The following is a 115343-nucleotide window of genomic DNA, read 5'->3' as shown; positions in this document are numbered from 1 at the left end:
CACGTTGGACAGACGACCCGGTCCCCCGGCCACGTCACCGTCGCGCAGGGCCGCGGCCGCGGCGCGCACCTGATCGACGATCTCGGCGGTGGACAGGTTCCGATCCAGGCCGCCCTGGCCGGTCGCGCAGAACGGGCAGGCCATCCCGCAGCCGGCCTGGCTCGAGATGCACAGGGTGGCGCGGTCGGGGTAGCGCATGAGCACACTCTCGAGGAGGGTGCCGTCCCCGGCGCGCCACAGCGTCTTGCGGGTCTCGCCGCCGTCGCACGCCACGTGCTTGACCGGTGTCAGCAACGCGGGGAAGAACGCCGCCCCCACCTGCTCGCGCACCTTCGCCGGCAGATCCGTCATCTTCTCCGGATCGGCCTCGAGCCGCCCGTAGTAGTGCCGGGCCAGCTGATCGGCCCGGAAGGCCGGCAGGCCCAGTTCACGCACGGCCGCCCGGCGCTGCTCGGCGTCGAGGTCGGCGAGGTGACGCGGCGGCATACCGCGTTTGGGCGCGTCGAAAACCAGGGGAAGAGAGGAGGGCATAATGACCCATTATCCATTACGGCGGCGGAGCCGGTCTTCCTCGCCGAATACGGTGTGCAGCGGCAGCCGGAGCGAGATGATCGATCCATGACCGACCGCCCCGCGAATCTGCCCGATCCGGTACCGGACCTGCCCGGCGGGGATCGGCCCGACCGGCAGGGCTCGGCGAAGGCCACGCCCGATTCCGACCTCCGTCCCGCGCCGGAGATTCCCCTCGACCGCAGCCGCGCGGCATCGACGTGGACCGGCCTGGTCATCGGTGTTCTGGTCCTGATCCTGCTGCTCGTGTTCATCCTGCAGAACCTCGACTCGGTCACCATGGAACTGTTCGCCTGGGAGTTCACCCTGCCGCTGGGGGTGAGCCTGCTGCTGTCGGCCATCGCGGGAGCCCTCGTCATGGCGCTGGCGGGCGGTGTGCGGATCCTGCAGATCAAGCGTGCCGCGAAGCGGCGGTGACACAGCGCCGCCCAGCGGCGGGTGACGAACACAACGCACCCAATCTCCCCAACGCGGCGACAAGAGGGCACCCTGGAGACAAGACCTTCACCCGAGGAGCCTGACGTGACCGCCCACCTGGATGCCCCCGCCTCCGCCACCGTCGCACCCGAGCTCGCCCGATCCTGGCTGCTCGTTCCGGGCACCGCCCCGGAGCGCTTCGCGGCGGCTGCCGCGTCCGCAGCCGATGCCGTGATCCTCGACCTCGAGGACGCCGTGCCGGCGGCCGGCAAAGCCGCCGCACGGGGTCACGTCGTCGAATGGCTGCGCGGCGGTGGCCGTGCCTGGGTGCGGATCAACGACGCCACCACCGTGCACTGGGCCGACGATCTCGCCGCGCTCGCCGCGGTTCCCGGCCTGCAGGGCGTGATGCTCGCCAAGACCGAAAGCGGCCAGCAGGTCGACGCCACCGCCGCTCAGTTGCCGCCCGGAACCCGCATCCTCGTGCTCATCGAGTCGGCGGTGGGCCTCGAGGCCACGCCCGAGATCGCCCGCGCCGACGGGACGTTCCGGCTGGCTTTCGGCAGCGGCGACTTCCGCCGCGACACCGGAATGGACGACTCCCCGCTCGCGATGGCGTACCCGCGTTCCCGCCTGGTCGTGTCGAGCCGGGCGGCCCGCCTGCCCGGTCCCGTCGACGGACCGTCGCTGACCGACGACCCCGAGGTTCTCGAGCGGGAGGCGAAGCTGACCGCCTCCATGGGAATGACCGGGAAGCTGTGCATGACCCCGGCCCGGGCACCGTTCGCCAACGCCGCCCTGAGCCCCAGTTCCGACGAGGTCGGCTGGGCCCGCGACGTGATCGACACACTCGGGGAGGACGGCCGCGGTGTGCGCGACGGCAGTGACCTGCCCCGCCTGGCCAAGGCCAAGAGGATCAGCGAACTGGCCCGGGTGTTCCGCATCCGGGGCACCCACCACCGGTAGGTTCGCGGCCCCGGCAGGTTCGCAGCCCCCGGCAGGTCCGCAGCCCCCGGCAGGTCCGCAGCCCCTGGCAGGTCCGCAGCCCCCGGCAGGTTCGCGGCACGGTCAGGCGATCTCCAGTCCCCGGGGCTTGCGGCGCACGTGCAGCCGGTAGCGCACCGTGAGGGCGGTGCCTGCCGTGCCACGCACCGCGCGCTCGGCCACCCGCGGGCCGAACTCGATGCCGAGTACGCGCTCGAGCGTGGCGCGGTCCGGGAAACGCCACTCCGTGTCGAGCCGGCGCAGGTCGAAACCTTGGGCGTCGAAGAACGCCTCGACTGTGCGCGGGTCGTAGTGCGGCAGGTCCGCGCGCATCCATTCGCCGTACGGATGGGCGGTCGCGTCGAGATCGACGATCGCGAGGGCGCCGCCGGGCCGCAGCACGCGCATCGCCTCGGCGATACCTGCCCCGCACCCGGGACCGAAGAAGTACGCGGTACGGGCGTGCACGAGGTCCACGCTGCTGTCCGCGAGCGGCAGGTGCTCGGCCGAACCGGTCTGCACTCGCACGCCCGGCCCGCCCCGCGTCCGTCGCCGTGCCAGTTCCACCAGCGGCGGGTGCGGTTCGACACCGGTCACGGTGCGCGCCGCGGCCGCGAACATCGGCAGGTGGAAGCCGGTGCCGCAGCCCACGTCGACCACGTCCCGACCGGCCCAGTCGTATGCCTCGCGCAGCGCCGTGTACACGACGCCGTGGACGTCCTGGGCGCGGTTCTCTTCCTCGTAGACCTCCGGCCAGTGCCAGATGTTGGGGCTGGGCACCACCCCGTGCGTGTCGGACCGCTGCCTTCTCGTCACCGGCCTAGACGAAGGCCCCGAGGACGAGCCAGGTGACGAACGCGGACGGCAGGATGGAGTCCAGCCGATCCATGATCCCGCCGTGGCCGGGCAGCAGGGTGCCCATGTCCTTGATGCCGAGATCCCGTTTGACCTGCGACTCGATCAGGTCGCTCGCCGTGGCCGTGGCGGCGAGCACGACGCCGAGGAGCACACCGATCCACCAGGCGGCGTCGAGCAGCAGGGTCACCGTGAGCACACCGGCGACGGTGCAGGCGAGAACCGAGCCGCCGAAACCCTCCCAGGACTTCTTCGGGCTGATCGCGGGCGCCATCGGGTGCTTGCCGAACAGCACCCCGGACGCGTATCCGCCGACGTCGGATGCGACGCACACGATCATCAGGCAGAACACCCGGGCGGCACCGTCGTCCTCGAGGACCATCAGCGTCGCGAACGACGCGAGGAAAGGTACCCATGCCGCGGTGAAGACGGTGACCGCGGTGTCGCGCAGGTAGTTGCGGGGCCGGCCGCGCAGTCCGCGGTCGAACAGCCGCCACAGCATCGACACGACGGTGGTGCCGGCGAAGGCGCCGAGCACGCCGGTGGTGCCGTAGGGCCAGCCGAGCCAGATCATCGCCTGCCCCCCGACCAGGAGCGGGACCCGGGGAACCAGGACGTCCGCCTCACGCAGGCGCTTGGTGACCTCCCAGGTGGCGATCGCGATGGCCACCGCGACGACGAGGAGCCAGGCCTTGGGGGCGAACGCGAGCACGCCGATGACGAGGCCACCGAGCCCGGCGCCCACGCCCACGGCGGCGGGCAGGTTCCGGCCGGCGCGGGACGCCTTCTTCTCCGGCTCCGCGGCAGGGGTCGGATCGGGCCGGCCCGGCGGGACCTCGGTGCCCGCCTTCGCGGCGTCGGCCGCCGAGTCGGCGTCGGTGACGCCCAGGGGGAGCTGCGGATCGGACGACCCGGCGGCGGTACCCACGGTTAAACCTCCAGCAGCTCGGCTTCCTTGTGCTTGACCAGCTCGTCGATCTGCGCCACGTACTTCGCCGTGGTCTTGTCGAGCTCCTTCTCCGCGCGGGTGACGTCGTCCTCGCCGGCCTCGCCGTCCTTCTGGATGCGGTGCAGCTCCTCCATCGCCTTGCGTCGCACGTTGCGCACGGACACCTTGGCGTCCTCACCCTTGGCCTTGGCCTGCTTGACCAGCTCGCGGCGGCGTTCCTCGGTCAGCTGCGGGATGGAGATGCGGATCAGGGACCCGTCGTTGGTCGGATTGACCCCCAGGTCGGAGTTGCGAATCGCGGTCTCGATCGGGCCGAGCTGCGAGGCCTCGTAGGGTTTGACGACCACCATGCGCGCCTCGGGGACGTTGATGCTGGCCATCTGCGTGACCGGGGTGGGCGCGCCGTAGTAGTCGACGACGATCCTGGAGAACATGCCGGGGTTCGCGCGGCCGGTGCGGATGGATCCGAGATCGTCCTTGGCCACCGTGACGGCCTTTTCCATCTTCTCCTCGGCTTCGAAGAGAGCTTCATCGATCACGGCTGTTCCTCCATGTTCCGTTGTCCGTTCATGACCGTACGAGTGTTCCGATCTTCTCACCGGCGACAGCCCGAGCGATATTCCCCTCGGTGAGCAGGTTGAAGACCATGATCGGCATGTCGTTGTCCATGCAGAGACTGAAGGCGGTCGCATCCGCGACCTTGAGGCCCTTCTCGATGACCTCGCGGTGGGTGATCTCGGTGAACAGGGTCGCGTCGGCGTCGATCCGGGGGTCGGCCGAGTAGACCCCGTCGACAGCCTTGGCCATAAGGACCACCTCCGCGCCGATCTCGAGGGCGCGCTGCGCGGCGGTGGTGTCGGTGGAGAAGTACGGCATGCCCATGCCGGCACCGAAGATCACCACGCGGCCCTTCTCGAGATGCCGGCGGGCACGCAGCGGCAGGTACGGCTCGGCGACCTGCCCCATCGTGATAGCGGTCTGGACACGGGTGTCCACGCCCTGCTTCTCCAGGAAATCCTGCAACGCAAGGGAATTCATTACCGTGCCGAGCATGCCCATGTAGTCGGAGCGAGCGCGGTCGAGACCGCGCTGCTGCAGTTCGGCGCCCCGGAAGAAGTTGCCGCCGCCGATGACCACGGCTACCTCCACCCCGGAGCGGACGACCTCGGCGATCTCCTCGGCGACGGTCGTCACCACGTCCGGGTCGAGACCGACCTTGCCCCCGCCGAACATCTCCCCACCGAGCTTGAGCAGCACCCGACGGAAACCGGGACGTTCCTGGGCGTGTTCGGACATGGTTCTCCTCGGGTCGAGCGGTGGGTCGGCCCTTTCATCCTGCCTCATCCGACCCCGTGGAACCGAGACGGGGGCGCGAGTGTCCGATCGGCCCGAAATCGGGTCGCCGACGCGCCTCGACCCCGCCGGCGAGCGCCGACGGGGTCGAGGAAACGAGAGGTCTAGCTGCCGCCGACCTCGAAACGCACGAAGCGCGACACGGTGGCACCGGCATCGTCGAGCAGCGCCTTGACGGTCTTCTTCGAGTCCGTCACCGAGGCCTGCTCGAGCAGCACGACGTCCTTGAAGAAGCCGTTGAGCCGGCCCTCGACGATCTTCGGCAGGGCGGCCTCCGGCTTGCCCTCGTTCTTGGCGGTCTCCTCCGCGATGCGGCGCTCGTTCTCGACCGTGTCGGCCGGAACCTCGTCGCGGGAGAGGTACTTCGCCTTCAGCGCGGCGACCTGCATCGCGGCGGCACGGGCGGCCTCTGCGGCGGCGTCACCCTCACCGGAGTACTCGACGAGCACGCCGACAGCCGGCGGCAGGTCGGACGCACGCTTGTGCAGGTACACCGCGACGGGGCCGTCGAAGACGGCGAGACGGCGCAGCTCGAGCTTCTCGCCGATCTTGGCGGAGAGCTCCTGCACGAGGGTGTCGACGGTCTTGCCGTCGACCTCGACGGCCTTGAGGGCCTCGAGGTCGGCCGGCTTGGCCTCGGCCGCAGCGGTGACGATCTTCTCGGCGAGAGCCTGGAACTCGTCGTTCTTGGCGACGAAGTCGGTCTCGGAGTTGAGCTCGATGAGCACGCCGTTCTTCGCGGCGACCAGGCCCTCGGCGGTGGAGCGCTCGGCGCGCTTGCCCACGTCCTTGGCGCCCTTGATGCGCAGCTGCTCGACGGCCTTGTCGAAGTCGCCGTCGTTGTCGGCGAGGGCGTTCTTGCACGCCAGCATTCCGGAGCCGGTGAGCTCACGCAGACGCTTGACGTCGGCGGCGGTGTAGTTCGCCATGGGAAGCGAGCCTCCTGTGTCTGTTGTGCGCGATGGGTGCTCGCGCGGAAGTTTCCTCTGATGCGGCTCGGTCGCGTGCGGGTGCACTGATGCGGCGCGGTCGCGTGCGACGGCCCCGACCATGATCTCAGGATCTACCGGTCGGGGCCGCGCATCGGATCAGGCTTCGGCGGAGGGCGCCGCGTCGGCGGCGGGGGCCTCGGCTTCGGCGGCCGGGGTGGCCTGCGCGAGCAGCTCCTGCTCCCACTCGGCGAGCGGCTCGCCGGCGCCGGCCTCCGGCTTGGCGTCCTTGTCGGCGCTCTGGCCGGCGCGGGCCTGCACGCCCTCGGCGACGGCGGAGGCGACGACCTTGGTCAGCAGCGCAGCCGAACGGATCGCATCGTCGTTGCCCGGGATCGGGTAGTCGACGACGTCGGGATCGCAGTTGGTGTCGAGGATCGCGACGACCGGGATGTTCAGCTTGCGGGCCTCGCCGACGGCGATGTGCTCCTTGTTGGTGTCGACGACCCAGATCGCCGACGGCACCTTGGCCATGTCGCGGATGCCACCGAGGGTGCGCTCGAGCTTGGTCTTCTCACGCGTGAGCATGAGGATTTCCTTCTTGGTGCGACCCTCGAACCCACCGGTCTGCTCCATCGACTCCAGCTCCTTCAGGCGCTGCAGGCGCTTGTGGACGGTGGAGAAGTTGGTGAGCATGCCGCCGAGCCAGCGCTGGTTCACGTAGGGCATCCCGACCCGGGTGGCCTCTTCCGCGATGGACTCCTGCGCCTGCTTCTTGGTGCCGACGAACAGCACGGTGCCACCGTGGGCGACCGTCTCCTTGATGAACTCGTACGCCTTGTCGATGTACGTCAGGGTCTGCTGCAGGTCGATGATGTAGATGCCGTTGCGGTCGGTGAAGATGAACCGCTTCATCTTCGGGTTCCAGCGACGGGTCTGGTGACCGAAGTGGGCGCCGCTGTCGAGCAGCTGCTTCATTGTTACGACAGCCATGGCTGTTCTCTCTTTCGGTTCGGTTGCCGCGGGAGATCGGGTGATCCCCGCCCTGGCGTCCGCATGCCCGTCGGACCCTTGCGGGACCGGCCGACGGCCAATTTCCGATGGCGCCCGGAGCACCGGGCGGCGATCAGCGCGCGGACGCGCGAAGTCGATCTGCGAACACAGACCGCTCGAACAGTGTACGGCCTTGCCCTGCGGGAACCACAACTGCCTGATCAGCGGGCCGGTTCGGACGATCTGTGGACGAATCGGAGGGTTGTCCACAATGCCGGGCAGACTCTGTCCGTCGCAGGCACCGCCCGGCACGCTGGGCGGATGAAGATCACCGGGATCGCCGTCCTGACCGCGCTCGCCGCACTGGCGGGGTCGATTCCCGCCGCGGCGTCCCCCCGCGAGTTCGGCTGGCCGCTGCAGCCACGGCCGGCGGTGGCCCGCCCCTTCGACGGTCCCGAGCACGACTGGCTTCCCGGGCACCGGGGCGCCGACCTCGCCGGCCGGCCCGGGCAGCCGGTGCTCGCCGCCGGTGCCGGTGTAGTGGTGTTCGCGGGGACCGTCGCCGGCAAACCCGTGGTCTCGGTGGAGCACGCCGGCGGGCTGCGCACCACCTACGAGCCGGTGACCGCGACGGTCACCGCCGGCCGGCGCGTGGAACGGGGGGACCCGCTCGGCACCCTCGAGCCGGGCCACGAGGGTTGCTCCGCGGTGGCCTGCCTGCACTGGGGAATGCGCCGAGGCCGCGACGACTACCTCGACCCGTTGCCGCTCGTGCGGTCGGTGATCCGTCTCGAGCCCGTGTCCGGGCGCGGCGGCGGGACCGCTCAGGCGCGCCCGCGGCTCGGCTCCGGGCCGCGGCCCGCGGCGTGACGTCCCGACACCGCGGCGAAGTCGTCGGCGACCATGGCGGCGAGTTCGAGGAAGGCGCGACGAGTGGCGGGCCGGAGCAGAGCGAGGTCGATCTCGGCCCCCTCGGCGAGGTGCTCGTCGAACGGCACCACCTGCACGGCCCGGCACCGCGCGAGGAAGTGGCCCGTCAGTGCCTGCATGTCGATGTTGGTGGCCCCGGGCCGGGCAGCGCTGATCACCACGACGGTGCGCTCGACGAGCGCCCCGAAACCGTGGTGCTGCAACCAGTCGAGCGTCGCGGCAGCGCTCCGGGCCCCGTCGATCGCCGGGGATGCGACGAGCACGAGCGCGTGGGCGAGATCGAGCACCCCCCGCATCGCCGAATGCATGATGCCCGTGCCGCAGTCGGTGAGGACGACGTTGTAGTACACCCGCAGGATGTCCACGACGCGGCGGTAGTCCTCCTCGCTGAACGCCTCGGACACGGCCGGGTCGCGTTCGCTCGCAAGCACCTCGAGACGGCTCGGCGCCTGCGACGTGTGCGCGCGGACGTCGGCGTAGCGGGAGATCCGCGGGGCCGCGGCGAGCAGGTCGCGCACCGTGGACTCGGTCTGCTGGGGCACTCGCTGCGCGAGCGTCCCGAAGTCCGGATTCGCGTCGACCGCGATCACGCAGTCCCCCCGCAACGAGGCGAACGTGGAGCCCAGACCGACGGTGGTCGTCGTCTTCCCGACACCGCCCTTGAGGGAGAGCACCGCGATCCGGTAGTCGCCGCTGATCGGCTGCCGGACCCGGTCCCGGAGCTCACGCCGGTACGCCTCGTCGGTCGATTCGCCGGGCGCGAGGATCCCGCCGGTGAGCCGGTGCACGCTGCGCCGCCAACCGGCTGCCGGAGAGCGCCGGGACCGCCGGACCAGGGCGCCGGAGGTCAGGTCCTGATCGGACGGCCGGGGCTCCGGCGCGCCGGACTCCACCGTGCCGGTTTCCCGGCGGTGTCCTGGGGTGGAATGCCCGGGAGGGGTCGACGACGTCGGGCGTTCGGGATCGTCCGCCGCTCGCAGGGGTGACCCGGCGGCGTCCGCGCCGGGCGTGGGTGGACGCGGTGCGGGCTCGGTGCGGTGATGTTCCCCCGGACCGTTCTGCCCCGCCGCCTCCTCCGGACCGGTCGCAGTCGCGGGCCCGGCCACCGCGGCGTCGGCGGGTTGTCCGGTGACAACCGGTTCCGGCACCACCGGTTCTGTTGTTGCGGCTTCGAGGGCGGGTTCAGGGTCCGCAGGTTCGGGCTCCCCAGGTTCGGGGTCCCCAGGTTCGGGGGTGACGGGTTCGGGGGTGACGGGTTCGACACGGGACGGTTCGGGAACCGCTGCATCGACGATCCGCGCTTCGGGCACAGATGCGGGACGTTCTCGAGGAGGCATGCCGAACGGGACCGACGGCACCGGATCCGGCAGACCCGTCGACCGGTCCACCTCGACGGGCGCGGGCCGGGACGGCGGATGTACAGGCTGCGCAGGCGGCTCCGGCTGCGCAGGCAGCTCCGGATGCGCAGGCAGCACGACCGCACGGTCGCCACCCCGTCGCCTTCCGCGGCGGCCGACCGGCGCCGGTTCGTCCCGAAGCCAGGCAGGCAGAGCGTGCGTCGACTCCTCGTGTCCCACAATTCCCCCCGGATTGCGCAGCAGGTGCGGCGGCGACCGTACCAAACCTCGGGTTCGTCGTCGCCCGGGTCACGCCCGCGGATGCGCCTGTTCGTGCGCCGCCCTCAGCCGCGCTACCGACACATGGGTGTAGAGCTGGGTCGTCGCGAGGCTCGCATGTCCGAGCAACTCCTGCACCACCCGCAGGTCGGCCCCGCCCTCGAGCAGATGGGTGGCGGCGCTGTGCCGCAGCCCGTGCGGCGCGAGGTCGGGCGCGCCGGGGACCGCGGCCACGTTCTCGTGCACCACGGAACGGACCTGGCGCGGGCCCAGCCGCCCGCCGCGTGCACCGAGCAGAAGTGCGGGCCCGGAGTCCGGGCGCGCGAGGGCGGGCCGTCCGCTGTGCAGCCACGCGTCGAGCGCAGTGGCGGCGGGCGCACCGTACGGCACGGTCCGCTCCCTGTTTCCCTTGCCGAGCACGCGCAGCGCCCGACGATCGGCATCGACGTCGTCGACGTCGAGCCCGCACAGCTCCCCGACCCGGATCCCCGTCGCGTACAGCAGCTCCAGCACGAGCCGGTCGCGCAGCGCCACCGGGTCCAGCTCTCGCGCACCGGCTTCCGCAGCCGCCATGACCTCGCATGCCTGGTCGGCCCGCAACACCGGCGGAAGGGTGCGATGGGTGCGGGCCGACACCAGCCGAGCCGCGGGATCGTGGTCGAGCCGGCCGGTACGGGCCAACCACGCGCAGAAGGTCCGGGCGGAGGAGGTGCGCCGCGCCAGGGTCGTACGGGCAGCGCCACCCGCGACCTGGTCGGCCAGCCAGGAGCGAAGCACCTCGAGGGTGAGGTCGTCGATCCGCGCATCCGGGTGGCCGGTCTCGAGGTGGGCGAGGAGGGTGCGGATGTCGGTCGTGTACGCGCGGATCGTGTGGGCAGACCGGCCGCCCTGCAAGTCGAGGTGCTCGACGAACTCCTCGAGGTGCACGGCGAGAGGCGGCGGCAGCGCGGTGTCCATGGCCGTCACCGTGCGCCGTGGGTACCGCCCACGCAACCGAACACGCCGATCGGGCCCACACTAAGGTTAGTTCGTGAGTAAAACGATTCCGTTGCCGATGCTGTTCGGTCTGGCACTGCTCTCCGCTACCGCGCCGCTGGCCACCGACATGTATCTGCCCGGACTGCCGATCATGTCGGAGAGTCTCGGCACCAGCACGGTAGGCATCCAGCTCACGCTCACCACCTTCATGGCCGGCCTCGGCGTCGGGCAGCTCGTCGTGGGACCGCTCTCCGACGGGTGGGGCAGGCGTCGCCTGCTACTGGCGGGCACCGTCGTCCTGGCTCTGAGCAGCGCCCTGTGCGCGACGGCGCCGACAGTGGAGGTGCTCATCGCGGCGCGCCTGATCCAGGGCTTCAGCGGCGGCACGGGAATCGTGCTGGCGCGCGCAGTGATCGCGGATCGCTCCCGCGGCAACGAGGCCGCCCGCCTGTTCAGCATCATGATGATCATCGGCGGAGTGGCACCGATCGTCGCACCCCTGCTCGGCGGCGTCCTCCTCGGGCCGATCGGTTGGCGCGGCATCTTCTGGGTTCTGACGGGCCTCGCGGTGGTGATGGTCGTCGCGGTGCTCACGGTCGTTCCGGAGACACTGCCGCCCGAACGCCGCCACAGCGGGGGCCTGGCGACGCTCGCCCGCAACTTCGGCACGGTGATCGGCAATCGGCAGTTCGTGGGTTACGCCGCGACGTTCGCGCTCGGCTTCGGCGCCATGTTCTCGTACATCTCCGCGTCACCGTTCGTGGTCCAGGAGGTCCTGGGAATGACGCCGGGACAGTTCTCCCTGATCTTCGCCGTCAACTCGGTGGGCCTCGTCGCAGGCAACATCGTCAACACCCGGCTCATCGGCCGCTTCGAGGTGCGGAACCTGTTGCGGTACGGCGTAGCCCAGATGCTGGCCGCCGGAATCCTGCTGGTGCTCGCGGTCCTGGTCGCGGACACGGCCCGCTGGCTGGTGCTGCCCCTGCTGTTCCTCGTCGTCTCCAGCCTCGGCTTCGTCATGGGCAACGCGACGGCGCTGGCGCAGGGGCAGGTGCCGAAGACGGCGGGCACCGGTTCCGCGGTCATGGGCGCCTCGCAGTTCGGCCTGGCCGCCCTGGTGTCGCCGCTGGTCGGGCTCGGCGGGGAGGACACCGCGCTGCCGATGGCGCTGGCGATCGCGATCTCGGCCGCGCTGTCGATGACCGCACTGCTCACCCTCACCCGCGAACGCCCCTGAGCCCGCTCACCGCGCTTCGGCCGTGGCGAGTTCGCGCTTCCACTCCCGGAAGCCCTCCTCGCTGCGGCCGCGCCGCCAATACCCGGAGATCGACGCGCGTGCCGCCGGAACCCCGCGGGTCTTGCGGACGTACGGCCGCAGGTACTGCATGACGGTCTCCGCTTCCCCGTGGATGAACACGTGCGGGTCTCCCGGCAGCCACTCCGCGCCGGTCACGGCCGAGACCAGGGGCGCGCTCGCGCCGGACAGGTCCGGCCCGGCATTTCCGGCAGCGGAGCCGCGGTGCAGCCAGGTGACCTCGACTCCGGCGGGCGCCGCGAGGGCGATTTCGTCGTCGGGGCCGGCCACCTCGAGGAACACCCGGCCCCGCGCATCCGGAGCCAGGGCTTCGAGCGCCGCGGCGACGGCCGGAATCGCGGTGTCGTCCCCGGCGAGCAGGTGCCAGTCGGCGTCCGGATCCGGACGGTAGGCGCCTCCCGGGCCACGGACCACGACGGTCTGCCCCGGCCGTACGGACGCCGCCCAGGGGCCGGCGACACCCTGATCGCCGTGGACGACGAAATCGATCGCGATCTGCCCGGCCTCCCGGTCCACAGCCCGCACCGTGTACGTACGCAGGACCGTCTCGCCGTCGGCCTCCAGCTCGAGTTTGACGTACGAATCCGTGTGCGGGCCGGGTTCGAACTCGTCGAACCCGGGACCGCCGAGGTACACCCGCACCAGGTGCGGGGTCAGGCGTTCGCTGCCCGTCACCGTCAGGGTCGTCGATCGCGGGGACTTCGGGGCCACGCCCACCTCCATATTTGCTCAGCCTTACCTAACCACTGCAGCGTACGCGTGCCGCTCGTCGCCGGCCACCGCCCCCCGCATCGACGCGACACCACCGGGATCGGCCGATCCGCCGACATCGCCCCGGAATTCCGCCATCGTTGCGGTATGCGAGAAACGATGAACACCGTCACGTCGCAGTACCTGACCAGCCTCGTCGGCGCCCTCGAGGAGACGGACCGCCGGCGCGAGGCGATCGGCGCACAGCTGGCCGAGCTCGAGTACGTCCTACTCCAGACCGGGGAGACCGAGCTCGCGGCCCAGGTGACCCGGGTGCTCGGCGACAAGTACTACAAGCCCATCCTGGCCAAAGCCGAGGAGCTACGCGGGCACGAGCAGTCCTGACGCTCACCCGCCGCCGCGCGCCCACCCGGCTGCCTCCCGCTGCACGTGTCCCTCGAGTTCGAGCAGCGGAAGCGCGGCCCGCACCCGCTCCGGGAGCAGCCCCGACGCCACCGACAGTTGCTGCACCGACACCGCACCCACCGCGGGCAGAGCTTCGTACACGGCCGCCATGTCGCCCGAGAGCCCGTCGAGCGCTCGCGCCCACCGCCCGTCACCGTCGTCGGCCACACCCATCGGGCCGACCTCCTCGACCACCTCGCGTGCGGTGCCCACCAGTCGCGCCTCCTGTTCCCGGATCATCCGATGACAGCCCTGCGACGCCGCCGACGTCACGGGCCCCGGAACCGCCAGTACCGGCCGTCCCAGCCGTCTCCCCCACGCCGCCGTGTTCCGCGCCCCGCTGCGCCAGCCCGCCTCCACCACCAGCACGCCCCCGCCCAGCGCCGCGACCAGTCGGTTGCGGGCCAGGAACCGGAACCGCGCCGGCAGCGTGCCGGGCGGATACTCGCTGACCACCGCCCCCTGCTCGGCGATCTGCCGCAACAACCCGGTGTGCGCTGCCGGATAGGCGCGGTCCACTCCGCACGCGAGCACCGCCATCGTCGCGCCACCGACCCCCAGCGCCGCCCGGTGCGCCGCCGCGTCGATCCCGAAGGCCGCCCCCGACAGCACCGCCCACCCGTCGGTCGCCAGGTCCCCGGCGATCTCCGCGGTCACGTTCTCGCCGTAGCCACTGGCCGCACGCGTGCCGACGACGGCAACGGACCGCTCCACCAGCTCGTCGATCCGCCGTCGCCCCAGCGCCCACAACGCCGGCGGCGCGGCATCGGCGTCCGCGCCGTCGAGACCGTCGAACGCGAGCAACTGCCACGCCGGCCACTCGTCGTCGTCGGGTGTGACCAGACGGCCGCCCAGCCGCTCCACCAGCTCGAGGTCCCTCGCCGCGGAGTCGAGATGGGCACGGGCGGCGGTACGCCTGCGGAGGGGACCGCCGATCGAACCGTCGCGCACCGCTGCCGCGACCACCTCCGGGCCGGCCTCCGCGATCGCGGCGTTCAGCATGCGCGACGCCCCCTGCGCCACGACCGACAGGTAGGCCCACGCCAGCCGGCGCGGATCCGTCGCGCTCACACCGTCCCCCGATCCCGGAAATCCAGAGCCGTCGCCACCTGCACTTCTCCCGGGGCGTCGAGCCCCGCGAGATCTGCCAGCGTCCACGCGACTCGCAACGCACGATCCGCGCCGCGCGCGGTGATCGCCCCTTTCCGCAGCGCCCACTCCACGGGCCCCAGCGCCGCGCGCGGCAGGCGGAACTTCTGCCGCAGCGCGGGACCCGGGACCTCGGCGTTGGTGCTCCATCCGTGCGCGTTCCAGCGGGCTGCCGCGGCGGCCCGGGCCCGGGCCACCCGGGCGCGAACATCCTCGGTGCTCTCCCCCGCCTCCCCCATGAGCGCGCCGGTCGCTACCGTCTCCATCCGAACCCGCAGGTCCACCCGGTCGAGCAGCGGGCCCGACAACCTTCCCAGGTAGCGGCGGCGCGCGGCGGGCGGGCACACGCAGTCGGCGTCGCGAGGCGGCGCACACGGGCACGGATTGGCGGCGAGAATCAGCTGGAAGCGCGCCGGATAGCGCGCGACGCCGTCGCGGCGGGCGATGCGCACCTCACCGTCCTCGAGCGGGGTCCTCAACGCCTCGAGCGCCTTGGTGCCCATCTCGGCGACCTCGTCCAGGAAGAGGACGCCCCGGTGGGCACGGCTGACCGCACCAGGCTTGGCCGTGCCGCTGCCCCCGCCGACGAGCGAGCTGACCGACGCGGTGTGGTGGGGAGCGATGAACGGCGGGTCGGTGACGAGCGGCTGATCCGCCGACAGCGTTCCGGCGACGGAGTGGATCGCGGTCACCTCGAGCGCCTGTTCCTCCGTCAACGCCGGCAACACCCCGGGAAGCCGCTGGGCGAGCATCGTCTTCCCGATGCCGGGCGGGCCGGTGAGCATCAGATGATGCGCACCGGCGGCCGCGATCTCGATGGCCCGTCGTGCCTCGTGCTGACCGACCACCTCGCTCATGTCCGCACGTCCCGGCCGCTCCCCCGGTGGACGGGGACCGGGTCGCTCGAGCGGTCCGTCGCCGCGCAGCCACAGCACCACCTCGGTGAGAGTGCCCGCCCCGTAGATGTCGATGCCGTCGACCAACCCGGCCTCGGGCATCGTCGCGGCCGGCACCACCACCCGCTCCCACCCGGCACGCTTGGCGGAGAGCACCGCCGGAAGGACTCCCCGCACCGACCGGACCCGGCCGTCGAGCGCCAGCTCCCCGAGCAGAATCGTCCGCGCAACCGACTCCGGTGGAATCGACTTGGCGGCGTTGAGCACGGCGCACGCGAGGGCGAGGTCGTAGACGCTGCCCACCTTCGGCAGCGTCGCCGGCGACAGGGCCAGCACCACCCGCGAATCCGGCCATTCGCCACCGGAATTCGTCACCGCCGCCCGGACTCGGTCCCGGGACTCCTGGAGCGCAGTGTCGGGCAGACCGACCATCTTCACTCCCGGCAGTCCGCGGCCGATGTCGGCCTCGATCTCCACGACCTGTCCGTCCACCCCCGTGACCGCCACCGAGTAGGCCTTCCCCAGCGCCATCAGAGCACCTGCCGGCGATGGGTGATCACGGGTGCGCCCCGGGACGGGAGCAGCACCGTGACCACATCGACCCGGATGCGCCGCCATCGTCGCTCGTGGCTGGAAAGCCACAGCGCGGCCAGCCGCCGGATGCGGTCCGCCTTCGCCGCGGTCACCGCCTCGGCCGGCGTGCCGTACCCGAGGCCGGTGCGGGTCTTGACCTCCACGAACACCACGGTGTCGCCGTCCTCGGCGATCAGATCGAGTTCGCCGTACCGGCTACGCCAGTTGCGCGCGAGCACCACCAAGCCCGCCGACTCGAGAAACTCGGCGGCCAGGTCCTCCCCCAGCGCCCCCACCTGCTGATTACGTCCCATCCCCGTCCCTCCCTGTGTGGCAACCACTGTGCGGCACAGGAGGGACGCCCGCGGCCCCCGCCGGTCCGGATCACGGAATCTGTGGATGAACTCGCCGGGTGTGGACAACTCCTGCCGACGGGGCGAGGCCGGTGAACGGCCCGTGGCCGAATGTCACACCGCTTCGATCGAATCGACTGAATGTGACATTCGGCCACGAAGGCGCGGATGGGGTGAGCCGGCTATCCCAGCTTGTCGGGCAGGCGCAGGTCCGGCTTGTCGAGCTCTTCGATGTTGACGTCCTTGAAGGTGATGACCCGGACGTGCTTGACGAAGCGGGCCGGACGGTACATGTCCCACACCCACGCGTCGGACATGCGCACTTCGAAGTACACCTCGCCGCCGGAATTGTGCGGGAGCAGCTCGACCGCGTTGGCGAGATAGAACCGTCGCTCGGTCTCCACGACGTACGCGAACTGACCGACGATGTCCCGGTACTCCCGGTACAGCGAGAGCTCCATCTCGGTTTCGTACTTCTCGAGATCCTCGGCACTCATCGGTCTCGGTGTCCTCCCGTTCTGGTGTGTCGATCCATCATCCCGCATCCGCCTCGTCGGAGCCGAATCGGCCGTGGCCGGAGTCGTCGCCGAGGAGGGCGGCGACGTTGGCGTATCGCAGGCGATGCTCCCGGCTGGGGCCGAGATCGCGCAGCGCCGCCATGTGCGCGGCGGTGCTGTAACCCTTGTGGACGGCGAAGCCGTAGCCGGGCAGCTCGCCGTCCAGGTCGACCATGATCCGGTCCCGGGTGACCTTGGCGAGCACGCTCGCCGCCGCGATGCAGGCCGCCGCGGCGTCCCCGCCGAGGACCGGCAGCGACGGCGCCGGCAGGCCCGGGACCCGGAACCCGTCGGTGAGAACGTACCCGGGCGCGACGGACAGCCGCATCACCGCACGGCGCATGCCCTCGATGTTGGCCACGTGCACACCGATGGCGTCGATCTCGGCGGCCGGCACGATCACCACGCTCCACGCCACCGCGCGGCGTCGGATGATCGGGAACAGCTCCTCCCGGGCCTTCTCGGTGAGCTTCTTGGAGTCGTCGAGACGCGCGAGCGTCGGATGTGGTCGGGGATCGAGGATGCACGCGGCGACGACGAGCGGCCCGGCGCAGGCGCCGCGGCCTGCCTCGTCGACCCCCGCGACCGGCCCGAGCCCGCACCGCACGAGCGTCGACTCCATGGTGCGCAGGCCCGCGGACCTGCGGATCACAGCGCGCGGCGGCCACGGGGTCACGGTTGCTGGATCTCCGGGGAATCGATGGTGCCCCACCGCGAGGGCGGCAGGACGATGAACCGGGCCTTGCCGATGACGTTGTCGACCGGGATGGTGCCCTGGTTCTCGTCGGCGACGTGGTAGCGCGAGTCCGCGGAGTTGGAGCGGTTGTCCCCCATGACCCAGATGTGGCCGTCCGGCACGGAGACCGGACCGAAGCAGCGGCCCGAGCGCACCTCGGTCTCGCAGGTGACCACGCCGGGGGTGAACGGGAAGTCCATCTCGATGTACGGCTCGTCGAGGGGGCGGCCGTCGACGAGGACGCGGCCCTGGTCGTCGCAGCATTCGACGGTCTGCCCGCCGACGGCGATCACGCGCTTGACGAGGTCGTTCTCGTCGGGTGGGACGAGGCCGACGAGGGAACCCACCTCCTGCACGCCGCGGATCACGACGTTGTCGGAGCGGGTGGAGACGTATCCGGTGGACCAGGAGTCGGGGCCGCGGAAGACCACGACGTCGCCGGGCCGGGGATCGCCGAAGCGGTAGCCGATCTTCTCGACGACGATCCGGTCGCCGGTGCAGCCGGGGCAGCCGTGCAGGGTGGGCTCCATCGACTCCGAGGGAATGAGGTACACCCGCGCGACGAAGGTCTGGAGCAGGAAGCTCAGCACGAGCGCGACGAGGATCAGGACGGGCAGTTCCCGCAGGAACGACTTCTCCTTCTTGTCCTGTTTCCGATCGCGTCCAGGCGTGTCGTCGGTGCTGTGCTGCTGCATCTCCGGCACGGCCGGGTCTCGCGAGGAATCTGCCACCGAATCAGAGTAGCCCGGCCCGGAACGGATCCGGACCGGGCTACTCGGGGCCTGACGGTCAGCGCGTGACGATCAGCGCTTTTCCTTGATCTTGGCGGCCTTGCCGCGCAGCTCGCGCAGGTAGTACAGCTTGGCGCGGCGCACGTCACCACGGGTGACGACCTCGATCTTGGCGAGGTTGGGGCTGTGCACCGGGAAGGTCCGCTCGACGCCGACACCGAACGAGACCTTGCGCACGGTGAAGGTCTCGCGGATGCCACCGTTCTGGCGACGGATCACGACGCCCTTGAAGACCTGCACGCGCTCCTTGGAGCCCTCGATGACCTTGACGTGCACGTTCAGGGTGTCGCCGGCACGGAAGTCCGGAATGTCGTCGCGCAGGGACTTGGCGTCCAGGAAGTCCAGGGTGTTCATCGGTTGTCATCCTCGCTTGTTCGCATGAGCAGAGGAACCGAGCGGCATCCACCGGAAGGCGGTGCTCGACTGGTTCGTGCCCAGGTCAGGTATGCGTGCCCGAGCCGGGCAACCCGTCAATTGTGCCAGACGGTGCCGGGGTGGCGGAAATCGGCGGGGGTGCGGCGTGCACGGTGCGGGCCAGTTCGGCTTCGGCGGCGACGCGGGAGTGCTGGACGGCTCCCTGCACGGTGTCCATCGTCGGCTTGCCTGCCACGAGGTCCTGCACGAAGATCTTCGCCCGGATCACCGGGCGTCGGTAGCGCCGCTCGCGTTCGATCGCGCGGCGCATCTTGCGGGTCTTGCCGGTGTAGCGCCAGCGGGCCCAGGGTGCGCCGGGCCGCGACAGGCGCACCGCCCCGACCAGCAGCAGGGGGAAGACGAACAGACCGACCAGGCCCGTCCAGATCTTGCCCTTGGCCAGCACGACCGCCGCGAGGGCCAGATTTCCGACAGCGGAGAGGGCGATCAGGGTGCGGGTCACCCATGACGGGTCCTCCCGGAAGTTGGTGATGTCGGCGAATTCGAGGGGCTGCAGGCCGAGCAGCACCAGGCCGGTGACGGCGATCGCGACGAAGACCGCATCGACCGAGACGCGTCCCTCCTGCTCCCAGTACACGTCGTTGAGGTAGAAGATCAGGGCGAACTCGTCGAGCACGAGCGCGGTCCCGATGCCGAAGAGCGTGGCCAGGGCCGCCCCGGTGGTCTGCGTGCCGTCCTCGTAGACGGCGATGAGGGATCCGCCCGCGATCACCATGGTGACGACGCCGAACACCACGTGGTGCACGTGGTGGCCGCCGGGGGTGACGTTGCCGGGCCACCAGCGCACCTGGGCGCGGATCATGCGGACGCTGAACCGGATGAACAGGAACGCGAGGAGAAATCCGAGCAGGAAGAACAGCAGTGGCAGGCGCCCGCGGTCGATGATCTCGCGTTGCAGCCACTCGGTCACGGCCGTCACGGCGCGATCGCCCTCGGGACTTCGTCGGCGGGGCGGGGCGGGTCCTTCGGCGCGCGGCCGGTCGTCACCGTGGGCTGCATGCTCCCGAGGATGTCAGGAACCGGGCCGCGCCGGTAGTCGGCGCGGCCCGGCGGCGTCTACTTGCCGAATCCGGCGCGCCGCAACGCGTCCGCCATCGAGCCGGCGGCCGGCGGGGCGTCCTGGCGACGGTCCCCGCGGTGACCACCCTGCCCCTGCCCGCCCTGACGCTTGCCCTGCTGCCGGCCACCCGGCCGGCGTCCGCCCCGGTCCTGCGGACCGCGCGAGTCGCCGCCGCCGGACGGGGCGCCAGCGGGGATCTCGTCGTCGAGGCGCAGCGTCAGGCCGATCCGCTGCCGCGGCACGTCCACATCGAGCACCTTGACCTTGACCACCTCGCCGGACTTGACGACGTCGCGCGGGTCCTTGACGAAGCTGCGGGACATCGCGGACACGTGCACGAGACCGTCCTGGTGCACCCCGACGTCGACGAACGCCCCGAACGCCGCGACGTTGGTGACGACGCCCTCGAGCACCATGCCGGGTTTCAGGTCGGCGACCTTCTCGACGCCGGCGGCGAACGTCGCGGTCTTGAACTCCGGGCGCGGGTCGCGGCCCGGCTTCTCGAGTTCGGCGATGATGTCGGTGACCGTGGGCAGACCGAAGCGGTCGTCGACGAAGTCCTCCGCGCGCAGGCGCCGCAGCACTGCGGTGTTGCCGACCAGCTCGCGCACGCCGCCGCCCGCGGTGTCGACGATGCGCCGCACGACCGGGTACGCCTCGGGGTGCACGCTCGACGCGTCGAGCGGATCGTCGCCGTTCGGGATGCGCAGGAAGCCGGCACACTGCTCGAACGCCTTCGGGCCGAGGCGCGGCACCGCGGTGAGGTCCTTGCGGGTGCGGAACGGCCCGTTCCCGTCGCGGTGGGCGACGATGCTCTCGGCGAGGGACGACGTGATGCCCGACACCCGGGCCAGGAGCGGCACCGACGCGGTGTTGACGTCCACACCGACGGCGTTGACCGCGTCCTCGACGACCGTGCCGAGGGAGCGGGCGAGCAGCGTCTCGGACACGTCGTGCTGGTACTGGCCGACGCCGATCGACTTGGGATCGATCTTGACGAGTTCGGCGAGCGGGTCCTGCAGGCGCCGGGCGATGGACACGGCACCGCGGATCGACACGTCGAGGTCCGGCAGTTCCTTCGAGGCGTACGCCGACGCCGAGTACACGGACGCGCCGGCCTCGGACACCACGATCTTGGTCAGGTTCGTGGCGCCGGACTTCGCGATCAGTTCGGTGGCGAGGGCATCGGTCTCGCGGGAGGCGGTGCCGTTCCCGATCGCGATCAGTTCCACACCGTGCTGCGCGACGAGCCGCGCCAGGGTGGCCAGGGCCTGGTCCCGCTTGTTGTGCGGCTGGTGCGGATAGATCGTGTCGTGCGCGACGACCTTGCCGGTGGCGTCGACGACGGCGACCTTGGTGCCGGTGCGGAAGCCGGGGTCGAGTCCCATCGTCGGCCGGGTGCCGGCGGGGGCGGCGAGCAGCAGGTCGCGCAGGTTCGCGGCGAACACGTCCACGGCGTCCTTCTCGGCGGACTGCCGCAGCCGCATGCGGATGTCGAGGGCGAGGGAGACGAGCAGTTTGGTGCGCCACGCCCAGCGGACGGTGTCGAGGAGCCACTTGTCGGCGGCCCGGCCCTCGTCGGCGATGCCGAAGCGGGTGGCGATGCGGCCTTCGTAGTAGGTGCGCTGCCCGGGCTCGGGTTCCTCGGAGTCCGGTTCGAGCGACAGGCTCAGCACCTCCTCCTTCTCGCCGCGCAGCGCCGCCAGGATGCGATGCGAGGGCAGGTCGGGGAAGGGCTCGGAGAACTCGAAGTAGTCGGCGAACTTGGCACCCTCGGTTTCCTTGCCGGGACGCACGGTGGACTTCAGCTGGCCGCGGGTCCACATCGCCTCGCGCAGCTCGCCGACGAGGTCGGCGTCCTCGGCGAAGCGTTCGACGAGGATGGCGCGGGCGCCGTCGAGCTGTTCGGCGCTGTACTGCGCGGGGTCGGTGGTGGGGTCGCCGAGGAGGGCGTCGGCGACGGGCTCGTGACCGGCCTCCCGCGCGATCTGCGCCTTGGTGCGGCGCTTCGGCTTGAACGGCAGGTAGATGTCCTCGAGCCGGGCCTTGGTGTCGGCGAGCAGGATCTGCGTGCGCAGCTCGTCGTCCAGCTTGCCCTGGGATTCGACGGACTCGAGCACCGCCGTGCGGCGCTCGTCGAGTTCACGCAGGTATCGCAGGCGTTCTTCGAGCTGCCGGAGCTGGGCGTCGTCGAGCCCGCCGGTGACCTCCTTGCGGTAACGGGCGATGAACGGCACCGTCGCGCCGCCGTCGAGCAGGTCGACCGCCGCGGCGACCTGACCTTCCCGGACGGCGAGTTCCTCGGCGATGCGCTGATTCACGGTCTTGAGAGCGGTCGTCACAGCGGTCGACCCTACCGCTATCCTTCCTCCGCCCTCGGTGACGCGGAGGGGCGTGCGCGTCTCCTCGACGGTGGGACGAGTTCGTCGGACAATCGACAACAGGAGGGTGGATATGTCCCGGGTGCGCGGCGGACGCTGGGCGATGCTGGCGCTGTCGTTGCTGACCGCAGCGACGGTGGGGGCGTGCGGCCCGGAGCCGGTCGGGTCGCCGGTCGCCCTGCCGTCCGCCGGCGTCGAGTCCCCCGGTCCGCTCGAACCACTCGGTTCGCTGCCCGATCGGATGACGGCCGCGGCGGCGACCGCGGCCGGGCGCGGCGCCGACGTCACGATCGCCGCGCTCGACCGGCGGACCGGGCTCCGGGTCGTCGGCGGCGTCGACACACCCGTCGAGACCGCGTCGGTGGCCAAGCTGTTCATCGCCGACGACCTGCTGTACCGGGCGGCGACGGGCGAGTTGCCGCTCGGCGGCAGCGACTACGACCGGATCACCGCGATGCTCGAGTCGTCGGACGATTCGGCGGCGAACGACCTGTGGTTCCGGCACGGCGACTCGGAGATCGTCGAGCGTACCGCCGCGCGGCACGCGCTCACCGGCACCGTCGCGCCGGTGGACGGGCTGTGGTGGAACACCGTCACCACCGCGTCGGACCTGCTCACCTGGTACGCGGATCTGCTCGACGGCACGGGCGGGCTCGACGAGTGGGGCCGGGCGACGATCGTGGGGCACCTGCGTGCCGCCGGCCCCGTCGGCGCCGACGGGTACGACCAGCGATTCGGGTTGCCGGACGGGCTGAGCGACACCACCGGGCTCGGCGTCAAGCAGGGTTGGATGTGCTGCCTGGACGGGCGCTGGATCCATCTGTCCACGGGGTTCGTCGGGGACGACGAGCGGTACGTGCTGGTGGTGCTCTCCCGCGAACTCGTGCACTACGACGCGGACGACGACCGGTGGACCGATCTGCCGGACACGGCGCTGTTCGATGTGACCGGGGATGCGAGCGCGCAGCACGCGCGGGAGACGGTGACCGAGGTGGTCCGCACGGTGTTCGGCAGCGCCGGGACGCACTGAGCGTGGGTCAGTCGGCGAGCAGGTCGGGTCGGCGTTCGCGGGTGCGCTCGAGCGCCTGTTCCCGCCGCCACGCGGCCACCTTGGCGTGGTCCCCGGACAGCAGTACCGGCGGCACGTCGAGGCCGCGCCAGCTGACGGGGCGGGTGTAGCTGGGGCCCTCGAGCAGCCCGTCGGAGAACGAGTCCTCCTGGTGGGACTGCTGATTGCCGAGGACGCCGGGCAGCAGCCGCACGACGGCCTCGGTCATGACGAGGACGGCGACCTCGCCGCCGATGAGCACGTAGTCGCCGATGCTGACCTCTTCGACGCGTACCCGGCGCGCGGCGTCGTCGAAGACGCGCTGGTCGATGCCTTCGTAGCGGCCGCAGGCGAATACGATGCGCTTCTCGCCGGCCCAGCGTTGCGCGGTGGCCTGGTCGAACGGCACACCGGCCGGGGTGGGGACGACGAGCAGCACGTCGGGGTCGGGTTCGCCGTCGGGCCCGGCGAGCACGTCGTCGAGGGCGGGCCCCCACACCGTGGGTTTCATGACCATGCCCGGTCCCCCGCCGTACGGGGCGTCGTCGACGGCCTTGTGCACGTCGTGGGTCCAGTCCCGCAGGTTGTGGATCCCCACGGAGACGAGCCCCTTGTCGATCGCCTTGCCGAGCAGCGCGACGCGCAGCGGCTCGAGGTATTCGGGGAAGATGGTGACGACGTCGAAACGCACGGGAGGCTATGTCTCCGAACCGAAGTCGGGGTCGAGCAGACCCTCGGGCGGATCGATCTCGACGACACCGGCCGCGAGCGAGACCGTCGGCACGATCGCGGTGACGAACGGAATCAGCAGTTCGCGCTGTTCGTCGCCGGCCGGCCGGACGGAGAGCAGTTCGCCGGCGGCGGTGTGCAGCACCTCGCGAACGGTGCCGATCTCGGTGCCGGCGTCGGGCCGGCCCCCGACGATACGTACGGACAGTCCCTCGAGTTCGTGGTCGTAGAACTCGTCCGGGTCGTCGGACGGCGGCAGATCGGCGCTGTCGACGACGAACAGGGTGCCGCGCAGGGCGTCGGCGGCGCTGCGATCGGTGACGCCCCGCACGCGCAGCAGAAGCCGCCCGGAGTGTTCCCGGGCGGCTTCCACCGTGTACGTCTGCAGGGTCTGCTCGCGGGGCTTGCGGCCGTGCAGCACCGCGCCGACGGCGAAGCGCTCCTCGGGTTCGTCGGTGCGAATCTCGACGACCACCTCACCCTTGATGCCGTGCGACTTGGCGACACGGCCCACCACGAGCTCCACCGCGGCGCGCCTACTGGTCGGTGTCGACGACGTCGACGCGGATCCCTCGGCCACCGATGCCGGAGACGAGGGTCCGCAGGGCGGTCGCGGTGCGGCCACCGCGACCGATGACCTTGCCGAGATCGTCGGGGTGCACGTGCACCTCGACGGTGCGCCCCCGACGGCCCGTGATCAGCTCGACGCGCACGTCGTCGGGGTTGGCGACGATTCCACGGACGAGATGCTCGACGGCATCGGCGACAACGGCGCTCATTACTCGGCAGCCTCGGTGGACTCGGAGGACTCCTCCGCGGCGTCTTCCTTGGCGGCCTTCTTCTTCTTGGGCGTGATGGCCTCGGCAGCCGGCGCGTTCTCGGCCTGCGCGAGGGCAGCCTGGAACAGCTCGAGCTTGGACGGCTTGGGCTCGGCCTTGCGCAGGGTGCCCTCGGTGCCGGGCAGGCCCTTGAACTTCTGCCAGTCGCCGGTGATCTTGAGGAGGTTCTCGACCGGCTCGGTCGGCTGTGCACCGACGCCGAGCCAGTACTGGGCCCGCTCCGAGTCGATCTCGATCAGCGAGGGCTCTTCCTTCGGGTGGTACTTGCCGATGGTCTCGATGGCGCGGCCGTTGCGGCGGGTGCGCGAGTCGGCAACCACGATGCGGTACTGCGGGTTGCGGATCTTGCCGAGACGGGTGAGCTTGATCTTGACAGCCACTGCTGCGAATCTCCTTCGGCGCATGCGAAATACGCCTGTCACGTGCAATTCGGACGACGCGCCCTTCTGGCACGCCCGGTTTTGCCTCTATCCTGTGACCGCCGCGCGGTGCGTAACCGGATGCGACGACAGCGGTCCATTCTGCCAGATCCACCCGGCGGGACGAAAACGACAGGTCAGAGCAGCAGCAGACCCAACGCGGGCAGGGTGTTGTTGAGCGAGTGCGCCACCCAGGACGAGAACACCGACCGGCCGCGCAGCCGCGCGAACCCCATCGCCGCGCCGCCCCACAGCAGCACCGGCAGCCGCCACCATTCCTGATGCCACACGGCGAACACGACGGTGGTGATCGTCAGGACGCCGATCGGGCGTCCCCACCACCGGTCGGGCCGGCGTTCGAGCGCCCCCCACAGCATGCCGCGGAACATCAGTTCCTCGCCGAGGGGGGCGCCGAACCACACCCAGGCCACGAGCAGCAGTTTCCACCCCGTGGGCAACCCGACCAGCGCGGTGAGCGGGGAATCGGCGGCGTCGATTCCCAGGGCGACGACGAGGATCGCCGCCAGGATCAACGCGCCGAGCAGCGCGATCCCCCCGCCGAGCAGACCGACCCCGAGCTGGTCGCGGAACTCCGCCCACGACCGCGGCAGACCGAAGTCGGCGACGGGCCCGCAGCCCCGCCACACGCTGAACGCGAGGGCCGCCGCCCCGGCGAGCAGGGTGGGGGCCATGATGGCGAGCACGTACGTCTCGGCGACGAAGCCCTCCCCGGCCAGGATCGGTCCCAACGTGAATCCGACGAGGTTGACGGCCAGCACCGCCAGCGCGGCGGGGATACCCCACCGGTGTGCGGGCCGGGACGGTGCGGGCAGCGCGGGAGCCGCAGCGGTCCCCGGGTCGGGCGGTTCGGGGGCGGTCATGTGCGGGCGGCGCGGCGGGTGACGACGGCACCCCGGAGCATCACCAGATCGGGCCGGGCCAGCACGTCCGGGCCGCTGCGCGGGTCGTCCGCGTACACCGTGAGGTCGGCCGGCGTGCCCGGTTCGAGGCTCGGGTGTCCCAGCCAGGTGCGGGCCGCCCAGCTGGCGGCGGCGAGCGCCTCGGTCGGGGTCAGCCCCGCCTTCCCGAGGGCGGCGACCTCGTCGGCGATGCGCCCGTGCCGCACCGAGCCGCCGGCGTCGGTGCCGGCATAGATCGGGATTCCGGCGTCGTGGGCAGCGCCGACGGTGTCCGCGACGCGGGCGTGCAGGTCCCGCATGTGCGCCGCATAGACCGGGAACCGGGCGGCCGAGTCGGCGATCTCCGGGAAATTGTCGATGTTGACCAGCGTCGGCACGAGGGCCGTGCCCTGCGCGGCCATCGCGGCGATGGTGTCGTCGGTCAGGCCCGTGCCGTGTTCGAGGCAGTCGATCCCGGCGGCGAGCAGGCCGGGCAGCGCGTCCTCCCCGAACACGTGCGCGGTCACCCGCGCTCCCTCCCGGTGGGCCGCGGCGATGGCCTCGACGAGGATCGCGTCCGACCACAGCGGGGCGAGATCGCCGGTGCCGCGGTCGATCCAGTCGCCGATGAGCTTGACCCAGCCGTCGCCGGCACGGGCCTGGCGCACCACTTCATCCGGCAGCTGGGATTCGTCGTCGAGGTCGACGGGCAGGCCGCGGATGTAGCGCTTGGGCGCGGCGATGTGCCGTCCCGCGCGCACGATCCGCGGCAGGTCGGCCCGCGCGTCGAGGTGCCGGGTGTCGACCGGGGATCCCGCGTCGCGCAGTAGCAGTACCCCGGCGTCGCGTTCGGTGACGGCCTGCGCGATCAGCCCGTCCGCGTCCTCCGCGCCGCCACCGAAGCGGATCCCGACGTGGCAGTGGGCGTCGACGAGACCGGGCAGGATCCAGCCGTCGGCGGTGAGCAGTTCGGCCCCGGGGATCGGCTCGGCGGCGAACGTGCCGTCGTCGTCGATCCACAGCTCGATCGGTTCGCCGTCCGGCAGGGACCGTCCGCGCAGGGTGAACGCCACGGCGGTCTACTTCTTCGGCAACTTCAGCTGCGAGAGGTCGAAGTTCTCGAGACCGGGCGGCAGCTCGTCGAGGCCCTTCGGCATCTTCGACAGGTCCGGGAACCCGGCGGGCATCCCACCCATGCCGGGCATGCCGGCGGGCATGCCGCCGGGGAACCCGCCCTTGATCTTCGGCGGGGTCGGCCCGCGGCCGCCCTTCTTGCCCTTCTTGCCCTTCTTCGCGCGCTGCGGCTTGCGGGATCCGGGCATGCCCATGCGCCCGGCCATCGCGGCCATCATCTTGCGGGCTTCGAAGAACCGGTCGACGAGCTGGTTGACGTCGGAGACCTTGACGCCGGAGCCGTTGGCGATCCGCAGCCGCCGGGAGGCGTTGATGATCTTCGGGTTGGCGCGCTCCGCCGGGGTCATGCCGCGGATGATCGCCTGGATGCGGTCGAGCTGCTTCTCGTCGACGTTCGCGAGGGCGTCCTTCATCTGGCCCGCACCCGGCAGCATGCCGAGCAGGTTCGCGATCGGCCCCATCTTCCGCACGGCCATCATCTGGTCGAGGAAGTCCTCGAGGGTGAGCTCACCGGAACCGATCTTCGCGGCGGTGGCCTCGGCCTGCTGGGCGTCGAAGACCTGCTCGGCCTGCTCGATGAGGGTGAGCACGTCGCCCATGCCGAGGATGCGGCTGGCCATGCGCTCGGGGTGGAAGACGTCGAAGTCCTCGAGCTTCTCACCGGTGGACGCGAACAGGATCGGCTGGCCGGTCAGCTCACGGACGCTGAGGGCGGCACCGCCGCGGGCGTCGCCGTCGAGCTTGGTGAGCACCACGCCGGTGAAGCCGACACCGGCGCGGAACGCCTCGGCGGTGCTCACGGCGTCCTGGCCGATCATGGCATCGAGCACGAACAGCGTCTCGTCGGGCTGCACGGCGTCGCGGATGCCGGCGGCCTGGGCCATCAGCTCCTCGTCGATGCCGAGACGGCCGGCGGTGTCGACGACGACGACGTCGTAGTGCTTGGCGCGGGCCTCTGCGATGCCGTCGCGGGCGACGTTCACCGGGTCGGCGGCGGTGATGCCGAGCGGGTTCTCGCCTCCGCCGATCGAGGTGCCGGGGTGCGGGGCGAACACGGTCGCGCCGGCGCGCTCACCGACGATCTGCAGCTGGGTGACCGCACCGGGTCGCTGCAGGTCACAGGCGACGAGCAGCGGGGTGTGTCCCTGGTCCTTGAGCCACTTGGCGAGCTTGCCGGCGAGGGTGGTCTTACCGGAACCCTGCAGACCGGCGAGCATGATCACCGTTGGCGGGGTCTTGGCGAACTGCAGCCGGCGGGTCTCACCGCCGAGGATCCCGACGAGTTCCTCGTTGACGATCTTGACGACCTGCTGGGCGGGGTTGAGCGCGCCGTGCACCTCGGCGCCCTTGGCACGTTCCTTGATCTTGGCGATGAACGAGCGCACCACGGGAAGCGCGACGTCGGCCTCGAGCAGCGCCAGGCGGATCTCCCGGGCGGTCGCGTCGATGTCGGCGTCGGAGAGGCGCCCCTTGCCGCGCAGGTCCTTGAGGGCTCCGGTCAACCTGTCGGAAAGGGATTCGAACACCGAATGCGCTCCTGGGTCTGGCGAAGATGCGGACAGTTCTGCGTTCCAGGGTAGCCGTTCGCGGCACGAGTTCTCGCACGTGCACGAGCGCCCACCCCACGCTCAGCCGTTGTCCTCGGGTTTCTTCGGTTCCGGCGCGGGCACCACGGCCAGCACGGCCCGCTCGATCCGCTCCCGGTTCTCCCGGGTGTCGGAGCCTGCGAGGTCGATGCAGAACGCGTCCACGACGGTGCGTCCGAGAGTGGCGACCCGGGCCCAGCGCACGTCGGCACCGCACCGTTCGAACGCGTCCGCGAGCCGGCACAGCATGCCCAGCCGGTCCTCGGCGCGCAGTTCGAGAATCGCCTGCCCCTGCTCCGGGGCGTCGATCCAGATCAGGTGCGGAGGCGCCTGCGCGTAGGTGCCCGGCACGGCCCGCTCCGGTCGTTCGGGCAGCTGCGCCTCGCGGGCGGCCTGCTCCTTCGCGGCGAGTGTGGCGAGCAGGTCCAGGTCCCCGGAGCGGGCCCGGACGAGTTCCTGCCGCAGTAGGCCCGCCGCCGGCGGGGCCCCGAACAGCGGGGCGACGGCGAAACTGTTGACCGCGCTGCCGGCGTGGCTGCCCACCGAGGCGGACAGCACGCGCAGGCCGTACAGTGCCAGCACTCCGGCAGCGTCGGACAGCAGGCCCGGCTCGTCGGGCGCGACAACCGTCACGGTGTAGGCGTGCGGGTTCTCCCCGGGTTGCAGGTCGACGTGGATGCCGCCCTGTTCCGCCCGCCCGGCGAGCTGGGGGTCGATCGGATCGGGGTGCGGCAGCTCCTCCCCCGCCATCATCAGCCGGCAGCGCCGGACCAGTTCCCGGATGAGCGCCGCCTTCCAGTCGCCCCACACTCCCGGGCCCGTCGCGAGCGAGTCCGCCTCGGCGAGTGCGTGCAGCAGTTCGAGCAGCACCGGGTCGCCGTCGATGGCCTCGACGACGGACTCCACCGTGGCGGGATCGTCGAGATCGCGCCGGGTCGCGGTGTGCGGAAGCAGCAGATGGTGGCGGACCATCGCGGACAGCACGGCGACGTCGGAGGGCCACAGGCCCATCCGGCGTCCGATCCGGGTGGCGAGCTCGGCTCCGACGACGCTGTGGTCGCCGCCGCGGCCCTTGCCGATGTCGTGCAGCAACGCCCCGAGCACCAGCAGATCGGGGCGCGCGACGCGGGTGGTCAGGCCTCCTGCCTGCACGGCGGTCTCCACCAGGTGCCGGTCCACCGTCCAGATGTGCACGGCATCGCGCGGGGGCAGATCCCGCACGGCGCCCCACTCGGGCAGCAGGCGGCCCCACAGTCCCGTCCGGTCGAGGGCCTCGATGGGGTCGATCGCGCGGGTCCCCGAACCGAGCAGCACGAGGAGGTCGTTCAGTGCGGTGCGCGGCCACGGTTCGCGCAGTTCCGGTGCGTTGTCGGCCAGCCGGCCGAGAGTCGACGCGGAAATGGGCAGGTCGTGCTGCGCCGCGGCCGCCGCGACCCGCGTGATCAGACCGGGGTCCTTGCGGGGGTTCGCGTCACGGGCCAGCGTCACCTCCCCGCCGTGCTCCACGACACCCTCGTCGAGGGGACGGCGGACGGGGACGCGCCGCAACCGGGACAGTCCCTTGCGGGGCAGCGCGTTCCCGGCCGTGCGTACGCCGACCTCCACCGAGTAGCTCACGGTCCGCGCGGCCTCGGTGAGCACCCGGGCCAGGTCGAATCGGTCGCCGATGCGCAGGGCGGCGCCGATCTCGTCCGCGTCCTGGGCACGGAGCTGGTCGCGGGGACGGCCGGCGACGCGGTGCAGCTCGGTGCGCACATCGAGCAGGCGGCGGTGCGCGGCCGCGAGCCCGCCGCCGGGAACGTCGGGGCCGAGGCCCGGCATGCCGTCGGTGAGCTGCGCGACGGACAGGGCGTTGAGCAGCTGCACGTCCCGCAGCCCGCCGCGGCCGCTCTTGAGATCGGGTTCGGCCCGGTGCGCGATCTGCCCGCTGCGCTCCCATCGGGCCTCAGTCAGTGCGATGAGCTCGTCGAACCGGCTGCGGATTCCGGTGCGCCACTGCCGCCGCACACCCCCGATCAGCAGGTTGCTCAGTTCGGGGTCGCCGGCGATGTGGCGGGCTTCGAGCATGCCGAGCGCGGCGGTCAGGTCGGATGCCGCTACCTGCAGAGCCTGCGGAACGGTCCGGACGCTGTGGTCGAGCTTGATGTGGGCGTCCCACAGGGGGTACCAGAGCCGGTCGGCGACGCGGGACACGACCGCTGGGTCCATGTCGTCGTGGAGCAGGACGAGGTCGAGATCGGAGTAGGGCAGCATCTCGCGACGGCCGAGGCCGCCGACGGCGACGACGGCGAAGCCGCAGTCGGGTGCGATGCCGAGTTCGGCGCCCTTGGTGACGAGCCAGAACTCGTGGAGGTCGACGAGGGCGTGGCGCAGGGCCGGGGCGTCGAGTCGGCGGTGGCGGGCACCACCGGAGAGCAGCTGGGTTCGGGCTCGGGCGAGGTCGGTGGCGGCGGTGCCGGTTCCGGCCGGTCCCGCAGACACCGGCGGCCCCGATCCCGCTGCGGAGGCAGCGGGACCAGGGCCGCGAGTTCCGGACCCGTTGGGGTCAGAGTGCATCGGCACCTCGTTCACCGGTGCGCACCCGGACCACGGTCTCGACCGGGGTGACCCATACCTTGCCGTCGCCGATCTTGCCGGTGCGGGATGCCTCGACGATGGTCTCGACCACCTTGTCGACGGTGGCGTCGTCGACGACGACCTCGACGCGGACCTTGGGAACGAAGTCGACGGAGTACTCCGCTCCACGGTAGACCTCGGTGTGGCCCTTCTGGCGACCGTATCCCTGCACCTCGCTGACGGTCATGCCGAGCACACCCGCCTGCTCGAGGCCTGCCTTGACGTCCTCGAGGGTGAACGGCTTGACAATTGCCGTGATCAGCTTCATATCCTCATCCCTTCCCAGTCTCCAGTGCCCTGCTGTCTTCTTATCACTTGAGGGCGGCCGCGAAGTCGTATGCCGACTCCGCATGCTCGGCCTCGTCGATGCCGCGTGCCTCTTCCTCCTCCGACACCCGCCAGCCGAGCGGCTTGAGCGCGAAGGCGACGATCGCGGTGACGATGCCGGTGTAGACCAGGGCGAATACTGCGATGACGATCTGGATCACGAGCTGCTTGTAGTCGCCGCCGTAGAACAGTCCCGTCTCGGTGCCGAGGAAACCGATCGCGACGGTGCCCCACAGGCCCGCGACGAGGTGCACGCCGACGACGTCGAGGGAGTCGTCGTACCCGAACCTGTACTTCAGGCCGACCGCCAGGGCGGACAGGACGCCCGCGACCGCGCCGAGCACGATGGAGCCCACCGGGCTGAGCGCACCGGCCGCCGGAGTGATGGCGACCAGGCCGGCGACGGCACCCGAGGCGGCACCGAGGCTGGTGCCCTTGCCGTCGCGGATCCGTTCGGCGAGGAGCCAGCCGAGGATCGCGGCGGCGGTGGCCGTGGTGGTGTTGACCCAGGCCAGGCCGGCCACGCCGTCGGCGGCGAACGCGGAGCCGGCGTTGAACCCGAACCACCCGAACCACAGCAGCGCGGCGCCGAGCATGACGAACGGCAGGTTGTGCGGACGGAAGGCCGTGCGGCCGAACCCGGCGCGCTTGCCGATGATCAGCACCAGGACGAGCGCGGCGATGCCGGCGTTGATGTGCACGACCGTGCCACCGGCGAAGTCGATGGGCGCGACGGTCGCGACGAGCCCGCCCTCACCGTCGTCGGAGGTGCCGAAGATCTTGGCGGCGAGGCCGTCCTCGGAGCCGGAGAGCAGGCCGCCACCCCACACCATGTGGGCGAGGGGGAAGTACGCGACGGTGACCCAGACGGCGGCGAAGGTCAGCCAGGTGCCGAACTTCACGCGTTCGGCGAGGGCACCGCTGATCAGGGCGGTGGTGACGACCGCGAAGGTCACCTGGAAGGCGATGTCGATGATCTGCGGATAGTCGCCGAGACCGGGCAGGAACTCACCGGCGTCGTCGTAGATGGCGCCCTGCAGACCGAACATCTGGAACGGGTTGGCGAAGATGCCCCCGATGTCCTCGGTGCCGTAGGACATCGACCAGCCCCACAGCACGTAGATCACCGCGATGACCGCCATCGCCCCGAAGGACATCATCATCATGTTCAGGACGGCCTTCGTGCGCGACATGCCACCGTAGAAGAACGCCAGACCGGGCGTCATCAACAGCACCAGGGACGCCGATATCAGCATCCATGCCGCGTCGCCGGTGTTCACCACTTCCTCCACTTGCAACCTCCCTGTTGGCCGCGCCGGTCAGCGCGTCGTCGAGAGAAGAATGCTGTGGTGATGTTTCGGTGGGAGCGCCGCGCTGTTTCAGCGCAGTGAACGCAAATCGGACATGTGTTTCGTTCGTGTTTCGCCGCGAACCCGGCCGCCGTGGACCGTCCTCCGCGTCTCCCCGACGGTGGTCGCGGGAGGCGACGGCGGCGGGTCGGCGGGACTCGGGCCGGACGGATCCGGCGGGACCGGGTGGCCAGCGCGGCGAGCTCCCGCAGGAGCCTCTCGTCGCTGCTTCCCCGTCGCCACCCGCTCCCGCGGGATCCGTCCGGCACCTGTTTCTACCGAACCCGAGTGGCAGATGGGAACCGAGTGACGATTTGTTATCTTTCCGTGACAAAAACCGGCCACCCGGTCGGAGGCGGGTGGCCGGGGTCGGTCGCGAGGCGGCGGGGTGCCGGGGCGTCAGCCCAGCAGGGCGTCGACGAATGCCCCCGGCTCGAACGGCGCGAGATCGTCCGCGCCCTCCCCGAGTCCGACGAGCTTCACCGGGACCCCGAGTTCGTGCTGGACCTGGAACACGATTCCGCCCTTGGCGGTGCCGTCGAGCTTGGTCAACACCACGCCGGTGATGTCGACGACCTCGGCGAACACGCGCGCCTGCATCAGGCCGTTCTGCCCGATCGTCGCGTCGAGCACCAACAGCACCTCGTCGACCGCGGCCTTCTTCTCCACGACCCTCTTGACCTTGCCGAGCTCGTCCATCAGACCGGTCTTGGTGTGCAGGCGGCCGGCGGTGTCGACGAGCACGGCGTCCACGCCCTGCTCGGTACCCCGGGCGACGGCGTCGAAGGCGATCGCGGCCGGGTCGGCCCCCTCCTTGCCGCGCACGACCTCGGCCCCGACCCGCTCGGCCCACGTCTGCAACTGGTCGGCGGCCGCCGCCCGGAAGGTGTCGGCGGCGCCCAGCAGGACGCGGCGGCCGTCGGCGACGAGGACCCGGGCGAGCTTGCCGGTGGTGGTGGTCTTCCCGGTGCCGTTGACCCCGACGACCAGCAGCACCGCCGGGTGATCCTGGTGCGGCAGGGCCCGGATCGACCGGTCCAGCTCCGGGTGCAGCGCCTCGACCAGCACGTCCCGCAGGACGGCCCGGGCCTCGGCCTCGGTGCGCACGCTGCGGGCGGCCATCTGCACGCGCAGCCGCTCGACGATCTGCGTCGTGGTCGCGGCGCCGAGGTCGGCGATCAGCAGGGTGTCCTCGATCTCCTCCCACGAGTCCTCGTCGAGGTCGCCACCGCCGAGCAGACCGAGCAGGCTCTTGCCCACGGCCGACTGCGACCGCGCGAGCCGGCCACGCAGCCGGTCCAGCCGGCCCTCGGTCGGGGCGATCTCCTCGATCGGCGGCACCTGCGGGACCGGCGCAACCTCGGGCTCGACGGCCGGTGGCGCGATGACCTCGGGTTCGGCGGCGGGAGCCGGCGGGGCTTCCTCCACCGGCGGGGCCTCCTCCACCGGCGGGGCCTCCTCCACCGGCGGGGCCTCCTCCACCGGCGCGGCTTCCTCCACCGGTGCGGTCTCCTCGACCGGCGGGACGACCTCGGACGGTGCCGGCGCCGTCTGCGGCTCGACGCCGGGGACGGGCTCGACCCGGGGTGCCGGTTCGACGGTGGGGGCGGCGCCGGCTTCCGGAGCCTGCTCGGGTTCGACCGTCGGTGCCGGAGCCTCCGACACCTCCGCCGGCAGTGGCACGACCTTCGGTTCCGGGATCACCGTGGATTCCGGAGCGACCGGCGGTTTGGGGGACGCCGGCGGTTCCGGGATCACCGGAGGTGTGGGGGCCGGCCGCTCGACCGGCTGCGGTGGCGCCGTCGCGGTCGCACCCTGACTGAAGCTGAATCCGCCCGCAGCCTTGTAGCCGCCGGATCGGTCCTTCTGCTCGGTGCTTTCGAGCTGCGGTGTCTGCTGCGCTGTCAGCGACACCTGCCGCCTCCGGTACAGCGTCAAGCCGACGACGAGCGCGACGAGGAGGACGGCAAGCGCCGCCGCGATGGCTATCCAGGCTCCGGTACTCACGCCCCCATACTGTCAGGCGCGGCGGCGGCGTTCAGCTCTGGGCGAGAAAGATCCTGACCGCGCATCCGCTGGGAGATGACACGGGTGATGCCGTCACCGCGCATGCTGACTCCGTACAGGGCGTCGGCGATCTCCATCGTCGGCTTCTGGTGGGTGATGACGATGAGCTGGGACTTTTCCCGCAGCTGCTCGAACAACCCGATCAGCCGGCGCAGGTTCGTGTCGTCGAGGGCGGCCTCCACCTCGTCCATCACGTAGAACGGCGACGGCCGGGCCCGGAAGATCGCCACGAGCATCGCCACCGCGGTCAGCGACTTCTCGCCTCCGGAGAGCAGCGACAGCCGCTTGACCTTCTTGCCCGGCGGCCGGGCCTCGACCTCGATGCCGGTGGTGAGCATGTCCGACGGATCCGTCAGCACGAGGCGGCCCTCGCCGCCGGGGAAGAGCTTGGCGAACACCTGCTCGAACTCGCGCTCGACGTCCGCATAGGCCTCGGTGAACACCTGCAGGATGCGGGCGTCGACGTCGGCGACCACGCCGAGCAGGTCCTTGCGGGCGTTCTTGACGTCCTCGAGCTGCGTGGCGAGAAAGTTGTACCGCTCCTCGAGGGCGGCGAACTCCTCGAGCGCCAACGGGTTGACCTTTCCCAGGGTCGCCAGGTCCTTCTCCGCGCGCTTGGCGCGCCGCTCCTGGGTGGCACGGTCGTACGGCTGCGGCTGCGGCGCGACGACCTGCTCGCCGCGCTCGCGCGCCTGCTCGAACTCGGCGATCTCGAGTTCGCTGGGCGGCAGCGGCACGTCGGGGCCGTACTCGGCGACCAGGTCGTCGGGTGCTATGGCGAACTGCTCGACGACGGCCTGCTCGAGCTGCTCGATCCGCAGCGCCGCCTGCGCGCGGGCGACCTCGTCCCGGTGTACCGCGTCGGTGAGCTGGGCGCGCTGCGCGCCGAGGTCGCGTACCCGTTCCTTGACCCGGTCGAGTTGTTCGGCGCGCTCGGCGCGCTGACGGGTCAGCTCGTCGCGGTGGGCCGATGCGGCGGCGATCACCTCGTCCAGGTGGGCGGCGACCCGGGCTCCGGACTCGGCCACGGCCGCGGCGACGGTCGCGGCCTGCCTGCGGGCCCGCTGCGCCCGCTCGGCGCGGGCCCGCGCCTCCCGTTCGGCCTGGGCGGCACGGCGCAGCGAGTCCGCCTTGCCGCGCAGCGCCTGGGCGCGTTCCTCCGCGGTGCGGGCCGCAAGCCTCGCCTCCATCTCCACCGCCCGGACCTCGGCGAGGGCGGCCGCGGCGACCTCCCGGTCGAGGGCCGTCGCGTCCGTGCCGGGGTCGGCGCCGTCGTCGCCCTGCTCCTGCTCGGCCAGCCGCAGCCGCTCCTCGAGCTCGACGACCTCCCGGCGGGCCGTGTCCCGTTCCGTCTCGGCGCGGGTGCGCTGCGCGGCGAGCCGCTCGGACTCGGCGTGGGCGGCGCGCGCGGCCTGCCCGAGCCGGCCCAGTTGCTCGTACACCGCGGACATCGCGGCGTCGGATTCGTTGAGGGCCGCGAGGGTCTGTTCGGCCACCTCGGCACGTGCCGCCTGCTCGGCCAGGGCCCCGGCGAGGGCCGCCGAGAGTTCCTCGGAGCGCCGCACCGCGCGGTCGAGGTCGGTGCGGGACGCGTCGATCGCGGCCTGCACCTCGAGCGTGCTCGGCGCGCGCCCGGAGCCGCCGACGACCCAGCCGGAGCCCGCGAGATCACCGCTGCGGGTCACGGCCCGCAGGTCGGGACGCACGTGGCACAGTTCGATCGCGGAGGGCAGGTCGTCCACGACGACGGTGCGCGCGAGCAACGCGTCGAGTCCGCCGCGCAGTTCCGGCGGGCAGTCGATCACGCCCCGCACCCAGCGTGCCCCGGCCGGCAGGCTCGCCGGCTCGGACGGTGCGGTGGTGCCGCCGGCGACGAACGCGACCCGGCCCTGGTCGGCGTCCACCAGCGCGGCGACGGCCGCGGCGGCCGCCGGGACGGAGTCCGCGGCGAGCGCATCGGCGGCCGGGCCCATCGCCGCTGCGACGGCGACCTCGTATCCGGCCTCGACGCGGACGCGTTCCGCGAGCGGCCCCGCCAGTCCGAGATCGGGACGGTGCTCGAGGAGCCAGGCGGCGCCGTCCTTGCGTTCGAGGCCCATCGACAGCGCCTCGATGCGCGCCCCGAGGGAGGCGACCTCCTTGCCCGCCGCGCGCTCGGCGTCCTGCAGTTCCTGCACGCGCGCGTCGGCGAGCCGCAGGGCCTCGAGGGCGCGTTCGTGCTGGGCGTCGGCGTCGATCTCGCCGGCGTCGAGGTCGTCGATGCGGGCCTGGGCCGTCTCGAACTCGGCCTGGGCGGCGACACCCCGCAGCCGGGCCTCCTCGATGGCGACGGTCAGCCGGGTGACCTCCGCGTCGATGGACTCGGCGCGCGTGCGCACGGTCTCGACCTGTCCGGCCAGGCGCGCGAGTCCCTCCCGCCGGTCGGCGACGGCCCGCACCGCGGCCAGGTGCGCCCGCTCGGCGGCCGCGGCGGCCTCCTCCTGGGCGGCGAGTTGCTCCTTCGCGGCTTCGAGGGTGCCGTGGGCGATCTCGACCGCCTCGAGCAGGTCGGCCTCCTCTTCGGCGATCCGGTCGGCGCGGGCCTCCATCTCGTCCGGGTCCTGGCCGTCGCGGGCCGCCGGGGCGGTGTCGAGGTGGCGGGCGCGTTCCTGGGCGATGCGCACGGTGGCACCGAGGCGTTCGGCGAGCGCGGAGAGGCGGAACCAGGTCTGCGACGCAGCCTCGGCGCCGGGGGTGAGCCGAGCGACCGCCTCCTCGTGGCGTGCGAGTTCGGCGTTGGCGTCGTCCAGTTCCGCAGCGACGTGATCGAGTCGTTCGCGCAGGACACGTTCCTGCTCGTCCTGATCGGCGAATTCGGCGCGCCGGGTCACGAGGTCGTCGGCGGCGAGCCGCAGGCGGGCGTCGCGCAGGTCGGCCTGGATGGTCTGGGCGCGGCGCGCCACCTCGGCCTGACGGCCGAGCGGTTTGAGCTGGCGGCGCAGCTCGGCGGTGAGGTCGGTCAGGCGCGCCAGGTTGGCCTGCATCGCGTCGAGCTTGCGGACCGCCTTCTCCTTGCGCTTGCGGTGTTTGAGGACACCGGCAGCCTCCTCGATGAAGGCACGGCGGTCCTCCGGCCGGGACTCGAGGATGGCGGAGAGGCGGCCCTGACCGACGATGACGTGCATCTCCCGGCCGATGCCGGAGTCGGACAACAGTTCCTGCACGTCCATCAACCGGCACGAGTTCCCGTTGATCTCGTATTCCCCCGCGCCGTCGCGGAACATCCGCCGGGTGATGGACACCTCGGAGTACTCGATGGGCAGCGCGCCGTCGGAGTTGTCGATGGTGAGGGTGACCTCGGCCCGGCCCAGGGGCTGCCGGCCGGCGGTGCCGGCGAAGATGACGTCCTGCATCTTGCCGCCGCGCAGCGCCTTGGCGCCCTGCTCGCCCATCACCCAGGTGAGGGCGTCGACGACGTTGGACTTGCCGGAACCGTTCGGCCCTACGACACACGTGATGCCCGGTTCGAACCGCAGAGTCGTCGCGGACGCGAAAGACTTGAAGCCCTTGAGCGTCAGACCCTTCAAATACATGTGCGAGAACCTTACCGGCGGGCCGTCACCGCTCGACGAAGCCGGTCAGGTCGCCGCGCGCCGGCTCCCAGCTCTCCACCACCAGCCGCACCGTGCCCGGTGTCTCGCCCGAGCGCAGCGCGGCGAGCAGGCGTTCGAGGGCGTCGCGGGGGCCCTCGGCGATGACGAGCACGCGTCCGTCGGGGTGGTTGGTGGCGTGACCGACGACGCCGAGTTCGAGGGCGCGCGAGCGGGTCCACCAGCGGAATCCCACACCTTGGACGTACCCGTGCACCCAGGCGGTGAGCCGGACCGCATCCGGCGACGACTGCATCACGACGGCTCCCCGGCATCGCGGACCGGACGCACGGCGTGGACGGAGCCGTCGAATCCGGTGGTGTAGAGGACGTCCGGGTCCCAGCCGGGACCGTCGCCGAACGCGACGGCGGAGACGAAGGGGACCCCGGTGGCGATCGTGCAGCCGGCGCCGGTCACCGGGTCGACGCGCAGGATCCTGCCGGCGACGTTGAGCGGGACGTACAGCGCACCGTCGGGCCCCACGTCGAGGTCGTCGGCGGTTTCGAGGGGGCCGGGACCGGACGGGTCCAGAGTCCGGGCCGGGCCGTCGAGATCGTCGGCGTCGAGCGCATGAATCCGGGTGGTCGGATCGAATGTTGTTGCTGCATACACGGTTTTGCCTTCGATCGCGAGTCCGTTGACGGAACCGAGGTCGGTGCGGAGCGTCTCCGGAGCGCGGCCGTCGACCGGGACCCGGGTCAGGCCCGGGGGGCTGCCCAGATTCCGACTGACGAGGAAGTCTCCGCCGGGGAGGCGGACGAGGCCGTTGGGCATCGTGAGGCCCGCCGCGACGGTGCGGCGCGCCCCGGTGTCGAGGTCGACGGCCTCCAGGGTGCCGTCGGTGCGGCCGAGCAGCCCGGAGACGGTGCCGTTGCCCGTCGTGAAGAACGCGGTGCCCTCGTCGACGACGATGCCGCCGGGCGCCGGGACCTCGGCCACCACGGTGTCGGCCCGCCCGTCGGGGGTGAGGGTCAGCAGCGACCCGCCGCCCGCCGGCGTGGACGCCGAGGCCAGCAGTCCGCCCCGGCCGTCGAAGGCGAGGTTCTCGAGGATGCCGAGCCCGGACGCGACGACGTCCACCCGCCACGGCGTGCAGCTCGTCGGGGCGGGCGCGGCCGCCGCCGGCGCTCCGCCCGCGAGGAGCCCGACGGCGAGCGCGAGTCCGGCCGCTTTGCGATCCATCCGCCCTCCCTGCCGATATCCGCCGCTCACGCGTCCCGAACGATGTTCAGCGTCACCTTGGTGCCGGCCTCGAGGGTACGACCGACGGTGCACACCTTGTCGACGGATCGCTCCACGAGCGCGACAAGACGCCGTTGCGCCTCCTCGTCCAGCTCGCTGAGGTCCAGCACCATCTCCTCGACGAGGTGCGGGTACACCTCGTTCTCCCGGTCCGCAGCGCCGGAGACCCGGATCGTGGCGTCGTAGTCGTCGCCGAGCCGGCGCGAGAGCGGGAAGTCCGAGCTCATCCCCGAGCAGGCCGCCAGCGCGATCTTCAGCAGCTCGCCGGGGGTGAAGACGCCGTCGACGGTCTCCGATCCGATCAGCACCTCGGCACCGCGGGAGCTGCGACCGGTGTAGCGGCGGGTGCCGGTGCGCTCGACCCACAGCTCGGTCGTCGGGGTGTCGGAAGTCTGTTCAGCCATGCGGGAGATCCTGCCATGATCACCCGACGGCCAGTTCGCGCAGGATCGCGACGAGCTCCTCGGCGGCGACGGGCGTGTCGGCGCTGGTGCGGCGCAGCAGCCCGACGGGTTCGGCGGTGCCGGGCGTGGGCACCGGCAGCCGCACGAGCGTGCCGTCGTCCAAATCGCCCTGCGGGACCCGCTCGGGGGTCAGCCACACGGCGTCGCCGGTGCGCACCAGCCCGCGCGCGACCGAGACGTCGAGGGTCTCGATGATGCCGGACGGCAGCCGCAGCCCGTGCCGGGCGAGGAAGCCCTCGGTGTGGTGCCGCGGCACCGTGCCGGCGGTGGCGACGACGAGGGGATGATCCAGCACCGCCGGCACCGACACCGGACCCTCGGCCAGCGGATGATCCGGGCGCACGACCAGGGCCAGCGACTCGGCGTACAGAAGTTCGAACGAGAGCCCCCGCATGGTCTCCGGGTCGGCCGTCCGGCCGAGGACGAAGTCGAGTTCGCCCGCGCGCACCGCGCCGAGGAGGGCGGTGTTCGGGCCCGTGCGGATCTGTACGCCGACGTGTGGGCGCCGGTCCCGAAACCGGGTGATCGCGCCGGGCAGCAGGGTGCTCGCGACGGTGGGCAGGGCGCCGACCCGCACCGGGGCAACGGCCGGTTGTCCCGTTCCGGCCAGCACGCCTGCGGCGGATGCCAGCGCATCCGTGACCTCGACGGCACGACTCAGGAATTCTTCCCCGGCCCGCGTGAGCCGGGCGCCGTGCCGTCCCCGGTCCACGAGGCGCGCGCCGGAGAGCGCTTCGAGCTCGTTGAGGGTCTTGGTGACCGCCGGCTGGCTCAGGTGCAGCCGGGCGGCAGCCCGGCCGAGGTTGCCCTCCTGGGCGACGGCGACGAAACACGTCAGGTGACGTAACCGGATGCGATCGAGAAGCCGCGATGCCCGGTCACCCGGTGGGACGCCCTCACTTTGCATCACTGAAAGTTATGCAAAATCGCCGAAATCGTCAATTTACATGACTCTTGCTCACCCATAGCGTGATGCACATCCCGTCCGTCGCAGTGCGACAGTTCCCAGGAGTACCGCCTCATGATCATCGCCGCCCCCGGCGCCGCGTCCGGCGAGTTCGTCGAACGCGACCACACCCAGCACCCGCCCGCGCTGACCCCCGGATACCGCACATCGGTGTTGCGTTCCCCACGCAATGCACTGATCGCACCGCGCCCCACGCTCTCGGAAACGACCGGGCCGGTGTTCGACCCGCGCGAGCTCGGCGAGAAGGACAACGACCTCATCCTCAACTTCGCCAAGGACGGCCTGCCGATCGGTGAGCGCCTGATCGTGCACGGCTACGTACGCGACGAGTTCGGCAACCCGGTGAAGGGCGCCCTGGTCGAGGCCTGGCAGGCCAACGCCGGCGGCCGCTACCGCCACAAAAAGGACCGCTACCTCGCGCCGATCGACCCGAATTTCGGCGGTTGCGGCCGCATGATCACCGACGAGAACGGCTACTACTTCTTCCGCACCATCAAGCCCGGGCCGTACCCGTGGGCCAACAGCACCAACGCCTGGCGGCCCGCGCACATCCACTTCTCGATCAACGGCACCGGCTGGGCACAGCGCCTGATCACCCAGATGTACTTCGAGGGCGACCCGCTCATCGAGCGCTGCCCCATCGCGAAGACCGTTCCGACGCTGGACCAGCTGCGCAGCCTGATCGCACAGGAGGATCCCGCCAACAACGCTCCCTTCGACGCGCGTACCTACCGCTTCGACCTCACCCTGCGCGGCCGCCGCGCCACCTTCTTCGACAACATCACCCTTCCCGGAGCCCCCCGATGAGCCTTTCCCCGCACAGCATGATCGCGCGCCGCCCGGAGACCCCCTCGCAGACCGGCGGCCCGTACGTCCACATCGGGCTCGCGCCGCAGCAGGCCGGGTTCGACATCTTCGACCACAACTTCGGCAACGTCCTCACCACGCCGGAGACGAAGGGCGAGCACATCACCCTCGAGGGCCGCGTGTTCGACGGCACCGGCACCCCCGTGCGCGACGTGCTGATCGAGATCTGGCAGGCCAACGCCGCCGGCAGGTACGCCCACCCCGGCGATTCCCAGGACGGCCACACCCAGGGCGGCCGTACCCAGGCTCGGGAGATCGATCCGACCTTCCGCGGCTGGGGCCGCACGGGCGGCGACTTCGACACCGGCGTCTACACCTTCGAGACGATCAAGCCGGGGCCGGTGCCGGCGAACGACGGCGGGACCCAGGCCCCGCACATCCTTATGGTGCTGTTCGCCCGGGGCATCAACCTCGGCCTGCACACCCGGGTCTACTTCGACGACGAGGCCGACGCCAACGCCGCCGACCCCGTCCTGACCGGGATCGAGTGGGAGACCCGCCGCGACACGCTGATCGCGACACGCTCCGAACGCGACGGCAGGGTGGTCTACACCTTCGACGTGTACCTGCAGGACACCCCGGCGGGCGGCCACGAGACCGTGTTCTTCGACATCTGAGCGGGATCCACGGGCGAGGGCGCGCGTTTCGGGGAGTGGCCGCGTGGGCATCCTTGCGCCGACCACATCGCAGCGAACGAAGGCCCGGCACTGGACACCGCGATCATCTACGTCTCCGCCGGGCTCGCGCTGCTCTTCGCCGTCACCGTGCCTCGGCTCTTCCACAACCGCGCGATCTCGGCACCCATGATCGTGCTGGTGGCCGGCGCGTTGCTCGGGCTGCTGTTCGACAATGTCGAAGCCGTCACCCCCGGCTGGCACCCGGCCGTGGCGGAGTACCTCAGCGAGGTCTGCGTGATCGTCGCGCTCATGGGAGTCGGCCTCGCGATCGACCGCCCGCTCGGGTGGCGGTCGTGGAAGTCCACCCGGCGGCTGCTGCTGGTCGCGATGCCCCTCGGCATCGTGGCCGTCGCGGTGCTGGGCTGGTGGGCCGCGGCGCTGACTCCCGCGGCCGCCGTGCTGCTCGGGGCCGCCCTCGCTTCGACCGATCCCGTCCTCGCGTCCGACGTGCAGGTCGAGGGGCCCACGTCCGGGGAGGGTTCCCACCGCGAGGACGACGAGGTGCGGTTCGCGCTCACGTCCGAGGCCGGCCTCAACGATGCGCTGGCGTTCCCCTTCGTCTACCTCGCCCTCTTCCTGTTCACGAAGGGCCCGATCGAGGACTGGATCGTGTCCTGGGTCCTGTGGGAGCTACTCGGCAAGATCGTCCTGGGCGCCGTGGTGGGCGCGCTGGCGGGCCATCTCGTCGGGCGGGCGGTGTTCCACTTCCCCGTCGCACACGTGCGGCTGGCCGACCGGGGTGAACCGATCGTCGCGCTCGCGGCCACCTTCGCGGTGTACGGAATCGCCGAACTGGTCGGCGGCTACGGCTTCCTCGCCGTCTTCGTGTGTGCGGTCGCCATGCGGCGCATCGAACGCGCACACGAGTACCACGCGGAGATGCACAGCCTCGTCGAGCAGCTCGAGCACGTCCTCACGCTTGCGGTCCTGCTCCTGCTGGGGGCCGGCCTCACCACCGGCCTGCTCGCCGAGTTGTCGTGGGGTTCGGTTCTCGTCGGGGCCGCCCTGGTCCTGGTGATCCGGCCCGTGGTCGGCTGGCTCTCGCTCCTGGGCTGTGACGAGATGGACGTCCGCGAACGCCGCGTCACGGCCTTCTTCGGCGTGCGCGGCATCGGCTCCGTCTACTACCTCGCGTACGCCGCGGCGGAGTTCGACATCGCGCAGGAGCAGGAGCTGTGGGCCGCCGTCGCCTTCACCGTCGTCTTCTCCGTTCTCGTGCACGGAGTGAGCGCGACGAGGGTGATGCGCATGCTCGACGACGCGCGCGCGTAGGGCCCGCCGTAGGCGCTCCTCGTCCTCGACAGGCGGGGTGAGCCCTCCCCTCTTGTCAGCGACTGAACACGCGTTTAACATACTGATCATGAGTTCAACGCCGGGTCGGCTCTCGGCGGCCGAGCGCCGGGATCTCACGTCCGCCGCGCGCATCCGGGAGGCCGCAATCCTCCGTTTCGCCCGCGACGGGTTCGGCGCGTCCCTGCGGACCATCGCCGCGGACGCGGGCGTGAGCGGGGCGTTGATCGTGCACCATTTCGGATCCAAGAAGGATCTGCGACGGGCGTGCGACGCGTGGGTCCTGGAACAGATCCGCGACTCCAAGCGGACGACGCTCGCGGACGGCGACTCCGGCCCGTGGCCGGCCCAACTCGGCCGGGCCGAGCGGTACGCTCCGCTCGCCGTCTACGTCGCCCGCACCTTTCAGGCCGGCGGCGAGAGCGCGGCCGAGTTCTTCGACCACTTGGTCGACGACGCGGTCGACTACCTCGCCGAGGGCGAACGCAGCGGCCTGATCCGGCCGTCCCGGGACAACCGCGCCCGGGCCCGCCTGCTCACCGCCATGAACGTGGGGTCGATGCTGCTGCAGATGACCCTGCACCCGGATCTCCTGCGGGGCGGGGACTTCACCGGGTTCTTCCGGCACCTGACCGAGACCGTCACCGCCCCGGCCCTCGAACTGTATTCCGAGGGCCTGCTCACCAGCCGCAAGCTGCTCGACGACTACCTGATGTACGTCCCGGACCCACCGGCGGGCGCCGGGGGCGGCGGCGAATCCGCCGCTCCCCCTTTCTGATCCGGAACCCGCCTACCCTCAGGACACAGTCATGAACACGATCGTCGAGGTCCACGACCTCACCAAGACGTTCGGCGCCACGACCGCGCTGGACGGTCTCAGCTTTCAGGTCGGCCGCGGTGAGGTGGCCGGCTTCCTCGGCCCCAACGGTGCCGGCAAGTCCACGACCATCCGGATCCTGCTGGGGCTCCTGCGCGCCGACGGCGGCTCCGCAACCGTGCTCGGGTTCGATCCGTGGCGCGATGCCGTCGAGTTGCACCGGCACCTCGCGTACGTCCCGGGCGAGGTGAACCTGTGGCCGTCGCTCACCGGCGGCGAGGCCATCGACTTCCTGTGCCGACTGCGGGGAGGGGCCGACCGCGCACGTCGCACCGAGCTGGTCGAACGCTTCGAACTCGACCCTCGCAAGAAGTGCCGCGCCTATTCCAAGGGCAACCGCCAGAAGGTGGCGCTGATCTCGGCACTCGCCTCGGACGTGGATCTCCTCGTCCTCGACGAGCCGACGTCCGGCCTCGACCCGTTGATGGAGCGGGTGTTCCAGGACTGTGTTGCCGAAGCGACCCAGCGCGGGTCGTCGGTGTTGCTGTCGAGTCACATCCTCGCCGAGGTGGAAAAGCTCTGCGACACCGTGACGATCATCCGGGACGGACGGACCGTGGAATCCGGGTCGCTGGCCCAGCTGCGGCATCTCACCCGGTCGACGATCACGGTCCGCACCGACCTCGACGCGTCCGGACTGGCGCAGGTCGAAGGCGTACACGAGCTGCGAAACGAGCACGGGCACACCGTGTTCGAGGTCGACAACGGTCACCTCGAGGAGGTGGTCCGCCGGCTCGCGGAGTACGGCGTCCGCAGCCTCGAGAGCGCACCGCCGTCGCTCGAGGAGCTGTTCCTGCGCCACTACGGCAGCGATCGACAGGTCGCCGGCGTGGGCGGCGGACGATGAACGCCTTCGCCGGGACCGCCTTCCTGGTCCGCTTCGACCTGCGCCGGGACCGGATCCGGCTGCCGCTGTGGGTGATCGGCATCTCGGCCCTGGCGGCGTACTTCGTCGCGGCCCTGCGGCTGGCGTACCCGGACACCGAGGACCTCCGCAGCGTGGCCGGTTTCGCCGACAATCCAGCGGGGGTGATGATGTCGGGTCCCGGCTACGGCATGGACGACCCCACGCTCGAGGCATTCGTGGCGAACCAGTACGGGCTGTACCTGCTGGTCGCCGCCGGGTTCATGAATATCCTCCTCGTCGTCCGGCACACCCGGGGCGAGGAGGAGAACGGTCGCACCGAACTCGTCCTGGCGGGTCAGGTGGGCCGGCGCGCCCCGCTGACCGCGGCCCTGGTCACCGCGCTCGTCGCGAACGCCGCCCTCGTCGTGGCCGGCGGCGCGGCAATGACGGCGGCCGGGGTGGACGCCGGCGGGGCGGTGCTGTTCGCCGCCGGGTTCGCGGCGCTGGGGCTGTTCTTCGCCGCACTCACCGCCCTGGTGTGCCAGGTGTGCGAACACGCGCGCACCGCCACAGGACTGGCTGCAGCGGCACTGGGAACGGCCTTCGTCGTGCGGGGCGTCGGCGACGTCCTGGAGCGGCACGGCAGCGCGGTGTCCTGGCTGTCCCCCATCGCCTGGTCTCAGCAGACGCGAGCATTCGTCGATCCGCGATGGGGACCGCTGGCCTTGTCGTTCGGGTTCGCGGCGGTTGCCGCAGCGGCCGCGTACCGGGTCGTGGACCGTCGCGACCTCGGCGCCGGACTGGTGCCCCCGCGGCCGGGCCGCGACGAGGCGGCACCGGCGCTGGCGACCCCGTTCGCGCTGGCGCTACGGTTACAGCGCGGCAGCATCGCCGGGTGGGGCACGGGCCTGGCACTGACGGGATTGTTCTACGGCTCCCTGACCGGCTCGATCGCCGAGAGCTTCGCGAACCTGCCCGAGGACATTCTTGTGCTCATGGGTGGTTCGACCGCGAATCTCGTCGACGGCTTCCTGGGCCTGACCGGGTACACGATGGCCTTCCTCGCCTCCTGCTTCGCGATCCTGTCCGTCCGTCGCTTGCGGAGCGAGGAGCAGTCGGGCCGGATCGAGCCCGTCTTGGCGACCGCGACGGGCCGGGCCGGATGGATGGCAGCGGGGCTGTCCGTGACCGCCCTGGGCGTGGTGGCGCTCCTCGCACTCGCCGGCCTGGGGACCGGGCTGGGGGCTGCGGCGTCCACCGGCGAGCCGATCCGGGTGGCCGCGTCGGTATGGGCGCTTCTCGGCTACGTTCCCGCCGTGCTCGGTGTCGCGGCGATCGCAGCGGCGCTGTTCGGTCTCGTCCCTCGCGCCTTCGATCTGGTCTGGGTGCTGGTCGTCTACGGCTACTTGGTGGGCAGTTTCGGACCGATCCTGGATCTGCCCGGCAGCGCCGGCGCTCTCTCCCCGCTGAACCATGTACGGCAGATGCCGCTCGAACCGTTCGCCGCGGGTTCCTTCGTCGCTCTCGTCGTTCTGGCCGCGCTCGTCACGGCGGCCGGGCTGGCCGCGTTCCGGCGGCGCGACCTCCGGAGCGCATGACCCACCCGCGGCGGACTCTCCTTGCCCCTCCGTAATGTTAGTAGCTAACATTACGGGGTGTCCAAGTCCGCGCGAACCCGTCAGCGCATCCAGGCGACGGCGGTGCACCTGTTCACCGAGGACGGCTACGACGCCGTCACCGTGGACCGGATCGCCTCCGCCGCCGGGGTGTCGCACATGACGTTCTTCCGGCACTTTCCGTCCAAGGATGCGGTCCTGCTCGACGACCCCTACGATCCGGTCATCGCGGAGGCCGTGGCCGCGCAACCGGCGGACCGGAGCCCGCTGGAACGGGCGTGCCGGGGGATCCTCGAGGCCTGGGCGCAGATTCCCGAGAGCGACCTCGGGGACGTGCGCACCCGCCTGAGAATCGTCGCGACGCATCCCCGGCTGCGCGCGCGGATGTGGGAGAACACGCTGCGCACCCAGGAGGCCGTCGCCGCCGCGCTCGCCGAACCGGGCACCCGACGACTCGAAGCCGCCGTCGCCGCCGGGGCCTGCATGGGCGCCCTCATGGCGGCGCTGACGGACTGGGCAGAGACCGGCGACGGGACGCTCGGCAACCGCATCGCGTCGGCCCTGCGCCAGCTCGTACCGCAGGCCCATCCCTCGCGGCAGTCGCGGGAGACGTCATGACGACGGTCGGCGACGTCGTGCTCGAGTGCCGCGACGTGTGCACACGCTACGGCTCCACGACGGTGCTCGAGAACGTCTCCACCGAGGTGCGTGCGGGCGAGGTGCACGCCTTCGTGGGCCTCAACGGGGCGGGCAAGACGACCCTGATGCGCCTGTTCCTCGGCATGATCGAGCCCGACGACGGAATCGTGCGCGTCCGGGGCCTGGCACCGGCGTCGATGCCGGCTCGGCACTGGACGGGGGTCGGGCACCTCGTCGAAACACCGCTTCTCTACCCCGAACTCACCGTCGTGCAGAACCTGCGCATCGCGGGGCGTCTCGCCGGCCTGTCCGCGGCGGGCGCCACCGCCGCGGCCGACCGGTGGATCGAGGAACTCGTCCTGGCCCGGTGGGCGCGGACCGGTGCCCGGAAACTGTCCCTCGGCAACCGGCAGCGACTGGGGCTGGCCGCGGCACTGATCGCGGACCCGGATGTGCTGATCCTGGACGAGCCGACCAATGCGCTGGATCCGGCCGGGATCATGCTGTTGCGCACGCTGCTGCAGCGCAGCCGGGAGCGTGGCACGGCGACGCTGGTGTCGAGTCACCACCTCGACGAGGTCGCCCGCGTGGCCGACCGCATCACAGTCGTGAACGAGGGGCGCACCGTCGGCGCCCTCGACCCTCGCGGCATCGATCTCGAGCGGCAGTTCTTCGACCTGGTGTACCGCGACAGCGAGGCGCGCCGATGACCACGTCCGAGCAGGTCCGGGCCGCACTGGCGGTGGAATGGGCCAAGTTCCGGCGGGCGCGTCCCGTGTGGGTCACCACCGTCCTCCTCACGACGGGGGTGGTGGCCATGTGCGTGCTGACCCTGCGATCCGTGCACGGCGCCGACGCCACGATGGCGGGCAAGGCGCAGGCGATCGTCGAGGACGGCGGCCGTGCGGGGCTGTTCGCCGCAGCCGATACCATCGTCTCGGTGGGCGGGCTTCTCGGGTTCGGTGTGGTCGTCGGCTGGGTCTTCGGCCGCGAGTTCACCGACGGGGCGATCAGCGGGCTGTGGGCCGCCCCGGTCTCCCGCCCGGCCGTCGCTGCAGCGAAACTGCTGATCCTGCTGACCTGGTCCGTCGCCGTCAGCGTCGCGACGGGCGCCGCGCTTGCGGTCGCGGGAACGTTCGTCGACGACGATCCCCTCGACCCCGGGACGGCTGCGCTCGTCGGCCGATTCCTCGCCGTAGCCCTGCTCACCGCGGGGCTCGCCGTTCCCTGCGCCTGGGTCGCCACCGTGGCACGGGGATACCTGCCCGCGATCGGGACGATCATCGCCGTGGTGATCGCCGCCCAGATGGCGGTCATGACGGGAGCCGGCGGCTGGTTCCCGTTCTCCGCTCCGGGTCTGTGGGCGGCGGGACCGCAGGCCGGTTCCGTGACCGCTCCGCAGCTCGTGCTGGCCCTCACCGTTCCGGTCGTCTCGGCGGGCCTGACCCTGTGGTCGTGGCGTCGGCTCAGCCTCGTGCACCAGTGACTTCAGGCGGGACCGAGGCTCCCTCGATCCGGGCCTGATGCCCGGAGTGCCGGGAAATCCGGTCGGCGATCGGTGCTCGCATTTCACGACCAGGGAGGCACCATGGGCCGTGCCGCGGTGGACGTGCCGCCCGGGACGACGTCCCGCCGTCCGAGATCGTGGTCGTCGACACCGATCCGTTGATGCGCGAGGTCGCCGCCCACGGCAGCCACGATTGCGAGCGGCTCCACGACACCGGCATCGGCCGCGGTGAACCTCAGTTGGGGCTTCCCCCGGCCGCCAGGAAGTTGTCGACGGCGCGTTGGAGCCGGTCGAGCGCGGCGCCGTACGACGTGAAGTCGCCCGTGCGCTGAGCCTCGCGCAGATCCGCCAGGGCGCTGTTCAGTTCGACGACGGCGGCGGTCAGCTGCTCCGGGGTCGGCTCCGCGGCCGGCGGGGGCGCGGTGGTCGGCGGCACCGCGGCGCCGCCCTCGGACGGCGGTGCGGTCGCAGGATCCGGCGAGGTCGCGGCGTCTCCTCCGGGCGCGGTCGCCACCCGGCCCGTTCCCGCCCCGAAGACCTGGTCGAGGGCCTCGGCGAGGGTGGGCGCGTACCCGACACGGACGCCGCCGGCGCTGGGTTCGCGATAGCTGACCAGCACCCGCGACAACTGCGGGAACGTCGAACCGTCGGCGGTGCTCGTGAGACGTTCGGTGAACAGGGGCTCGACGTAGAGCACCCCGCCGTCCGCTATCGGCAGCGTCAGCAGATTGCCGTAGTGGATCCGGTTTGACCGCTCGAGCAGGGTGCGTTCGGAGGCCACCCGGGTGTCGGAGATCATCGAGTTCTGGGTCTGCTGCGGACCCTGGGTCTGCGTGTCGGTCGGCAGCTGCAGCACCTCCATCCGGCCGTAGTTGTCCGGGTCGGAGTCCACCGAGATGTAGGCGGAGAGGAATTCTCGGTTGAACCCCACCATCGCGCTGGCCAGACGGAAGGACGGTTCCGCGCTCTCGCGGTCACCGACCAGCACGTAGTACGGCGGCTGAGACCCCACGGCCTCGGAGGTGGGGTCGCTGGGAACGGACCAGAACGCATTGTTGGTGAAGAATTCCCGTGGGTCGTCGACGTGGTACTTCGCGAGCCGGTCCCGTTGGAGACCGAAGAGGTCCTCCGGGTAACGGAAGTGGGAGCGCAGTTCCGGGCTGATCGATTCCGGCGGTTGCACGGCGTCGGGGAAGGCGCCCATCCACGCCGCGAGGACCGGGTCGTTCGTGTCCACCTGGTAGAGGGTGACGGTGCCATCGTAGGCGTCCACCGTGGCCTTGACCGAGTTCCTGATGTAGGAGACGGCCTCACCCGGCAACAGCCGGCCGGTCTCGGTGACGCCGGCGCCGGGCAGCGCGCCGGCCTGGGAGTACGGGTAGTGCGCGAGGGTGGTGTAGCCGTCGACGATCCAGACGATCCGGCCGGCCACGACCGCCGGGTACGGGTTGCCGTCGGTGCGCAGCCACGGCGCGACCCGCTCCACGCGGGTTTTCGGATCACGATCGAAGATGATCTTCGAATCCGCCCCGATGGCGCCGGAGAACAGGATGTTGCGCTCGCCGTAGCGCACCGCGAAGGCCAGCCGGTTGATCCAGCTCCCGATCGGCACTCCCCCGCTTCCGGTGTAGGTGTACTGGGAGGTGTCCGTGTCGTACTCGCGCGGCGCCGCACCGGCGGGCCCGCCGACGATCGCGTAGTCCGGGTCCGACGCCGCGATCAGCTCACCGAAGTAGATGCGCGGTTGCTCGACCGGGATCAGTTGCCGGCCGGAGGCCTGGGAAGCGATGTCGCTGACGGTGTAGATGGGGTAACCGCTGTCGCTTCCGCTGCCGGCCGCGGCCGCGTCCCGGACGGCGGCGTTGACCCGGTTCGCCGGCGCCGCCACGAATCCGTTGCCGTGGGTGTAGACGGTGTGCCGGTTGATCCACTGGGTCTGGTTGCCGCTCAGACTGTCCGGGGAGAGTTCCCGGGCGGCGACGATGTAGTCACCGACCTTCCCGTCGATGGTGTACCGGTCGATGTCCAGCTGCGGAGTGAACCCGTAGAAGTTCTTCAGCTGCTGTTGCTGGGTGAAGGTCCTGGAGAGCACGTTCGGGTCCAGCAGCCGGGCATTGGCGATCGTGGTGACGTCGGCCGGGATCTCCCGCGGCGGCCGGGTTCCGACCCCGGGATAGTCGAGGTACTCGACGCGATCGGCCTCGATCTCGTACGCCTGCCTGGTCGCGGCGATGTTGCGCTCGATGTACGGGCTCTCGCGATCGGCCGCATTCGGGCGCACCGAGAACTGCTCCGTGAGCGCCGGGAAGACACCGCCGACGACGATCGACGACAGGACCAGGAGCGCGGTCGCCATCAACGGCACCCGCAGGTCGTCCAGCAGTATCGAGGCGAAGAACGCCGCCGCGCAGAGCACGGCGATCGCCACCAGGATCAGGCGCGCCGGCAGGACCGCGTTGATGTCGGTGAACCCGGCCCCGGTGAACGTCGGTTCCTTCCGGCCGCTCCACAACAACTCGTACCGGTCGAACCAGTACGCGACCGCCTTGAGCGCGACGAAGCTCCCGGCGAGAACCGCGATCTGGATCCGGGCCGCGCGCGTCGTCGCGCCGGTGGTACCGCGTCGGGTCTCGGAGCCGGTCGTGAAGGGCACCCGGAGTCCACCGAAGAGGTAGTGGGTAGCCGCGCAGAGCACGAGTGCCAGGAACAGCGCGACGAACGCCCACGTCAGCAGGAGCCGGTAGAAGGGCAGGTCGAAGACGTAGAACCCGATATCGTGCCCGAACTCGGCGTCGGAGCTACCGAATGCTCCGCCGTGGAGGAAGAGCTGCACTCTGGCCCACTGGCTCTGTGCGCTCAGGCCGAAGAACAGTCCCAGCAGCAGCGGAATGCCGATCGCGTACAGCTTCGGGCGCCGCAGCACCATGATCCGGTATCGCTCGATCGGATCGTCCGGACCGGTGGCGAACAGGGGGCGCGATCGGTACGCCCACACCGTCGCTCCGAAGAGCAGCCCCGTCACCACCAGCGTCACCACGGCGAACAGCACCAGCCGGGTCACGAGGACGGTGCCCCACACGTCTCGGTAGCCGACTTCCCCGAACCAGAGCCAGTCCGTGTACACCGCCACCAGCCGAGGTCCCACGACGAGCAGAGCGAAGAGGACCAGAAACGCGACGAGCGCCCGATACGCCCGGCGGGGTAGCACACGCGCGGGTTCGGAGGGATGCACGTCCACCTCCGATCACCCGCGTACACCGCGGTGGCCGGGGCGGCGCGGGATCGGGTGCCGCCGCGATGTCCGTCCGTCCATTCTAGGCGGGGTCGATCGCCTCGCCCAGGAATCGCCGATCCCTGTCACGCGACCCGGCGGAGCCTCAGCGCTGGTAGACGTCCGGGATGCCGTCGTGATCCGCGTCGACGGTCTCGAGTTCGGCGATCCTGCGGTAGGCCCGGTTCCGGGAGCGGAGCACGACCGAGGCGGCGAGCGCCGCCGTGAGGGAGCCGACGAGGACGGCGACCTTGACGTGGTCGGCCGCGACCGTGCCGGCGCCGTACGCGAGATCCCCGATGAGCAGGGAGACGGTGAAGCCGATGCCGCCGAGCAGCGCGACTCCGAGCACGTCCAGCCAGCTCAGACCCTCGTCCAGGTGGGCGCGGGTGAACCGGGCCATCAGGTAGGTGACGCCGAAGATCCCGACGACCTTGCCGAGCACGAGGCCCGCGACGACACCGATCGAGATCGGGTCGCGGAGCGCTTCACCCAGGCCGTCGAGGCCACCGATCGTCACGCCGGCGGCGAAGAACGCGAAGATCGGGACAGCCACCCCGGCCGACAGTGGCCGGAGGCGATGTTCGAACTGCTCGGCCATGGCTTCGGTTCCGGTGCGTGTCCGGCGGGCGACCGGCACGGTGAACCCGAGCAGGACGCCGGCCACGGTGGCGTGCACGCCGGATTCGTGGACGAGGAACCATGTGAGCGCCGCCAGCGGCACCAGCAGCCACCAGAACCGGATGCCTCGCTGCACCGCGAGCGCGAAGGCGAGCAGCGGCAGCAGCGCCAGTCCGAGGTATACGAAGTCGAGGTCGTCGGTGTAGAACACCGCGATCACGGTGACGGCGAGCAGGTCGTCGACGACGGCGAGCGTCAGCAGGAAGGTACGCAGGGCGGCCGGGAGGTGCGTCCCGATGACGGCGAGGATGGCCACGGCGAAGGCGATGTCGGTGGCGGTGGGCACGGCCCATCCCGCCAGGGCGTCCCCTCCGCCACGCAGATTCACCGCGACGAACACCACGGCGGGAACCGCCATTCCCCCTACCGCGGCGGTGATCGGCACCGCGGCGCGCCGTAGATCGCGCAGGTCGCCGGCGACGAACTCGCGCTTGAGTTCCAGGCCGACGACGAAGAAGAAGATGGCGAGCAGGCCGTCGGCCGCCCACGTCCCGAGAGACAGGTCCAGATGCAGGGCGGACGGGCCCACCGTGGTGTCACGGAGGCTGTGGTAGGCGTCGGACCACGGCGTGTTGGCCCAGATCAGGGCCGCGAGCGCGCCGATGAGCAGCAGGATGCCGCCGACCGTCTCCTTGCGGAGAATCTCGGTCACCCGCTTGGATTCCTCCCACGATCCACGTGAGAGCAACGGCAGGCGGGAGAAGGGTGTCGTCATCGATCGTCCTCGGATTTCGCGCAGCGGTCATCGTTTGCCGACCAGACTTCCCGGCGCACCGAGTCCACCGTATCCCACCCGGCGCCCCCGATCCGAGCCGAGAGGCACCGAAGGCGACATCGCCACGCAGACGGCAATGCGGGTCCTCGGCGTCGACGATGCGGTGCACACCGGGCGTCCGCGCGAAACGCCGGACGGTCTTCCCGTCGCCCTGGCATCGCCCCCGTACCGGACCCGGCAGCTCGAGCGAGGCATTCTGCAAGCAGACGCGCGAGTGCGTGGGTCCCCGATCGCCGCGAATCAGAATGCATGCCGCACGAACGGGATACGCTCCGGAAGGTGTTCACCGTCTCCGAGGTCGAGACATATTCGAAGCCTGCCCACTTCGCCCCCCGCGCCCCTGGGGTCGTGGACGTACTGCGATGTGACCGGTGTCGCCATCCGGTACCGCACAGATCCGCAGGCCCGACGCGTCACGTCCGGGGGGGCTTCGAGATCACCGAAGCGGTCGTCGAGATCGGATACGCGATGAACCGCGGCGTGGGGTCGATGGCCGGCGGCGGCTACATCCCACACATCGGCAGGCCCGGCACGGCCCTGAGCCACCCGACGCTGTACCCGATCGATCTCACCTACACGCAGGAGGGGCAAGCGGAGGGAACGATCGACCGGCATTTGCTCACCTGGGAGGAGAACCCCACCCAGAGGCACGTCGCCGACGCTCCGGCCGGATTGCCGATCGACGACGTCACGCGCGGCCACCAGGCCCTCCAGGTCGCCTCGGCACGGAGGTTGTGGACATGAGCGGGCATTTCGAAGGAGGGGTGTGCGTCGTCACGGGCGGGGCCTCGGGGATCGGCCGCGCCGTCGGCGAGGCGCTCGCGCGCGCGGGCGCGGTCGTCGTGCTCGCCGACCGCGACTCGGAGCGGCTCGCCGCGGCACGTGAGTCCCTCGTCGAGCACGCCGGCCGCGTCGAGTGCGCAACCGTGGACGTGATGCGGCAGCAGGAGGTCCAGCACCTGATCGAGGAGGCGGCCTCCCGCCACGGCCGCCTCGACTTCCTGTTCAACAACGCGGGGGTAGGCGGCACGTTGCCGATCGGTGAGGCGACGCTCGAACAGTGGCGGCGCATCGTGGATCTGAACCTGTGGGGTGTGATCTACGGGATCCATGCCGCCCTGCCGATCATGCGGAGGCAGGGCGGCGGTCACCTCGTCAACACCGCATCGGTCGCGGGGCTGGTGCCGTTCCCATATCAATCGCTCTACTGCACAACGAAATTCGGGATCGTAGGGTTGAGCGAAGCATTGCGGTACGAACTTGCCGCCGACGGCATCCGGGTCTCGGTGGTGTGCCCCGGCAACGTTGCCACCCGGATCTTCGAGACCTCGCTCATGGGAGATCCCGTCGCGGGCCGAGCCCCCGACGACTCGATCACCGCCGACGAGGCCGCGCGGACGATCCTGGACGCCGTCGCCGCGGGGAAGGGATCATCGCCTTCCCCGAGGGCCCGAAACACCTTTGGGACGTCTACCGCACAGCCCCCGAGCAGGTCGCCGAATACATGCTGGACCTGGCGGATCAACGCCGGTCCGCCTACGCGACGGACGACGCCGAGGCGCTGTTCCGCCCACGCCGGCTCGGAGACGGCTGAGCAGCGCCGCTACGGAGACGGATAGGTACTGATCGAGATCAGCGTCCCGTCACCACCCGACGAGACCGAGATGGAGGCGCCCTCCCCCGTCTTCCTGATCGTGAGACTCGTGCTGTACGGAGTGACACTTTCGGAGACCGTCTGCCACCCCTCCCGGTCCACGAAGTCGAGGTAGAAGGCGCCGACCTGTTCGATCGGGTCGGAGGTCGTCAGGACGGTCGAGCCGATCGATCGGCTGACGAGTGTCGACGGCTGATAGGCCGGGATCCCACCCGTCGCTTCGGTGACCTGCGGCTCGGTGCCCTGCTGCCCGGGTTCGGACCCGGCCGTCCCGGTCGGTGGGGTCGTCTCCGGGGCTGTCTCGGTGGTCGTCTGCGCCGACTCGCTCGGGTACGTGTCGTCGGTGCCGCAGCCGCCGACCGCGAGTGCCACCGCCAGCGCTGCCGCAGCCACGGGCACGGCCGTCCTCGATGTTCGCATGTGCGTCCTCCTCCGCCGCTCCCACTGTGCCTGCCCGGAGCGGGATCGTGAGGCGGATTCGCCGCTTCGACGGTTTCGGAGGTGGGCGGAAGCTCAGACTCGCCGCGCGCTCCGGGGCGGCGGCTGACAGGTCGGGCAACTGAACGACGAGCGGTTCATGAACTTCTCGCGCCGGACCGGCGTACCGCACCGTGGGCACGGCAGGTTCTCCTGGCCGTAGACGTTCAGCGACCGATCGAAGTATCCGGACTCGCCGTTGACGTTGACGTAGAGGGCATCGAACGAGGTGCCACCCTTCGCGAGTGCCTCGCCCATCACGTCGCGGGCCGCGTCGAGGAGCCGGCGCAGGGTCGGTCCCCCGAGCCGGTCGGCGGCACGGTTGCCGTGCACGCCGGCCCGCCACAGCGATTCGTCGGCGTAGATGTTGCCGATGCCCGACACGACGGTCTGGTCGAGGAGGAGGCGCTTGATCTCGGAGTGCTTGCCGCGCAGCACCTTCACCACGGCGGCCGCGTCGAACGCGGGGTCCAGGGGGTCGCGGGCGATGTGCGCGACGGGTTCCGGCAGGACGGCACCGTCGACCTCGACGAGCGGGGCGAGGGCCCAGCCGCCGAAGGTGCGCTGATCCACGAACCGCAGATCGGTGCCGTTGTCGAGAACGGCACGGATGCGCAGGTGTTTCTCGTCCGGCACCGCAGGCGGCTGGACCAGCATCTGTCCGCTCATCCCGAGATGCACGACCAGCGCGACGTCGGCGGGCTCGAGGACGAGCCACAGGTACTTGCCGCGACGCTGGACCGCGGCGACGGCCTGCCCGGTCAGCCGCAACGCGAGATCCCGCGGACCGGGTTCGTGCCGGCGCACCGCACGCGGATGCAGCACCTGGACGGACTCGATGGTGGCGCCCCGGACGTGCGCGTCCAGGCCGCGGCGGACGACCTCGACCTCGGGCAGTTCGGGCACGTCGGGTCAGTTCTGGTCGGCGGCGGCGCCGGTGGGGGCGGCGTCGCTGTCGGACAGGCTCTGCCAGGCCGCGGCGGCGGCCTTCTGCTCGGCTTCCTTCTTCGTGCGTCCCACGCCGACACCACGGGCGTCGCCCGCGACGATCACGGTCGCGGTGAATTCCTTGTCGTGGTCCGGGCCGGTGGCGGTGATCTCGTACGCGGGCACGCCCACGCCGCGTTCCGCGGTCAGTTCCTGCAGGCTCGTCTTCCAGTCGAGGCCGGCGCCGAGGCGCGGGCCCCGCTCCAGGAGTTCGGCGAACAGGCGCAGCACGACGGTGCGTGCGACGTCGATGCCGTGCTGCAGGTGGACGGCACCGAGCAGCGACTCCATGCCGTCCGCGAGGATGCTGGGCTTGTCACGGCCCCCGGTGAGTTCCTCACCCTTGCCGAGCAGCAGGTGCGGACCGAGGCCCCCCTCCCCGAGGGAGCGCGCGACCTCGGCGAGGGCGTGCATGTTCACCACCGAAGCGCGGATCTTCGCGAGTTCACCCTCGGACTTGTCCGGGTGTGACAGGTACAGCTTCTCGGTGACGGTGAGGCCCAGGACGGCGTCACCGAGGAACTCGAGACGCTCGTTGGTCGGCAGGCCGCCGTTCTCGTAGGCGTAGGAGCGGTGCGTGAGCGCAAGCGTCAGCAGCTCCGGATCCACATCGACACCGAGGGCGGCGAGAAGGGACACGTGTTCCCCTTCGCCGCCCTCGGATGCGGTGGTCGAATCGCTCGTCACGATGTCTCAGAATTCGAGAACTAGACGGCGGCGGTCACCTGACGGCCGTTGTAGGTGCCGCACGACGGGCACGCCACGTGGGGCAGCTTCTTCTCACCGCAGCCACGGTTCGGGCAGGTGACGAGCGTCGGCGCAGTGGTGTTCCACTGGCTCCGCCGCGACCGGGTGTTCGAACGCGACATTCTGCGCTTGGGGACGGCCACGTCTACTTCTCCTCGTTGTTCTTGCTGTCGGGTGCACTGCTGGGTTCTTCGGAGCCTGCGCCGAAAGCGGCTGCCAACCCAGCCCAGCGAGGATCCATTCTCTCATGCCCGTGCCCGGATTCCGCAATCGCCAGGCGAATGCCGCATTCGGGGCACAGTCCCGCGCAGTCGTCACTACACAACGGCCGCAGCGGAAGTTCCAGTCCGACGGTGTCGACGATGACCGGCTCGAGGTCGATCGTGTCGTCCACCAGGCGGTGGACCTCGTCCTCGTCGGTGGTCTGCTCCGTGACGCTGTTCGGGTAGGCGAACAGCTCCGTCAGGTACAACTCCACCGAGTCCTCGAAGGGTTCGAGGCAGCGCGAGCACTCGCCGACTGTATCGGCACGCACGGTCCCGGTGACGAGGACCCCCTCCGAGACCGCTTCCAACCGGAGGTCGAGTTCCACATCCGTGCCTTCCGCGATCGCGATCGCGTCGAGTCCGATCCGCACCGGCGCGGGTACCACTTCGTGGACGGTGCGCATGGAGCCCGGACGGCGGCCGAGCGAGAGTACGTCCAGCACGAGACCCGAATCCCGGGCGGGATGCTGGGAGCTGTGACGGCGGGCAGACACGGGAATGCTTCTTCCTCTTTCCAGGTGGCGGATGCCGCGGGGCGGCTGGGCAACCACTCCACGATACGCGACGGACCCGGGCTCGGCGAAATCGCCCCCGCGCGGACGCCGGTGGCGTCAGCGGCGCCGCTCGGACCGGCGTTCGGCCTCCGTGTAGTCGGGCACCCCGGCGCCTGTTCGCAACTGCTGCCGGCCGCGGCCCACCGACCGCAGGGTCGTGCCGAGCACGTCCTCGAACTCGGCGAGCTTGGAGTCGACGTACTCGTCGCATTCCGACCGCAACCGATCCGACTCGGCGTGTGCGGCGTCGATGACCCGGGCCGACTCGGCGTGCGCGGCCTGGACGACCTCCGTCTGCGACACCAGCCGGGCCTGCTCGGCCTCGCCGTCGGCGACCGACCGCTCGTACGAGGCCTTGCCTGCCTCGATCATGCGGTCGGCCTCGGCCTGCGCGCGGGCCGTCACGGACTCGTACTGGTCCTTGGCGTCGGCGATCGTGTCGTCGGCTTCGGCCTGGGCGTCGCGCAGCAGATCGTCGGCGTGGGCGCGGGCCTCCTGCACCATCCGGTCCGCCTGCGCCTTCGCGTCGGCGAGCATGCGATCCGCGTCCGCGCGGGCGTTGTCGAGAGTCTCGCGGGCCTCCGCGTCGGCATCCGCGACCGTCTTGTCGGCCTGAGTCCGCGCGTCCCCGATGAGCTTGTCGCGATGGTCCAAAACGTCCTGCGCGTCGTCCAGTTCCGCCGGCAGCGCGTCGCGGACGTCGTCGAGCAGATCCAGTACGTCGCCGCGCGGGACCACGCAGCTCGCGGTCATCGGGACACTGCGTGCTTCCTCGACGATCGCGACCAGCTCGTCGAGTGCCTCGAATACGCGGTACACGCCCAACCCCAATCGTCGTCCCGGCGCGGCCGGTGCGACCGGCGCCGGATGCAAGTCTGCCGCAGGTACCGTCCGAGTCGCGCATCGCGCACCCGGTGTGTCGGCAATCGAACGGGCCGCGCCGACCCGCCCGTCGGATCCGATCAGTGCTGCGCGGCTGGGTCCGATCAGCGCTGCGCGGCTGTCCGCTCCGCGATCCGCGCCAGGAGCCGCTTGTGCACCGTTGCCGGAAGCATGTCGGCGACGTCGCCGCCGTAGGTGGCGACCTCCTTGACGAGAGAGCTCGACAGGTAGCTGTAGGCCGGGTTGGTCGCGACGAAGAGGGTGTCGACGCCGGTGAGCTTGTGGTTCATCTGCGCCATCTGCAGCTCGTAGTCGAAGTCGTTGGCCCCGCGCAGGCCCTTGACGATGGCGGTGATCCCGTGGGCGCGTGCGTAGTCCACCAGCAGGCCCTGCCAGGAGTCGACGCGCACGTTGCCGAGATGGGCGGTGGCTTCGGTGAGCATCTCGATGCGCTCGGGGACCGTGAACATTCCCTGCTTGTTGGGGTTGATCACGACGGTCACCGTCACTTCGTCGAACTGCACGGCAGTCCGCGAGATGACGTCGAGGTGGCCGTTGGTCACGGGATCGAACGAACCGGGGCAGACCGCACTGCTCATGAGTCCGAACCGTAGCAGGTGGCGATCTCGATCCGGGTCTCACCGTACTTGCGGACGCGTTCCGGTTCGAGGGCGTCCGGCCAGACCGTCTCCGGCGAGCGGGAAGAACGCTCGAGCACCACCACCGAGCCCTCCCCCACCCAGCCCCCGTCGACCAAAACGGTGAGCATCGCGGACACCGCCTGCTCGGTCACCGCATACGGCGGATCTGCGAGCACGAGGTCGTAGACCCGGTCCGGGGCACCGCCGAGCACCGCGGCCACCGGCGCCGCCCGCAGCACCGCAGGCAGCCCGAGTTCGCGGATGTTCCGGCGAATCACCGCGGCGGCCTGCGCGTCGGACTCGACGAGCAGGGCGTGGGCAGCGCCCCGGGACAACGCCTCGAGCCCGAGCGCGCCGGAGCCGGCGTACAGGTCCAGCACCGACGCGCCGTCGAGCTCCATCCGGGCCGTGAGCGAGCTGAACAGCGCCTCGCGGACCCGCTCGGAGGTGGGGCGGGTCCCGCGGGGCGGCACCTTCAGGCGCCGCCCCCCGGCCCGGCCGGCCACGATCCGGGTCATCGCACCGCCCCGGAGAACCGTCCGATCACTCCGCGCTCTCCTCGGTGGACACGACGACCAGCAGGTCACCGCCCTCCACCTGGGACACCCCGGCGAGGGCGACGCGAGTGACCACGCCGCCGCGCGGAGCAGTGATCGCGGCCTCCATCTTCATCGCCTCGATGGTGGCGACGGTGTCGCCGGCGGCGACCCGGTCACCCTCGGCGACCAGGAGGGTCACGGCGCCGGCGAACGGCGCGGCGACGTGCCCGGGGTTGGCGCGATCGGCCTTCTCCGCGGCCGGAACCTCGCTGGCGACGGACTTGTCGCGCACCGACACCGGGCGCAGCTGCCCGTTGAGGATGCACATCACGGTCCGGAAGCCGCGCTCGTCCGGCTCGGAGATCGCCTCGAGCCCGATCAGCAGCTCGACGCCCTTGTCCAGGCGCACCCGGTGTTCCTCCCCGCGCCGCAGCCCGTAGAAGAACTGGTTGGCCGACAGCTCCGAGGTGTCGCCGTAGCGGTCCCGGTGCTCGAGGAACGCCTGGGTCGGGCCGGGGAACAGCAGCCGGTTCAAGGTGGCGCGGCGCTCGGTGGAGGTGTCGTCGAGGGCCTTCTCCTCCTCGGACGTCAGCGGCACCTCGGCCTTGGGGGCGCCCCGGCCCTCGAGGGCCTTCGAGCGGAACGGCTCGGGCCACCCGCCGGGCGGAGTGCCGAGCTCGCCGCGGAGGAATCCGATCACCGAGTCCGGGATGTCGAAGCGGGACGGATCGGCCGCGAACTCCTCGCTGGCGACGCCGGAGCCCACCAGGTGCAGAGCCAGGTCACCGACGACCTTCGACGAGGGGGTGACCTTGACCAGCCGGCCGAGCATCCGGTCGGCGGCGGCGTACTTTGCCTCGACCTCCTCGAACCGGTCACCCAAGCCCAGCGCGATGGCCTGCTGCCGCAGATTCGACAGCTGCCCGCCGGGGATCTCGTGGGTGTAGACGCGGCCCGTGGGTGCGGGCAGGCCCGACTCGAACGGCGCGTACACCTTGCGCAGCGCCTCCCAGTACGGTTCGAGGTCGCACACGGCCTGCAGGTCGAGGCCGGTGTCGTGCTCCGAGTGGGCCGCCGCGGCGACGATCGCCGACAGCGCGGGCTGACTGGTGGTGCCGGCCAGCGCGGCGGACGCCCCGTCGACGGCGTCGGCGCCGGCCTGCCACGCCGCGAGGTACGTCGCGAGCTGGCCGCCGGGGGTGTCGTGGGTGTGCACGTGCACCGGCAGGTCGAAGTTGCTGCGCAGCGCCGAGACCAGGGTGGCGGCCGCGGGGGCGCGCAGCAGTCCGGCCATGTCCTTGATCGCCAGCACGTGGGCCCCGGCCTCGACGATCTGCTCCGCCAGGCGCAGGTAGTAGTCGAGGGTGTAGAGCGTCTCTCCGGGATTCGACAGGTCCCCGGTGTAGGACATCGCGACCTCGGCCAGGGCGGTCCCGGTCTCGCGGACCGCGTCGATCGCCGGCCGCATCTGGTCGACGTTGTTCAGCGCGTCGAAGATGCGGAAGATGTCGATGCCGGTGTCGGTGGCCTCACGGACGAACGCGCGGGTGACCACCTCCGGGTACGGGGTGTAGCCGACCGTGTTCCGGCCGCGCAGCAGCATCTGCAGGTTGATGTTGGGGATGGCCTCGCGCAACGCCGCAAGACGCTCCCACGGATCCTCGTGCAGGAACCGCAGCGCGACGTCGTAGGTGGCGCCGCCCCACGCCTCGATCGACAGCAGTTGCGGGGTCATCCGCGCGACGTGACCGGCGACGGTGAGCAGGTCCTTGCTGCGCACGCGGGTCGCGAGCAGCGACTGGTGCGCGTCGCGGAAGGTGGTGTCGGTGACGGCGAGGGCCTTCTGTTCGCGCAGCGCCTTCGCGAACCCGTCCGGGCCGAGGGCGAGCAGCCGCTGCCGCGAGCCTGCCGGCGGGGCGACGTCGAGGTCGATCTTCGGCAGCTTGTCGTGCGGGTACACCGTCGTCGGGCGCTCGCCGTGCGGCTTGTTCACCGTCACGTCGGCCAGGTACTCGACGATCTTGGTGCCGCGGTCCGCGGACGTCTTGGCGGTCAGCAACTGGGGTCGCTCGTCGATGAACGACGTGGTGACGTTGCCGGCCCGGAAGTCCGGGTCGTCGAGCACGGCCTGCAGGAAGGGGATGTTCGTCGACACGCCGCGGATGCGGAACTCGGTGACCGCGCGGCGGGCGCGGGCGACGGCGGTGGGCAGGTCGCGGCCGCGGGCCGTGAGCTTGACCAGCATCGAGTCGAAGTGGGCGGAGACCTCGGCGCCGACGGAGGTGCCGCCGTCGAGGCGGATGCCGGCGCCGCCGGGCGTGCGGTAGGCACTGATGCGGCCGGTGTCGGGCCGGAAGCCGTTGGCCGGATCCTCGGTGGTGATGCGGCACTGCAGCGCCGCGCCGCGGATGGCGACCTTGTCCTGCGACAGGCCCAGGTCGGTCAGCGACTCGCCGGAGGCGATGCGCAGCTGCGCCTGCACCAGGTCGACGTCGGTGATCTCCTCGGTGACCGTGTGCTCGACCTGGATGCGCGGGTTCATCTCGATGAAGACGTGGTTGCCGCGGGAGTCGAGGAGGAATTCGACGGTGCCGGCGCAGCTGTAGCCGATCTGCTTCGCGAACGCGACGGCGTCCGCGCAGATCCGCTCGCGCAGCTCGGGCGCGAGGTTCGGTGCCGGGGCCAGCTCGATGACCTTCTGGTGGCGGCGCTGCAGCGAGCAGTCCCGCTCGAACAGGTGCATGACGTTGCCCTGGCCGTCGGCCAGGATCTGCACCTCGATGTGCCGGGGATCGACCACGGCCTGCTCGAGGAACACCGTGGGATCGCCGAACGCCGCGTCCGCCTCTCGGGACGCCGCCTCGATCGCCTCGCGCAGCTGGCTGCGCTCGGCGACGCGCCGCATGCCGCGTCCGCCGCCGCCGGCGACGGCCTTGACGAAGATCGGGAACTCCATCGACTCGGCCGCCTCGAGCAGCTCCTCGAGGTCGGCCGACGGCTCGGACGACGCCAGCACCGGCAGGCCCGCCGCCTTCGCCGCGGCGATCGCCCGGGCCTTGTTCCCGGTCAGCTCCAGCACGTGCGCCGACGGACCGATGAAGGTGATGCCTTCCGCCGCACACGCCGCCGCCAGATCCGGGTTCTCGGACAGGAAGCCGTAGCCGGGGTAGACCGCGTCGGCCCCGGCCTTCTTGGCGGCGGCGACGATCTCAGCCACGGACAGGTACGCGCGGACCGGATGCCCCTGCTCCCCGATCTGGTAGGCCTCGTCGGCCTTGAGCCGGTGCAGGGAATTGCGGTCCTCGTACGGAAACACCGCGACGGTACCGGCACCCAGTTCGTAGGCGGCACGGAACGCGCGGATCGCGATCTCGCCTCGGTTGGCGACAAGCACTTTGGAGAACATTGGACGACGGTACCGCGACGTAACACTCCGTTCGGCGCCTGCATCCCAGATCGTGGGACGAACGGCAGTCTTCGGCCGACTGAAACGATGCAGGTCGAGAGATCTTTAACGCGCCGGAAACACGGAGGAGGCGTCCGCCGTCACCTCACGCGGGCGCCGCACCCGACGTGCGCGAAACGTAACCTCACGACTTCTCGAGGTACGCGACCCGTTCGGTGTCGAGCGCGGCCGAGACCATGCGGGCCAGACCGGGGTGGTCCTCGAGCCGCGGATCACGGTCGGTCACCGCACGGGCGAAGGCCTGCGCGGCCGAGATGACCTCGACGTCGTCGACGAGCGAGAGCATCCGCAGCGTCGACGTGGTGCCCGACTGGGCGACGCCGAGCACGTCCCCCTCGCGGCGCTGCTGCAGGTCCAGCTGGGCGAGCGCGAATCCGTCGGTCGTCGCGGCGACGGCCTCGAGGCGGGCCATGGCGGGCGCGCCCGGTTTTGAATCGGTCACGAGCAGGCAGAGCCCCGCATGCCCGCCCCGGCCCACCCGGCCGCGCAGCTGATGCAGCTGGCTGACCCCGAAGCGATCGGCATCCACGATGACCATCACCGTCGCGTTGGGCACATCCACGCCCACTTCGACGACGGTGGTGCACACCAGCACGTCGATGTCGCCCGCGGCGAAGTCGCGCATCACCGCGTCCTTCTCGTCGGCGGGCAGGCGCCCGTGCAGCAGCCCGACCCGCAGATGGGCGAGCGGCCCCCCGGCGAGCTCCTCGAACTGCTGGAGAACCGACTTCGTCTCGGGAGGCGTGCCCTTTCCCCTGCGCCCGCCGGTCGTCTCCGCCTCGTCGACGTCGACGTCGACGAGGTCGGCGTCCTCGTCGCTGTCGCCGTCGCCGATGCGCGAGCACACCACATACGCCTGCCGGCCCGCCGCGACCTCCTCGCCGATGCGTTCCCAGGCGCGCGTCACCCAGCTCGGATGCACCTTCGCCGCCACGACCCGGCTGGTGATGGGCGACCGGCCGCGGGGCAGTTCCCGCAATGTCGACACCTCGAGGTCGCCGAGGACGGTCATCGCGATGGTGCGCGGGATCGGTGTCGCCGTCATCACCAGCACGTGCGGGCTGGCACCGTCGCGGCCGCGGTTGCGCAGCACGTCGCGCTGCTCCACCCCGAAGCGGTGTTGTTCGTCGACGACGACGAGCCCGAGGTCGTGGAACTCGACGCCCTGCTGGATCAGCGCGTGGGTGCCGATCACGAGCCCCGAGTCGCCGCTCACGATGTCGAGCAGCGCCTGCCGCTTGCGGGCGGTGCCCATCGATCCCGTCACGAGGGTGACCTTCGTGGCCAGTTCGTGGGCACCGAGTTCGCCCGCCTCGGCGAGGTCGCCGAGCATCTTCGTCAGCGACCGCGCATGCTGGGCGGCGAGAACTTCGGTCGGGGCGAGCAGCGCGCACTGGTGCCCCGCATCGATGACCTGCAGCATGGCCCGCAGCGCCACGATCGTCTTGCCCGAACCGACCTCGCCCTGCAGCAACCGATTCATCGGATGCTCGCCGGCGAGGTCGGCCGCGATCTCGCCCGCGACGGCGAGCTGGCCGGCGGTCAGTTCGAACGGCAGCCTCCGATCGAACTCGTCGGCGATACCGCCGCTGCGGCGCGGGCACGCCGGGGCGGTGCGCACCGCGACGTCGTGTCGGCGCCGGGCGAGCACGAGCTGCACCGCCGCGGCCTCGTCGAACCGCAGGCGCTCGCGGGCGGCGGTGACGTCGTCCCGGTCGTCGGGCAGGTGGATGCGGCGCAGCGCCTCGTCCAGCCCGATCAGGCCGTGCTCGCGACGCACCCAGTCGGGCAGCGGGTCGTCGACGGTCTCGAGCTGGTCGAGGATCTGCCGCACGCATCGCATCACGGTCCACGATTCGACGTCGCGGGTGGCGGGATACATCGGGATGAGGGCCCGGTCGAAGATCGACATGTCGATGCCGCCGTCGCCCTGGGCACTGCGGGCCATCCCGGCGAGGGCGCCGGCGCCACGTACCCGGGCGGGCCGGGGGGCCGCGCCGCCGATCTCGGGGCCGCGGGGCTCGGGCAGGAGGATGTAGCTCGGGTGGGCCAGGCTCCACTTGTCACGGAAGTACTTGACAGTGCCGGAGAACATGCCGCGCACCCCGGGCTTGATGTTGTACTTGACCTTGTGCGGGTTGAAGAAGGTCACGTCGATCTTCTGCCGGTCCGATTCGAGCACGACAGCGAGACGGGTACCGGGGCGGCTCTTCATCCGCACCTCGTCGGCCTTGGCCACCCGCGCGATGATCGTCACGTGCTGGCCCTCGGCCGGTTGCGAGTCGCCGAGCTCGGCGCCCTGGGTGGCGTACCGGTGGGGGTAGTGGCGCAGCAGGTCCTCGACGGTGGTCATGCCGAACGACTCGGCGAGTGCCTCCGCGGTCTTGCGGCCGAGAAGATGATCGAGTCGGTCCGCGAGTGTCGCCACTGCCGTCCTCTCCGCTCCGATCGACACCGGTATCCGGCGTCCGACTGTTCCTGCGCCGGCTATTCCACGCCGAGCTGCAGCAGGTCGCTGCGCTGCCCTCCGTGGTACACCAGCACCTCCACCTCGGGGTGGCGGTCGTTGACGTGCCGGGTCAGCTGCTCGGCGAGTCCGTCGGGGGCGTCGAGACCGACGAGCATCGTCACGAGCTCTCCGCCCGCGGCGAGCACCTTGTCGAGCAGCGACGCTCCCGCCGTCACGAGATCATGCTCGATGACTACGACATCGTGACCCGACAGGCCCAGGCTGTGCCCCGGCTCGCAGGTTCCCACCCAGGTCAGGGCGCGTTCGTTCGCGATGCGCAACGAGCCCCACCGCGTCGCGGCGGCCGCCTCCGACATGGCGAAGGCGTCGTCGGCGGAATCGCGGCTCGGGTCGTGCACCGCGAGCGACGCCAGCCCCTGCACCATCGACGAACAGGGCAGGAACATCACCTCACGCCGGTGGTCGCGGGCCGCCGCACCCACGGCGACGAGTTCCTGGGCGGGCAGCGCACCGTTGGGCAGAACCATCACGTCGCGGCTGCCCAGCCGGCGGATCGCGTCGAGCAGATGCCGGCGGGTGATCGGATGGTCCGCTCGCACGATCGCGGCACCCTCGGCTTCGAACAGTTCCGCCGCTCCGTCGCCGGCCACGACGGCGAGCACCGAGCGAGTTCCGGCACCGGAACCGACCGGATCGACGCCGCTCCGCTGCCGAGCCTCCAGCGCGAAGCAGGTGACGCTGACCTGGTGCAGCCTCCCGGCCTCCAGGCCGGCCTCGACGGCGGCTCCCGCGTCGCAGCAGTGCACGTGCACGGACCAGGTGCCGGCGCCGTCACCGACGACGGCAACCGAGTCCCCCAGCGCGTCGAGACGGGCACGCAGGACGTCCATGCGGGTGGTGTCGGAGCCTTCCACGAAGTACATGACCTCGAAGTCCTGGCCGTCGTCGCGGAGGCCGCGCCCGTCGTGCCCGACATGCGGGACGGGGGCGCCGGGCCGCGACGTCGCGATCGGCGCCCGGTCCGGACGCCGGCCGGAAACCGTCTCGACGAACGCGTCGAGCAGCAGGAGCAGACCGAGTCCACCGGCATCGACGACCCCGGCCTCGGCCAGCACGTCGAGCTGTGCCGTGGTGCGTTGCACGGCCTCGGCGGCGGCATCGGCCGCTCCGGTCGCCACCGCCACGAGCGAACCGGATCCGCCGGCCGCGTGCGCGCCGTCGGCGGCTGCGTGCAGCACACTGACGATCGTGCCCTCGGCGGGGCAGCTCAGGGCGCGGGTGACGAGGTCGGCGGCATGACACCAGGCGCGCCCGAGTTCGGCGCCGTCGACCACGACGGCACCGTCGAGCGCATCGGCCAGGCCACGCAGCATCTGGGCGAGGATGACCCCGGAGTTGCCGCGGGCGCCGTGGAAGGCGCCGCGCGCCAGGGCGCCGACGATCGTGGCGACATCGTCGGCGTCGGCCGCGGAGGTGTCGAGTTCCGCTGCCGCGGAGCGCAGGGTGACGAGCAGGTTGGTGCCGGTATCGCCGTCGGGGACGGGGAAGACGTTGAGACTGTTGATCTCGTCGCGGCGCTCGGCGAGGACCCGCAACCCGAGATCCACCCATCTGCGCAGGGCGGTCCCGTCGACTGCTTCCCCGACCTCGAGCACCTGCTTCCCCCTCTTCGCCCACCACGCAACCGGTGACGCAAGGGTAACGGTGTGCCCGCAGGCCGGCCGGTTTGGCCATTGCCACACCCACCCGCTACGCTTGCAGGGTTGCCTCGCACGGGTGGCGGACGCCTTCCCGTGTTCGCAGGCCGACGAAGACACGAAAATATCCACTACTCACCAAGGAGTTCGCGACTATGGCTGCCGTCTGCGACGTATGCGCCAAGGGCCCCGGCTTCGGTAAGTCGGTCTCGCACTCGCACCGGCGTACCAACCGTCGTTGGAACCCGAACATCCAGAGCGTTCGCGCTCAGGTTGCCCCGGGCAACACGCGCAAGGTCAACGTGTGCACCTCCTGCCTCAAGGCAGGCAAGGTCGTCCGCGGCTGATATCCGGTTCGACGAGGCCCCGGCGTTGCGACGCCGGGGCCTCGTCGTGTCCGGTCCCCCTCGCGAGGGACTCGCAGCCACCCGTCGCGACGGACTCGCAGCCACCCGCCGCGAGGGACTCGCAACCACCCGTCACAAGAGGCTCGCCCGGACGGTAGCGACGGCCTCGCACCGACCGTCGGGGCACCCGGTAGGGTGCCCCGGGTGACCGAATCAGTACTGTCCCACGTCCGTATCGAGGACGGCGTGCTGCGCATCGCCGTGGCGACCGCCGAGCGTGGCACCTCCCTCTCCCCCGCGGGCATGGCCCAGGGGATCGAGGCCCTGCGATCCGCCGGCGCCGGGGTCGGCGCCGTTCTGCTCGTCGGTGAAGGCGCCAACTTCTGCGCGGGGGGCGACGTCCGTGCGTTCGCCGCCGCGCCGGACCGCGGCGAGTTCGTCGGCGACGTCGCACGCCTGTTCCACGACTTCGTCCGTGCCCTCGACGCGGCTCGCATGCCCGTGGTGGCCGCGGTCCAGGGCTGGGCGGCGGGCGCGGGCATGAGCATCGTGCTGCACGCAGACATCGCGCTCGGCGGTCCCTCGACGAAGCTGCGCCCGGCGTACCCGTCGATCGGGTTCACACCCGACGGCGGGATGTCGTGGACCTTGCCGCGCGTCGTGGGGGTCGCCCGCGCGCGGGAGATCATCCTGACCGACTGTGTCCTGAACGCCGACGAGGCCGTGCGGCTCGGGGTGCTCAGCCGTCTCGTGGCCGACGACGAGGTGCAGGGCGAGGCGATGCGGGTGGCTCGCACCCTCGCGAACGGTCCCACCGCCGCCTACGCCGGCATCCGGCGACTGGTGGCCGAGTCCACGGGACGGTCGTTGTCCGAGCAGCTCGACGCGGAGGCCGAGGCGATCGCCGCGGCGGCCACCACCCCCACGGGCATCGAGGGTGTCGACGCGTTCGTAGAGAAGCGGCGCCCCGACTTCGAGTCGATCGACCGGGGCTGAGCGACTGCGGCTGAGCGACCGGGGCTCAGCCGCACCCGGTTCAGGCCAGGCGCCAGTCCACCGGGTTCCCGCCCTGATCGGCCAGCAACGCGTTCGCTCGGCTGAAGGGGCGGGAACCGAAGAACCCGCGGGAGGCCGACAGCGGCGACGGGTGCGCCGACTTCACGGTGGGCACGTCGCCGAGCATCGGCTCGAGCGTGGCCGCGTCCCGACCCCACAGGATCGCGACGAGCGGTGCCGTGCGCGCGACGAGCGCTCGGATCGCCTGCTCGGTCACGCGCTCCCAGCCCTTGCCGCGGTGCGACGCGGGCTGGCCGGGCTGCACCGTCAGGACGCGGTTGAGCAGCAGCACCCCCTGCGCCGACCACGGCGTGAGGTCGCCGTTCGGTGGTGTCGGCAGGCCGAGGTCGTCGCTGTACTCGCGGTAGATGTTGGCCAGGCTGCGCGGCACCGGACGTACGTCCGGTGCGACCGAGAAGCTCAGCCCGACGGCATGACCCGGCGTCGGGTACGGGTCCTGGCCGACGATGAGCACCTTCACCCGGTCGAACGGCTCGGTGAAGGCCCGCAGCACGTTCGCGCCGGCGGGCAGGTAGCCACGTCCGGCGGCGTTCTCGGCGCGCAGGAAATCACCCATCGCGGCGATGTCGTCGGCGACGGGGGCCAGTGCCCGCGCCCAGCCCTCCTCGACGATCTCCGGCAAGGGTCGTACAGCCATCGGTGGTGCCCGGTCCTTCTAGTCGATCCGCCGCAGCGCGCCGCGGTAGTACTCGGCGTTCGCCGCGTACATCTTGGCGTTGGCGTCGATGTGCCCCTCCGGCACCTCGTATCCCTCCCGGACCTTCGCCGGGACACCCATCGCCATCGAGCGCGGCGGGACCTGGAAGCGGGGAGCCACGAGCGCACCGGCCGCGACGATCGCCCCGTCGCCGACGACGGAGCCGTTGAGCACGAGGGAGCCGGAACCGATCAGGCAGCCGTCGCCGATGGTGGAGCCCTCGATGTGGGCGTTGTGGCCGACGACGGTTCCGGCGCCGATGACGGTGGCGTCCACGGCGGTGCAGTGGATGATCGTCCCGTCCTGGATGTTGCTCTCGGCGCCGACGACGATCCGGCCGTAGTCGCCGCGCAGGACCGCGGTGGGCCACACCGAGGCGCGGGCACCGAGGGTGACGTCGCCGATGACCACCGCATCGGGATGGACCCAGGCGTCGGGATGAATATCGGGCACACGGTCGCCGAGCGCATACACAGCCATGTCCTGAAACCTATCTCGAGAAGCTCTGCCAGCCTCCGGGGCCCGGCCGGTCGTGACCGTCGACGGTGACGCCGCGGCCCTCACGCACCGTGCCGACGGGACGCCAGCCGGCGGGTAGCGACGCGTCCGGGGGAAAGCAGGCGGCCAGGGCGTGGTCCTCGCCGCCGGTGAGCACCCACTCCCACACGTCGACACCGAGTTCCGCGGCGGCGGACCGCAGCCCGGGTCCGGGCTCGAGCAGCTCGTGCGAGACGTCGATCGCGACGCCGGACGCGGCGGCGATGTGCCCGAGGTCGGCGAGCAGGCCGTCGGAGATGTCGGTTGCGGCGTGGGCCCCGGCGGCGGCCGCGGCGGGGCCCGCGGCGTACGGGGGCGACGGCACCTTGTGGGCGGCCACCAGATCCGGGTGACCGGCGAGTCCGGCGGTGAGCACGGCCAGTCCGGCGGCGGAACGCCCGGTCGGACCGGCCAGCGCGACGATGTCGCCGGGCCGGGCCGCGGACCGCAGGAGAGGCGGGTTCCCGCCGAGGTCGCCGAGGACGGTCACCGCCACGACCAGTTGCGACGCCTGCACCAGGTCGCCGCCGACTACGCCGGCGCCGAGCGCCTCGGCGGCCTCCCCGATCCCGGCGGAGACGCCGTCGAGCACGCCGACCGGGGTGTCGGGCGGGCAGCCGAGCCCGACGAGGAAGGCGGTGGGGCGAGCGCCCATCGCCGCGACGTCGGCACCGTTCTGGGCGACGGCCTTACGCCCGACCTCGTGCGGGGTGGACCAGTCGAGGCGGAAGTGCCGGCCCTCGACGAGCATGTCGGTGGAGACGGCGACCCGTCCGTCGGCGGCGGCGACGAGAGCCGCGTCGTGTCCCGGTCCGACGAGGGTGGTGGGGGGCTGGCGGCGTCCGGCGACCGCGCGGTCGATCACGGGGAACTCGCCGAGGTCGGCGACGGTGGGGCCGGGGCGGTCGGGCGCGGTGATGCGATCCTCCCGTTCGTGGGTCGATGCGGGGCGGGCGGTGGCGGACACGGTAGTTTCGACCACGCTACCGTTCCCCGACTCCGAGAGATCATGACCGAGCCGACAGTCTCCCCCGACCCCGATCCCGACGGCACGTCCGGCGACGACGAGCACCGCCGCAGCCCTGCCCTCGTCGCCACGGCCGTCGCGCTGCCGGTGGCGTTGCTGATCGGCATCGTGGTGGCGGCGGTGCTGGCGAACCGCACCCCGGAACTGGCGCCCGTGGCGCTGGGACCGGTGGTGGCGCCGCAGGCCGAGTCACCGGAGTGCGCGGCCCTGCTGGGAGCGTTGCCCGAGGAGGTCGGCGACCTGCGCCGCGCGGAGCTGACGGACCCGGCCCCCGCGGGCGCCGCGGCGTGGCAGCCCGTCGAGGGCGAGCCGGTGGTGCTACGGTGCGGACTGGAGCGGCCCGCGGAGTTCGATCGCGCGGCGGCGCTGCAGGTGGTCGACGGCGTCCAGTGGTTCGAGGTGTCCGGCGCCGCGGAGGGCATCGACGCGAGCACGTGGTTCGTCGTGGACCGGCCGGTGTACGTGGCGCTGACGGTGCCGAACGGTTCGGGTCCGACTCCGCTGCAGACGGTGTCGGCGGCGGTCACGCAGTCGCTGCCCCAGCAGCCGATCGATCCCGCGCCGGTCGCCGGCGGCTGACGCCGGTCGGCGACCCGCGGGATTCACTGCGCCAGCATGGATCCCGTCTCCAGGAAACGCTGGTGGAAGGACAGGGCCTCGCCGAGCAGATGCGGGGTGTGTCCCGCATCCGGCACGGCCTCGGCCCGGTCGACGTAGTCGTGCAACATGTCCCGGTAGTCCGGGTGGGCGCAGTTGTCGACGACGACCCGCGCCCGGCGCCGCGGCGACAGCCCGCGCAGGTCCGCAAGTCCCTGTTCGGTGACCAGGACCTGCACGTCGTGTTCGGTGTGGTCGACGTGCGGCACCATCGGCACGATCGACGAGATGCTCCCGCCCTTCGCGGTGGACGGACTCAGGAACATCGACAGGTAGCCGTTGCGCGCGAAGTCGCCGGATCCCCCGATCCCGTTCATGATCTTGGTGCCCATGACGTGGGTGGAGTTGACGTTGCCGTAGATGTCGGCCTCGAGCATGCCGTTCATGGCGATGATGCCGAGGCGGCGCACGATCTCGGGATGGTTGCTGATCTCCTGCGGACGCAGCACGATGTGCTCGCGGTAGAAGTCGATGTTGGACACCAGCTCGTCGATCCCGGCCTCGCTCAACGCCAGCGACGTGGCGGACGCGAAGCGGACGGTGCCGTGCTTGATCAGGTGCAGCATGCCGTCCTGGATGACCTCGGAGTAGCAGGTCAGCCCCTTGTGGGGTCCGGCGTCGAGCCCCTGGAGGACCGCGTTGGCCACGTTGCCGATGCCGGACTGGAGCGGCAGGAGCGCATCCGCGGGCAGCCGTCCGCGGGAGACCTCGTGCTCGAAGAAGTCGAGCACGTGCGCGGCGATCGCCCGGCTCACCGCGTCCGGCGGGGTCAGCGGGCTGGCGCTGTCGCGGGCATGGGTCTCGACGACCGCGACGACCTTGTCGGGGTCGACGCGGAACGTGCTCTGGCCGATGCGGTCCTCGACGTCGGTGAGCATGATCGGCTTGCGGTGCGGCGGCAGCGCGGTGCCGTAGTACACGTCGTGGATGCCCGTCATCGCGGCCGGAACCCACGAGTTGACCTCGAGGATCACCTTCTCGGCGACGTCGAGCCAGGTCTTGTTGTTGCCGATCGACGCGGACGGGATCAGTTCCCCGGTCTCGGTCACGCCGGAGACCTCGACGACCGCGACGTCGACGTGTCCGTAGTAGCCCTCCCAGACCTGCTGGGCGACGTGGGACAGGTGGATGTCGACGTAGTCCATCCGGCCGTTGTTGATGTTGCGGCGGGCGGTGGGTTCGGCCTGGTACGGCATCCGCAGGGAGATGCCGGCCACCTCGGACAGCATCCGCTCGGTCTCGGCGGAGACCGACGCGCCGGTGAGGAGGTTGACCGTGAAGTCGGTGCCGGCCGCGCGGGCCGCCCCGATGCGTTCCGCGAGCGCGGGGGTGATCGCCTTCGGCGTGCCGGCGCTGGCGAAGCCGCTGATGGCGACGGTGTGGCCGGGCTGGATCCAGCGGACGGCTTCCTCCGCGGAGACGACCTTCTGCCGGAACGCCGGGTGGTCGATTCGGCTCGGGGAAGAGTCGGATGCGGGGCGGAGGAACTGCGTCTGCATAGCGAACAGGGTACGAGCATGCCCGGCGGTCGACGAAGTCTCCGTCACAGCGATCGGCCGGTTGGGGCGCGGACCACTCCCCCGCCGCAGGCCGCCCCACCGGATCCACGCGGTCGAACACCGCCCCGCGACGGTGCCCGAAAGTGCCTGTGCGGCAGCCGGTCCTACCATCGCGACTGCACCGCTCCCGGCTCCGGGCGGCTGGGACGCCGACGGTCCCGACGCGAACGGCGTCCCGCGTCCACGCGGGGCCGGGACGCGGCATCCCGACCGGCCCGACGGGTCGTTCGCCGATGGAACGACCCCGTTCGTCGCGGAACCGGGCACGTTCGTCCCCGAAGCGGACACCACCGCCGGCCTCACCGGCGCCACGATGTCGTCACCGTCCGGCACGATGGGTCCCATGAGCACCGCCACCACGGATCTACGCGACGACGCCGAACGCCTGCTGCGCGATCTCGCCGGACCCGGGGCCCGGTTGCGCGAGGACCAGTGGAACGCCATCGAGGCACTGGTGGTGCATCGCCGGCGAGCGCTGGTCGTCCAGCGCACGGGGTGGGGCAAGTCGGCGGTCTACTTCATCTCCGCCAAGTTGCTCCGTGCCCGCGGGCACGGGCCGACCGTGATCGTCTCCCCCCTTTTGGCCCTGATGCGCAACCAGGTGGAGGCGGCGCGGCGCGCGGGTGTCCATGCCGCCACGATCAACTCCGGCAACGTCACCGAGTGGGAAGAGATCCATCGGCAGGTCGCCGACGGCGCGGTGGACGTGCTGCTCGTCAGCCCGGAGCGACTGAACAATCCGGACTTCCGCGACCAGGTGCTGCCGTCGCTCGCCCGCGACGCCGGGCTGGTGGTGGTCGACGAGGCGCACTGCGTCTCGGACTGGGGCCACGACTTCCGCCCGGACTACCGGCGTATCCGCACCCTCGTCGCCGACCTCGGCGAGGGCATCCCGGTGCTCGCGACCACCGCGACCGCGAACGACCGCGTCGTCGCGGACGTGGCGGCACAACTCGGCGTCGGGGAGGGCCGGGGCGAGACCCTCGTACTGCGCGGGGGCCTCGACCGGCCGTCGCTGCACTTGTCGGTCCTGCGGATCGACGAGCCCGCCCGCCGGGCGGCGTGGCTCGCCCAGCACCTCGACGAGCTGCCCGGGTCCGGGATCGTCTACACCCTCACCGTGTCGGCCGCGCACGACCTGGCCGCGCTGCTGTCCGAGCACGGTCACACCGTCGCGGCATACACCGGGCAGTCGGACCCCACCGAGCGGGAACAGCTCGAGGCGGACCTGCTCGGCGACCGGGTCAAGGCGCTGATCGCCACCTCGGCCCTGGGCATGGGCTTCGACAAACCGGATCTCGGGTTCGTCGTGCACCTGGGAGCCCCGTCGTCGCCGATTTCCTACTACCAGCAGGTCGGGCGCGCGGGGCGCGCGACCGAGCGCGCGGAGGTGATTCTGCTTCCGGGTCCCGAGGACCGGCAGATCTGGAGCTGGTTCGCGTCGGTGGCCTTCCCGCGGGAGGAGGTGGTGCGGCGGGTGATCGAGGTGCTCGAGCCGGAGCGGCCGCAGTCCACGCAGGCCCTCGAGCCGCTGGTCGACCTCACCCGGTCCCGGCTGGAGATGGTGCTCAAGGTGCTCGACGTGGACGGTGCGGTGCGCCGGGTCAAGGGCGGCTGGATCGCCACCGGTGCGCCGTGGGAGTACGACGCCGACCGGTACGCCAAGCTCGAGCAGGCGCGTGCGGCCGAGCAGGAGGCGATGCTCGAGTACGAGCGGACCACCGGGTGCCGGATGGTGTTCCTGCGCACCCAGCTCGACGATCCCGGCCTGACATCCGAGACCGCGGGCTGCGGTCGGTGCGACAACTGCTGCGGGGCCCGGTGGTCGGCGGACGTCGACGACACCGAACTGGGCCGGGTGCGGGCCCGGTTGGATCGGCCGGGGGTGGACCTACCGCCGCGGCGGCAGTGGCCGACCGGAATGGCCAAGCTCGGCGTGGCGCTGTCCGGAAAGATCACCGACGGACCCGAGCCGGGGCGGGTCCTCGGCCGGCTGTCGGACCTGGGATGGGGGCCGCGGCTGCGGGCGCTGCTGGACGGCCCGGACGCGCCGGTGCCCGATGCGGTCGTGCAGGCCGCCGTGGACGTGCTCCGAGCATGGGACTGGGCGCAGCGGCCGACCGCGGTGATGGCCCTGGAGTCGGCGACCCGGCCCCTGCTGGTCGGTTCCCTCGCGACGCGCCTGGCGCAGCTGGGCCGGCTCGAGGATCTCGGCGTGCTGCGTGCCCGGCCCGGCCGGCCCGCGGTGACGGCAGCGAACTCGGCGTACCGGATCGCCGGCCTCGTGGACGCGTGGGAGAGCCCCGACCTCCACGGAAACTCTGGGCCGATCCTGCTCGTCGACGCGGTCACCGACACCGGCTGGACGCTGACGATGGCGGCCCGGACCCTGCTCCGCGCGGGTGCGTCCGCGGTGCTCCCGCTGGCTCTCGCGAGCCCGAAATAATCGCCGCGACCGGTCCGGGCGCTACATCGAGTGATCCTTCTCACACCCGCGTCTCACCTGCACGGAGGCGGGGTATCCGGTGACGGATTCCGACAAGGCGGGTGAATCCCGCCCGCGAAGTTGTTAGGTTCGAGACCGCTTATGACGCCTGTGACACCGAGAAGTACCCCGCCCACCGCGCCTGCCGAAACGGTGAACGCACCTGCCGAGCCGAATTTCCGCGCACCGCGCATTTCCGACGGAATTCGCATGTGGCAGATCGCGCGCGATTCGAAAGTGCTCGACGTCAATTCCAGTTACGCGTACGTGCTGTGGTGCCGCGACTTCGCGGCGACCTCGGTGGTCGCCACCGCTGGTGACGACGAGGCGGTCGGTTTCGTCAGCGGCTACCGCCGTCCGGAGGCACCGGACACGCTGTTCGTCTGGCAGGTGGCCGTGGACCAGGACCAACGGGGCCGCGGCGTCGCGGGCCGGATGCTCGACAGCCTGTGGGACCGACTCACCGACGCCGGTGTGACCCGGCTCGAGACGACGGTCAGCCCGGACAACGAGGCATCGATCGCGATGTTCACCGCGCTCGCCCGGCGACGCGGACTGCGCATCACCCGGAGCGAATTGTTCACCCCTTCGGATTTTCCCGATTCACACATGGCCGAGGATCTCTACACGATCGGCGAATGAATACACGACCGGCGAAAACGAATTCGCCGCAGGAGGACGAGGAATGACCATCCTGGAGCACCCCGAAACCCCCGCCAAGCACAGCATTTTCGATCACCTCGAATCCGAGGTGCGCAGCTACAGCCGTGGCTGGCCGGCCGTGTTCGAAACGGCATCCGGATCGTGGATCCGCGACGAGAACGGCAAGGACTACCTCGACTTCTTCGCCGGTGCGGGAGCCCTCAACTACGGGCACAACAACCCGATTCTGAAGACCGCGCTCGTGGACTACATCATGGGCGACGGCATCACCCACGGCCTGGACATGGCCACCCCCGCCAAGCGGGAACTGCTGGAGTCGATCGAGAGCCACATCCTGGCTCCGCGCGGCCTCGACTACAAGGTCCAGTTCCCCGGCCCCACGGGCACCAACTCGGTCGAGGCGGCCCTCAAGCTCGCCCGCAAGGTCACCGGTCGCGAGTCGATCATCAACTTCACCAACGCGTTCCACGGGATGACGCTGGGTGCGCTGTCGGTGACGGGCAACTCGATGAAGCGGGCCGGGGCCGGCGTGCCGCTGGTGCATGCCACCCCCATGCCGTTCGACAACTACTTCGACGGCGTCACCGAGGACTTCCACTGGTTCTCCCGCGTGCTCGACGACTCCGGCAGCGGCCTGAACCGCCCGGCGGCGGTCATCGTCGAGACCGTGCAGGGCGAGGGTGGCGTGAACGTCGCCCGTCCCGAGTGGCTGCGAGCCCTCGCGGACCTGTGCGCCGAGCGCGACATCCTGCTCATCGTCGACGACGTGCAGATGGGCTGCGGCCGCACCGGCCCGTTCTTCTCGTTCGAGGTCGCCGGGATCACCCCGGACATCGTGACCCTGTCGAAGTCGATCGGCGGGTACGGCCTGCCGCTCGCGCTGACGCTGTTCAAGCGTGAACTCGACGTGTGGGGCCCGGGCGAGCACAACGGCACGTTCCGCGGCAACAACCCGGCGTTCGTCACCGCGGCGAAGGCGCTGCAGCACTACTGGGCCGACGACCGTCTCGAGCACGACACGCTGCGCAAGGGCGAGCGGATCCGGCAGACCTTCATGAACCTGTCCGACATGTTCGACGGCGTCTCCACCCGCGGCCGCGGCATGGTTCAGGGCCTGGTGTTCGACGAGCCGAGCGACGCGCAGAAGGTGTGTGCCCTGGCGTTCGAGCAGGGCCTGCTCGCGGAGACCTCCGGCCCCTCCGACGAAGTCGTCAAGCTGCTCCCGCCGCTGACGATCAGCGACGACGAGCTCGAGCACGGCCTGAACATCCTGTGCGAGGCCACCTCGGTGGTCCGGGCCTGAGCCCCGGCCACCGTCGAACCCCGCACGCGAAGACGAGCACCGGAAGGACCTGCCCATGATCGTCCGTACCACCGAAGAAATCACCGGCACCGACCGCGACATCACGTCGGACAACGGCAACTGGCGCAGCAAGCGCATCGTGCTCGGCGGCGACAAGGTCGGTTTCTCGTTCCACGAGACCACGATCGAGGCCGGCACCGTCAACGAGTTCCACTACGCCAACCACGTCGAGGCCGTGTGGCTCATCGAGGGCACCGGCACGCTCACCGACCTCGAGACCGGCACCGTGTACCCGCTCGCGCCCGGCACGATGTACCTGCTCGACGGCCACGAGCGGCACCGGGTCGAGCCCGACACCCGGATGCGCATGTTCTGCGTGTTCAACCCGCCGGTCACCGGCCGGGAGGTCCACGACGAGAACGGCGTGTACCCCCTCGTCGAGGTCGTCTGAGCGCCCGCAGCGTGTGACCGGCCGGCCCTTCGCGCCTAGAGTCGGATCCATGACCTACGAGCGACAGCCGCGGATCGCCGTCGGCCCCGCCCCGGACATCGTGTTCGACCGGGCGATCGGGGCCGGCGGCGGTCGCGTATGCGGGTTCGACGACCACCCGGACGCGGTGGTCTGGACCGGCGGATCGGACGAATTCCCCGCGGCGTTGCCGACGTCGGTGCGATGGGTCCAGCTACCCGCCGCCGGCGTGGAGGACTGGCTCGACGCCGGCATCATCCGCGCTCACCCCCAGGTGACGTGGACGTCGGCTGCCGGGGCGTTCGCCGCGACGGTCGCCGAGCATGCGCTCATGCTGCTGCTCGCCGGGGTGCGGGCGCTGCCCGACCATCTGGCCGCGACGTCGTGGACGCCGGGCGTGTTCTACCCCCAGCTGGGAACCCTGCGCGGCGCCACCGTCGGCATCATCGGCGCCGGGGGCATCGGCCGGGCCCTGATCCCCATGCTCGGCGCGCTGGGCGCGCAGGCGCTCGCGGTCACCCGCAGCGGCCGTCCGGTCCCGGGCGCCGTGGAGACCGTCCCCGTCGCACGGATCGACGAAGTATGGTCCCGCGCAGATCATTTCGTGATCGCCGCCCCGGCCACGGCTGAGACCGAGCAGCTGGTGGGGGCCGACGAACTCGCCGCGATGAAGCCCACCGCGTGGGTGATCAACGTTGCCCGCGGCAGCCTCGTCGACACCGACGCGCTGGTGGATGCTCTCAGCCGCCGTGTCATCGCGGGCGCCGGTCTGGACGTCACGGATCCCGAACCGCTGCCGGACGGGCACCCCCTGTGGTCCCTGCGCAATGCCATGATCACGCCACACGATTCCAATCCCCCGGCGCTGCGCATCCCCGCGTTCGCCGAGCACGTCACCGAGAACGTCACGCGCTTCGCGGCCGGCCTCGACCTCGCCGCGGTCGTCGACCCGAGCGCCGGGTACTGACGCACCGCTATCCTGGGCGGGGTGATCGAACCGCTGCACCACCTGCTCGACGGCCGGCGGTTGTGCGTGCTCACCGGCGCCGGGATCTCCACCGATTCCGGCATCCCGGACTACCGCAGTCCCGGCGCGCCACCCCGCAACCCGATGACCTACCAGCAGTTCGTGGGCGATCCCGAGTTCCGGCGCCGCTACTGGGCGCGCAACCACGTCGGGTGGCGGCACATGGACTCCGCGCGGCCCAACGCCGGGCACCGTGCCCTCGCCGCGCTCGAACGGCGCGGCGTCGTCCTCGGTGTCCTCACCCAGAACGTGGACCTGCTGCACACCAAGGCCGGCAGCCGGCGGGTGATCGACCTGCACGGCTGCTACGCGCAGGTGCGCTGTCTGGCGTGCAACCACCAGCTCTCGCGGTTCACCCTCGCCGAGCAACTCGCCGCCGCGAATCCGGGCTTCCTCGACCGGGTCCGGGGGACGACGGGCCTCGAGGTGGCCCCGGACGCCGATGCGGTCGTCGACGACACCGACAGCTTCCGCCCGGTGGACTGCGAGCGGTGCGGGGGAATACTCAAACCGGACATCGTGTACTTCGGTGAATCGGTGCCTCGCGAACGTGTCGAGCGCGCGTTCGCGCTCGTCGACGAGGCGGATGCGCTGCTCGTGGTCGGCAGCTCGCTCACCGTGATGTCCGGACTGCGCTTCGTGCGGCACGCCGCGAAACTCGGCAAGCCCGTGGGCATCGTCAACCGGGGCACCACCCGGGGCGATGCGCTGGCCACGGTGAAGGTCGACGCCGGGTGCTCGGAGGTGCTCACGGCCCTCGCTGCCGGATCGCCGGCTGCCGCACCGGTCCGGTGAGCGCCCGCCTCTACAGCGTCACGAGGTCGTCGGCGTGCACCACCGGCCGCTGCAGGTCCGCCGGCAGCTGCCGGGTGGAGAACCCGATCATCCAGTCCAGTTCGGCCGCGTCGTAGGCCACTACTCCGCGCCCCACCGTCCGACCGTCGGGACCGACCAGCGCCACCACGTCCCCGCCGTGGAAGCGACCGCTCATGCCGGTGATGCCCGCCGCGAGCAGCGAACGGCGCCGTTCGACCACTGCCCGCACCGCGCCCGCGTCCAGGTGCAGGGTGCCGTGGGTGTCGGCAGCGTGCCGCACCCAGAATCGCCGCGCGGACATCCGGTCGGGCCGAGGGGCGAACGCGGTCCCCACATCCGCGGCACCGAGGGCGCGGTCGGCCTGGGACGCGGCGGTGAGCAGCACCGGCACCCCCGAGTCGGCGGCCAGTCGCGCCGCGGACAGCTTCGAGGCCATCCCGCCCGTGCCGAGGGCGCCCCCGGACCCCGCGACGACGCCGTCGAGGTCCTCCGGGCTCGTCACCTCCGCGATGAGGTGCGCATCGCCCTTGCGGGGATCGCCGTCGTAGAGGCCGTCGACATCGGAGAGCAGGATCAGCGCGTCCGCCCCGACGAGGTGCGCGACGAGCGCGGCGAGACGGTCGTTGTCACCGAAGCGCAGTTCGGCGGTCGCGACGGTGTCGTTCTCGTTGACCACCGGCACGGCGTGCAGCGCGCGCAGCCGGTCGAGGGTGCGCTGGGCGTTGCGATGCTGGGTGCGTCGCGCGATGTCGTCGGCAGTGAGCAGCACCTGCCCGACGGTGCGGCCGTACCGCGCGAAGGAGGTACCCCACGCGTGGGCGAGGGCGAGCTGCCCGACGCTGGCCGCGGCCTGCTTGGTGGCCAGGTCACGGGGCCGGACGGTCAGGCCGAGCGGGGCGAGTCCGGCACCGACCGCACCGGAGGACACCACCACGACGTCCGAGCCGCCGCGCATGCGCCCCTCGAGCGCGTCGACGAGACGGTCGAGTCGGTCCCGGTCCAGTCCGCCGACCAGGCTGGTGATGGCGGACGAGCCGATCTTCACCACGACGCGGCGTGCGCCGGCGACGGCCTCCCGGGTATCGCTCACGATCTCCTGCTTCTGGTTCGAGGTGGTCAGAACTCGTCGTCGGTCGCGAGACCGCGTCGCACCTTCTTGGCGTGGCGACGTTCGGCCGCCCCGACGCGATCGACCTGGTCGAGGCGGGCGTCGGTGCCGCGTCCGGTGGGCACGACGTCCACGCCGGCCTGCGTCTGCGGCTCCCACTCGAAGGAGACGTCGCCGATCGTGACGGACGCGCCCGGTTCGGCGCCCTGCTTGACGAGTTCGTCCTCGACACCGAGGCGGGCCAGCCGGTCCGCGAGGTAGCCGACGGCCTCGTCGTTGTCGAATGCGGTCTGCCGCACCCAGCGTTCGGGCCGGGTGCCGCGCACGATGAAGCCGCCCGGCGTCTCGGGATCGGCAACGACGCTGAACCCGGTCTCGTCGACGGCGACGGGCCGGATGACGGGCCGTCGCGGCGCCGCCGGCGGATGCGCCTTCCGGTACTCCTCCACCATTCGCGCCAGCGCGAACGTCAGTGGCCGCAACCCCTCCCGGCTGACGGCGGAGATCCTGAACACCGGCCAGCCCCGCTCCTCGAGATCCGGGGTGACGAAGTCCGCGAGTTCGGCGGCGTCGGGCACGTCGACCTTGTTCAGGATGACGATGCGGGGACGGTCGGCGAGATCACCCAGGCTGCTGTCGCCGGACAGCGCCGGCCGGTAGGCGGCCAGCTCGGCCTCGAGCGCATCGATGTCGGAGATCGGGTCGCGGCCCGGCTCGAGCGTGGCGCAGTCGACGACGTGGGCCAGCACAGCGCACCGCTCGAGGTGGCGCAGGAAGTCCAGGCCGAGCCCGCGGCCCTCGCTGGCACCGGGAATCAGGCCCGGCACGTCGGCGACGGTGAACGTGGTGTCGCCCGACTGCACGACCCCGAGGTTGGGGACGAGGGTGGTGAACGGGTAGTCGGCGATCTTCGGCTTGGCCGCGGACAGCACCGACACCAGGGACGATTTGCCCGCCGACGGGAAACCGACCAGCCCGACGTCCGCGACGGACTTGAGTTCGAGGACGAGGTCGCGCTCCTCCCCCTCCTCGCCGAGCAGGGCGAAGCCGGGGGCCTTGCGGGCCTTCGACGCCAGGGCCGCGTTGCCGAGACCTCCGCGGCCGCCGTGCGCGGCGACGAAGCGGGTGCCGGAGCCGACCAGGTCGGCCAGGATCCGGCCGTCCTTGTCGAGCACGACGGTACCGTCGGGCACCTTCAGCACGAGGTCGCCGCCGTTGGCGCCGTCGCGGTTGCTGCCCGCGCCCTGGGTGCCGTTCGTGGCCTTCGCGTGCTGGTGGAAGTGGAAGTCGAGGAGGGTGTGGACACCCTCGTCCACCTCGAGCACGACGTTGCCGCCGTTTCCGCCGTTACCCCCGTCGGGGCCGCCGAGCGGCTTGAACTTCTCCCGGTGGACGGAGGCGCAGCCGTTACCACCCTTGCCGGCGGTGACGTGCAGCACCACCCGGTCGATGAAGCGGGACATGGGTGGACCTCCGTCGAATGGTGGAACTGTTGTGTCGGCCGGTGCTCCCGCTGTGCCGGGATCACCGGAGTCGTGCCGGGACCACCGCGCTGCCGATGGTCCGAAAACAGTAGGGGCGGACCCGGGTGTGCGACCCTGGTCCGCCCCTACTGGGAGTATGTGCGAAGGAGACCTTCGCGGTGTCCGATTCGGACGGCAGATCAGGCGTCTGCCGCGACCGGAACGATGTTGACCGTCTTGCGACCACGCTTGGTGCCGAACTCGACGGCACCGGCAGCAAGCGCGAAGAGCGTGTCGTCGCCGCCACGACCGACGTTCACGCCGGGGTGGAAGTGGGTGCCACGCTGGCGCACCAGGATCTCACCGGCGCTGACGGCCTGGCCGCCGAAGCGCTTGACGCCGAGACGCTTGGCGTTCGAATCGCGACCGTTGCGGGAGCTGGATGCACCCTTCTTGTGTGCCATGACGAACCCTCCTGGGGTTTGAAGCGGAAGCCCGAATTACTTGATGCCGGTGACCTTCAGGACCGTCAGCTTCTGACGGTGACCCTGGCGCTTGTGGTAGCCGGTCTTGTTCTTGAACTTGTGGATGCGGATCTTCGGGCCCTTGGTGTGCTCGACGATCTCGCCGGTGACCGTGACCTGCGCCAGCTTGTCGGCGTCGGTGGTCAGCTCGGCTCCGTCGACGACGAGGACCGGAGCAAGCGAGACAGCAGTGCCGGGCTCACCCTCGATCTTCTCGACCTTGACGAGATCGCCCTCAGCGACCTTGTACTGCTTACCGCCGGTCTTGACGATCGCGTACGTTGCCATCGGACGGCTACCCCTTGCTAGTTCGAACGTGCTCGCGCCACGGTGTGCAACGCGACTGGTCTGGTGGTTGCTGACTCGGGGCCGCCACAATCCCGCATCGGGCGCAGCAGGGCCGTATCGCCGAGTAGCGACTGACCAAGATTACGGGAAGGTGACTGCCAGGGTCAAACCGGGCCCGGCCGCGGTCGGGCCCGGTTCGACCTCATGCCTGCGCTTCGACCGGCGGGCCGGCAGGCCGGCCGGCGGCCCGGCGACGACGTGGCCGTCGAACGGTCACCGGTTCGGCGCTGTCACCGTCCGAAACCGCCGCGGTGGTCACCGGCTCCGGGGCCGGAGCGGTGGCCACGGGCTCCGGGGTCGGAGCGGTGGCCACGGGCTCCGGGGCCGGAGCCGGCACCACGAAGACGGTGCCGGTGCCGTCGCCCGTCGGAGCCGAAGGAGCCCGCGAGACCCGGCGACGGCGACGGGCCGCCGGCTCGGCGGCCTGCTTACCGGCCTCCGGTGCTTCTGCCGGTTGCGCCTCGCCCGATTCGGCCGGCGCCTCGCGCGATTCGACCGGGCGCGCCTCGCGGGGTTCTGTCACCGGTGCCGACGCGGCTTCGGTGGGCGTCTGCGCGGGCGCTGCCTCCGCCGGCTCGGCACCGGACTCGGTCGGGTGCTCGTCGTGGTTGTCGTGGTGCGCGGCCATCGCCAGAGCGACCGGGTGGGCGCGCTTGACCGTCGCGTCCACCACCGGCGCCTCGGGGGCCGGCTGGGGTGCGGCCGTCTCGGTCGTCGCCGGTTCCGGCTGGGTGCCCCGATCACGGCCGCGGCGGCGACGGGAGCCGCTCTCGCTGCGCGCGGGCCGGCCACCGTCCTCGGCGGCGGCGACCTCGACGGGTTCGCTGTGCACGAGGATGCCGCGGCCGTGGCAGTGCTCGCAGGTGGTGGAGAACGCCTCCACGAGCCCCGTCCCGAGCCGCTTGCGCGTCATCTGCACGAGTCCCAGCGAGGTCACCTCGGAGACCTGGTGACGGGTGCGATCCCGGCCGAGCGCCTCGGTCAGGCGTCGCAGCACGAGGTCCCGGTTCGACTCGAGCACCATGTCGATGAAGTCGACGACGATCATGCCGCCGATGTCGCGCAGCCGCATCTGCCGCACGATCTCCTCGGCTGCCTCGAGGTTGTTGCGCGTGACGGTCTCTTCGAGGTTGCCTCCGGCGCCGGTGAACTTGCCGGTGTTGACGTCGACGACCGTCATCGCCTCGGTGCGATCGATGACGAGAGTGCCACCGGACGGCAGCCACACCTTGCGGTCGAGCGCCTTGGCGAGTTGCTCGTCGATGCGGTGTACGGCGAACACGTCACGCGCGCCCGACTCGGAATCGTGCCGCTCCACGCGGGGCAGCATGTCCGGGGCGACGGTCCGGATGTAGTTCTCGACAGTGTTCCAGGCGTTCTCACCCTCGATGACGAGCTTGGAGAAGTCCTCGTTGAACAGGTCGCGAATCACCTTGACCAGCAGGTCGGGCTCTTCGTAGAGGGTCTTCGGCTGTCCCGAACCGTCGGCCTCGAGCTTGGCGGCCTGCTCCTCGATCGAGGCCCACTGCGTCTGCAGGCGCTGTACGTCGCGGGCGAGTTCGTCCTCGCTCACGCCCTCCGCCGCAGTACGGATGATCACACCGGCCTCGGCCGGGACGACCTCACGCAGGATCTCCTTGAGCCGCTTGCGCTCGGTGTCGGGCAGCTTGCGGCTGATGCCGGTGGACGAGCCGCCCGGCACGTACACCAGGAATCGGCCGGCGAGACTGATCTGCGTGGTGAGCCGGGCGCCCTTGTGCCCCACCGGGTCCTTGCTGACCTGCACGAGCACCCGGTCGCCCGGCTTGAGGGCCTGCTCGATCTTGCGCGAGTTGCCACCGAGCCCGGCGGCGTCCCAGTTGACCTCGCCGGCGTAGAGGACGCCGTTGCGACCCCTGCCGATGTCGATGAACGCCGCCTCCATCGAGGGAAGCACGTTCTGGACGCGGCCGAGGAAGATGTTGCCGACCATCGAACCGGAGCCGGCGCTGGTCACGAAATGCTCGACGAGGACGCCGTCCTCGAGGACCGCGACCTGGGTGATGTTCCCGGGGTTCGCGGTGTCACCGGTCTTCTCCCGCACCACCATGACGCGGTCGACGGACTCGCGGCGGGCGAGGAACTCCGACTCCGTGAGGATCGGGGGCCGACGGCGGCCTGCGTCCCGGCCGTCGCGGCGGCGCTGGCGCTTGGCTTCGAGCCGGGTGGAACCGGTGATGCCCTGAACCTCGTCCTTGGGGGCGCGCGTCTTGGATCGCGGCTCACGTTCGTGGACGACAGTGGGGACCGAGTCGTCCTCGACGGCGGTGTCGGCTCCGTCCGCACTGCCCTTGCGACGACGACGACGACGGCGACGACGGGAAGACCCTTCCCCGGACTCGTCCTCGCCCGGCCCGGACTCCTTCTGCTCGGGCTCCGTCTGTCCGGACTCCTTCTGCCCGGACTCCTTCTGCTCGCCTTCGGCCTGGTCCGCGCTCGGCTCGTCGGTCGCGACCTCTTCCGTCGCCGGCTCCTCGGGCTTTGCTTCCGGGCCCTCGCCCTTCTCCGGCGCAGCGCCCTTCTCCGGAGCGGCGCCCTCCTCGGCAGCAGTCTCCGTGGGGGACGTCTCCTCGGCGGTGGTCTCCTCCGACGTCTCGGATTGCTCGCCACGTCCACGGCCCCGGCCGCGTCGACCACGACGGCGACGGCGCGGCTCCTCCTCGGCGGACTCCTCACCCGGCTCCGCCGCAGCGGTCTCCTCGGTGACCTCCTCGGCGACTTCCTCGACGACGGTGGGCTCGGGCGCCTCGGCCGCCCGGCGGGAACGGCGGCGGCGCGGTGCCGCCTCGGCGGGGGCGGTGACTTCCGGCTGCAGGAACAGTGGCGCGCTGACGACGGGTTCGACGGCGCCCGGTTCCGGCGCGGTGAACGCCGGGGTCTCCTGTTCCATGCCGGTGAACAGGGTCGGAGCCGCAGGTGCCGCGGCGGGTTCCTGAGCGGTGGTGTCCTCGACCGCGGTCTCCGGCTCGGCGGCCGGTTCCCCGGCGGGCCCCTCGGCGCCGGCCGGTTCTCCGAGGGGAGCCTCGGCGGTCTCGGCGGCGGGCACCTCGGGTACCTCACCCACCGGTTCCGGTGCGGCTTCCGTCCCGGTCTCGGCGGGCGCACCGAGAGCGGCGCGGATCTGTTCGGCGAGGTCGCGCTGCAGGCTCGAGTGGGCACTGCGCAATTCGGTGCCGAGGTCGGCGGCTTTGGCCATGACCTGCTTGCTCGTGAGACCGAGCAGTTTGGCGAGTGCGTGCACGCGCATCTTCGGCGGCAGCACCACGGTGCCCTCATCGATGGAAGTGTCGTTCGGCGGCGCTTGTTCGGCCACGTAGGTCTCCTCGGGCCCCCGGGCGCGTCCATCCTCGATCTCGAGCGATGTGACGCGGCCACGCGGGGGCGCTGTCTGTGTGGGCTCGCACCGGGAGGCGCGAGATGTGCGGTCTCGCATCGCACGGTCGTCCGGTGCCCGTTTTCACTGCACGGCCGAGCGGTGCCTGGCTGGATCGCGGATCGAGCGCCGGTGCATCCAGCGTGCCACCGGGCGAGGTGTCTCCTGCGTCCCCGGTCACAGCGATGTCGGGCATCGATCCGTGATGTCGTTCGGTCGTTCCGCAACACTCCGAAGCGGGGCGACCTACCTCAGTATCCCACACAGAGGTCCGTGAATACGCCAACGGCGCCCCGAAGGGCGCCGTGGCACGTAGGTCGACGGACGGATCAGGACCCGGCGAGGGCCGGGAACCACAGAGCGATTTCACGCTCGGCCGACTCCACCGAGTCGGAACCGTGCACCAGGTTCTCGCCGGCGTCGAGCCCGAGATCACCGCGAATCGAGCCGGGTACGGCCTTCTCGACGGGGTCGGTGCCGCCCGCGAGCTGGCGGAATGCGGCGATGGCGCGGGGCCCTTCGAGGACCGCCGCGACCAGCGGCCGCGAGGTGATGAACTCGATCAGGCCGGGATAGAAGGGTTTGCCCTCGTGCTCGGCATAGTGGGCGGCGGCCACCTCCTCGGTGGCGGTGCGCAGCTCGAGTGCCACGATGTCGAGTCCCTTGCGCTCGATGCGCGAGAGGATCTCGCCGACATGACGACGGGCCACGCCGTCGGGCTTGATCAGTACCAGGGTCCGCTCAGTCACGCGCACAGCGTAGTGGTCAGCCCCGCTGCCCCGGTAGCAGGCCCCGCGCCTCGCGGTCCTTCATGTCCTTGCGCAGGTACAGGATGTAGCCCCACACCGCACTGAAGATCACGCCGACGATGCCGAGCGCGAGGTCGACGAAGAAGCCCAGCAGGGTCAGCACCTGCAGCGCGAGGTTGTACCGGAGCGCCCAGGGCCGGCCCTGCAGCCCGGCGCCCGCGATCATCGCGACGGCGAGGAACACGATGTAGCCACCCGAGAACCACGTGAGTCCCCCGCCGACGACCGCGACAACCGGTAGCACCAGCAGGACCACGATGGCTTCGAGGACGAGCGTGCCGGCCATGACGCCTCGCAGCCCCTTCCACGGGTCCTTCGCGGGGGGCCGGACGGCGGAGTCCCGGTCCGGCGATGCGGCGGAGTTGTCAGCTGCCTCGCTCACGCGGGGTCCTTTCCGAAGAGAGTGCGGGCGGCGCCGGCGGTCACCACCGAGCCGGTGACCACGACACCCGCCCCCGATACTGCCTCACCCGGCTCGGCGACCTCCTCGGCGATGGCGACGGCGGTCTCGAGGGCGTCGGGCAGTGTCGGCGCGACGACCACGCGTTCGTCGCCGAACCGCGCCACGGCCAGGTCTGAGAGCTCGTCGACGTCCATCGCCCGCGGCGAGCCGTTGTGGGTCACGACGATCTCGTCGAACACCGGCTCGAGGGCGTCGAGCAGACCGGGCACGTCCTTGTCGGCCATCACCGACACCACTCCGACCAGCTTGCGGAAGTCGAACTCGTCGGCGAGGGCCGCAGCGAGAGCCTTCGCCCCGTGGGGGTTGTGGGCGGCGTCGAGGAACACCGTCGGAGCGCTACGCACCCGTTCGAGCCGGCCCGGGTTGAGCACCGAGGCGAACGCCGCGCGCACCGCGTCGGCGTCGAGCTGCCGGTCGGCGCCGGCCCCGAAGAACGCCTCCACGGCGGCGAGCGCGAGCGCGGCGTTACGGGCCTGGTGCTCGCCGTGCAGCGGCAGGAAGATGTCGGTGTACACCCCGCCGAGGCCTTGCAGCTCGAGTTGCTGCCCGCCCACGGCGATGCGCCGGGCCAGGACCTGGAACTCGGCGCCTTCGCGTGCGACGGCGGCGTCCGCTTCGACGGCCCGGCGCAGCAGCACCTCCATCACCTCGGGTTCCTGCTGGGCCAGGATTGCGACGGTGTCGCGGGGCACGAGCCCGTCGTCGGGTGCCTTCTTGATGATCCCGGCCTTCTCCCCCGCGATCGTCGCGAGATCGGGGCCGAGGTATTCGGTGTGGTCGAGCCCGATCGGGGTGACGACCGCGACCTGCGCGTCGACGACGTTGGTGGCGTCCCAGGTGCCACCGAGTCCCACCTCGACGACGGCGACGTCGACGGGGGCCTCGGCGAACGCGGCGAATGCCATGGCCGTGGTCACCTCGAACTTGCTCATCGCCGGGCCGCCCGCGGCCTGCGACTGCGCGTCGATCATCGCGACGTACGGCTCGAGTTCGCGATAGGTGTCGACGTAGGTGCGCGGGGAGACCGGCGCCCCGTCGATGCTGATCCGCTCCGTGGCCAGCTGCAGGTGCGGGCTCGTGGTGCGGCCGGTGCGCCGGTGCAACCGGGTCAGCAGGGCGTCGATCATGCGGCTCACCGACGTCTTACCGTTCGTGCCGGCGATCTGGATGGACGGATAGCTGCGCTGGGGGGATCCGAGCAGATCCATCAGCGCCGCGATCCGGGTCAGCGAAGGCTCGATCTTCGTTTCGGGCCAGCGCTTGTCGAGTTCGGCCTCGACCAGGGTCAGCTCGGCCAGGTCGACCGGCGACGGCGTCGCCGGGCCGGCCGCGGACCGGTCCTCGCTCACGCCGACCCCAGTTCCTGCAGGCGCGCGGTGATCCGGGCGATCTCCTCCTCCGCGATCTGCCTGCGGGCGGTGATCTTCTCCACGACCGCCGCGGGCGCCTTGGCGAGGAACGCCTCGTTGCCGAGCTTGGCGGACGTGCCCGCGAGCTCCTTCTCGGCGACCGCGAGGTCCTTGCCGAGACGGGCGCGCTCGGCCGCCACGTCGACGGTGCCGGAGGTGTCCAGTTCCACGGTGACGGTGGCACGGGACAGGCGCACCTCGATGGCGGCGGTGGCGGCGAACTCCTCCGCAGGCTCGGTCAGCCGCGCCAGGGACCGTACTGCCGGCACCTGCGCAACCAGGTCGGCGGCGTCGATCTCGGTGAGGCGTGCGGCGACCTTCTGCGACGGCTTGAGGCCCTGGTCGCTGCGGAAACGGCGGACCTCGGTCACGAGCTTCTGCAGATCCTCGACGCGACGCGCGGAGTCGGCGTCGGGCTCGGTGCCGGTGGCGTTCGGCCAGGACGCGACGACCACGGACTCGCCGCCGGTGAGGACCTTCCAGAGGGTTTCGGTGACGAACGGGATCACCGGATGCAGCAGGCGGAGCAGCTGGTCGAGGACGTTGCCGAGGACCGCCTTGGTGCCCTGCGCGTACTCGCTGCCGTCGGCCAGCTGCACCTTGGCGAGCTCGAGATACCAGTCGCACACCTCGTCCCATGCGAAGTGGTAGAGCGCCTCGCACGCCTTGGAGAACTCGAACCGCTCGAACGCCTCGTCGACCTCGGCGCGGACCTGCTCGAGCCGGTCGAGGATCCACCGGTCCGCGTCGGTGAGGGCGGTGCGCGCCGGGAGCTCGGTGACGACCGCGCCGTTCATCAGGGCGAACTTGGTCGCGTTGAACAGCTTGTTGGCGAAGTTGCGGGAGGACTGCGCGTGGTCCTCGCCCACGGCGAGGTCGCTACCCGGGTTGGCGCCGCGGGCCAGGGTGAAGCGCAGCGCGTCGGCGCCGTACCGCTCCACCCAGTCCAGCGGATCGATGCCGTTGCCGCGCGACTTGGACATCTTCTTGCCGAACTGGTCGCGCACGAGGCCGTGCAGGAACAGGTCCTTGAACGGCACCTGGACGCCGGACTTCCCGCCGGCGGTGATCGCCTCGTCGTTCGCGACGTACAGGCCGAACATCATCATCCGGGCCACCCAGAAGAACAGGATGTCGTATCCGGTGACGAGAACGCTGGTGGGATAGAACTTCTCGAGCTCCGGCGTCCTGTCCGGCCAGCCCATCGTGGAGAACGGCCACAGACCCGAGGAGAACCAGGTGTCGAGGACGTCGGGATCCTGCTCCCAGCCCTCGGGCGCGGTCTCGTCCGGTCCGAAGCACGCGACCTCGCCGTCCGGGCCGTACCAGATCGGGATGCGGTGACCCCACCACAGCTGCCGCGAGATGCACCAGTCGTGCATGTCGTCGACCCACGCGAACCAGCGCGGCTCCTGGCTGGCCGGGTGGATCACGGTGTCGCCGTTGCGGACCGCGTCGCCCGCGGCCTTGGCGAGCGCATCGACCTTGACCCACCACTGCATCGACAGCCGGGGCTCGATCGTCTCGCCGCTGCGCTCGGAATGACCGACGCTGTGCAGGTAGGGACGCTTCTCGGCGACGACCCGGCCCTGCTCGGCCAGCGCCTCGCGCACCCGGACCCGCGCCTCGAACCGGTCCATGCCGTCGAATCGTGTTCCGGTGTCGGCGATCCTGCCGGCCTTGTCCATGATGGTGGGCATCGGCAGGTTGTGCCGCACGCCCATCTCGAAGTCGTTGGGATCGTGGGCGGGGGTGATCTTCACGGCGCCGGTGCCGAATTCGGGGTCGACGTATTCGTCGGCGATCACGGGGATACGCCGGCCGGTGAGGGGATGCTCGAGGGTGGTGCCGACCAGGTGCTGGTAGCGCTCGTCGTCCGGGTGCACCGCGACGGCGGTGTCACCGAGCATGGTCTCGACCCGGGTGGTGGCGACGATCACGTGCGGCTCGTCGTCGTCCAGGGAGCCGTAGCGCAACGAGACGAGTTCGCCCTCGACCTCCTCGAACTTGACCTCGATGTCGGAGATCGCGGTCTGCAGCACGGGCGACCAGTTCACCAGTCGCTCGGCGCGGTAGATCAGCCCGTCGTCGTAGAGCCGCTTGAACATCGTCTGCACGGCCCGCGAGAGACCCTCGTCCATGGTGAACCGGTCGCGGGACCAGTCGACGCCGTCCCCGATGCGGCGCATCTGCCCCTGGATGGTGCCGCCGGATTCGCGCTTCCAGTCCCAGACCTTCTCGACGAACAGTTCGCGACCGAAGTCCTCCTTGGTCTTCCCGTCCACCGCGAGTTGCTTCTCGACGACGGTCTGGGTGGCGATGCCGGCGTGGTCCATGCCGGGCAGCCACAGCACCTCGTAGCCCTGCATGCGTCTACGGCGCGAGAGCGCGTCCATGAGGGTGTGGTCGAGTGCGTGACCCATGTGCAGGCTGCCGGTCACGTTCGGCGGTGGCAGCACGATCGAGTAACCGGGCTTGTCGCTGGACGGATCGGCGGCGAAGTAACCGGCGTCCACCCAGCCCTGGTACAGCTCGTCCTCTACGGCGCTGGGGTCCCAGCTCTTGGGGAGGGCGTCGGCGGGGTTCTGGTGGTTCTCTGGCGCACTGGTCACCCCGCAATCGTAGTCAGCGGAGGCAAACCGCCTGCACACGCCCCACGTGCCCGGATCGGGCCTGCTGGACTGCGGATCACGGGTACGGCACCGTGGCAGACGTGAACGAGTTCCGCTTCGCCACGAACGTCTTCACCCTGGAGTCGGCCGGCGCGTTCGCCGGCCGATGCCGCCGCATCGAGGCGCTCGGGTACGACACGCTGTTCGCCGCGGACCACCTGGGGGTCGTCGCGCCGTTTCCCACGCTCGTCGCCGCGGCGCAGGCGACCGAGCGGTTGCGAGTGGGCACGCTCGTCCTCAACGCTCCGTTCTGGAACTCGGAGCTGTTGGCCCGCGACGTCGCGACCACCGACGTCCTCACCGGTGGCCGGCTCGAACTCGGCCTCGGCGCCGGGCACATGAAGTGGGAATTCGACGAGGCCGGCATCGGCTGGGATCCGATCGGCCGCCGCGTCGATCGGCTCGAGGCCCTGATCGAGGGTCTGGGGCGCCGCTTCGCGGAGGGCGGGTACCCACAACAGGCCGAGCTGCGCGCCGGCCTGGACCTGGCACCGCTGCAGCCGGTCCAGCGGTGCGGGTTCGGCGGCACCGGTCCCCCGCTGCTGATCGGCGGTACCGGGGACCGGGTGCTGCAGCTGGCGGCCGAGCGCGCCGACATCGTGGGGGTGGCCGGTGCCGTGCAGGTGCCGGGACAGGCGCCCGGGGTGCTGCGCATCGCGACGGCCGCCGAGGCCGACGAACGCGTGCGGTTCGCCCGCGAGCGCGCCGGCGCCCGCGCGGACCGCCTCGAGTGGCAGGTGCTGGTCCAGGCGGTCGTGGTGACCGACGACCGAGAGGCCGCGGCGCGGGCACTGCTCGAGCGCTTCGGTCCGATGACGAGCGTCGAGGAACTGCTGGACACGCCGTTCGCACTGATCGGCACGGTGGAACGGATGGCCGATCAGGTCCTGCGCGACCGCGACCGCTACGGCTTCACCTACTACACCGTCCACGGGCCGTACCTCGAGGCGTTCGCCCCGGTGCTCGAGCGGGTGCGGACGCTGGGCGGGTGAGCGTCGCCCCCGACGGAGATGCCGTTCGACTCCCGCGCCGCGCACCGCCGGGATCCGCGTCAGCCGAGCACCTCGGGCAGTTCCCGGGGACGCGCGAGCACGTGCTCCGCGAGGAACGCCTCGACCACCTCGTACCAGATCTTCGCGTGCTGGGGGCCGAGCACCCAGTGGTTCTCGTCGGGGAAGTAGAGGAAGCGATGCACGGTGGAGCCGTCCTCGGCGGCGGGTGCCCCCGACTCGGAGAGCAGTTCGTACCACAGTCGCAGCCCCTCCCCGATCGGCACGCGATAGTCCTTGTCGCCGTGGATCACCAGCATGGGAGTGACGATGTCGGCGACATACAGGTGCGGTGAGTTCTCCACCGCCATCTCGGGGGTCATCTCCCGCGCCCAGTACCAGGCCGAATCCGTGGTGGGTCCGAACTGGTCGAGAGCCCACAGGCTCGCGTGGGTGACGATCGCCCGGAACCGGTCGGTGTGCCCGGCCACCCAGTTGGCCATGTACCCGCCGAAGGAGCCGCCCATCGCGGCGGTGCGGTCGGCGTCGATCTCGGGGAGCTCGATCGCGGCATCGGTCAGCGCCATCAGGTCGGTGTAGGGCTCCTTGCCCCATCTGCCCCACCCGCGCCGGACGAAGTCCTGCCCGTAGCCGGAGGACAGGGCGGGGTCCGGGAGCAGCACGGCGTAGCCGCGGGCGACGAGAAGCCACGGGTTCCATCGCCACGACCAGGTGTTCCAGGAGCTGAGGGGGCCACCGTGGATCCACAGCAGCAGCGGTGCGGGGGCGTCGGGGTCGGCGGTGGCCGGCAGGGCCAGCCAGGCCCGCAGCGGGGTGCCGTCGGCGGCGGCAGTGGTCAGTTCCGTGAGGCGGCCGGGGAGGTCCGGCAGCTCGGCGGGAGCGCGCAGAACGGTGACGGCGCCGGAGCCGTCCAGCGGGATCCGCACCGGGTGCGGCGGAGCGTCGTAGGCCGCACGCAGGGCGTAGACGCACGTTCCGTCGGGTGCGACGCGCAGGTCGGTGTAGGCGGCCGGGTCGGTGGTCAACGGGGTGGGGACGTCGGCCCACAACGCGACCTGGAAGATCGGCGCGCGGCCGTGCTCGTCGGCGGTCACGAGCAGCGCCCCGGAGTCGGGACGCCAGACGACCGACGTCGGCCACCGGTCCCATCCGGGCACCAGAACCGTCGTGTCTCCCGATCGAAGATCGAACAGCCGCAACGTGATTGTCGGCGCGGTCTCGGGGTCGGAGTGTGTCTCGTGCAGGAATGCGATCCGGGTGCCGTCCGGCGAGATCGCGGGGGCGAACACGTCGGCGGTCTCGTCGTCGACGAGGACCGTGCGCAGTCCGGTGTCCGTGTCGATGCGCACCAGGGTGGTGCGGCGGGAGGCGAGCGGCCCGGGGACCGACCAGGTGGTGACGACGAACGTGCCGTCCGGGGCGAGGTCGAGGGTGGCCTCGCGCAGCGCGCCCCCGGGTCCGGGAGTCAGGTCCGACAGGGGCGGGTGGAGGCCGTCCGCGAGGGCGAGCAGGTGCGGCTCGGCCGGGCCGAGGTCGTGATCCCAGTGCCGGATCGGGTATCCGGTGTGCAGCACGGCGGAGATCTTGTGCTTCTTGCGGGCGTCCCGGATCCGTTCGTCGTCGCCGTCGGTACGGCCGAGCACGTCCGCCGTCACCACGATCCGGTCGGCGGCCCGCGCGGCGTGCACTGCGCGTACCCCGCCCTTGCGGGACACGACGCGCTGCGCTTCGCCACCGGCCGCCGGCAGCCGCCACAGTGCGACGGGGGCATCGTCGCCGTCCGTCCCGTCGGCCCGGGCCGCGGTGAACAGCAGGTCACCGGTGGCGGTGAAGACCGGGTTCGACTCGCCCTTCGCACCCCACGTGAGCCGCCGGGCGGGCTCCTGTCCGTGCGGGTCGACCTCCCACAAGGCCCCGACGTACCCGGTCCCCTCCTCGTCCAGGGTGGACTGGGCGATCACGACACGGGTCCCGTCCGGCGACAGCGCGAGCGCGGTGACGCGCGGGAGAGCGAGATAGTCGTCGAGGTCGTCGAATGCGGTCATGGTGCCCGAGGGTAGTGCGCGCCGGGGGCGTCACCGGGGAGCCGACACGGCCGTTTCGGACGGCGAATGCCCCTGCCGACCGGCACTGTGGTCTGCGCCGTCGCCGGCGCCGCGTGGGCGCTGCCCCCACGGTCGGACTCCTGGCGCCGCGTCACATGCGCGGTTGCCTCATCGCATCACCGGCAGGATCCGCGCGCCCGACCGGCCCGATGCCGCTTCGATGAAGTCCCGCGCGTCCGGGACGGCGGCGAGCACGTTGCGGGTGCGTTCGAGTGCCTCCGATTCGGGCGGCGGTCCGCCGACCGTGTCGACGACGTCGAGCAGGTGGACGGTCGTTTCGAGGATGGCCAGGTCGAGGAGTGCGCCGAGCGTCACCGAGCCCAGCAGAGGGTGTGGGACGACGGTCTCACGATCGAGGCCGGTCAGGCGATCGAACGCCTGCGGCAGTTCGACGGCGAATCGCTCGACGAGCGTCTCCCGGCCGGCGTCGGTGGCGGCGTGGCGGACCATCTCGGCGATCCGTCGGTGCATCGGTTCGGCGGCGACCGGGTCGGCGTTGAAGACGCGGAGCATCTCCGCGGCGCTGGTGACCTTTGCCGTGCCCTCGGGCGCGGGGTCGGCGATCAGGGCGATCAGGGCGTCGGGTGCGACGTGGACGTACAGGTCCCGAACGGTCCAGCCCGGCAGCCGGGTCGGGGCCGTCCACTGCTCGTCGCTCAATGCCCGGGCCCGTTCGGCCCAGGAGCGCCACAGCCGGATCAGCAGGGCTCGATCCCGGTCGAAGGTCGATGTCACCGCTCCCCCTCGTTCGGTCACCCGCGCGGCGGCCTCGGCCGGTGGGTGGTCGTCTTCCTGATGCTCCCGTCGGTGTCGTAGTAGGTCCACTCACCGGTCTTCCTGCCGTGCTCCCAGTGTCCGCTGTCGACGAGTGTCCCCGCCGCCGTCCAGCGTTCCCAGTAGCCGTGCTTGTCACCGTGGGCGAACCCGCCGCGCTGCAGCAGACCACCGGTGGCGCGGTACCAGGTCCAGGGACCGTGCAGGACGCCGCGGTCGTAACCACCCTCGGAACGTAGCGCCCCACCGGCGGAGAAGTGCCGCCACGTTCCGTGACGCTCGCCGTCGACGTAGGTGCCCACCATCAGCCCGCCGTGCGGGTCGGGCTCCGCCCATTCGCCGGTCTTGCGGCCGTGACCGTCCACGGCGTTCGGGCGCTCGAGGGGCGCGCTCACGTCGTGCCCCCGACCCGGGCCGGGGCTTCGCATACGCCGCTCGGTCCTGTGGCTGTCCGCGAGACATCACTCACAGATACCGACTATATGCAAGCAACTGCTTGCATATCAAGGGATCGGCCGATTCATCGCGTCACGGGTTCGCGCCACATCTTCCACAGGGTCGGCCCTCCGTTCGGGACGGCGATCTCGCCGGTGACCCGGAACCCGAACCGCTCGTAGTAGGAGATGTTCTTCTCCTTGCTCGATTCGAGATACGCGGGCATCCCGTCGGCGTCACAGCGGTCCAGCCGCGACCGCAGCAGGGCCTTCCCGAAACCTCCGCCACGCGCCGCGTTTCCGGTTCCGATGGCGGAGAGGTACCAGTGCGGCTCGGCCGGATGCGCCTCGTCGAGCGCGCCGTCGACCTCGGCGCCGACGCGGGCCCGGCGCCCGAGCGCGCGGATCATCCCCGCAGTGACCAGCACGGACCGCCACCCCGTGGCTTTCCAGCGACCCGGCGGCGCCCACATGGTCGCGCCTCCGGCGGAACCGTCCGGCCCCTCGGCGAGCTCGAGTCCGCCGTGCGACAGCAGATGATGCTGCGCCTCGGCGGCGAACATGCGTGGCAGACCTCGGCGCCGGCGCTCGTCGTCGGGCCACATCCACATCATCACCGGATCGTCGAAGAACGCGTCGGCGAGGGTGCGGGCGAAGACCGGTATGTCCCGTCGGGTGGCCGGGCGGACGACAGGGGTCATGCGGACGAGGCTACCGGCCTCGACGGAGCATCGTTGCCGCCCAGCAGGTTTTACGTCGTTGTCACACAGCGAGAACCGCGCGTGTTTCGTTTTATGCAACACTGTTTCCCTGTAAGAAACAACCGAAGTGCGAGCTGTGAGGAAATGCGATGACCGAAACCGCGAACATCGTCATCGTCGGCGGCGGACTCGAGGGCCTGGCTGCGGCCTGGTCCCTCGCCGAGCGCGGCGAAACGGATGTCCTCGTCCTGGAACGCGGGACGATGTGTTCCGGCATGACCGGCAAGTCCAGCGGCATCGTCCGCTGCCACTACGGCGTTCCGTCGCTGGCCGCGATGGCCTGGCACGGCGTGCAGGTGTTCTCCGAAGCCGAGGAGATCTTCGGGGCCGACATCGGCTTCCGGCAGACCGGATACGTCGTCGGCGTCGGGCCCCAGAACACCGCCCCGCTCGCCGCGAACGTCGAGATGCACCGGGCCCTCGGAGTGCCCGTCGAGACGATCGACGCCGGCGAGGTCCGCCGCCTGCTACCGGGGATAGCCCTCGATCCCTTCGCGGCCTTCGCGTACGAGCCCCTCGGCGGCCACGGCGACGCCTACATGACCGGAATGGCCTACGGCACCCGCGCCCGAGCCCTCGGCGTGCGAGTGCGCCAGGGCACCCCCGTCGCCTCCCTCCTGCAGCGCGAGGGCGGCGAGGTCTACGGGGTGCGGCTCGCGGACGGCTCCGAAATCCACGCGGGCACCGTCGTGCTCGCAACCGGCGTGTGGTCACCGGCACTCGGCGCGACCGCCGGCGTGGACCTCCCGATCCGGGCCCAGCGGGAACAACTCCTGCTCGTCGACCAGGGCGAACCCACCCCCGACATCCCCACCTTCTCCGACCTGGTGAACCTCCAGTACATCCGCCGCGAGCCCAACGGAGAGCTGCTGGTGGGCAACAGCGATCACTCCGCGCCGGAGTGGGCGGACCCGGACGACTACGCCAATCGCGCCGACGACCCGTTCGTGGAAACCGCCGTCGCGAAGCTCGACCGGTTGCTGCCGGCCATGCCCGATCCGCGGCTCGCCTCGTCGTACGCGGGATGCTACGACACCACACCCGACTACAACCCGATCATCGGCCCGTCCCCGGCGCCGGGACTGTTCCTGCTCGTGGGCTTCAGCGGCCACGGTTACAAGATCTCCCCTGCCGTGGGCCGGCTCGCCGCCGACCTCCTGCTCGACGGCATCAGCAGCGACCCCGCCGTGGACGGCACCGACTTCCGGTACTCGCGCTTCGCCGAAGGCAAGCCCCTCGCCAGCCTGAACCCGTACGTCGGGGCCGGGGAGATGCGCTGACGAAACGAACCGCCGGACACGCCGCTGTACCGAGGCCCGGGCGGGGCATAGAACAGAAGGTGAGGCTTCGGCGCGGAAACCGGAGAAGGTACACGTCATGCCGGACGACGAGGATCTGTTCTCGGCCACGGGAGAGCCGGACACGGTTCTCCGCGTGTTCGAGGCGCTGCCGTTCGCACTCGGAGCGTGGCAGGGACACGACCACGTGTACGTCGCGACCAACGCCGCCTACCGTGCGCTGCTCGGACGGGGCGATCTCCTGGGCCGGCCGGTGCGCGAGGCCGTCCCGGAACTCGAGGGTCAGCAGTTCTTCGAGCTGCTCGACCGGGTGGCGGCGACCGGCGTCGCCGAGACCGCCAAGGAATGGCGCATGCAGATCGACACCGACGGCAGCGGCGTGGTCCGCGAGCGCTACTTCGACTTCACCGTCGCCCCCTGCCGCGACCCCGGCTGCGGCGTCGCCGGACTGCTCTTCTTCGCCTCCGACGTGACCGACAGTGTCCTGGCGCGGCACGTCGCCGAGGCCCGGGCCCAGCTGATGTCGGAGAAGTACGAACAGGCCCGCGACGCGGTGACGGTGATGCAGCAGGCCCTGCTGGCGCCGTCCGTTCCGGTCGTGCCGGGAGCCGAGGTGGCGGCGGCCTACCTGGTCGCCGCGGAGGACACGGCCGCCGGCGGTGACTGGTTCGACGCGTTGGCCCTCCCCGGCGGCGAGCTCGCGCTCATCACCGGAGACGTCGTCGGGCACGGCGTCGAGGCCGCCGCCGTGATGGGACAACTCCGGGCGGTTCTGCGCCAGCAGATCCTCGCGGGTGCAGACGTCGCCGGCGCCCTGTCCACGCTCGACGCCTTCTCGGCGCACGTCCCCGGCGCCCGCACCGCGACGGTGTGTGTCGCCGTCCTCGACACCGGAAGCGGCCGAGTCCGCTACTGCACGGGCGGGCATCCCCCGCCGCTGGTGGCGAGCCCGGTCGGGACGGTCCGCTACCTGCCTCCCTCGGGCGCGACGCCGATCGGAACCGGCTCGACGTTCCCCGTCGCCACCGACGCCCTCGCCACCGGCGACGTCGTGCTGCTCTACACGGACGGATTGATCGAGCGTCCCGGCCGGCCGCCCCCGGCGAGCACCGCCGAACTCGCCGAGCGGGCGGCTCTGAGCGTGGCCGGCCGCTCGTTCCCGATCCCGGACACACGCGCCCGGACGGTGGATCGGGTGTGCGGGGAGGTCCTCGAATTCCTGCTTCGGGAAACCGGATACAGCGACGACGTGACCATCGTCGCGGCTCAGCGGACGGCGATGCCGGATCCCCTGCACGTGCACCTGCACGCCGACCGGGAGGCGCCGAAGGCGGCGCGGTCGGCGCTGTGGCAGTGGCTCGTGCGTATCGGGGCCGACCATGCGGGGACCGTGGCCGTCGAACACGCGGTCTCCGAACTGGTGTCCAACGTCGTCGAGCACGCCTATCCCGGCACCGACGCCGAGCACAGCCCGGTCGAGATCGGCGGAGTTCTCGACGCCGACGGCTGCCTCCGGATCCGCGTACGGGACCGGGGCCGCTGGAAGACCCCCGCGACAACCCCGGAGTCCCACCGGTTGACGGACAGCCGCGGCCGCGGACTGACGATGGTCCGGCTCTTCGCCGACGATCTCCGCATCGACTGCGACGACACGGGCACGACTGCGACGGTCACGTTCCGGCTCACCCGGAGCGCCCGCGTCGTCACCGAGTTCACCGACGGCGCGATCGTCGGCCGTCCCGAGTCCTCGCGCGACTTCGCCGTCGACGAGACCGCACCCGGCCGCCTCGCGGTGCGGGGCGATGTCGACATCGACACCGCCCCCATCCTCAAGGGTCACCTCGACGTGGCGTCACGCGGCGGAACACTCTCGGTGACAGTGGATCTGAGCGAGGTCACCCATCTCGGCTCCGCCGGGGTCTCGTTGCTCTCGACGGCCCGTGAGCGTGCGGCCGGGCAGCACACCGCCGTGACCCTGGTGGCGCCGCCGGGCACCACCGCGCACCACGTGCTCACCCTGGTCGGACTCCACGGCCGGGCCGCACCCCGCGGGTGGCATCGCCGAACCCTCAGGCGACCCGGAGACGTGAACCCGGCACCGACGAAATGTCGATGCCGGGCGAAATCCTCGTCAGCTCGCGATCTTCCGTCTCCGGGACTGCACGTACTTCTCCCGCTCGGCGACCGACATCCCACCCCACACCCCGTAGGGTTCGCCCATCGTGAGCGCGTGCTCGCGGCACTGCTCGATGACCGGGCACCGATGGCACATCTCCTTGGCCTTCGACTCCCGCTGGTAACGCGCTCGGCCCCGTTCACCGTCGGGCGAGAAGAACACCGAGGAGTCGACACCGCGGCACAAGCCCTGCATCTGCCAGTTCCAGACATCGACGGTCGGCCGGAGGGGGTGAGGTGACAATGGCACGGGGCTCTCCTTGACAGCAGGCTCGCACGCAGTGCGAGCGGACCGGACGAAAGTCTGCGACCTTTCGTTCACTTCGATCCACGCGCCGCGACCCCCGCGAAGGGCCGGGTCTCGGTTCGTCGATCTCATGGACCGGGGAGTACCCCACGCCGCCGGAATTCATGCCAACAGAAAGAGAGAATTTGTCGAAGATCCACGAAACTGGGGGCCGGACCGACCGCCCGCCCGGTCCCCGACCCGCATACCGCCTGTTCGCGGGGCGACGCGGCGGTGCCCTCCTCGGACCCGGACCCGCGTCCGGTCGCGCGGAGCCGCCGGGGACGGTCAGCGGCCGGCCATCGCCCGGAGCAGTGGGGCGGCGGGCAGCGACGCGAAGAGCGCCGCCTCGTCGCGCCACGACGACTCCTCGTCGAGGAACCGCAGGATCGGCTCCGCGGAGGACCGGTCGAACAGGCCCGCGAAGGCGCGCTCGAGCACGGCGGGCCGCTCGACGACGGCCCGCAACAGCCCCTGGTCGTACCGGGCGAACCGGGACGGAGCAGGCCGCACGTCGAAGGGATGCCCGTGCCGGGCGAGCGACTGCGCGATCGCCGCACTGTCGCACTGGATCCGCTGGTACGCATATCCGCTGCTGCCCTTGAGCATTCCGCCCGCGGCGCCGATGCGCACGATGTTGCCGCTGCGCCGCGCGGGCGGCCGCGACGCCAACGGCAGCCGCGCGGACTCGTCCGCCTCCACGACGTAGGTGTCCTCGTCCGCGCCGAGCACGGCCGCCAGGTACTCCCGGAGCGCCTCGTCGTGAGCGGCGGTGCCGACGGGCCCGCCGTCGGGGTGCGCGAAACTCGTGTGCTCGACGAGGGCGTGCCGGGTATCGGTGGGCAGCACGTACACGAAGGACGCCGCCCGGCGCTGATCGGTGCGGAAGTCGAACAGGGTGGGGACGTCGGGATCGAACAGGGGAGCTTCGGTGCGGATCCGCCACCCGCGGAAGTCCAGCCACGCATCGGGGCTCGTCCCGCGGTCGTCGGCGTCGGGGCCCCGGCCGTCGAAGACCCACTCGGGGTGCAGCTCCGTGCCGTCGGACAGGGCGACACGCGGGCGGGCCCCGTCGTGCACCTGCGTCACCCGGCCGGTGCGGAGCCCGATGTCGTCGACTCGGTCCGTAACCTCGCCGACCACCGACGCCAGGTCGGCTCCGCGGACGACGCCGTACCGGTACCGGCCGAGGCCGAGCGTGCGGGCCCGTCCGCCCGCATGGACCCGGATCCGGGCGAACCGCGCGGAGACGGCCGCGTCGAGCAGCCCGGACCGGCGGGACCAGAACGCCCAGCCGGCGTCACGGATGTCGCGGGCGCCGTCGTCGACGAGCACCACCGGGCCGGGTCGCGCCGGGACGGCGGCGAGATGGGCCGCCAGCGACAGTCCGCTCAGGCCCGCACCCAGGACGGCGATGCCGCCGTCGACCGGTCCGCTCCACGCTCGCACGCTCGCTTCTCCCCTCGCCGGAGACCCTCCCTCCGTCACCGTACCGGCCGCCGGTGAATCCGGTGCGCCACTACGCGGCCCGGGCGCGCGTCCGCTCGCGCAGCCAGGCCATCGCCGGCATGCGGTAGGAGTCGATGCCCTTGTACGCGGCGATCTCGGCGGGCAGTTCCTCGACGATGTCGGCGAGTTGCTCGGCCCACGCCGGGACCTGCGCGATCTCCTCGAGCGGTGCCATGTAGGTGCGGATGTTGAACACCAGCGCCCCCGTCATCGGCAGGCGGATCAGGTGCTCGAGTTCGATGCGCAGCTGGATGCGGCCCCAGTCGCGTTCGGCGATCAGCCGCGGCATGTCGTCCATCCACTCGGGCATCGTCTCGAGGCTGGTGTCCCGGCGCCGCGAACCGACCGCGGAGAAGGTCCAGTTCACCCGCCGGTACGGCCGCTCGGTGGTGAGGCGCCGCATGAACTGCTCGGCGCGGTCGGTCACCCCGTTCGGGGTCAGGCCGGGAACGGGCCGGTGGATCTCGTGCAGGCTCATGCCGATGTCGAACTTGACGGACCAGTCGGCGGACGACGTGACCAGCGCCGCGTCGAACCACAGGTGCCCGTCGCGCTCGGTCACCAGCAGCACGTCGTCGGGCAGCTGACACCCGATGAACACCAGCGGATGCTCCGGCAGGGTGCCCGAATCCCCCGGCACGAGCCATTGATCGATTCCGAGAAGGTCGTTGCGCCAGCGGTATCCGCCGTTCTCGACGTCGAGGTGCATGACGTCGGGAAACGAGGCCGCCATGTCGCGCATGTAGTAAAGCATCAGGTCCCAGCACGCCGGCGTCATGTGCGGCAGCATCTGCACGCGCCCGGGGTCGGCCTCGACGATCGAGCGACGCAACCGCATCATCTCGACGTACTCGTCGTGGCTCTTGCCCAGGTCGACGATGTGCTCGCCCCAGGCCCCGGCGGCGGTCTCGGTGCGGCGCGGCGCCGGTTCGACGTTCACGGCGTAACGGAACGTCCTGTCGCCCTCGGGGAAAGGCCACGGCAGGCAGGACAGGTCGCTGGCGACGGAGGTGGTCACGAAGGTTCCTTTCCGGATGGCGGGTCAGGCCACGGCGCCGAGGTAGGTGCCGTGATGTCCCGACAGATGAGGACGGATCTCGAGGTCCAGGCCGCACGAACCGCAGGCGACGACCGCCCCGGGAGCGGCGTCGACGGACTGGGTGGTGGCGCAGTGCGGGCAGAACAGCGACACTCCGTCGGCGGCGGTGACGTAGGTGGTCGTCTCACACGGCAGCAGGCCGGCGGTGCGCGCCGCAGCCGTCGCTGCCATCGCTTCCCGCCGCGGTCCGGCGATCAGCACGCGGGTACCGGCGCGAGCCTCGCGCACGAGCCGCGCCACCTCCGCAGCGCTCGCGTCCGGAACCACGGTGGCGACGCGGCCGGCGGCGAGCGCCTGCGCCGCCCAGGCCGTCACCGCGGCCCGCGCGTCGGCGCAGTCGCCGAGGCTGAACAGCAGGTGGATGCGCCCGCCCGGATCGATCGGGGGCACCGCACCGGTGACGAATCCCGAGTTCTTCACGGCCGCACACCTCCGAACTCGCGCAACCACTTCAGACCGGGTTCGCGGGTGCGCGTGATGCCCTTGTAGTCGGCCATGTCCTCGGGCAGTTCCTCGAGCACCCGGTAGAGCCGGTCGGCCCATTCCGGCACCAGCGCGATCTCCTCGAAGGGCAGCAGGTAGGTGCGGATGAGGAACATGATCGCGCCGGACGCGCCGAGACGGATCAGGTGCTGCACCTCGACCCGCAGGTGTAGGCGACGGCCGACGTCGTCGAGTGGGCCCTCGGCGAGCAGGCGCCGATCGCGTCCCCATTCGGGATACGTCTCGGTGGCCGTGTCGAGCCGGCGGTCCACGGTGAGGGTCCAGTTGGTGCGCCGATACCGTTGCCCGGCGTGCAGTCCCATGAGGAAGGACTGGGCGCGGGTGATCACCCCTTCGGCGTGGATGCGGGGCACGGGACCGTGGATCTGCAGGAAGCTCATCCCGACGTCGAAGCGCAGCGACCAGTCCGCGGCGAACGTCACCAGGCCCGCGTCACCCCACAGGGCGCCGTCGCGCTGATCGAGCAGCACGACGTCCTCCTGGATCTGCCGGCCGATGTACAGCAGCGGCGGCTCGGGCAGGGTGGCGGACTGCCCGTAGACGAACGCCTGCTCGAGGTCGAGGGCGCGGTTGCTCCACCGCCGGACGGTGCCGTCACGGTCGAGCGCGAACGTCTGCGGGTATGCCTCGGCCAGCATCTTCATGAGGGTGAGCATCGCGTCCCACTGCGCGACCTCCATGTGCCCGAGCGCCTGGAAGCGGCTCGGGTCGGCGTCGAGCACGCGCCGTCGTTCGGCGAGGTCGTCGAGAAGGAAGCCGTCCATGTCGACCGGGTGCTCGCCCCAGCCGCCGGCCGCCGTGTCCGCGCGGGTCCCGGCCGGCTCGACGTTGGTGCTGTACCGGTAGGTGTCCCGCGGGAAGGGGAACGGGAACCGCGCGACGCGTTCCGGGAGCACCTCGAATTCGGTTGCGGCAGTCACAGGTCCAGCTCCAATCGCTCGCCGCCGGCGCGGGAGACGCACGGCATCATGCAGTCGCCGGCGTGCTTCTCCGCGTCGGTCAGGTACAGGTCGCGGTGCTCGATCGCGCCGCCGGTCACCGGGATCCGGCACTCGCCGCACACCCCCTGCCGGCACAGGTTGGGCACCGGTACCCCGCGCGCCTCGAGCGCTTCGAGCAGGCTCACGCCGGAGTTCACGGCGATGTCGACCCCGGTGCGGCGCAGATGCGCGGTGAACGGGGTTCCGGGCTCGAGGTCGCCGACACCGAAGTGCTCGTAGTGGATGCGGGCGTCCGGCCAGCCCGCGCCGCGGGCGCGACGGGTGAGTTCGTCGATGAGACCGGAGGGCCCGCACACGTACAGGTGGGTGCCGAGCGGCTGATCGAGCAGGGCCGGGCCGAGTGCGGCCCAGAACTCTTCGGGGGTGTGGTAGGTGTGCAGGCGGTCTCCGCACAGTTCGCGCAACTCGCCGAGGTGCGGGCCGTCGCCCTCGCGGAAGGTGTAGTGGACCTCGAAGGAGCGGCCCCACTGAGCGGCGGCGCGGGCGTGCGAGAGGATGGGTGTGACGCCGATACCGCCGGCCACGAGCATGTGGTGACGCGCGGTGAGGATCGGCGCGAAGGCACTTCGGGGCCTGCTGACCTCCACGACGTCCCCGACCTCGAGGGCGTGGATCCAGCGGGAGCCGCCCCGGCCGGTCTCGTCGAGCCGCACGGAGATCGAGTAGCTCTGCGGTTCGAGCTCCGGACCGGTCAGGGAGTAGGAGTTGCGGCGGGGCCGGCCGTCGTCGTGGGCGCCGCAGGAGAGCACGACGTGGCTGCCCGGGGTGAACGACGGCAGCGGCGCACCGGTGGGGTCGACGAACCGCACGTGCCGCACTCCGGTGGCGACGGTGGCCACCTCGGCGACGGTGAGGGCGAGGGTCGCGTCGCTGCGCCGGACGGCCGTTCCGGCATCGGATACGAGGGTCATCAGCTTTCCTCCGCGTCGAGCTGGTAGCCGAGATATGCGCCGTGGTGGCGCGAAACGTGGTGGTACACGACGAGTTCCGCCGAACACGCGGGGCACGTGCTGGTCTGCCCGATCGCGGCGGTGGCGTCGTGGGTGTGTCGGCAGTGGGCGCAGTACACCGTGCGCGTGTCCGTGGTCAGCACCTCGGGCAGGATCTCGTCGTCGAGCGCCCCCGCGGCGACGGCCACGGCCCGGGCGGCGAGGACGGCGGCCTCGTCGCCCACCAGCACGAGCCGCCAGCCGACGCGGGCCGCGGAGAGCTGGCGCTGCAGCACCTCCGCGGCCGCGTCGCCCCAGGTGGCGGGCGCCCGTAGCCAGCTCACTCGCCGGCCTTCGAAGGAGGTCACCAGGCGGCGGGCGTGGTCGGTGGCGGCGTCGCCGAACGACAGGACGGTGACCGTCCTGCCGCCGTCGGCCACGGTCCGCTCCTCGTCCCAGCGCGGCACGCTGGTGGTCTCCATACAGACGCTCATGGCCGGATCCTTACGGCGCGAACGTGCGCTGGCCGACGTAGAACGCCAGGGCGCCGTGGGGGGTGGTGAAGCGGATCCGCGAGCCCTTGGGGAAGAAGATCGCGTCCTTGGCGCGGGCGATCTCCACCTGGCCGGTATCCAGGTTCTCCAGGCGGAACTCCCCTTCGAGGACGACCTTCATCTCGTCGTACTCGTACAGATAGTCCAGCGGGGCGTCGGTGTGCGCGAGCTTGAAGTAGCCCGCGGCCATCTCCGACCCCTCGGGGTTGGGATAGACGTCGTCGATGAAGCCCTCGGTGCCCGGGAATTCCTCGGTGGACATCTGGGGCAGGGTCTTCCAGAAGTCGGCGGTGACGCGGAATGCGGGAACCGTGGTGGTTTCTGCCATGAGTGCTCCTAGGAACGAGGCCGGCTGCACCGGCCGTGGGCGGGAGGACGGAACGTCGATCGCTGACGTGAAACAGACAGTAATGAGATGAAACGCACCGACGGTTGCCGACGCGTTAACGCGTGTAACCGAATCCTCTCAGCGTCAGGAACATTCGTTTCTCCCCCGAGCGGCACGGGCCGAGTCGGACCGTCACCACAAACTCACGGCGGCGTAACACGCCCGTCATGCATGCTATGTTTCATTGCATTCGACAGCGATTCACCTTATGAAACTTCGCAGCCGAACCCCAGGAGTCCCCATGACGCTCGAAGCCACCGACCTCCCCGTGATGCGTCTGCCCTCCACGGACGCCCCCGCCGATGCCGCCGGCTCCGCCGATCTCGCCGCACTCGCCCGCGCCACCGACACCCGCTTCATCCTCGCGGTGTTCACTAACCTCGCCGGCAAGCCCTGCGCCAAGCTCGTCCCGGTCGAGGCGGTCGACGAGCTGCAGTCCGACGGGGTCGGCTTCGCGGGCTACGCCGCCGGAGCCATGGGTCAGGTCCCCAGGGATCCCGACCTCGTCGCTATCCCGGATCCCACCTCCTTCACGCCGATCCCGTTCGTGCGCCCGGGCCTTGCGCTGGTGCACTGTGATCCCCACGTCGAGGGCAAGCCCTGGCCCTACGCCCCGCGGGTGATCCTGAAGGAGGTTCTCGGCAAGGCGGCCGAACGGGGCCTGTCCGTCAAGGTCGGCGCCGAGATCGAGTACTTCCTCGTCCAGCGCGACGAGGACGGGACGCTGCGCACCGCCGACGTGCTCGACACCTCCCGGCAGCCCTGCTACGACGCCCGTGACGTCACCCGCATGTACGAGCACCTGACCTCGATCTCCGCGGCGATGAACTCCCTCGGCTGGGGCAACTACGCCAACGACCACGAGGACGGCAACGGGCAGTTCGAGCAGAACTTCCAGTACGCCGACGCGATGACCACCGCCGACCGCGTCGTCACCCTGCGCTACCTGATCTCGGTGCTCGCCGAGCAGCGCGGCATGACCGCGACCTTCATGCCCAAGCCGTTCGCCGACCGCACCGGCTCGGGCATGCACATGCACCTGTCGCTGTGGCGGGAGGACGGCTCCGCCTTCCCCGACGCCGAGGACCCCCGCGGTCTCGGCCTGTCCGAGACCGCCTACGCGTTCATCGCCGGCATCCTCGACCATGCCTGCGCCCTGCAGGGCGTGATCGCCCCGACCGTCAACTCCTACAAGCGGACCGGCGCCACCGCGACCAGCTCCGGCGCGACGTGGTCGCCGCGGCACGCCACCTACGGCGGCAACGACCGCACCCACTACCTCCGCGTTCCGGACGGCAACCGCGTCGAGCTGCGCGGCGGGGACGGCTCCGCCAACCCGTACCTCGCTGCCGCCGCGACCGTCGCGGCGGGCCTCGACGGCATCGACCGCAAGCTCGATCCCGGCGCACCCGGCGGCACCCCGAACTCGGAGACGCTGCCGATGACCCTGCTGCACGCGATGGACGCGCTCACCGCCGACCCCGTCGTCACCGGCGCCCTCGACGCCGCCGGCCCGGGCGTCGCCGAGTACTTCGCCTCCCTCAAGCGGGAGGAGTTCTTCCACTGGCACAACACCGTGACCTCGTGGGAGATCGACAGCTACCTGACCGCCTTCTGACCCGTTCGGTCCGAACGGGCCACCGCGAACGACGACCTGTAAAGGAGAGACGACCCATGTGCGGAATCGTCGGGCTTCACCTGCGTGACGCCTCCCTCGCCCCCCGGCTGGGTGGCCTGCTGACCGGCATGCTCGGCCAGATGGTCGACCGGGGACCGGATTCGGCCGGAGTCGCCCTCTACGGCGACCCCACCTTCTCCCCCGCCGGCCACGCGTCGGTGTCCCTGCTCGGCGCCGCCCCGGACGTCGCCGCCACCGCCGGTGCCGCACTCGGCGTGACCGTGACCGCGATCGACCTGGCCCCCACCACCGTGCTCCACGCGCCGGTCCCGGCCCAGTTGCTCGCCGACACCGTCCGCGCCGTCGACCTCGGTGCAACGATCATCGGCTTCGGCGACGACGTGACCGTCCTCAAGGGCATGGGCGATCCGGTGGCGCTGGCCGAGCGCTTCGGGATCCCGGCCGCCTCCGGCTGGCAGGGCGTCGGCCACACCCGCATGGCCACCGAATCGGCCGTCACCGCCGCCGGCTCGCACCCGTTCGCCGTCGGCCCGGACCAGTGCCTGGTGCACAACGGCTCGTTCTCCAACCACCTGTCGGTCAAGCGCGAACTCGAGGCCGAGGGTGTGGCATTCGACAGCGAGAACGACACCGAGGTCGGGGCACGGTTCGTCGCCAAGCACCTCGCCGAGGGCGCCGACCTGGAGAAGGCCCTGCGTTTGCTCGGGGAGCGCTTCGACGGGTTCTACACCCTCCTCGTGTCGACGTCCGACTCGTTCGCCGTCGTACGCGACCCGATCGCCTGCAAGCCGGCGATCGTCGCCGAGACCGACGCGTACGTCGCGATGGCCTCCGAGTTCCGGGCCCTCGCCGGCCTGCCCGGCATCGCGGACGCTCACATCTTCGAGCCCGAGCCGGAGCGGGTCTACGTATGGCACCGCTGACCAGCACCGACGCTTCCCCCATCTCTTCGACGCCGGAGACGACCATGCCTGCCGAGACCCTGCCTTCCGAGACCCTGCCCACCGACACGCTTCCCGCCGACATGCTTCCCGCCGGCACGACGTACGACCTCGACGTCACCACCACGCGCGAACTCAACGCCGCACTGCAGGCCACCGAAGCCCCGGCCGCGGTGACCGTGACCAATCCCCAGGGCAAGCACGCCCTCGCGTGCGGGCTCGACCGGCCGATCGACGTGCGCATCGAAGGCCACGTCGGCTACTACGCCGCCGGGATGAACAAGCATGCGACCGTCACCGTCGCGGGCAACGCCGGGGTCGGGGTCGCCGAGAACATGATGTCGGGCACCGTGCGCGTCACCGGGGACGCCTCCCAGTCCGCCGGCGCCACGGCCCACGGCGGGCTGCTGGTGATCGAGGGCAATGCCGCCGCCCGCTGCGGCATCTCCATGAAGGGCGTCGACATCGTCGTCGGCGGCAGCATCGGCCACATGAGCGCCTTCATGGGACAGGCCGGACGGCTCGTCGTCCTCGGCGACGCCGGCGAGGCCCTCGGCGATTCGTTGTACGAGGCGCGCATCTACGTCCGCGGCACCGTCGCCTCCCTCGGTGCGGACTGCGTCAAGAAGGAGATGCGGCCCGAGCACCTCGAGGAACTGCGCGAACTCCTCCGGGCGGCCGGCTTCGACGCCGACCCCGCCGAGTTCACCCGCTACGGCTCCGCCCGCGGGCTCTACCACTTCCACGTCGACAACGCCTCGGCGTACTGATCGCACCGCCCGCACCGCATCCCAGGAGACTCCCATGACCTTCCAGCCCGGACTTCGTGAGTCGGCCACCTTCGACCGCAACGTCATCCACGAGATCCAGCGTGCCGCCGAGACCGGCATCTACGACATCCGCGGATGGGGCGCCAAGCGCAAGCTTCCGCACTTCGACGACCTGCTGTTCCTCGGCGCGTCGATGTCGCGGTACCCGCTCGAGGGTTACCGCGAGAAGTGCGAGACCGACGTGGTCCTCGGCGACCGGCACGCGAAGTACCCGCTGCACCTCGACATCCCGGTCACCATCGCCGGCATGAGCTTCGGGGCGCTGTCCGGGCGGGCGAAGGAGGCTCTCGGGCGCGGCGCCAGCGAGGTCGGCACGTCCACCACCACCGGCGACGGCGGCATGACGCCGGAGGAACGCGGTCAGTCCAAGCACCTCGTCTACCAGTACCTGCCGTCGCGCTACGGGATGAACCCCGACGACCTGCGCAAGGCCGACGCGATCGAGGTCGTCCTCGGCCAGGGCGCCAAGCCCGGCGGCGGCGGCATGCTGCTCGGGCAGAAGATCACCGAGCGCGTCGCCGGAATGCGCACCCTGCCCGTCGGTATCGACCAGCGCAGCGCGTGCCGGCACCCCGACTGGACCGGCCCGGACGACCTCGCCGTCAAGATCATCGAACTGCGCGAGATCACCGGGTGGGAGAAGCCGATCTACGTCAAGGTCGGCGCGACCCGCACCTACTACGACGTCAAGCTCGCCGTGAAGGCCGGGGCCGACGTCGTCGTGGTCGACGGCATGCAGGGTGGCACGGCCGCCACGCAGGACGTGTTCATCGAGCACGTCGGCATTCCCACCCTCGCCGCGATCCCCCAGGCCGTGCAGGCGCTGCAGGAGATGGGAATGCACCGCACCCCCGGTGGCGTGCAGCTCGTCGTCTCCGGCGGCATCCGGTCCGGCGCCGACGTCGCCAAGGCCATGGCCCTCGGCGCGGACGCCGTCGCCATCGGCACCGCGGCGCTGATCGCGTTGGGCGACAACAACCCCCGGTACCAGGCGGAGTACGAGAAGCTCGGCTCGGCCGCCGGGTTCTACGACGACTTCCAGGACGGCAAGGACCCCGCCGGCATCACCACGCAGGATCCGGACCTGCAGGCCCGGTTCGATCCGGTCGAGGGCGGCCGCCGCCTCGCGAACTACCTGCGCGTGCTCACCATGGAGGCCCAGACCATCGCACGCGCCTGCGGCAAGTCGCACCTGCGCAACCTCGAGCCGCAGGACCTCGTGGCCCTGACCATCGAGTCGGCCGCCATGGCGCGGGTGCCACTGGCCGGCACCAACTGGGTGCCCGGCCAGGGCTTCTGAGCCGCTGCCCGCCTTCCACCGAGCGAATGTGCCTTACCGTCGGCCTGTCCGACGGTAAGGCACATTCGCTCGTTCCGTGTGCCTGCCCCTCGCACGATCGTCCACTGTCGGGAAACAGCACGTACAGTGAGGACATGAGCAGCCCCGAGCGCCCCGTACTGTACGACGCGCCGGGCCGGGAGGTCCCGCGGGACACCCCGACCGGGGTGGACCTGGAACGCGCCATCGCACAGGAGGTCCGCAAGTTGCGGATCGCCAGCGGGCTCTCCGTGGGCGACATGGCCGCGAAGGTGGGCATCTCCAAGGCGATGCTGTCGAAGATCGAGAACGCCCAGACGTCGTGCAGCCTCTCGACCCTCGCCCGCCTGGCCGCAGGTCTCGACGTACCGGTGACGTCGCTGTTCCGCGGCGCCGACGCGCAGCGCGAGGCGGTGTTCGTCAGGGCCGGCCAGGGCGCGGAGATCGTCGGCCGCGGCACCCGCGTCGGACACCACTACGAGTTGCTCGGCACGCTGCGGGGCCAGCACAAGCGGCTCGAGCCCGTGCTGGTGACGCTCACCGACGCGAGCGAGGTCTTCCCGCTGTTCCAGCATCCGGGGACCGAGCTGCTCTACATGCTCGAGGGCGAGATGGTCTACGGGCACGGCGAATCCGAGTACCGGCTCCAACCCGGCGACGCCCTGCTGCTCGACGGCGAGGGCATCCACGGGCCGAACGAGCTCGTCACCCTGCCCATCCGGTTCCTCGCGGTCACCGCGTACCCGGACAAACACCAGGACTGATCCCGCTCTCCACCACGAGCGGGGGGTTTCCGCGTCGAGAGGGACACCGCCGCGGTGCATCGCGGGTGCAGGCAGCGGTAACCGCCCCCTCGTCGCGAGAATCTCCCGCTCGACGACGAACGAGGCCCCCGCCGTAGCGGGGGCCTCACCCGTTGTCGGTCCTCGGTCAGAGCTTCTCGGCTGCCGCCTTGGACGTGAGTGCCGTCGCCGCCTCCGCGACCGACGCCGCCTCCGTACGGGACGTGCCGGTGAAGCCCACCGCGTCGAGCACGTACGCGGTTTCGCCGTGCACGACGACGTCGAGGCCTTCGTATTCGGTCTCCGGGTCGACGCGCAGGCCCATGACCAGGTCCAGACCCTTGGCGATGATCCAGGTGACCGCGAAGGAATAGGCCAGCACCGCGAGCACGGCGACGGTCTGGGTGCCCAGCAGACCGAATCCGCCGCCGTAGAAGAGCCCGGTGGCACCGCTCGGCGCCGCCGGCACGGCCAGGAATCCGATGAGAATCGTACCCAGGACACCGCCGACGAGGTGGATGCCCACGACGTCGAGCGCGTCGTCGTAGCCCAGGCGGAACTTCAACGAGATCGCGAAGCAGCACAACGCGCCGGCCAGGGCGCCGACGACGAGCGCGCCGATCGGCGAGACGGCACCACAGGCCGGGGTGATCGCGACGAGGGCGGCGATGAGGCCGGACGCCGCACCGAGTGTGGTGGCGTGGCCCTCCCGCAGCCTTTCGACGATCAGCCAGCCACAGATGCCGGCACACGCCGCGGCGAGGGTGTTGAGCACCACGACGGAGGCGCTGTTGTTCGCGGCGAGCGCGGAACCGCCGTTGAAGCCGAACCAGCCGAAGAACAGGATGCCGGCACCGAGAACGGTCAGCGGAAGGCTGTGCGGCCGAGGCGGATTGAGGAACGATCGGCGCTTGCCGAGCACGAGGATCACCGCGAGAGCCGCGATGCCGGCGTTGATGTGCACGGCGGTGCCGCCGGCGAAGTCGACCGCGCCGAGGGTGTTGGCGATCCAACCGCCGACGACGGACCCGTCCTCCGAGTCGAACGCGAACACCCAGTGCGCGACGGGGAAGTACACCAGCACTGCCCACAGCCCGGCGAACACCATCCAGGCCGAGAATTTCATGCGGTCCGCAAGGGCGCCGCACACGAGGGCGACGGTGATGCCTGCGAACAGCAGCTGGAATCCTGCTATCAGGGCCGGGGGCAGCCCCGGTTCGGCCGGCGCCGCGAGCAGCTGGCCGAGCCCGAGATACTCGAGGGGGTTGCCGAGCAGTCCGGCACCGCCGAGCGAGTCTCCGAGCACGGCCGAGTAGCCGAACAGCACCCACAGGACTCCGACCAGTGCGAATCCTGCGAACGTCATCATGATCATGTTGAGCGTGCTGCGGACGCTCACCATGCCGCCGTAGAACAG

Annotated in this window: 108 protein-coding genes and 1 pseudogene (2 of these 109 only partly in view); 34 read left to right on the top strand and 75 right to left on the bottom strand. The window is 71.1% G+C overall.

Features of this window, described 5'->3' with window-relative positions; all coding sequences use genetic code 11:
- A protein-coding gene (rlmN, locus tag LZP97_RS05575) for a 23S rRNA (adenine(2503)-C(2))-methyltransferase RlmN (protein WP_010592733.1) crosses the window boundary here: on the bottom strand, window positions 1-531 show its start. Its footprint begins 579 nt before the window's first position; only the first 531 of its 1110 coding nucleotides appear in the window; it begins with the start codon at window positions 529-531; its stop codon lies off the left edge, out of view.
- A gap of 87 nt (window positions 532-618) precedes the next feature.
- On the opposite strand from rlmN, the gene LZP97_RS05570 reads away from it, so the two are divergent.
- Together LZP97_RS05570 and LZP97_RS05565 are read left to right on the top strand one after the other, a co-directional pair.
- A complete protein-coding gene (locus LZP97_RS05570) occupies window positions 619-987 on the top strand; it encodes a LapA family protein (protein ID WP_048772761.1) in 369 nt (122 codons plus the stop codon).
- Between the two features lie 105 nt (window positions 988-1092).
- Complete coding sequence (locus LZP97_RS05565; protein ID WP_017680559.1) at window positions 1093-1953, top strand: HpcH/HpaI aldolase/citrate lyase family protein; 861 nt, start codon at window positions 1093-1095, stop codon at window positions 1951-1953.
- Between the two features lie 102 nt (window positions 1954-2055).
- Here LZP97_RS05565 and LZP97_RS05560 read toward each other — a convergent pair whose 3' ends face one another.
- The 6 genes from LZP97_RS05560 to rpsB all read right to left on the bottom strand — a co-directional run bounded on the left by LZP97_RS05560 (window position 2056) and on the right by rpsB (window position 7050).
- On the bottom strand, window positions 2056-2754 hold the full coding sequence (locus LZP97_RS05560) for a class I SAM-dependent methyltransferase (RefSeq protein ID WP_048772758.1): 699 nt from the start codon (window positions 2752-2754) through the stop codon (window positions 2056-2058).
- A 37-nt stretch (window positions 2755-2791) separates the two neighbouring features.
- Window positions 2792-3754, bottom strand: coding sequence for a phosphatidate cytidylyltransferase (locus tag LZP97_RS05555; RefSeq protein WP_010592738.1), 963 nt, complete (start codon window positions 3752-3754; stop codon window positions 2792-2794).
- Window positions 3755-3756: 2 nt separating this feature from the next.
- Entirely contained in the window at window positions 3757-4314 is a 558-nt protein-coding gene (gene frr, locus LZP97_RS05550) for a ribosome recycling factor (RefSeq protein WP_006937444.1), read from the bottom strand.
- 28 nt (window positions 4315-4342) lie between these two features.
- Window positions 4343-5071, bottom strand: coding sequence for a UMP kinase (gene pyrH, locus LZP97_RS05545; RefSeq protein WP_003939001.1), 729 nt, complete (start codon window positions 5069-5071; stop codon window positions 4343-4345).
- A 161-nt stretch (window positions 5072-5232) separates the two neighbouring features.
- Window positions 5233-6057: a translation elongation factor Ts gene (tsf, locus tag LZP97_RS05540; RefSeq protein WP_010592739.1), complete on the bottom strand. Its 825-nt coding sequence runs from the start codon at window positions 6055-6057 to the stop codon at window positions 5233-5235.
- A gap of 159 nt (window positions 6058-6216) precedes the next feature.
- Complete coding sequence (gene rpsB, locus LZP97_RS05535; RefSeq protein WP_003939003.1) at window positions 6217-7050, bottom strand: 30S ribosomal protein S2; 834 nt, start codon at window positions 7048-7050, stop codon at window positions 6217-6219.
- A gap of 321 nt (window positions 7051-7371) precedes the next feature.
- Between rpsB and LZP97_RS05530 the strand changes: the two genes are divergently transcribed.
- Complete coding sequence (locus tag LZP97_RS05530) at window positions 7372-7920, top strand: M23 family metallopeptidase (RefSeq protein WP_048772754.1); 549 nt, start codon at window positions 7372-7374, stop codon at window positions 7918-7920.
- Here the strand turns inward: LZP97_RS05530 and LZP97_RS05525 are convergent.
- Window positions 7875-9131 carry a nucleotide-binding protein gene (locus LZP97_RS05525; RefSeq protein ID WP_152693018.1) on the bottom strand — a complete coding sequence of 419 codons (1257 nt, stop codon included), beginning with the start codon at window positions 9129-9131 and terminating at the stop codon, window positions 7875-7877. The genes LZP97_RS05530 and LZP97_RS05525 overlap by 46 nt on opposite strands.
- 495 nt (window positions 9132-9626) lie before the next feature.
- Window positions 9627-10553, bottom strand: a complete 927-nt coding sequence (locus LZP97_RS05520; RefSeq protein ID WP_010592743.1) for a tyrosine recombinase XerC — start codon at window positions 10551-10553, stop codon at window positions 9627-9629.
- 97 nt (window positions 10554-10650) lie between these two features.
- Between LZP97_RS05520 and LZP97_RS05515 the strand changes: the two genes are divergently transcribed.
- Window positions 10651-11811, top strand: a complete 1161-nt coding sequence (locus LZP97_RS05515) for a multidrug effflux MFS transporter (RefSeq protein WP_017680555.1) — start codon at window positions 10651-10653, stop codon at window positions 11809-11811.
- 6 nt (window positions 11812-11817) lie between these two features.
- On the opposite strand, the gene LZP97_RS05510 is transcribed toward LZP97_RS05515, so the two are convergent.
- A complete protein-coding gene (locus tag LZP97_RS05510) occupies window positions 11818-12612 on the bottom strand; it encodes a siderophore-interacting protein (RefSeq protein WP_010592745.1) in 795 nt (264 codons plus the stop codon).
- A gap of 135 nt (window positions 12613-12747) precedes the next feature.
- Between LZP97_RS05510 and LZP97_RS05505 the strand changes: the two genes are divergently transcribed.
- On the top strand, window positions 12748-12984 hold the full coding sequence (locus tag LZP97_RS05505) for a hypothetical protein (RefSeq protein WP_225222748.1): 237 nt from the start codon (window positions 12748-12750) through the stop codon (window positions 12982-12984).
- Between the two features lie 3 nt (window positions 12985-12987).
- Here LZP97_RS05505 and dprA read toward each other — a convergent pair whose 3' ends face one another.
- The 9 genes from dprA to LZP97_RS05460 all read right to left on the bottom strand — a co-directional run bounded on the left by dprA (window position 12988) and on the right by LZP97_RS05460 (window position 21936).
- Window positions 12988-14115, bottom strand: coding sequence for a DNA-processing protein DprA (gene dprA / locus LZP97_RS05500; protein ID WP_010592747.1), 1128 nt, complete (start codon window positions 14113-14115; stop codon window positions 12988-12990).
- Window positions 14112-15620, bottom strand: coding sequence for a YifB family Mg chelatase-like AAA ATPase (locus tag LZP97_RS05495; RefSeq protein ID WP_010592748.1), 1509 nt, complete (start codon window positions 15618-15620; stop codon window positions 14112-14114). Before LZP97_RS05495 ends, dprA begins: the two co-directional genes overlap by 4 nt.
- The gene (locus tag LZP97_RS05490) at window positions 15620-15976 is read right to left on the bottom strand and encodes a YraN family protein (protein ID WP_026137711.1); all 357 of its coding nucleotides are present in this window, start codon (window positions 15974-15976) and stop codon (window positions 15620-15622) included. The genes LZP97_RS05495 and LZP97_RS05490 overlap by 1 nt, the downstream gene beginning before the upstream one ends.
- Window positions 15977-16197: 221 nt before the next feature.
- Window positions 16198-16512 carry a DUF2469 domain-containing protein gene (locus LZP97_RS05485; RefSeq protein WP_003939014.1) on the bottom strand — a complete coding sequence of 105 codons (315 nt, stop codon included), beginning with the start codon at window positions 16510-16512 and terminating at the stop codon, window positions 16198-16200.
- Between the two features lie 37 nt (window positions 16513-16549).
- Window positions 16550-17248, bottom strand: a complete 699-nt coding sequence (locus LZP97_RS05480) for a ribonuclease HII (protein WP_048772748.1) — start codon at window positions 17246-17248, stop codon at window positions 16550-16552.
- Window positions 17245-18003: a signal peptidase I gene (lepB, locus tag LZP97_RS05475; protein WP_017680550.1), complete on the bottom strand. Its 759-nt coding sequence runs from the start codon at window positions 18001-18003 to the stop codon at window positions 17245-17247. Before lepB ends, LZP97_RS05480 begins: the two co-directional genes overlap by 4 nt.
- Window positions 18004-18111: 108 nt before the next feature.
- Window positions 18112-18453 (bottom strand): 50S ribosomal protein L19, encoded by a 342-nt coding sequence (rplS, locus tag LZP97_RS05470; RefSeq protein ID WP_003939017.1) that lies wholly within the window; start codon window positions 18451-18453, stop codon window positions 18112-18114.
- An 85-nt stretch (window positions 18454-18538) separates the two neighbouring features.
- On the bottom strand, window positions 18539-19444 hold the full coding sequence (locus tag LZP97_RS05465; protein ID WP_026137709.1) for a hypothetical protein: 906 nt from the start codon (window positions 19442-19444) through the stop codon (window positions 18539-18541).
- A gap of 146 nt (window positions 19445-19590) precedes the next feature.
- Complete coding sequence (locus LZP97_RS05460) at window positions 19591-21936, bottom strand: Tex family protein (RefSeq protein WP_010592753.1); 2346 nt, start codon at window positions 21934-21936, stop codon at window positions 19591-19593.
- Between the two features lie 112 nt (window positions 21937-22048).
- On the opposite strand from LZP97_RS05460, the gene LZP97_RS05455 reads away from it, so the two are divergent.
- Complete coding sequence (locus LZP97_RS05455) at window positions 22049-23005, top strand: hypothetical protein (RefSeq protein ID WP_048772744.1); 957 nt, start codon at window positions 22049-22051, stop codon at window positions 23003-23005.
- 7 nt (window positions 23006-23012) lie between these two features.
- On the opposite strand, the gene trmD is transcribed toward LZP97_RS05455, so the two are convergent.
- The 16 genes from trmD to LZP97_RS05375 form a co-directional block, all read right to left on the bottom strand.
- Window positions 23013-23714 carry a tRNA (guanosine(37)-N1)-methyltransferase TrmD gene (gene trmD, locus LZP97_RS05450; protein ID WP_003939021.1) on the bottom strand — a complete coding sequence of 234 codons (702 nt, stop codon included), beginning with the start codon at window positions 23712-23714 and terminating at the stop codon, window positions 23013-23015.
- 6 nt (window positions 23715-23720) lie between these two features.
- Window positions 23721-24278, bottom strand: a complete 558-nt coding sequence (gene rimM, locus LZP97_RS05445; protein ID WP_017680548.1) for a ribosome maturation factor RimM — start codon at window positions 24276-24278, stop codon at window positions 23721-23723.
- 10 nt (window positions 24279-24288) lie between these two features.
- Window positions 24289-24531 carry an RNA-binding protein gene (locus LZP97_RS05440; protein WP_003939023.1) on the bottom strand — a complete coding sequence of 81 codons (243 nt, stop codon included), beginning with the start codon at window positions 24529-24531 and terminating at the stop codon, window positions 24289-24291.
- Window positions 24531-24971 (bottom strand): 30S ribosomal protein S16, encoded by a 441-nt coding sequence (gene rpsP / locus LZP97_RS05435; protein ID WP_017680547.1) that lies wholly within the window; start codon window positions 24969-24971, stop codon window positions 24531-24533. Before rpsP ends, LZP97_RS05440 begins: the two co-directional genes overlap by 1 nt.
- A 176-nt stretch (window positions 24972-25147) precedes the next feature.
- Entirely contained in the window at window positions 25148-25891 is a 744-nt protein-coding gene (locus LZP97_RS05430; protein WP_048772734.1) for a CPBP family intramembrane glutamic endopeptidase, read from the bottom strand.
- Window positions 25888-26982 carry an amidohydrolase family protein gene (locus tag LZP97_RS05425; RefSeq protein WP_017680546.1) on the bottom strand — a complete coding sequence of 365 codons (1095 nt, stop codon included), beginning with the start codon at window positions 26980-26982 and terminating at the stop codon, window positions 25888-25890. Before LZP97_RS05425 ends, LZP97_RS05430 begins: the two co-directional genes overlap by 4 nt.
- 6 nt (window positions 26983-26988) lie before the next feature.
- Entirely contained in the window at window positions 26989-28569 is a 1581-nt protein-coding gene (gene ffh, locus LZP97_RS05420; protein WP_010592760.1) for a signal recognition particle protein, read from the bottom strand.
- A 102-nt stretch (window positions 28570-28671) separates the two neighbouring features.
- Window positions 28672-31185 carry a [protein-PII] uridylyltransferase gene (locus LZP97_RS05415; RefSeq protein WP_026137708.1) on the bottom strand — a complete coding sequence of 838 codons (2514 nt, stop codon included), beginning with the start codon at window positions 31183-31185 and terminating at the stop codon, window positions 28672-28674.
- On the bottom strand, window positions 31175-31513 hold the full coding sequence (locus tag LZP97_RS05410) for a P-II family nitrogen regulator (protein ID WP_010592762.1): 339 nt from the start codon (window positions 31511-31513) through the stop codon (window positions 31175-31177). The genes LZP97_RS05415 and LZP97_RS05410 overlap by 11 nt, the downstream gene beginning before the upstream one ends.
- A gap of 43 nt (window positions 31514-31556) precedes the next feature.
- Window positions 31557-32864 carry an ammonium transporter gene (locus LZP97_RS05405; RefSeq protein WP_010592763.1) on the bottom strand — a complete coding sequence of 436 codons (1308 nt, stop codon included), beginning with the start codon at window positions 32862-32864 and terminating at the stop codon, window positions 31557-31559.
- A gap of 456 nt (window positions 32865-33320) precedes the next feature.
- On the bottom strand, window positions 33321-34928 hold the full coding sequence (gene ftsY / locus LZP97_RS05400; RefSeq protein WP_048772731.1) for a signal recognition particle-docking protein FtsY: 1608 nt from the start codon (window positions 34926-34928) through the stop codon (window positions 33321-33323).
- On the bottom strand, window positions 34925-38560 hold the full coding sequence (gene smc, locus LZP97_RS05395) for a chromosome segregation protein SMC (protein WP_048772728.1): 3636 nt from the start codon (window positions 38558-38560) through the stop codon (window positions 34925-34927). Before smc ends, ftsY begins: the two co-directional genes overlap by 4 nt.
- Window positions 38561-38585: 25 nt before the next feature.
- On the bottom strand, window positions 38586-38873 hold the full coding sequence (locus LZP97_RS05390) for an acylphosphatase (protein ID WP_003939033.1): 288 nt from the start codon (window positions 38871-38873) through the stop codon (window positions 38586-38588).
- Complete coding sequence (locus LZP97_RS05385; protein ID WP_040271791.1) at window positions 38873-39799, bottom strand: SMP-30/gluconolactonase/LRE family protein; 927 nt, start codon at window positions 39797-39799, stop codon at window positions 38873-38875. The genes LZP97_RS05390 and LZP97_RS05385 overlap by 1 nt, the downstream gene beginning before the upstream one ends.
- A gap of 26 nt (window positions 39800-39825) precedes the next feature.
- Window positions 39826-40263: an OsmC family protein gene (locus tag LZP97_RS05380; RefSeq protein WP_017680542.1), complete on the bottom strand. Its 438-nt coding sequence runs from the start codon at window positions 40261-40263 to the stop codon at window positions 39826-39828.
- Between the two features lie 19 nt (window positions 40264-40282).
- The gene (locus LZP97_RS05375; protein WP_017680541.1) at window positions 40283-41230 is read right to left on the bottom strand and encodes a LysR substrate-binding domain-containing protein; all 948 of its coding nucleotides are present in this window, start codon (window positions 41228-41230) and stop codon (window positions 40283-40285) included.
- 114 nt (window positions 41231-41344) lie between these two features.
- On the opposite strand from LZP97_RS05375, the gene pcaH reads away from it, so the two are divergent.
- From pcaH to LZP97_RS05330, 9 genes are all read left to right on the top strand, one after another.
- Window positions 41345-42097: a protocatechuate 3,4-dioxygenase subunit beta gene (gene pcaH, locus LZP97_RS05370; protein ID WP_017680540.1), complete on the top strand. Its 753-nt coding sequence runs from the start codon at window positions 41345-41347 to the stop codon at window positions 42095-42097.
- Entirely contained in the window at window positions 42094-42774 is a 681-nt protein-coding gene (gene pcaG, locus LZP97_RS05365) for a protocatechuate 3,4-dioxygenase subunit alpha (protein ID WP_026137707.1), read from the top strand. The genes pcaH and pcaG overlap by 4 nt, the downstream gene beginning before the upstream one ends.
- Window positions 42775-42921: 147 nt before the next feature.
- The gene (locus LZP97_RS05360) at window positions 42922-44106 is read left to right on the top strand and encodes a cation:proton antiporter (RefSeq protein WP_234574985.1); all 1185 of its coding nucleotides are present in this window, start codon (window positions 42922-42924) and stop codon (window positions 44104-44106) included.
- A gap of 88 nt (window positions 44107-44194) precedes the next feature.
- Window positions 44195-44902 (top strand): TetR/AcrR family transcriptional regulator, encoded by a 708-nt coding sequence (locus LZP97_RS05355; protein ID WP_048772723.1) that lies wholly within the window; start codon window positions 44195-44197, stop codon window positions 44900-44902.
- Between the two features lie 31 nt (window positions 44903-44933).
- Window positions 44934-45848, top strand: coding sequence for an ABC transporter ATP-binding protein (locus tag LZP97_RS05350; RefSeq protein ID WP_010592776.1), 915 nt, complete (start codon window positions 44934-44936; stop codon window positions 45846-45848).
- A complete protein-coding gene (locus LZP97_RS05345; RefSeq protein ID WP_048772718.1) occupies window positions 45845-47446 on the top strand; it encodes an ABC transporter permease in 1602 nt (533 codons plus the stop codon). The genes LZP97_RS05350 and LZP97_RS05345 overlap by 4 nt, the downstream gene beginning before the upstream one ends.
- A 57-nt stretch (window positions 47447-47503) precedes the next feature.
- Window positions 47504-48082: a TetR/AcrR family transcriptional regulator gene (locus tag LZP97_RS05340; RefSeq protein WP_017680535.1), complete on the top strand. Its 579-nt coding sequence runs from the start codon at window positions 47504-47506 to the stop codon at window positions 48080-48082.
- Entirely contained in the window at window positions 48079-48813 is a 735-nt protein-coding gene (locus LZP97_RS05335) for an ABC transporter ATP-binding protein (protein ID WP_017680534.1), read from the top strand. Before LZP97_RS05340 ends, LZP97_RS05335 begins: the two co-directional genes overlap by 4 nt.
- Window positions 48810-49589 carry an ABC transporter permease gene (locus LZP97_RS05330; protein ID WP_017680533.1) on the top strand — a complete coding sequence of 260 codons (780 nt, stop codon included), beginning with the start codon at window positions 48810-48812 and terminating at the stop codon, window positions 49587-49589. The genes LZP97_RS05335 and LZP97_RS05330 overlap by 4 nt, the downstream gene beginning before the upstream one ends.
- An 83-nt stretch (window positions 49590-49672) precedes the next feature.
- Here the strand turns inward: LZP97_RS05330 and LZP97_RS05325 are convergent, their stop codons facing one another.
- From LZP97_RS05325 to nhaA, 3 genes are all read right to left on the bottom strand, one after another.
- Window positions 49673-49819, bottom strand: coding sequence for a hypothetical protein (locus tag LZP97_RS05325; RefSeq protein WP_017680532.1), 147 nt, complete (start codon window positions 49817-49819; stop codon window positions 49673-49675).
- Window positions 49820-49845: 26 nt separating this feature from the next.
- Window positions 49846-52848: a UPF0182 family protein gene (locus LZP97_RS05320; protein WP_048772716.1), complete on the bottom strand. Its 3003-nt coding sequence runs from the start codon at window positions 52846-52848 to the stop codon at window positions 49846-49848.
- 139 nt (window positions 52849-52987) lie between these two features.
- Window positions 52988-54214, bottom strand: coding sequence for a Na+/H+ antiporter NhaA (nhaA, locus tag LZP97_RS05315; RefSeq protein WP_010592782.1), 1227 nt, complete (start codon window positions 54212-54214; stop codon window positions 52988-52990).
- A gap of 591 nt (window positions 54215-54805) precedes the next feature.
- Here nhaA and LZP97_RS05310 point away from each other — a divergent pair.
- A complete protein-coding gene (locus tag LZP97_RS05310; RefSeq protein WP_225222746.1) occupies window positions 54806-55081 on the top strand; it encodes a hypothetical protein in 276 nt (91 codons plus the stop codon).
- Window positions 55078-55956, top strand: a complete 879-nt coding sequence (locus LZP97_RS05305; protein ID WP_234574983.1) for an SDR family oxidoreductase — start codon at window positions 55078-55080, stop codon at window positions 55954-55956. The genes LZP97_RS05310 and LZP97_RS05305 overlap by 4 nt, the downstream gene beginning before the upstream one ends.
- Here LZP97_RS05305 and LZP97_RS05300 read toward each other — a convergent pair.
- The 11 genes from LZP97_RS05300 to LZP97_RS05250 all read right to left on the bottom strand — a co-directional run bounded on the left by LZP97_RS05300 (window position 55941) and on the right by LZP97_RS05250 (window position 68675).
- Window positions 55941-56411 (bottom strand): hypothetical protein, encoded by a 471-nt coding sequence (locus LZP97_RS05300; protein WP_225222744.1) that lies wholly within the window; start codon window positions 56409-56411, stop codon window positions 55941-55943. The two genes, LZP97_RS05305 and LZP97_RS05300, sit on opposite strands and share 16 nt — an antisense overlap.
- A 93-nt stretch (window positions 56412-56504) precedes the next feature.
- Window positions 56505-57374 (bottom strand): bifunctional DNA-formamidopyrimidine glycosylase/DNA-(apurinic or apyrimidinic site) lyase, encoded by an 870-nt coding sequence (mutM, locus tag LZP97_RS05295; protein WP_010592786.1) that lies wholly within the window; start codon window positions 57372-57374, stop codon window positions 56505-56507.
- Between the two features lie 6 nt (window positions 57375-57380).
- Window positions 57381-58142 carry a ribonuclease III gene (gene rnc / locus LZP97_RS05290; RefSeq protein ID WP_010592787.1) on the bottom strand — a complete coding sequence of 254 codons (762 nt, stop codon included), beginning with the start codon at window positions 58140-58142 and terminating at the stop codon, window positions 57381-57383.
- A gap of 20 nt (window positions 58143-58162) precedes the next feature.
- Window positions 58163-58345, bottom strand: coding sequence for a 50S ribosomal protein L32 (rpmF, locus tag LZP97_RS05285; RefSeq protein ID WP_003939052.1), 183 nt, complete (start codon window positions 58343-58345; stop codon window positions 58163-58165).
- Between the two features lie 2 nt (window positions 58346-58347).
- The gene (locus tag LZP97_RS05280) at window positions 58348-58962 is read right to left on the bottom strand and encodes a YceD family protein (protein WP_017680526.1); all 615 of its coding nucleotides are present in this window, start codon (window positions 58960-58962) and stop codon (window positions 58348-58350) included.
- Window positions 58963-59079: 117 nt separating this feature from the next.
- Window positions 59080-59841 carry a DivIVA domain-containing protein gene (locus LZP97_RS05275; RefSeq protein WP_010592789.1) on the bottom strand — a complete coding sequence of 254 codons (762 nt, stop codon included), beginning with the start codon at window positions 59839-59841 and terminating at the stop codon, window positions 59080-59082.
- Between the two features lie 167 nt (window positions 59842-60008).
- The gene (coaD, locus tag LZP97_RS05270) at window positions 60009-60503 is read right to left on the bottom strand and encodes a pantetheine-phosphate adenylyltransferase (protein WP_003939055.1); all 495 of its coding nucleotides are present in this window, start codon (window positions 60501-60503) and stop codon (window positions 60009-60011) included.
- Window positions 60500-61132, bottom strand: a complete 633-nt coding sequence (gene rsmD / locus LZP97_RS05265) for a 16S rRNA (guanine(966)-N(2))-methyltransferase RsmD (protein ID WP_267966336.1) — start codon at window positions 61130-61132, stop codon at window positions 60500-60502. Before rsmD ends, coaD begins: the two co-directional genes overlap by 4 nt.
- Entirely contained in the window at window positions 61089-64490 is a 3402-nt protein-coding gene (locus tag LZP97_RS05260) for a pyruvate carboxylase (protein WP_010592791.1), read from the bottom strand. Before LZP97_RS05260 ends, rsmD begins: the two co-directional genes overlap by 44 nt.
- Before the next feature lie 184 nt (window positions 64491-64674).
- On the bottom strand, window positions 64675-66978 hold the full coding sequence (gene recG, locus LZP97_RS05255) for an ATP-dependent DNA helicase RecG (protein ID WP_048772711.1): 2304 nt from the start codon (window positions 66976-66978) through the stop codon (window positions 64675-64677).
- A gap of 59 nt (window positions 66979-67037) precedes the next feature.
- Entirely contained in the window at window positions 67038-68675 is a 1638-nt protein-coding gene (locus LZP97_RS05250; RefSeq protein WP_048772710.1) for a DAK2 domain-containing protein, read from the bottom strand.
- 197 nt (window positions 68676-68872) lie between these two features.
- Between LZP97_RS05250 and rpmB the strand changes: the two genes are divergently transcribed.
- Complete coding sequence (gene rpmB, locus LZP97_RS05245) at window positions 68873-69064, top strand: 50S ribosomal protein L28 (protein WP_003939060.1); 192 nt, start codon at window positions 68873-68875, stop codon at window positions 69062-69064.
- Between the two features lie 204 nt (window positions 69065-69268).
- On the top strand, window positions 69269-70060 hold the full coding sequence (locus LZP97_RS05240) for an enoyl-CoA hydratase-related protein (protein WP_010592795.1): 792 nt from the start codon (window positions 69269-69271) through the stop codon (window positions 70058-70060).
- Window positions 70061-70100: 40 nt separating this feature from the next.
- On the opposite strand, the gene LZP97_RS05235 is transcribed toward LZP97_RS05240, so the two are convergent.
- The 3 genes from LZP97_RS05235 to LZP97_RS05225 are packed head-to-tail and all read right to left on the bottom strand — an operon-like array spanning window position 70101 to window position 72294.
- Window positions 70101-70778, bottom strand: a complete 678-nt coding sequence (locus LZP97_RS05235; RefSeq protein ID WP_010592796.1) for a uracil-DNA glycosylase — start codon at window positions 70776-70778, stop codon at window positions 70101-70103.
- An 18-nt stretch (window positions 70779-70796) separates the two neighbouring features.
- Entirely contained in the window at window positions 70797-71318 is a 522-nt protein-coding gene (locus LZP97_RS05230; protein ID WP_010592797.1) for a gamma carbonic anhydrase family protein, read from the bottom strand.
- A gap of 10 nt (window positions 71319-71328) precedes the next feature.
- Window positions 71329-72294 (bottom strand): thiamine-phosphate kinase, encoded by a 966-nt coding sequence (locus LZP97_RS05225; protein ID WP_072786457.1) that lies wholly within the window; start codon window positions 72292-72294, stop codon window positions 71329-71331.
- Window positions 72295-72384: 90 nt separating this feature from the next.
- Here LZP97_RS05225 and LZP97_RS05220 point away from each other — a divergent pair, with 90 nt between their 5' ends.
- Window positions 72385-72981, top strand: coding sequence for a DUF3515 domain-containing protein (locus tag LZP97_RS05220; protein WP_010592799.1), 597 nt, complete (start codon window positions 72385-72387; stop codon window positions 72979-72981).
- Between the two features lie 23 nt (window positions 72982-73004).
- Here LZP97_RS05220 and LZP97_RS05215 read toward each other — a convergent pair whose 3' ends face one another.
- Window positions 73005-74558, bottom strand: a complete 1554-nt coding sequence (locus tag LZP97_RS05215) for an acetyl-CoA hydrolase/transferase family protein (RefSeq protein ID WP_010592800.1) — start codon at window positions 74556-74558, stop codon at window positions 73005-73007.
- A 403-nt stretch (window positions 74559-74961) separates the two neighbouring features.
- On the opposite strand from LZP97_RS05215, the gene LZP97_RS05210 reads away from it, so the two are divergent.
- The 6 genes from LZP97_RS05210 to LZP97_RS05185 all read left to right on the top strand — a co-directional run bounded on the left by LZP97_RS05210 (window position 74962) and on the right by LZP97_RS05185 (window position 81360).
- Window positions 74962-77064 carry a RecQ family ATP-dependent DNA helicase gene (locus LZP97_RS05210; protein WP_026137702.1) on the top strand — a complete coding sequence of 701 codons (2103 nt, stop codon included), beginning with the start codon at window positions 74962-74964 and terminating at the stop codon, window positions 77062-77064.
- A gap of 141 nt (window positions 77065-77205) precedes the next feature.
- Window positions 77206-77745 (top strand): diaminobutyrate acetyltransferase, encoded by a 540-nt coding sequence (gene ectA, locus LZP97_RS05205; RefSeq protein ID WP_026137701.1) that lies wholly within the window; start codon window positions 77206-77208, stop codon window positions 77743-77745.
- A gap of 43 nt (window positions 77746-77788) precedes the next feature.
- The gene (gene ectB / locus LZP97_RS05200) at window positions 77789-79069 is read left to right on the top strand and encodes a diaminobutyrate--2-oxoglutarate transaminase (protein WP_040271725.1); all 1281 of its coding nucleotides are present in this window, start codon (window positions 77789-77791) and stop codon (window positions 79067-79069) included.
- Between the two features lie 55 nt (window positions 79070-79124).
- Window positions 79125-79520 (top strand): ectoine synthase, encoded by a 396-nt coding sequence (locus LZP97_RS05195; RefSeq protein ID WP_010592804.1) that lies wholly within the window; start codon window positions 79125-79127, stop codon window positions 79518-79520.
- A 49-nt stretch (window positions 79521-79569) separates the two neighbouring features.
- Window positions 79570-80505 carry a D-isomer specific 2-hydroxyacid dehydrogenase family protein gene (locus tag LZP97_RS05190; RefSeq protein ID WP_017680520.1) on the top strand — a complete coding sequence of 312 codons (936 nt, stop codon included), beginning with the start codon at window positions 79570-79572 and terminating at the stop codon, window positions 80503-80505.
- Window positions 80506-80526: 21 nt separating this feature from the next.
- Window positions 80527-81360 (top strand): NAD-dependent protein deacetylase, encoded by an 834-nt coding sequence (locus LZP97_RS05185; protein ID WP_040271723.1) that lies wholly within the window; start codon window positions 80527-80529, stop codon window positions 81358-81360.
- 10 nt (window positions 81361-81370) lie between these two features.
- Here the strand turns inward: LZP97_RS05185 and proB are convergent, their stop codons facing one another.
- From proB to LZP97_RS05140, 9 genes are all read right to left on the bottom strand, one after another.
- Window positions 81371-82471: a glutamate 5-kinase gene (proB, locus tag LZP97_RS05180; protein ID WP_010592807.1), complete on the bottom strand. Its 1101-nt coding sequence runs from the start codon at window positions 82469-82471 to the stop codon at window positions 81371-81373.
- Between the two features lie 26 nt (window positions 82472-82497).
- Window positions 82498-83952: a GTPase ObgE gene (gene obgE, locus LZP97_RS05175; RefSeq protein ID WP_010592808.1), complete on the bottom strand. Its 1455-nt coding sequence runs from the start codon at window positions 83950-83952 to the stop codon at window positions 82498-82500.
- Window positions 83953-84152: 200 nt separating this feature from the next.
- On the bottom strand, window positions 84153-84416 hold the full coding sequence (gene rpmA, locus LZP97_RS05170) for a 50S ribosomal protein L27 (RefSeq protein ID WP_003939075.1): 264 nt from the start codon (window positions 84414-84416) through the stop codon (window positions 84153-84155).
- Window positions 84417-84452: 36 nt separating this feature from the next.
- Complete coding sequence (gene rplU, locus LZP97_RS05165; protein ID WP_003939076.1) at window positions 84453-84764, bottom strand: 50S ribosomal protein L21; 312 nt, start codon at window positions 84762-84764, stop codon at window positions 84453-84455.
- A 202-nt stretch (window positions 84765-84966) separates the two neighbouring features.
- A complete protein-coding gene (locus LZP97_RS05160; RefSeq protein ID WP_040271720.1) occupies window positions 84967-88176 on the bottom strand; it encodes a translation initiation factor IF-2 N-terminal domain-containing protein in 3210 nt (1069 codons plus the stop codon).
- 389 nt (window positions 88177-88565) lie between these two features.
- Window positions 88566-88985 (bottom strand): nucleoside-diphosphate kinase, encoded by a 420-nt coding sequence (gene ndk / locus LZP97_RS05155; RefSeq protein WP_006937234.1) that lies wholly within the window; start codon window positions 88983-88985, stop codon window positions 88566-88568.
- Between the two features lie 16 nt (window positions 88986-89001).
- Window positions 89002-89427, bottom strand: coding sequence for a DUF4233 domain-containing protein (locus LZP97_RS05150; protein ID WP_040271718.1), 426 nt, complete (start codon window positions 89425-89427; stop codon window positions 89002-89004).
- Window positions 89424-90857, bottom strand: a complete 1434-nt coding sequence (gene folC / locus LZP97_RS05145) for a bifunctional tetrahydrofolate synthase/dihydrofolate synthase (RefSeq protein ID WP_010592811.1) — start codon at window positions 90855-90857, stop codon at window positions 89424-89426. Before folC ends, LZP97_RS05150 begins: the two co-directional genes overlap by 4 nt.
- Window positions 90854-93529, bottom strand: a complete 2676-nt coding sequence (locus LZP97_RS05140) for a valine--tRNA ligase (RefSeq protein ID WP_010592812.1) — start codon at window positions 93527-93529, stop codon at window positions 90854-90856. Before LZP97_RS05140 ends, folC begins: the two co-directional genes overlap by 4 nt.
- A gap of 101 nt (window positions 93530-93630) precedes the next feature.
- Between LZP97_RS05140 and LZP97_RS05135 the strand changes: the two genes are divergently transcribed.
- Window positions 93631-94581, top strand: coding sequence for a TIGR03621 family F420-dependent LLM class oxidoreductase (locus tag LZP97_RS05135; protein WP_040271716.1), 951 nt, complete (start codon window positions 93631-93633; stop codon window positions 94579-94581).
- 59 nt (window positions 94582-94640) lie between these two features.
- On the opposite strand, the gene LZP97_RS05130 is transcribed toward LZP97_RS05135, so the two are convergent.
- The 4 genes from LZP97_RS05130 to LZP97_RS05115 form a co-directional block, all read right to left on the bottom strand.
- Window positions 94641-96644, bottom strand: coding sequence for a S9 family peptidase (locus LZP97_RS05130; protein ID WP_048772704.1), 2004 nt, complete (start codon window positions 96642-96644; stop codon window positions 94641-94643).
- Window positions 96645-96812: 168 nt separating this feature from the next.
- Window positions 96813-97439, bottom strand: coding sequence for a maleylpyruvate isomerase N-terminal domain-containing protein (locus LZP97_RS05125; RefSeq protein ID WP_010592815.1), 627 nt, complete (start codon window positions 97437-97439; stop codon window positions 96813-96815).
- A gap of 17 nt (window positions 97440-97456) precedes the next feature.
- The gene (locus LZP97_RS05120) at window positions 97457-97873 is read right to left on the bottom strand and encodes a toxin-antitoxin system YwqK family antitoxin (protein WP_017680513.1); all 417 of its coding nucleotides are present in this window, start codon (window positions 97871-97873) and stop codon (window positions 97457-97459) included.
- A gap of 125 nt (window positions 97874-97998) precedes the next feature.
- The gene (locus LZP97_RS05115) at window positions 97999-98613 is read right to left on the bottom strand and encodes a GNAT family N-acetyltransferase (protein ID WP_040271714.1); all 615 of its coding nucleotides are present in this window, start codon (window positions 98611-98613) and stop codon (window positions 97999-98001) included.
- A gap of 149 nt (window positions 98614-98762) precedes the next feature.
- On the opposite strand from LZP97_RS05115, the gene LZP97_RS05110 reads away from it, so the two are divergent.
- Entirely contained in the window at window positions 98763-99953 is a 1191-nt protein-coding gene (locus LZP97_RS05110; protein ID WP_010592818.1) for an NAD(P)/FAD-dependent oxidoreductase, read from the top strand.
- A gap of 97 nt (window positions 99954-100050) precedes the next feature.
- Window positions 100051-102061, top strand: a pseudogene (locus tag LZP97_RS05105) (SpoIIE family protein phosphatase).
- A gap of 41 nt (window positions 102062-102102) precedes the next feature.
- Here the strand turns inward: LZP97_RS05105 and LZP97_RS05100 are convergent.
- From LZP97_RS05100 to LZP97_RS05065, 8 genes are all read right to left on the bottom strand, one after another.
- Window positions 102103-102342 (bottom strand): WhiB family transcriptional regulator, encoded by a 240-nt coding sequence (locus LZP97_RS05100; RefSeq protein ID WP_017680511.1) that lies wholly within the window; start codon window positions 102340-102342, stop codon window positions 102103-102105.
- 378 nt (window positions 102343-102720) lie between these two features.
- Window positions 102721-103881 (bottom strand): lycopene cyclase family protein, encoded by a 1161-nt coding sequence (locus LZP97_RS05095; protein WP_017680510.1) that lies wholly within the window; start codon window positions 103879-103881, stop codon window positions 102721-102723.
- Window positions 103882-103951: 70 nt separating this feature from the next.
- Entirely contained in the window at window positions 103952-104959 is a 1008-nt protein-coding gene (locus LZP97_RS05090; RefSeq protein ID WP_010592821.1) for a heme-dependent oxidative N-demethylase family protein, read from the bottom strand.
- A gap of 24 nt (window positions 104960-104983) precedes the next feature.
- Complete coding sequence (locus LZP97_RS05085) at window positions 104984-105460, bottom strand: dimethylamine monooxygenase subunit DmmA family protein (protein WP_010592822.1); 477 nt, start codon at window positions 105458-105460, stop codon at window positions 104984-104986.
- Window positions 105457-106464 carry a heme-dependent oxidative N-demethylase family protein gene (locus LZP97_RS05080; RefSeq protein ID WP_017680509.1) on the bottom strand — a complete coding sequence of 336 codons (1008 nt, stop codon included), beginning with the start codon at window positions 106462-106464 and terminating at the stop codon, window positions 105457-105459. Before LZP97_RS05080 ends, LZP97_RS05085 begins: the two co-directional genes overlap by 4 nt.
- A complete protein-coding gene (locus LZP97_RS05075) occupies window positions 106461-107456 on the bottom strand; it encodes a PDR/VanB family oxidoreductase (protein WP_040271710.1) in 996 nt (331 codons plus the stop codon). Before LZP97_RS05075 ends, LZP97_RS05080 begins: the two co-directional genes overlap by 4 nt.
- A complete protein-coding gene (locus LZP97_RS05070) occupies window positions 107456-107968 on the bottom strand; it encodes a 50S ribosomal protein L32 (RefSeq protein ID WP_225222742.1) in 513 nt (170 codons plus the stop codon). The genes LZP97_RS05075 and LZP97_RS05070 overlap by 1 nt, the downstream gene beginning before the upstream one ends.
- 10 nt (window positions 107969-107978) lie before the next feature.
- The gene (locus LZP97_RS05065; protein ID WP_006937276.1) at window positions 107979-108356 is read right to left on the bottom strand and encodes a cupin domain-containing protein; all 378 of its coding nucleotides are present in this window, start codon (window positions 108354-108356) and stop codon (window positions 107979-107981) included.
- A gap of 301 nt (window positions 108357-108657) precedes the next feature.
- On the opposite strand from LZP97_RS05065, the gene glnT reads away from it, so the two are divergent.
- From glnT to LZP97_RS05040, 5 genes are all read left to right on the top strand, one after another.
- On the top strand, window positions 108658-110034 hold the full coding sequence (gene glnT, locus LZP97_RS05060; RefSeq protein ID WP_010592825.1) for a type III glutamate--ammonia ligase: 1377 nt from the start codon (window positions 108658-108660) through the stop codon (window positions 110032-110034).
- A 56-nt stretch (window positions 110035-110090) separates the two neighbouring features.
- Window positions 110091-110978 carry a glutamine amidotransferase gene (locus tag LZP97_RS05055; protein WP_040271706.1) on the top strand — a complete coding sequence of 296 codons (888 nt, stop codon included), beginning with the start codon at window positions 110091-110093 and terminating at the stop codon, window positions 110976-110978.
- A gap of 101 nt (window positions 110979-111079) precedes the next feature.
- Window positions 111080-111766, top strand: coding sequence for a protein glxC (locus tag LZP97_RS05050; protein WP_029539893.1), 687 nt, complete (start codon window positions 111080-111082; stop codon window positions 111764-111766).
- A gap of 34 nt (window positions 111767-111800) precedes the next feature.
- A complete protein-coding gene (locus tag LZP97_RS05045) occupies window positions 111801-113126 on the top strand; it encodes an FMN-binding glutamate synthase family protein (RefSeq protein WP_006937284.1) in 1326 nt (441 codons plus the stop codon).
- Window positions 113127-113260: 134 nt separating this feature from the next.
- Window positions 113261-113908 (top strand): helix-turn-helix domain-containing protein, encoded by a 648-nt coding sequence (locus LZP97_RS05040; RefSeq protein WP_010592827.1) that lies wholly within the window; start codon window positions 113261-113263, stop codon window positions 113906-113908.
- A gap of 166 nt (window positions 113909-114074) precedes the next feature.
- Here LZP97_RS05040 and LZP97_RS05035 read toward each other — a convergent pair whose 3' ends face one another.
- On the bottom strand, window positions 114075-115343 hold the 3' portion of the coding sequence (locus LZP97_RS05035) for an ammonium transporter (protein ID WP_010592828.1). It continues 84 nt past the right edge of the window; the window shows 1269 of its 1353 coding nt (coding positions 85-1353); its start codon lies off the right edge, out of view; it ends in the stop codon at window positions 114075-114077.

It is taken from the genome of Rhodococcus sp. DMF-1 (assembly GCF_021441945.1).
GTDB classification, from domain to species: Bacteria; Actinomycetota; Actinomycetes; order Mycobacteriales; family Mycobacteriaceae; genus Rhodococcus; species Rhodococcus ruber.
Note: the sequence above shows the minus strand (reverse complement) of the source record. Positions and strands in the feature narration are given on the sequence as shown.

Coding starts and splice junctions, on each gene's coding strand:
- LZP97_RS05570 (WP_048772761.1), top strand. CDS start 619: ATGACCGACCGCCCCGCGAATCTGCCCGATCCGGTACCGGACCTGCCC.
- pyrH (WP_003939001.1), bottom strand. CDS start 5,071: ATGTCCGAACACGCCCAGGAACGTCCCGGTTTCCGTCGGGTGCTGCTC.
- tsf (WP_010592739.1), bottom strand. CDS start 6,057: ATGGCGAACTACACCGCCGCCGACGTCAAGCGTCTGCGTGAGCTCACC.
- rpsB (WP_003939003.1), bottom strand. CDS start 7,050: ATGGCTGTCGTAACAATGAAGCAGCTGCTCGACAGCGGCGCCCACTTC.
- LZP97_RS05530 (WP_048772754.1), top strand. CDS start 7,372: ATGAAGATCACCGGGATCGCCGTCCTGACCGCGCTCGCCGCACTGGCG.
- LZP97_RS05520 (WP_010592743.1), bottom strand. CDS start 10,553: ATGGACACCGCGCTGCCGCCGCCTCTCGCCGTGCACCTCGAGGAGTTC.
- LZP97_RS05515 (WP_017680555.1), top strand. CDS start 10,651: ATGCTGTTCGGTCTGGCACTGCTCTCCGCTACCGCGCCGCTGGCCACC.
- LZP97_RS05510 (WP_010592745.1), bottom strand. CDS start 12,612: ATGGAGGTGGGCGTGGCCCCGAAGTCCCCGCGATCGACGACCCTGACG.
- LZP97_RS05505 (WP_225222748.1), top strand. CDS start 12,748: ATGCGAGAAACGATGAACACCGTCACGTCGCAGTACCTGACCAGCCTC.
- LZP97_RS05495 (WP_010592748.1), bottom strand. CDS start 15,620: ATGGCGCTGGGGAAGGCCTACTCGGTGGCGGTCACGGGGGTGGACGGA.
- LZP97_RS05490 (WP_026137711.1), bottom strand. CDS start 15,976: ATGGGACGTAATCAGCAGGTGGGGGCGCTGGGGGAGGACCTGGCCGCC.
- LZP97_RS05485 (WP_003939014.1), bottom strand. CDS start 16,512: ATGAGTGCCGAGGATCTCGAGAAGTACGAAACCGAGATGGAGCTCTCG.
- lepB (WP_017680550.1), bottom strand. CDS start 18,003: ATGCAGCAGCACAGCACCGACGACACGCCTGGACGCGATCGGAAACAG.
- rplS (WP_003939017.1), bottom strand. CDS start 18,453: ATGAACACCCTGGACTTCCTGGACGCCAAGTCCCTGCGCGACGACATT.
- LZP97_RS05455 (WP_048772744.1), top strand. CDS start 22,049: ATGTCCCGGGTGCGCGGCGGACGCTGGGCGATGCTGGCGCTGTCGTTG.
- LZP97_RS05440 (WP_003939023.1), bottom strand. CDS start 24,531: ATGAGCGCCGTTGTCGCCGATGCCGTCGAGCATCTCGTCCGTGGAATC.
- LZP97_RS05430 (WP_048772734.1), bottom strand. CDS start 25,891: ATGACCGCCCCCGAACCGCCCGACCCGGGGACCGCTGCGGCTCCCGCG.
- LZP97_RS05415 (WP_026137708.1), bottom strand. CDS start 31,185: ATGCACTCTGACCCCAACGGGTCCGGAACTCGCGGCCCTGGTCCCGCT.
- LZP97_RS05410 (WP_010592762.1), bottom strand. CDS start 31,513: ATGAAGCTGATCACGGCAATTGTCAAGCCGTTCACCCTCGAGGACGTC.
- smc (WP_048772728.1), bottom strand. CDS start 38,560: ATGTATTTGAAGGGTCTGACGCTCAAGGGCTTCAAGTCTTTCGCGTCC.
- LZP97_RS05390 (WP_003939033.1), bottom strand. CDS start 38,873: ATGCAGTCGTCGCCGGATGCGGTCCGGCTCACCGCCTGGGTGCACGGG.
- LZP97_RS05385 (WP_040271791.1), bottom strand. CDS start 39,799: ATGGATCGCAAAGCGGCCGGACTCGCGCTCGCCGTCGGGCTCCTCGCG.
- LZP97_RS05380 (WP_017680542.1), bottom strand. CDS start 40,263: ATGGCTGAACAGACTTCCGACACCCCGACGACCGAGCTGTGGGTCGAG.
- LZP97_RS05375 (WP_017680541.1), bottom strand. CDS start 41,230: ATGCAAAGTGAGGGCGTCCCACCGGGTGACCGGGCATCGCGGCTTCTC.
- pcaH (WP_017680540.1), top strand. CDS start 41,345: ATGATCATCGCCGCCCCCGGCGCCGCGTCCGGCGAGTTCGTCGAACGC.
- pcaG (WP_026137707.1), top strand. CDS start 42,094: ATGAGCCTTTCCCCGCACAGCATGATCGCGCGCCGCCCGGAGACCCCC.
- LZP97_RS05355 (WP_048772723.1), top strand. CDS start 44,195: ATGAGTTCAACGCCGGGTCGGCTCTCGGCGGCCGAGCGCCGGGATCTC.
- LZP97_RS05350 (WP_010592776.1), top strand. CDS start 44,934: ATGAACACGATCGTCGAGGTCCACGACCTCACCAAGACGTTCGGCGCC.
- LZP97_RS05345 (WP_048772718.1), top strand. CDS start 45,845: ATGAACGCCTTCGCCGGGACCGCCTTCCTGGTCCGCTTCGACCTGCGC.
- LZP97_RS05335 (WP_017680534.1), top strand. CDS start 48,079: ATGACGACGGTCGGCGACGTCGTGCTCGAGTGCCGCGACGTGTGCACA.
- LZP97_RS05330 (WP_017680533.1), top strand. CDS start 48,810: ATGACCACGTCCGAGCAGGTCCGGGCCGCACTGGCGGTGGAATGGGCC.
- LZP97_RS05310 (WP_225222746.1), top strand. CDS start 54,806: ATGAACCGCGGCGTGGGGTCGATGGCCGGCGGCGGCTACATCCCACAC.
- LZP97_RS05305 (WP_234574983.1), top strand. CDS start 55,078: ATGAGCGGGCATTTCGAAGGAGGGGTGTGCGTCGTCACGGGCGGGGCC.
- LZP97_RS05300 (WP_225222744.1), bottom strand. CDS start 56,411: ATGCGAACATCGAGGACGGCCGTGCCCGTGGCTGCGGCAGCGCTGGCG.
- coaD (WP_003939055.1), bottom strand. CDS start 60,503: ATGAGCAGTGCGGTCTGCCCCGGTTCGTTCGATCCCGTGACCAACGGC.
- LZP97_RS05260 (WP_010592791.1), bottom strand. CDS start 64,490: ATGTTCTCCAAAGTGCTTGTCGCCAACCGAGGCGAGATCGCGATCCGC.
- rpmB (WP_003939060.1), top strand. CDS start 68,873: ATGGCTGCCGTCTGCGACGTATGCGCCAAGGGCCCCGGCTTCGGTAAG.
- LZP97_RS05235 (WP_010592796.1), bottom strand. CDS start 70,778: ATGGCTGTACGACCCTTGCCGGAGATCGTCGAGGAGGGCTGGGCGCGG.
- LZP97_RS05230 (WP_010592797.1), bottom strand. CDS start 71,318: ATGGCTGTGTATGCGCTCGGCGACCGTGTGCCCGATATTCATCCCGAC.
- LZP97_RS05220 (WP_010592799.1), top strand. CDS start 72,385: ATGACCGAGCCGACAGTCTCCCCCGACCCCGATCCCGACGGCACGTCC.
- LZP97_RS05215 (WP_010592800.1), bottom strand. CDS start 74,558: ATGCAGACGCAGTTCCTCCGCCCCGCATCCGACTCTTCCCCGAGCCGA.
- LZP97_RS05210 (WP_026137702.1), top strand. CDS start 74,962: ATGAGCACCGCCACCACGGATCTACGCGACGACGCCGAACGCCTGCTG.
- ectA (WP_026137701.1), top strand. CDS start 77,206: ATGACGCCTGTGACACCGAGAAGTACCCCGCCCACCGCGCCTGCCGAA.
- ectB (WP_040271725.1), top strand. CDS start 77,789: ATGACCATCCTGGAGCACCCCGAAACCCCCGCCAAGCACAGCATTTTC.
- LZP97_RS05195 (WP_010592804.1), top strand. CDS start 79,125: ATGATCGTCCGTACCACCGAAGAAATCACCGGCACCGACCGCGACATC.
- LZP97_RS05190 (WP_017680520.1), top strand. CDS start 79,570: ATGACCTACGAGCGACAGCCGCGGATCGCCGTCGGCCCCGCCCCGGAC.
- obgE (WP_010592808.1), bottom strand. CDS start 83,952: ATGTCCCGCTTCATCGACCGGGTGGTGCTGCACGTCACCGCCGGCAAG.
- rpmA (WP_003939075.1), bottom strand. CDS start 84,416: ATGGCACACAAGAAGGGTGCATCCAGCTCCCGCAACGGTCGCGATTCG.
- rplU (WP_003939076.1), bottom strand. CDS start 84,764: ATGGCAACGTACGCGATCGTCAAGACCGGCGGTAAGCAGTACAAGGTC.
- LZP97_RS05130 (WP_048772704.1), bottom strand. CDS start 96,644: ATGACCGCATTCGACGACCTCGACGACTATCTCGCTCTCCCGCGCGTC.
- LZP97_RS05115 (WP_040271714.1), bottom strand. CDS start 98,613: ATGACCCCTGTCGTCCGCCCGGCCACCCGACGGGACATACCGGTCTTC.
- LZP97_RS05110 (WP_010592818.1), top strand. CDS start 98,763: ATGACCGAAACCGCGAACATCGTCATCGTCGGCGGCGGACTCGAGGGC.
- LZP97_RS05100 (WP_017680511.1), bottom strand. CDS start 102,342: ATGCAGGGCTTGTGCCGCGGTGTCGACTCCTCGGTGTTCTTCTCGCCC.
- LZP97_RS05075 (WP_040271710.1), bottom strand. CDS start 107,456: ATGACCCTCGTATCCGATGCCGGAACGGCCGTCCGGCGCAGCGACGCG.
- LZP97_RS05070 (WP_225222742.1), bottom strand. CDS start 107,968: ATGAGCGTCTGTATGGAGACCACCAGCGTGCCGCGCTGGGACGAGGAG.
- LZP97_RS05065 (WP_006937276.1), bottom strand. CDS start 108,356: ATGGCAGAAACCACCACGGTTCCCGCATTCCGCGTCACCGCCGACTTC.
- glnT (WP_010592825.1), top strand. CDS start 108,658: ATGACGCTCGAAGCCACCGACCTCCCCGTGATGCGTCTGCCCTCCACG.
- LZP97_RS05055 (WP_040271706.1), top strand. CDS start 110,091: ATGTGCGGAATCGTCGGGCTTCACCTGCGTGACGCCTCCCTCGCCCCC.
- LZP97_RS05050 (WP_029539893.1), top strand. CDS start 111,080: ATGCTTCCCGCCGGCACGACGTACGACCTCGACGTCACCACCACGCGC.
- LZP97_RS05045 (WP_006937284.1), top strand. CDS start 111,801: ATGACCTTCCAGCCCGGACTTCGTGAGTCGGCCACCTTCGACCGCAAC.
- LZP97_RS05040 (WP_010592827.1), top strand. CDS start 113,261: ATGAGCAGCCCCGAGCGCCCCGTACTGTACGACGCGCCGGGCCGGGAG.